The 89,190-nt window shown below is 38.2% G+C and carries 85 protein-coding genes; 24 read left to right on the forward strand and 61 right to left on the reverse strand.

Going from position 1 to position 89,190, the window contains the following annotated elements; translation table 11 throughout:
• Positions 1-92: 92 nt before the first annotated feature.
• The 23 genes from ACIP9G_RS13470 to lplA all read right to left on the reverse strand — a co-directional run bounded on the left by ACIP9G_RS13470 (position 93) and on the right by lplA (position 23,207).
• Positions 93-1,610: a tetratricopeptide repeat protein gene (locus ACIP9G_RS13470; protein ID WP_340822512.1), complete on the reverse strand. Its 1,518-nt coding sequence runs from the start codon at positions 1,608-1,610 to the stop codon at positions 93-95.
• Positions 1,611-1,700: 90 nt separating this feature from the next.
• On the reverse strand, positions 1,701-2,318 hold the full coding sequence (gene hisIE / locus ACIP9G_RS13475) for a bifunctional phosphoribosyl-AMP cyclohydrolase/phosphoribosyl-ATP diphosphatase HisIE (protein ID WP_401020014.1): 618 nt from the start codon (positions 2,316-2,318) through the stop codon (positions 1,701-1,703).
• On the reverse strand, positions 2,315-3,076 hold the full coding sequence (gene hisF / locus ACIP9G_RS13480) for an imidazole glycerol phosphate synthase subunit HisF (RefSeq protein WP_401020017.1): 762 nt from the start codon (positions 3,074-3,076) through the stop codon (positions 2,315-2,317). Before hisF ends, hisIE begins: the two co-directional genes overlap by 4 nt.
• Positions 3,070-3,702: an imidazole glycerol phosphate synthase subunit HisH gene (gene hisH / locus ACIP9G_RS13485; RefSeq protein ID WP_401020019.1), complete on the reverse strand. Its 633-nt coding sequence runs from the start codon at positions 3,700-3,702 to the stop codon at positions 3,070-3,072. Before hisH ends, hisF begins: the two co-directional genes overlap by 7 nt.
• A complete protein-coding gene (gene hisB, locus ACIP9G_RS13490; protein WP_401020021.1) occupies positions 3,699-4,298 on the reverse strand; it encodes an imidazoleglycerol-phosphate dehydratase HisB in 600 nt (199 codons plus the stop codon). The genes hisH and hisB overlap by 4 nt, the downstream gene beginning before the upstream one ends.
• A 4-nt stretch (positions 4,299-4,302) precedes the next feature.
• On the reverse strand, positions 4,303-5,577 hold the full coding sequence (gene hisD / locus ACIP9G_RS13495) for a histidinol dehydrogenase (protein WP_401020024.1): 1,275 nt from the start codon (positions 5,575-5,577) through the stop codon (positions 4,303-4,305).
• Between the two features lie 83 nt (positions 5,578-5,660).
• Positions 5,661-6,284 (reverse strand): ATP phosphoribosyltransferase, encoded by a 624-nt coding sequence (hisG, locus tag ACIP9G_RS13500; RefSeq protein ID WP_340822501.1) that lies wholly within the window; start codon positions 6,282-6,284, stop codon positions 5,661-5,663.
• Positions 6,277-7,449 carry an ATP phosphoribosyltransferase regulatory subunit gene (locus ACIP9G_RS13505; RefSeq protein WP_401020027.1) on the reverse strand — a complete coding sequence of 391 codons (1,173 nt, stop codon included), beginning with the start codon at positions 7,447-7,449 and terminating at the stop codon, positions 6,277-6,279. The genes hisG and ACIP9G_RS13505 overlap by 8 nt, the downstream gene beginning before the upstream one ends.
• Positions 7,450-8,079: 630 nt before the next feature.
• Positions 8,080-8,622 (reverse strand): acyltransferase, encoded by a 543-nt coding sequence (locus ACIP9G_RS13510; RefSeq protein ID WP_340822498.1) that lies wholly within the window; start codon positions 8,620-8,622, stop codon positions 8,080-8,082.
• 4 nt (positions 8,623-8,626) lie between these two features.
• On the reverse strand, positions 8,627-9,268 hold the full coding sequence (gene ppaX / locus ACIP9G_RS13515) for a pyrophosphatase PpaX (protein WP_340822497.1): 642 nt from the start codon (positions 9,266-9,268) through the stop codon (positions 8,627-8,629).
• Between the two features lie 12 nt (positions 9,269-9,280).
• Positions 9,281-10,102, reverse strand: a complete 822-nt coding sequence (gene lgt, locus ACIP9G_RS13520) for a prolipoprotein diacylglyceryl transferase (protein WP_340822495.1) — start codon at positions 10,100-10,102, stop codon at positions 9,281-9,283.
• A gap of 37 nt (positions 10,103-10,139) precedes the next feature.
• Positions 10,140-11,075 (reverse strand): HPr(Ser) kinase/phosphatase, encoded by a 936-nt coding sequence (hprK, locus tag ACIP9G_RS13525; RefSeq protein WP_340822494.1) that lies wholly within the window; start codon positions 11,073-11,075, stop codon positions 10,140-10,142.
• A gap of 225 nt (positions 11,076-11,300) precedes the next feature.
• Positions 11,301-11,630 carry a cytochrome c551 gene (cccB, locus tag ACIP9G_RS13530; protein ID WP_340822493.1) on the reverse strand — a complete coding sequence of 110 codons (330 nt, stop codon included), beginning with the start codon at positions 11,628-11,630 and terminating at the stop codon, positions 11,301-11,303.
• A gap of 51 nt (positions 11,631-11,681) precedes the next feature.
• Entirely contained in the window at positions 11,682-12,530 is an 849-nt protein-coding gene (locus ACIP9G_RS13535) for a YitT family protein (protein ID WP_401020032.1), read from the reverse strand.
• Positions 12,531-12,696: 166 nt separating this feature from the next.
• A complete protein-coding gene (locus ACIP9G_RS13540; protein ID WP_401020034.1) occupies positions 12,697-13,926 on the reverse strand; it encodes an EAL and HDOD domain-containing protein in 1,230 nt (409 codons plus the stop codon).
• Positions 13,927-14,392: 466 nt separating this feature from the next.
• Entirely contained in the window at positions 14,393-15,037 is a 645-nt protein-coding gene (locus ACIP9G_RS13545) for a VTT domain-containing protein (protein ID WP_401014574.1), read from the reverse strand.
• 423 nt (positions 15,038-15,460) lie between these two features.
• Positions 15,461-17,011: a fatty acid--CoA ligase family protein gene (locus ACIP9G_RS13550; protein WP_401020036.1), complete on the reverse strand. Its 1,551-nt coding sequence runs from the start codon at positions 17,009-17,011 to the stop codon at positions 15,461-15,463.
• 141 nt (positions 17,012-17,152) lie between these two features.
• Positions 17,153-19,093: an FtsX-like permease family protein gene (locus ACIP9G_RS13555; RefSeq protein WP_401020039.1), complete on the reverse strand. Its 1,941-nt coding sequence runs from the start codon at positions 19,091-19,093 to the stop codon at positions 17,153-17,155.
• The gene (locus tag ACIP9G_RS13560; RefSeq protein WP_340822484.1) at positions 19,065-19,841 is read right to left on the reverse strand and encodes an ABC transporter ATP-binding protein; all 777 of its coding nucleotides are present in this window, start codon (positions 19,839-19,841) and stop codon (positions 19,065-19,067) included. The genes ACIP9G_RS13555 and ACIP9G_RS13560 overlap by 29 nt, the downstream gene beginning before the upstream one ends.
• A gap of 12 nt (positions 19,842-19,853) precedes the next feature.
• The gene (locus ACIP9G_RS13565) at positions 19,854-20,285 is read right to left on the reverse strand and encodes a hypothetical protein (protein WP_401020043.1); all 432 of its coding nucleotides are present in this window, start codon (positions 20,283-20,285) and stop codon (positions 19,854-19,856) included.
• Between the two features lie 11 nt (positions 20,286-20,296).
• Entirely contained in the window at positions 20,297-21,280 is a 984-nt protein-coding gene (locus ACIP9G_RS13570; protein ID WP_340822482.1) for a sensor histidine kinase, read from the reverse strand.
• Positions 21,280-21,984 carry a response regulator transcription factor gene (locus ACIP9G_RS13575; protein ID WP_401020045.1) on the reverse strand — a complete coding sequence of 235 codons (705 nt, stop codon included), beginning with the start codon at positions 21,982-21,984 and terminating at the stop codon, positions 21,280-21,282. Before ACIP9G_RS13575 ends, ACIP9G_RS13570 begins: the two co-directional genes overlap by 1 nt.
• Before the next feature lie 230 nt (positions 21,985-22,214).
• On the reverse strand, positions 22,215-23,207 hold the full coding sequence (lplA, locus tag ACIP9G_RS13580; protein ID WP_401020050.1) for a lipoate--protein ligase: 993 nt from the start codon (positions 23,205-23,207) through the stop codon (positions 22,215-22,217).
• Positions 23,208-23,349: 142 nt separating this feature from the next.
• On the opposite strand from lplA, the gene yhfH reads away from it, so the two are divergent.
• Complete coding sequence (gene yhfH, locus ACIP9G_RS13585) at positions 23,350-23,475, forward strand: protein YhfH (RefSeq protein WP_069514604.1); 126 nt, start codon at positions 23,350-23,352, stop codon at positions 23,473-23,475.
• A 432-nt stretch (positions 23,476-23,907) separates the two neighbouring features.
• Here the strand turns inward: yhfH and ACIP9G_RS13590 are convergent, their stop codons facing one another.
• From ACIP9G_RS13590 to ACIP9G_RS13615, 6 genes are all read right to left on the reverse strand, one after another.
• Complete coding sequence (locus ACIP9G_RS13590; protein ID WP_401020053.1) at positions 23,908-26,097, reverse strand: YhgE/Pip family protein; 2,190 nt, start codon at positions 26,095-26,097, stop codon at positions 23,908-23,910.
• A gap of 103 nt (positions 26,098-26,200) precedes the next feature.
• On the reverse strand, positions 26,201-26,770 hold the full coding sequence (locus tag ACIP9G_RS13595; protein ID WP_340822474.1) for a TetR/AcrR family transcriptional regulator: 570 nt from the start codon (positions 26,768-26,770) through the stop codon (positions 26,201-26,203).
• Positions 26,771-26,915: 145 nt separating this feature from the next.
• Complete coding sequence (locus tag ACIP9G_RS13600; RefSeq protein WP_340822473.1) at positions 26,916-27,401, reverse strand: FixH family protein; 486 nt, start codon at positions 27,399-27,401, stop codon at positions 26,916-26,918.
• Between the two features lie 3 nt (positions 27,402-27,404).
• On the reverse strand, positions 27,405-28,793 hold the full coding sequence (locus tag ACIP9G_RS13605; protein WP_401020057.1) for a sensor histidine kinase: 1,389 nt from the start codon (positions 28,791-28,793) through the stop codon (positions 27,405-27,407).
• On the reverse strand, positions 28,790-29,473 hold the full coding sequence (locus ACIP9G_RS13610) for a response regulator transcription factor (RefSeq protein ID WP_340822471.1): 684 nt from the start codon (positions 29,471-29,473) through the stop codon (positions 28,790-28,792). The genes ACIP9G_RS13605 and ACIP9G_RS13610 overlap by 4 nt, the downstream gene beginning before the upstream one ends.
• Positions 29,470-30,432, reverse strand: a complete 963-nt coding sequence (locus tag ACIP9G_RS13615; RefSeq protein WP_340822470.1) for a YncE family protein — start codon at positions 30,430-30,432, stop codon at positions 29,470-29,472. The genes ACIP9G_RS13610 and ACIP9G_RS13615 overlap by 4 nt, the downstream gene beginning before the upstream one ends.
• A 185-nt stretch (positions 30,433-30,617) precedes the next feature.
• On the opposite strand from ACIP9G_RS13615, the gene ACIP9G_RS13620 reads away from it, so the two are divergent.
• The gene (locus ACIP9G_RS13620) at positions 30,618-31,703 is read left to right on the forward strand and encodes a glycosyltransferase (RefSeq protein ID WP_401020060.1); all 1,086 of its coding nucleotides are present in this window, start codon (positions 30,618-30,620) and stop codon (positions 31,701-31,703) included.
• A gap of 202 nt (positions 31,704-31,905) precedes the next feature.
• Positions 31,906-34,743: a collagen-like protein gene (locus tag ACIP9G_RS13625; RefSeq protein WP_401020062.1), complete on the forward strand. Its 2,838-nt coding sequence runs from the start codon at positions 31,906-31,908 to the stop codon at positions 34,741-34,743.
• A gap of 125 nt (positions 34,744-34,868) precedes the next feature.
• On the opposite strand, the gene hemY is transcribed toward ACIP9G_RS13625, so the two are convergent.
• From hemY to hemE, 3 genes are all read right to left on the reverse strand, one after another.
• A complete protein-coding gene (hemY, locus tag ACIP9G_RS13630) occupies positions 34,869-36,299 on the reverse strand; it encodes a protoporphyrinogen oxidase (protein WP_340822465.1) in 1,431 nt (476 codons plus the stop codon).
• Positions 36,300-36,313: 14 nt separating this feature from the next.
• On the reverse strand, positions 36,314-37,234 hold the full coding sequence (hemH, locus tag ACIP9G_RS13635; protein ID WP_401020065.1) for a ferrochelatase: 921 nt from the start codon (positions 37,232-37,234) through the stop codon (positions 36,314-36,316).
• A 115-nt stretch (positions 37,235-37,349) separates the two neighbouring features.
• Positions 37,350-38,402: a uroporphyrinogen decarboxylase gene (hemE, locus tag ACIP9G_RS13640; RefSeq protein ID WP_401020068.1), complete on the reverse strand. Its 1,053-nt coding sequence runs from the start codon at positions 38,400-38,402 to the stop codon at positions 37,350-37,352.
• 233 nt (positions 38,403-38,635) lie between these two features.
• Here hemE and ACIP9G_RS13645 point away from each other — a divergent pair, with 233 nt between their 5' ends.
• Together ACIP9G_RS13645 and ACIP9G_RS13650 are read left to right on the forward strand one after the other, a co-directional pair.
• Positions 38,636-39,154, forward strand: coding sequence for an antibiotic biosynthesis monooxygenase family protein (locus ACIP9G_RS13645; RefSeq protein WP_340822460.1), 519 nt, complete (start codon positions 38,636-38,638; stop codon positions 39,152-39,154).
• Between the two features lie 27 nt (positions 39,155-39,181).
• Positions 39,182-40,342, forward strand: a complete 1,161-nt coding sequence (locus tag ACIP9G_RS13650) for an amidohydrolase (RefSeq protein ID WP_401020070.1) — start codon at positions 39,182-39,184, stop codon at positions 40,340-40,342.
• A 76-nt stretch (positions 40,343-40,418) separates the two neighbouring features.
• On the opposite strand, the gene ACIP9G_RS13655 is transcribed toward ACIP9G_RS13650, so the two are convergent.
• Entirely contained in the window at positions 40,419-41,603 is a 1,185-nt protein-coding gene (locus ACIP9G_RS13655) for an ABC transporter permease (RefSeq protein ID WP_340822458.1), read from the reverse strand.
• A complete protein-coding gene (locus ACIP9G_RS13660) occupies positions 41,587-42,336 on the reverse strand; it encodes an ABC transporter ATP-binding protein (RefSeq protein ID WP_340822457.1) in 750 nt (249 codons plus the stop codon). The genes ACIP9G_RS13655 and ACIP9G_RS13660 overlap by 17 nt, the downstream gene beginning before the upstream one ends.
• 107 nt (positions 42,337-42,443) lie before the next feature.
• Here ACIP9G_RS13660 and ACIP9G_RS13665 point away from each other — a divergent pair, with 107 nt between their 5' ends.
• From ACIP9G_RS13665 to ACIP9G_RS22700, 6 genes are all read left to right on the forward strand, one after another.
• Entirely contained in the window at positions 42,444-42,857 is a 414-nt protein-coding gene (locus ACIP9G_RS13665) for an HIT family protein (protein WP_340822456.1), read from the forward strand.
• Positions 42,858-43,021: 164 nt separating this feature from the next.
• On the forward strand, positions 43,022-43,558 hold the full coding sequence (locus tag ACIP9G_RS13670; RefSeq protein ID WP_401020074.1) for a tryptophan transporter: 537 nt from the start codon (positions 43,022-43,024) through the stop codon (positions 43,556-43,558).
• Between the two features lie 195 nt (positions 43,559-43,753).
• Complete coding sequence (locus ACIP9G_RS13675) at positions 43,754-44,149, forward strand: YtxH domain-containing protein (RefSeq protein ID WP_340822454.1); 396 nt, start codon at positions 43,754-43,756, stop codon at positions 44,147-44,149.
• Between the two features lie 156 nt (positions 44,150-44,305).
• Positions 44,306-44,866 carry an HTH-type transcriptional regulator Hpr gene (locus ACIP9G_RS13680; protein WP_029747195.1) on the forward strand — a complete coding sequence of 187 codons (561 nt, stop codon included), beginning with the start codon at positions 44,306-44,308 and terminating at the stop codon, positions 44,864-44,866.
• A gap of 121 nt (positions 44,867-44,987) precedes the next feature.
• Positions 44,988-45,533 carry a DUF3267 domain-containing protein gene (locus ACIP9G_RS13685; RefSeq protein WP_340822453.1) on the forward strand — a complete coding sequence of 182 codons (546 nt, stop codon included), beginning with the start codon at positions 44,988-44,990 and terminating at the stop codon, positions 45,531-45,533.
• Between the two features lie 70 nt (positions 45,534-45,603).
• Positions 45,604-45,789, forward strand: coding sequence for a hypothetical protein (locus ACIP9G_RS22700; RefSeq protein ID WP_010857338.1), 186 nt, complete (start codon positions 45,604-45,606; stop codon positions 45,787-45,789).
• Positions 45,790-45,969: 180 nt separating this feature from the next.
• Here ACIP9G_RS22700 and ACIP9G_RS13690 read toward each other — a convergent pair whose 3' ends face one another.
• Positions 45,970-46,077: a YjcZ family sporulation protein gene (locus ACIP9G_RS13690; RefSeq protein ID WP_080647610.1), complete on the reverse strand. Its 108-nt coding sequence runs from the start codon at positions 46,075-46,077 to the stop codon at positions 45,970-45,972.
• Between the two features lie 142 nt (positions 46,078-46,219).
• Between ACIP9G_RS13690 and ACIP9G_RS13695 the strand changes: the two genes are divergently transcribed.
• Positions 46,220-47,167 (forward strand): peptidylprolyl isomerase, encoded by a 948-nt coding sequence (locus tag ACIP9G_RS13695; protein WP_340822450.1) that lies wholly within the window; start codon positions 46,220-46,222, stop codon positions 47,165-47,167.
• A 57-nt stretch (positions 47,168-47,224) separates the two neighbouring features.
• Here ACIP9G_RS13695 and yhaM read toward each other — a convergent pair whose 3' ends face one another.
• The 3 genes from yhaM to ACIP9G_RS13710 are packed head-to-tail and all read right to left on the reverse strand — an operon-like array spanning position 47,225 to position 52,271.
• Positions 47,225-48,163, reverse strand: a complete 939-nt coding sequence (gene yhaM / locus ACIP9G_RS13700) for a 3'-5' exoribonuclease YhaM (protein WP_401020078.1) — start codon at positions 48,161-48,163, stop codon at positions 47,225-47,227.
• On the reverse strand, positions 48,160-51,051 hold the full coding sequence (locus tag ACIP9G_RS13705; RefSeq protein ID WP_401020080.1) for an ATP-binding protein: 2,892 nt from the start codon (positions 51,049-51,051) through the stop codon (positions 48,160-48,162). Before ACIP9G_RS13705 ends, yhaM begins: the two co-directional genes overlap by 4 nt.
• A 5-nt stretch (positions 51,052-51,056) precedes the next feature.
• Positions 51,057-52,271: a metallophosphoesterase family protein gene (locus ACIP9G_RS13710; RefSeq protein WP_401020082.1), complete on the reverse strand. Its 1,215-nt coding sequence runs from the start codon at positions 52,269-52,271 to the stop codon at positions 51,057-51,059.
• 304 nt (positions 52,272-52,575) lie between these two features.
• Between ACIP9G_RS13710 and ACIP9G_RS13715 the strand changes: the two genes are divergently transcribed.
• Entirely contained in the window at positions 52,576-52,761 is a 186-nt protein-coding gene (locus ACIP9G_RS13715; RefSeq protein WP_173479813.1) for a YhzD family protein, read from the forward strand.
• Positions 52,762-53,011: 250 nt separating this feature from the next.
• On the opposite strand, the gene ACIP9G_RS13720 is transcribed toward ACIP9G_RS13715, so the two are convergent.
• Positions 53,012-53,794 carry an enoyl-CoA hydratase gene (locus ACIP9G_RS13720; protein ID WP_340822446.1) on the reverse strand — a complete coding sequence of 261 codons (783 nt, stop codon included), beginning with the start codon at positions 53,792-53,794 and terminating at the stop codon, positions 53,012-53,014.
• Between the two features lie 139 nt (positions 53,795-53,933).
• On the opposite strand from ACIP9G_RS13720, the gene trhO reads away from it, so the two are divergent.
• Positions 53,934-54,896: an oxygen-dependent tRNA uridine(34) hydroxylase TrhO gene (gene trhO, locus ACIP9G_RS13725; protein WP_401020083.1), complete on the forward strand. Its 963-nt coding sequence runs from the start codon at positions 53,934-53,936 to the stop codon at positions 54,894-54,896.
• A gap of 157 nt (positions 54,897-55,053) precedes the next feature.
• Here trhO and ACIP9G_RS13730 read toward each other — a convergent pair whose 3' ends face one another.
• Complete coding sequence (locus tag ACIP9G_RS13730) at positions 55,054-56,706, reverse strand: FAD-binding dehydrogenase (protein ID WP_401020085.1); 1,653 nt, start codon at positions 56,704-56,706, stop codon at positions 55,054-55,056.
• Positions 56,707-57,510: 804 nt separating this feature from the next.
• Between ACIP9G_RS13730 and serA the strand changes: the two genes are divergently transcribed.
• Positions 57,511-59,118, forward strand: a complete 1,608-nt coding sequence (gene serA, locus ACIP9G_RS13735) for a phosphoglycerate dehydrogenase (RefSeq protein WP_401020086.1) — start codon at positions 57,511-57,513, stop codon at positions 59,116-59,118.
• Positions 59,119-59,278: 160 nt separating this feature from the next.
• Here the strand turns inward: serA and ACIP9G_RS13740 are convergent, their stop codons facing one another.
• The 11 genes from ACIP9G_RS13740 to ACIP9G_RS13790 form a co-directional block, all read right to left on the reverse strand.
• Positions 59,279-60,754, reverse strand: a complete 1,476-nt coding sequence (locus ACIP9G_RS13740; protein WP_401020088.1) for an aldehyde dehydrogenase — start codon at positions 60,752-60,754, stop codon at positions 59,279-59,281.
• 13 nt (positions 60,755-60,767) lie between these two features.
• Entirely contained in the window at positions 60,768-60,965 is a 198-nt protein-coding gene (locus ACIP9G_RS13745; RefSeq protein WP_340822441.1) for a 2-hydroxymuconate tautomerase, read from the reverse strand.
• A 16-nt stretch (positions 60,966-60,981) separates the two neighbouring features.
• Complete coding sequence (locus ACIP9G_RS13750) at positions 60,982-61,773, reverse strand: 2-keto-4-pentenoate hydratase (protein ID WP_401020090.1); 792 nt, start codon at positions 61,771-61,773, stop codon at positions 60,982-60,984.
• Positions 61,774-61,793: 20 nt separating this feature from the next.
• Entirely contained in the window at positions 61,794-62,807 is a 1,014-nt protein-coding gene (dmpG, locus tag ACIP9G_RS13755) for a 4-hydroxy-2-oxovalerate aldolase (RefSeq protein WP_401020182.1), read from the reverse strand.
• 14 nt (positions 62,808-62,821) lie between these two features.
• Positions 62,822-63,706 carry an acetaldehyde dehydrogenase (acetylating) gene (locus ACIP9G_RS13760; protein WP_401020092.1) on the reverse strand — a complete coding sequence of 295 codons (885 nt, stop codon included), beginning with the start codon at positions 63,704-63,706 and terminating at the stop codon, positions 62,822-62,824.
• 2 nt (positions 63,707-63,708) lie between these two features.
• Complete coding sequence (locus ACIP9G_RS13765) at positions 63,709-64,497, reverse strand: 2-keto-4-pentenoate hydratase (RefSeq protein ID WP_401020094.1); 789 nt, start codon at positions 64,495-64,497, stop codon at positions 63,709-63,711.
• A 10-nt stretch (positions 64,498-64,507) separates the two neighbouring features.
• Positions 64,508-64,987, reverse strand: a complete 480-nt coding sequence (locus ACIP9G_RS13770) for a flavin reductase family protein (RefSeq protein ID WP_401020098.1) — start codon at positions 64,985-64,987, stop codon at positions 64,508-64,510.
• A 103-nt stretch (positions 64,988-65,090) separates the two neighbouring features.
• Positions 65,091-66,056 (reverse strand): catechol 2,3-dioxygenase, encoded by a 966-nt coding sequence (locus tag ACIP9G_RS13775; RefSeq protein WP_401020101.1) that lies wholly within the window; start codon positions 66,054-66,056, stop codon positions 65,091-65,093.
• A 22-nt stretch (positions 66,057-66,078) separates the two neighbouring features.
• A complete protein-coding gene (locus ACIP9G_RS13780; protein ID WP_401020102.1) occupies positions 66,079-67,617 on the reverse strand; it encodes a 4-hydroxyphenylacetate 3-hydroxylase N-terminal domain-containing protein in 1,539 nt (512 codons plus the stop codon).
• Between the two features lie 169 nt (positions 67,618-67,786).
• Positions 67,787-69,571: a XylR N-terminal domain-containing protein gene (locus ACIP9G_RS13785; RefSeq protein ID WP_340822428.1), complete on the reverse strand. Its 1,785-nt coding sequence runs from the start codon at positions 69,569-69,571 to the stop codon at positions 67,787-67,789.
• 336 nt (positions 69,572-69,907) lie between these two features.
• Positions 69,908-70,696: an HAD family hydrolase gene (locus ACIP9G_RS13790; RefSeq protein ID WP_340822427.1), complete on the reverse strand. Its 789-nt coding sequence runs from the start codon at positions 70,694-70,696 to the stop codon at positions 69,908-69,910.
• Between the two features lie 300 nt (positions 70,697-70,996).
• On the opposite strand from ACIP9G_RS13790, the gene ACIP9G_RS13795 reads away from it, so the two are divergent.
• Positions 70,997-71,488, forward strand: a complete 492-nt coding sequence (locus ACIP9G_RS13795) for a helix-turn-helix domain-containing protein (protein WP_401020106.1) — start codon at positions 70,997-70,999, stop codon at positions 71,486-71,488.
• Between the two features lie 7 nt (positions 71,489-71,495).
• Positions 71,496-71,891, forward strand: coding sequence for a PIN domain-containing protein (locus tag ACIP9G_RS13800; RefSeq protein WP_401020109.1), 396 nt, complete (start codon positions 71,496-71,498; stop codon positions 71,889-71,891).
• Positions 71,892-71,911: 20 nt separating this feature from the next.
• On the opposite strand, the gene ACIP9G_RS13805 is transcribed toward ACIP9G_RS13800, so the two are convergent.
• From ACIP9G_RS13805 to ACIP9G_RS13820, 4 genes are all read right to left on the reverse strand, one after another.
• Positions 71,912-72,157: a DUF3006 domain-containing protein gene (locus tag ACIP9G_RS13805; RefSeq protein ID WP_401020112.1), complete on the reverse strand. Its 246-nt coding sequence runs from the start codon at positions 72,155-72,157 to the stop codon at positions 71,912-71,914.
• Entirely contained in the window at positions 72,144-73,319 is a 1,176-nt protein-coding gene (locus ACIP9G_RS13810; RefSeq protein WP_401020115.1) for an MBL fold metallo-hydrolase, read from the reverse strand. Before ACIP9G_RS13810 ends, ACIP9G_RS13805 begins: the two co-directional genes overlap by 14 nt.
• A gap of 121 nt (positions 73,320-73,440) precedes the next feature.
• Complete coding sequence (locus ACIP9G_RS13815; protein ID WP_401020117.1) at positions 73,441-74,787, reverse strand: GntP family permease; 1,347 nt, start codon at positions 74,785-74,787, stop codon at positions 73,441-73,443.
• On the reverse strand, positions 74,788-75,927 hold the full coding sequence (locus ACIP9G_RS13820; protein ID WP_401020119.1) for a glycerate kinase: 1,140 nt from the start codon (positions 75,925-75,927) through the stop codon (positions 74,788-74,790).
• A gap of 206 nt (positions 75,928-76,133) precedes the next feature.
• Here ACIP9G_RS13820 and ACIP9G_RS13825 point away from each other — a divergent pair, with 206 nt between their 5' ends.
• Complete coding sequence (locus ACIP9G_RS13825; protein ID WP_401020121.1) at positions 76,134-77,207, forward strand: CdaR family transcriptional regulator; 1,074 nt, start codon at positions 76,134-76,136, stop codon at positions 77,205-77,207.
• A 245-nt stretch (positions 77,208-77,452) separates the two neighbouring features.
• Here ACIP9G_RS13825 and ACIP9G_RS13830 read toward each other — a convergent pair whose 3' ends face one another.
• Complete coding sequence (locus ACIP9G_RS13830) at positions 77,453-78,958, reverse strand: coproporphyrinogen III oxidase (RefSeq protein WP_401020124.1); 1,506 nt, start codon at positions 78,956-78,958, stop codon at positions 77,453-77,455.
• 189 nt (positions 78,959-79,147) lie between these two features.
• Here ACIP9G_RS13830 and ACIP9G_RS13835 point away from each other — a divergent pair, with 189 nt between their 5' ends.
• Positions 79,148-79,528: a hypothetical protein gene (locus tag ACIP9G_RS13835; RefSeq protein WP_401020127.1), complete on the forward strand. Its 381-nt coding sequence runs from the start codon at positions 79,148-79,150 to the stop codon at positions 79,526-79,528.
• Positions 79,529-79,596: 68 nt separating this feature from the next.
• Here the strand turns inward: ACIP9G_RS13835 and ACIP9G_RS13840 are convergent, their stop codons facing one another.
• From ACIP9G_RS13840 to ACIP9G_RS13850, 3 genes are all read right to left on the reverse strand, one after another.
• Positions 79,597-80,259, reverse strand: coding sequence for a ribonuclease H family protein (locus ACIP9G_RS13840; RefSeq protein WP_401020129.1), 663 nt, complete (start codon positions 80,257-80,259; stop codon positions 79,597-79,599).
• Positions 80,260-80,395: 136 nt separating this feature from the next.
• Positions 80,396-80,740 carry a YlbF family regulator gene (locus ACIP9G_RS13845; protein ID WP_340822416.1) on the reverse strand — a complete coding sequence of 115 codons (345 nt, stop codon included), beginning with the start codon at positions 80,738-80,740 and terminating at the stop codon, positions 80,396-80,398.
• An 18-nt stretch (positions 80,741-80,758) separates the two neighbouring features.
• The gene (locus tag ACIP9G_RS13850; protein ID WP_340822415.1) at positions 80,759-81,901 is read right to left on the reverse strand and encodes a DUF445 domain-containing protein; all 1,143 of its coding nucleotides are present in this window, start codon (positions 81,899-81,901) and stop codon (positions 80,759-80,761) included.
• A gap of 220 nt (positions 81,902-82,121) precedes the next feature.
• Between ACIP9G_RS13850 and ACIP9G_RS13855 the strand changes: the two genes are divergently transcribed.
• The 4 genes from ACIP9G_RS13855 to ACIP9G_RS13870 all read left to right on the forward strand — a co-directional run bounded on the left by ACIP9G_RS13855 (position 82,122) and on the right by ACIP9G_RS13870 (position 85,658).
• Positions 82,122-82,325, forward strand: a complete 204-nt coding sequence (locus tag ACIP9G_RS13855; RefSeq protein WP_340822414.1) for a YheE family protein — start codon at positions 82,122-82,124, stop codon at positions 82,323-82,325.
• A gap of 170 nt (positions 82,326-82,495) precedes the next feature.
• Entirely contained in the window at positions 82,496-82,906 is a 411-nt protein-coding gene (locus tag ACIP9G_RS13860) for a hypothetical protein (RefSeq protein WP_340822413.1), read from the forward strand.
• 424 nt (positions 82,907-83,330) lie between these two features.
• Positions 83,331-84,674 carry a hemolysin family protein gene (locus ACIP9G_RS13865; protein ID WP_255639588.1) on the forward strand — a complete coding sequence of 448 codons (1,344 nt, stop codon included), beginning with the start codon at positions 83,331-83,333 and terminating at the stop codon, positions 84,672-84,674.
• 75 nt (positions 84,675-84,749) lie between these two features.
• Positions 84,750-85,658, forward strand: a complete 909-nt coding sequence (locus tag ACIP9G_RS13870; protein WP_401020133.1) for a cation diffusion facilitator family transporter — start codon at positions 84,750-84,752, stop codon at positions 85,656-85,658.
• Positions 85,659-85,730: 72 nt separating this feature from the next.
• Here the strand turns inward: ACIP9G_RS13870 and ACIP9G_RS13875 are convergent, their stop codons facing one another.
• Both ACIP9G_RS13875 and ACIP9G_RS13880 read right to left on the reverse strand, forming a co-directional pair.
• Positions 85,731-86,471, reverse strand: a complete 741-nt coding sequence (locus ACIP9G_RS13875; RefSeq protein ID WP_401020135.1) for an effector binding domain-containing protein — start codon at positions 86,469-86,471, stop codon at positions 85,731-85,733.
• Positions 86,472-86,555: 84 nt separating this feature from the next.
• Complete coding sequence (locus ACIP9G_RS13880) at positions 86,556-87,482, reverse strand: helix-turn-helix transcriptional regulator (RefSeq protein ID WP_401020137.1); 927 nt, start codon at positions 87,480-87,482, stop codon at positions 86,556-86,558.
• A 410-nt stretch (positions 87,483-87,892) separates the two neighbouring features.
• Here ACIP9G_RS13880 and ACIP9G_RS13885 point away from each other — a divergent pair, with 410 nt between their 5' ends.
• The gene (locus tag ACIP9G_RS13885) at positions 87,893-89,014 is read left to right on the forward strand and encodes a response regulator (protein ID WP_340822408.1); all 1,122 of its coding nucleotides are present in this window, start codon (positions 87,893-87,895) and stop codon (positions 89,012-89,014) included.
• Positions 89,015-89,190 lie beyond the last annotated feature (176 nt).

An 89,190-nucleotide genomic window follows, 5' to 3' on the forward strand; every position in this document is an offset into this window, starting at 1 on the left:
CTAAACTTGTAAAACTTTTTTATAATAACGTTAGTATGTTCATCGTATGTGAAAGCATTAAGTTATTCAACTATGTTGCTCACAACCTAAATTTAACTCGTTGGTAAAAACGTTAACATTTCTTCAATATATTTAGATAATGTAGACACAGATATCCCATACTGCTCTGCAATTTCCTTTTTCGTCACCTTCAACATGCGAGATGAGCGGAATAAGAAATCATTTGCACCTGCAATTGCTGCTGGATTTGTAAAGCGATAATTTTCACTAAGTGCTTGTTCACAAAGTACAAACCACATTTGAAACATCGGTGCAACTAATGTTGTCATTTTCCCATATTGCTCTAATAATATTTCTGATACACGGACGGCTCTTAAAAAGCTTGCCTCGACTTTGTTTTTTTCATCAAACTGATGACCAAGTGCATAAGCTAAAAACAGCTTTTCAAAAGCATCAAATTGTTCAACATCTATCCATTTAGGATGAGCAATGATTTCCTGTTTATGCGCTGTACCTTTTAGTAAAAACAAACCGAATAGACGATCACTTATATATTCACTTTCAAGTTTAGATACAATGAAGTCACGATCATGTTCTAATGCGTCAAGCTCATATGTATTTTCATGCTGACGCCAAGGTTCAAAGCCCTCTTTCTCTGGATCAAGCTCAAGCAACTGCTCCCAAGCACCCTTTGAAATTTCATCATAGCCAGAGAAATATGCCGCATGAGATAACCAAAAGTAAAATCCTGGATCACCTAAATAGCCACGTTTTTGCATGCTTCGTAGCCATTTAAAGGCTATTTCATATTGACCAATAAGTGCAAGCGTTGCACCTAGTTTATAACGATGATCCCAAGCATAAGGCTGTATTTTCACCAATACTTCTAAAAGGGCATTTAATTCCTCATCATTTTTCTCATAATACGCAATAACCGTTAAATTGCATAACGCATGTAAATTCCCTTTATTTTCACGCAGTACAGTGTTTAGAATTGCTTTTGCCTGCTCTGCTTCACCGACATAAAAATAAGCTAAAGCTAAATTATTGTATGCAGACCAAAATTCTGGTCTATCTTCTACTAGTTGTTCTAAAATGTTTATTGCTTCTGGGAAATCTCCCTTTTCCATACAACGACGAGCTTGCTCCTGACGATATAAATCCTCGCCACTGCCTTCAAGCTCTTCATAATCATCTTGTTCAAAAGCTACAAACTCCAATATTTCTGCCGCTTCATCTGCATAAGCACCCTCTGGTTCCATTTCTAAGTACTGCTCCGCAAAGCGTTTGGCATCTTGAATAATGCCGACGCACCCAGACACTTCCGCCATATAAAATATAATTTCCGGCTCATTTGGATCTAATTGATAGGCACGACGAAGTAAATCATAGGCTTCTTCAAAACCTTGACCTTCTAATTCTACAATCGCTAATTGCAATAAGATCATTGGATCATCTGGACTTAAATCAACAGCACGCTGTAAATATTTATAGGCTTTATCCATCTGTCCGCTATTCATCGCTTGAATTGATTTTTTATAATAATAGTCGCCTGTTGGAATGAACGATACGACATTCGTTTGCTTCTCTTTTTGACGTTTCTTTTCCAAAATATTTCCTCCGAAACAAGAAATAAGGAACGCATCATACGTTCCTTTTTACAGTAACTTATATTATACCATACAATAAGCGATATGCTGTTATTTCTCCTCGTGACGTTTTTCCAACACATGCAATACATCAAAAACATTTACTTTTTGTTCTTGTAGTAAAACTAATAGATGATAAATTAAATCTGCTGCTTCCCATTTTACCTCTTCTGCATCACGATTTTTTGCACCGATGACAACCTCTGTTGCCTCTTCTCCAACTTTTTTACAAATTTTATCGATGCCTTTATCGAATAAATATGTAGTGTATGCTCCCTCTGGCATTTCTTGCTCACGCTTTTCAATTACTTTGACTAGTTCAGGGATAATACCAACCGAGCCAACTTTAGCATTTTCTTGAAGTACATTAGTAAAGCAAGAAGTCGTTCCATTGTGGCATGCTGGGCCATCAGGAAGTACTTCTACAACTAAGGCATCGCCATCACAATCCGCTTTAATGGATACTACCTTTTGTACGTTTCCACTTGTAGCTCCTTTATGCCATAGCTCTTCGCGAGAACGTGAGTAAAACCATGTTTCGCCTGTTTCCAATGTTTTTTCTAATGACTCTTTATTCATATAAGCTACTGTTAATACTTCTTTTGTATTGGCATCTTGCACAACAGCTGTCACAAGACCTTTATCGTCAAATTTAATGTTATCAATCATCTAACTGCCACTCCTTTTTCACGTAAGTATTGTTTTACTTGCGCTACGCTCGTTTCCTTGTAATGAAAAATGGATGCTGCAAGTGCTGCATCTGCATCTACATCATCTGCTAATACTTTGTAAAAATGTTCGGCATTCCCTGCGCCACCACTTGCAATGACGGGGACTGTCACGGAATCTCTTACCGCCTTTGTTAACGCTAAATCAAAGCCAGATTTTTCTCCGTCCTGGTTCATACTTGTTAATAAAATCTCACCAGCACCTAAGCGAACAGCCTCTTTTGCCCACTCTATCACTCGCCATGATGTTTTGTTGCGGCCTCCGTGTGTATACACCATCCACGTACCGTCTTCTTCACTGTAGCGCGCATCGATTGCAACAACAATACATTGAGCACCGAAGAAGTCAGAACCTTCCTTAATAAGCTCTGGACGTTCTAACGCAGATGTATTAACGGATACTTTATCAGCACCAGCTCGTAAAATACGTTTCATATCCTCTAACGATCGAATACCACCGCCAACGGTAAATGGAATAGCTAATGTCCCCGCTGTTTGGCGCACCACATCGACCATTGTTTCACGACCTTCATGCGATGCCGATATATCTAAAAATACAAGCTCATCTGCCCCTTGCTCATCATAAAACTTTGCAAGCTCTACCGGATCTCCTGCATCGCGCAATGAAACGAACTGTACACCTTTGACAACACGCCCATCCTTCACATCAAGACATGGAATAATACGTTTTGTTAGCACGCCGCCACCCCTTTTAACCATTGTTCTAATAAGTACACGCCTAACTCACCCGATTTTTCAGGATGGAACTGCATACCTGTAATAGAGCCGTTTGCAACGATGCCTGGTACTTCAATACCATGATAGTCTGCATAAGCCACAAGCTCTGTTGCATCAATATTTGTCGCATAAAATGAATGGACAAAATAAACATGTTCAGCAGTTGCTTCACCTTTTAACCATGCAGGACGATTTGTCACAATCAATTCATTCCACCCCATATGAGGTACTCGATATGATTGTTCCCCTTGAACACCACTAAAGCGCTGAATACTCCCTTTGAAGAACCCAAGGCCTTTCGTTAATGTCACTTCTGCACTTTCCTCAAATAGTAACTGCATCCCTAAACAAATACCGAGCAATGGTCGATTTTCTGCCTTTACTTTTTGTAGGTAGTTATCTAATTTTGTTTCCGCTAAGCGTTTCATAGCATCTGGAAAAGCGCCCACACCTGGCAGTAAAAGTGCATCGACTTCATCTAGCTCGTGTTCATCTGCTGTTACAACGACCTCACAGCCCAGACGTTTTAATGCTTCCTCGACACTAAATAAATTGCCCATCCCATAGTCGATTACACCGATTTTCACGTTAACAGCCCCTTTGTTGAAGGTACACCTTTAACACGAGGATCAATCTCAACTGCCGCATCAATCGCACGGGCTAACGCCTTAAAGATAGCTTCAATTATATGGTGCGTATTATGACCATATGGCACAATTACATGCACATTCATTCTTGCTTCAAGTGCGAATTTCCATAAAAACTCATGCACTAATTCTGTGTCAAAAGTGCCTACCTTTTCTTTTAGCTCGGGCACGCGATATTCTAAATGCGGACGATTTGAGCAATCGACCACGACTTGAGCAAGTGCGTCATCCATTGGGACAAAGGCGTTACCGTAACGTTTAATGCCTTTCTTATCACCAAGCGCTTCACGAATTGCTTGTCCTAACACAATGCCAAGGTCTTCTGTCGTGTGGTGATCATCAATGTGCGTATCACCGTTCGCTTGAATTGTGCCATTAAAAAGACCGTGTTTAATAAATAAATCCAACATGTGGTCCATAAAACCAACACCTGTTTGTATATCCGCCTTGCCCTCACCATCTAAATCAATGGCTACTGATATTTGTGTTTCATTAGTTGTCCGTTCTACCTTTGCGTAGCGTTTCTGTTCTGTCATCGTTCTACTCCTTTTCCCATCCACGTGATTCTACTGCACGAGCATGCCCCTCTAGGCCTTCCATGCGAGCTAAGCGTGCAATTTTCGGGGCATTATCGGCCCACGTTTTTTCAGTGTAATAAACGATGCTCGATTTTTTCACGAAGTCATCTACATTTAAACCACTTGCAAAACGAGCTGTGCTGTTTGTCGGTAATACATGGTTTGTGCCTGCAAAATAATCACCAACAGGCTCTGAGCTATATCGCCCGATAAAGATACTGCCAGCATGACGTACTTGCTCTGCCACAGCTTCCGCATTTTTTGTAACGATTTCTAAATGTTCTGGAGCTAATGAGTTAATTGCGTCTACTGCATCTGACATCGTTTCGGCAATATAAATCGCACCATAATTTTCTATTGACGCACGTGCTACTTCTTCACGTGGTAAAGTGGCTAATTGCTTTTCCACTTCAAGTGCTACGTTATTAGCAAGTTGCTCAGATGTTGTCACTAAAATGGCACAAGCCATCTTATCATGCTCTGCCTGTGATAAAAGATCTGCAGCAACCTCATCTGCAAAGGCTGTTTCATCTGCAATTACTGCAATTTCACTTGGTCCCGCAATCATATCAATTGCGACTTCACCAAATACTTCACGTTTAGCAAGTGCAACAAAAATATTGCCAGGGCCTGTAATTTTATCGACCGCTTGAATCGTTTCCGTTCCGTAGGCAAGTGCCGCAATTGCCTGTGCACCACCAATTTTATATACTTCTTCTACTCCTAAAATATGAGCAGCAGCAAGCACGCCAGCAGGTAATTTACCGTCACGACCAGCAGGTGATGTAATAACAATTCGCTTAACCCCAGCTACTTGTGCAGGAATTACGTTCATCAATACGGAGGAGGGATATGCAGCTGTCCCTCCTGGAACGTAAAGACCTACTGCATCGAGCGCAGTAATACGTTGTCCAAGCCAAGAGCCATCTGCTAATTCCATTCGATAGCCAGAACGCTTTTGTTGCTCATGATAGAGACGAATATTTTGTGCAGCTTCCATTAAATCTGCATATAGCTGTGCATCTATCGCGTTTACGCCCTCTGCAATTTCTTCCTTTGTGACACGTAAATTGTCAGGAGCAAAGCCATCCCATTTTTCTGTATATGTACGTACTGCGATGTCACCTTGCGCTCGGACATCCGCCAATACTTGTCTTACAACCTTTAATTGTTCTTCGTTGCCACCTTCAAGTGGTCGTTTCAAGGAAATACCTTTTGCTAACTTTGTTATTTTCATGAAAAAAGTCCCCTTTGGTTTCTAGCAATTCGTGCAGCGCTCTTTTTGCAACTAGTATATAAGTAGAAGCACGTAATATTTAATTAGTCGACGCAATTCTTTAAGCGTTTTACTAGGTCAATGATGCGATCACCTTTCATTCGATAGCTCACTGGATTGGCAATTAAGCGCGAGGATACATCCGTAATAAACTCATACTCGACTAAGCCATTTTCTTTAAGGGTACGTCCTGTCGATACAATATCTACTATACGGTCCGCTAAGCCTATCATCGGTGCAAGCTCGATCGACCCATTTAATTCAATAATTTCTACTTGCTCGCCAATACCTTTATAGTACTTCATCGCAATGTTTGGATATTTTGTCGCAATGCGTGGCGCAATTTCGTTCATCGTCGTATTAGGTAAGCCTGCTGATGCGATATAGCATGTACTTATTCTTAAATCAAGAAGCTCATGGACGACTCGCTGTTGTTCCAATAAGACATCTTTTCCGGCAATGCCTATATCTGCAACACCGTGCTCGACATACACAGGAACATCCATAGGTTTTGCTAGTATAAAACGAATTTTTTCTTCAGGAATTTCTATCATTAATTTACGCGTCATCTCAACCTCTTCTGGTAAATTAAAGCCTGCTTCGATAAGCATTTGGTATGCCTCTTCAAAAATGCGCCCTTTCGGCATAGCAATCGTTAATTCATTCACCGCGAACTTCCTCCTGTCCAACAACAACTACCTCAGTAAAATGCGTTAAAAAGGCTGCTTCATCGACTAAACTACTTCTTAACTGTAAGGTCGCTTGTTTTCCCGCTGCTCTTAAAGCTTGTATCTTTTCAAGAGCCACCTCAAAGTCTGCTTCCTCAAATAGCACAACGACAGCTTCTTCCTTTTGCAAAGCTTGCGCTGTTATCGTTTCTAATAGTCTGTCTACACGAATACTAAAGCCTGTAGCCCCAACTTTTGAGCCAAATACTTCAAGTAATCCATCATAACGTCCACCATTTCCTAATGGGAAACCACTGCCTGATGCAAACACTTCAAATAACATGCCTGTGTAATAGCTCATATGGCTTGATAGTGTAAAATCAAACGCAACATACTGAGCTAAGTCAGCAACTTCTAACAATTTTGCAAGCTGTTGCATATATTCTAATGCGTCATTTTTCCGCACATATTTTTCGATATCTCGAATTTCCTTTAAAGTCATAGCCTCTTCGATAAATTGTAACAATGCATCTGATTTTGTCTTTGGTAAATCAAATGACGCCACTGCCTCTTCAAAGCCTACGTAGTTACGCTGCACAAGCAAAGTGCGTAGTGCGTCTTCTTGTTCGATACTTTCTGTATAGTCCTGTAAAATACAATTTAAAACACCTGCATGTCCAATCGTTACTTTGAAATTTTCTATACCAAACTGCTTTAACAGTTCCATTGCTGTAGCGATTACCTCAGCATCAGCAAATACCGAATGATCACCGATTAGCTCAACACCCATTTGCTCAAATTCTGCTGGCCGTCCACCTTCTGTTTCCTGTGCACGGAATACACTAGCAAAGTAAGCTAAGCGGAGCGGTATCATTTCTTTTAATAATTTCGAAGTGGCTACTCGAGCAATCGGTGTTGTCATATCAGGACGTAGGACGAGCGTATTGCCCTGACTATCTACAAGCTTGAATAAATGCGCATCGGAAATTGCAGATGCTTTACCTACTGTATCGAAATACTCTACTGTAGGCGTTTTTATAAATTCATAGCCTCTTGAGCGTAAAAAGCTTCGACCTGTATGTCTTACAGCTTCTACTTTTTCATAAATTTGCGGAAATTTATCGCGCATACCAAGTGGCTTTTCAAACATTTTAATCGCTGACATGTTGACACTTCCTCACGTTTCACTTTAACTCACTAGAGTACTAGAGAATTAGAATATGAAAGTATTTTAACGCATTCCTTTTATTCAGTCAATATATTACGCACTGAATTCTCTAAAAATTTAATTACTTATTATTCAGTTAATTATACACCTATTTATATAAAGTGGAACTTTTATAGAGCCCTATAGCATAGCGCATGTAAACCTAAAATAAAATTTAGCAAATCGTGATAGTATGAGTTAATGTTAGCGAAGGCGGCGACTCCTACAGGTACAGCACAAAAAGTTAGACACTGGCATTCTGCGCATTGGCGAAGGTTGCGGCTTACGGTGTGCCCGCAAAAAGTTGCCCCCGGAGCAAATAATAACGGCATAATAAATTTTTAAAGATGTAGAATATTTCCTCAATGCAAAATGAAAACTGGCAATAGATAAAATTTAGCAGATAGCACTAGTTGATGGTAGCGAAGGCGGTGACTCCTGCGGGAACGCACGCAACGTAAGACGCAACAAACCGCGCGTTAGCGAGGGTTGCGGCTTACGGTGTGCCCGCGGAAAGCACCGCCGTAGCGGACATCAACGGCATAATAAAAAAGTGTTAGATTGACTGCAGTCAATCTAACACTTTTTTTACTTTTTCGGCGTACACCATTGCACAACTTCCTTCTGTTTGCGCTCGGCCATCTGTTCTGCTGTATAAATAATTTGCATCGGGTTACCGCCTGCTAGACAGCCTGCTGGTACATCCTTATGTACTAGTGTTGCGGCTGACACGATGGCTCCGTCACCTATCGTCACTCCAGGTAAAATAGTTGAATTAGCCCCTACCATCACTTCATTGCCAATATGGACATCCCCTAGACGATATTCTTCAATTAAGTATTCATGCGCTAAAATTGTCGTATTAAAGCCAATGACTGTATTATTTCCGACATGAATACGCTCGGGAAACATCGTATCTGGCATGACCATTAAAGCTATAGATGTTTGGTCACCGATTTTCATTTTTAAAAAAGTGCGATACAGCCAGTTCTTCACACGTAAAAAAGGTGTGAAGCGTCCAATTTGAATGACAATGAAGCACTTCATCACCTTCCAAAAGGACACCGTATCATATACATTCCATAGCGAGTTTGCTCCCTCGACACGATATCTTTCTGTTTTACGCGCCATGCATTTACCCCTCTTTCACAATATCAAGTAAATCCTTCATATGTTGCAATATATATTCTGGGTTAAACTGCTGTAAATATTGTTCCCCTTTAATTGACCATGCGACACCTGCAGCTCTTACACCTGCATTATGCCCAGCTTCAATATCATGAGAATTATCACCAATCATAATGGCGTCTTCTTTTGCTGCACCTAGACGTGATAAAGCAAGTAAAACTGGCTCTGGATCTGGCTTCACATTTTGCACATCATCTGTCCCTACTATCACATCGAATAGATGACTAGCACCTAGAATGTTCAAGCCGCGATCAATCATAGCATTGCGCTTTGTTGAGACAATGGCTAATTTAATACCCATCGACTTTAATTGCTCTAAAGTTGACACAACATCAGGGAACTCGGTCACAAGCTCATCATGATGCGGTTCATTCCAAGCGCGATATTTTGCCATCATTTCGTCTTCTTCACCTGGCGTTAAATCACTAAATGTCTGTTTTAATGACGGACCCATGAATTTTAGGCAATCTTTTGGCGAATATTGCCCGGGAAATCTCTCTTCTAAAACGTGCATAAATGATTGAATGATTAAGTCATTTGTATTTAATAATGTACCATCAAAATCAAAAAGCAATGCTTTTACAGCCATCCTTTACACTCCTTACTTATTGTCCAAATATTTCACTGCAGGCTTTACTTTCAATCTTCGATAAATAATTGCCCCAAGCCCTATGACAATACCAATAATTGAAACGACCTGCGCTGATCGGATATCGCCAATTAAATATAGACTATCTGTACGTAAACCTTCTATATAGAAACGACCAATTGAGTACCATATTAAATAGCTAAAGAATATTTCCCCACGATTTAAATTCACTTTACGTAATGCCAGTAAAATTAATAAGCCGACAAAATTCCATACAGATTCATATAAAAACGTAGGATGTACATATGTGCCTAGTTCTTCGATGTACATTTGATTAATAATCCAATCTGGTAGCATAAGGTTTTCTAAAAATGAACGTGACACTGGTCCACCAAATGCCTCTTGATTCATAAAATTGCCCCAACGGCCAATAATTTGTCCAATTAAAAGACTTGGCGCTAAAATATCTGCCACGCGTAAAAAGCTTACCCCTTTTTTTCGAGTAAATATGTAAGCCGTCACAAATGCACCTATTAGCGCACCATGAATAGCAATACCGCCATTCCAAATTTGAATAATGCTGCCTGGATTTTCACTATAATAATCCCAACGCATAGAAACATAATAAATGCGTGCGCAGATGATAGAAATCGGTACTGCCCATAATAACAAGTCAGCTAAAAAATCTTCGGGCAATCCGCGTTTTACAGCCTCTCTTTGTCCAACAAAATATGCTAAAATAATCCCCGATACAATTAACAATCCGTACCAACGTACAGGAATCGGCCCTAAATGGAAGGCTATCGGGTTAATGTCTAAAAGTAATAAATCCATCTTATGCTCCTCTCAATATTTAACGATCTGTTACCTATTAATCGTCTAATTCATCTGTTGAAGAAATAACTTCATCTAATCGTCTTGAAAACTCTTCAGCTGCATTGACACCCATTTTCTTTAAACGGTAATTCATTGCTGCTACTTCGATAATTACGGATACATTTCGTCCAGGTCGTACTGGAATTGTTAGTTTTGTCAGTTCTGTATCAATTATCTTCATTTTCTCTTCTTCTAAACCTAAACGATCATATACTTTGGTAGGATCCCATATTTCTAACTCAATAATTAAAGTAATACGCTTATATGGTCGTACGGCACTTGCACCAAAGAGTGTCATAATATCGATAATACCAATACCTCGTATTTCCAATAAATGCTCTAAAAGCGGTGGCGGACTGCCTATTAAAAAATCCTCAGATTCCTGACGAATTTCCACACAATCATCCGCAACAAGTCGGTGCCCTTTTTTTACAAGCTCTAGCGCTGTTTCACTTTTCCCAACACCGCTTTTTCCGATAATGAGCACACCAATACCATATACATCGACCAACACGCCGTGCGCAGCTGTCATAGGAGCTAAACGTCCCTCTAAATAATTGGTTAGTCTACTCGAAAATTTTGTTGTCGTCATATGTGTTTTAAATACGGGTACATGCTTTTCGTTTGAAGCTTGAATAAGCTCCTCAGGCACTTCTAGGTCACGAGATATAATGATAGCTGGCGTATCCTGTGAACATAGTAAACGCATGCGTTCTAGTTTAACATTCGTTGGTAACATTTCGAAAAAGGAAAGCTCTGTTTTGCCTAGTAATTGTACTCGATTTGCAGGATAATGCGTAAAATATCCAGCCATCTCTAAACCAGGTCTAGAAATATCACTTGTAGTAATAGTTCTTCCAATACCTTCCTCGCCACCTAATAGTTCTAACTTAAATTTTTCCATTACGTCCCTTGTCAATACTACGACCAATGTTTGCAGCCTCCATTCAAACGAATTGAATATTGTTTTATTTTAGCATGCCTATGTATAAAAGAAATGAAATTACACTTGTTTGCATGTTTATATAGTAACACCATTATACTTACTTCTAGACAGCGGTGTAACATACAAGTGCAAAATTACGAGAGATATACCATTTACAGTAACAAATAGAAAAACTAGCGGTCTCCAGAACCGCTAGTTTTTGTCATTTATTTATTTTTGAGTTGCTAACCATTTGGCAACAGCTTCAGCGTCTGCACCTTTAATAAGTCCAGCTGGCATTGCCCCACGACCATTGTTAATCACGTCTAAAATTTCTTCTTCAGATAAACGAGAGCCTACATTATTTAGTGCAGGTGTATTACCCATACCTTGTAGCTCACCACCGTGACAAGAAACGCATGATTTCATTGCGATAGCTTTACCGTCTGGTTCAGCAGCCGTATCGTTATTACCTGTAGCATTATTTTTTTCTCCGCCGCCACCACATGCAGCTAAGAAAATTGCTGAACCGAACACTAATGTTAACATTGCTTTTTTCATTAGTACCCCTCCTAAGTAAATGAATATCTTACCATTGCTATTATACCAAATTTATGCGCGCTTGAAACCTTCACCTAACACCTCGTAGGCATCAGAAACGATGACAAACGCAGATGGATCAACGCTTTTAATGAGTTGTTTCAGCTTTGTGAACTCTGTTTGATAGACAACAACCATTAAAACTGGTCGTGCTTCTCCAGTATAACCGCCAATTGCTGGCAATTTTGTCACACCACGATCAATTTCAGCATATATCGCATCACGCACTTCATCTTGTTTCAACGTAATAATATACACCATTTTAGATTGACTAAATCCAAGCTGAATAATATCAATCGTTTTTGTTGTGACATACAGGCCGATTAAGGCATAGAGTCCTTTTTCTAAGTCAAAAACAATTGCTGCACTAATTGCGATAATTCCATCAATTAATAGTACACTTGTACCAAGCGAAAATCCGGTATACTTTGTAATAATTTGAGCTAGTAAATCAGTGCCACCAGTAGAAGCATTCCCCTTAAAGACTAGACCTATTCCTAATCCGACAACAATTCCTCCAAAAAGTGCACCAAGTAAAGGGTTATCAGTCCAAGGTTCCCAATTATTCGTTAATAAGACGATAAACGGTAACGTTATTGTACCAACAAAAGACTTTACGCCAAACTTTTTACCAAGTATTAGAACTCCAGCTAAAAACAACGGGATATTAAATGCATATTGTACTAGTCCAGGATTCCAGCCAAATAAGCCATGTAAAATGGTACTTATGCCACTAACGCCTCCTGAAGCTACTTGATTTGGTAGTAAAAATACATTAAAACCAATTGCCACTACTGCGGCACCAACAATTACATACACATATTCCAGAATACTTGCCTTTACATCTTGTGATTGATTCATTTCCTCACGCCCACTTCAACTATCAGAATTTTTCTAAAGACGACATGATTATAGCAAATAGTTTTGACGTTGAGAACTTCATCTTGATGAAGAGAAACTCGACCTAACAAACAAAAAAAGCTACCTTGTGAACATTGGTAGCTTATTTTCTGTAGTTTTCCCCTAATTATAATGATGTTTCTGCCCATTCTAAAGCTTCATTATATAAAAGATCAATACTTGCCATTTCAATATTAATTTGAGGTGCTAATTGCTCTAGACGTTCCCAATCTAGTTTACCTAAGGCAATACTAAACTCTAAATATGGTGTCATCTCGGTTTGTCCACCTAAAATCGTTTCCGTAATCGCCTCTGAAAAAGGTAATTGCTGCAAAATAGCATTCATCGGTCTTTGTAAGATCGTATCAATTAATGAAAACATCCCGACTAAAAAATACTCAGAAAAGTTTTGCTTATAGGATAGCTTTGCTAATTTTTCACAAACTTTTGCTCTGAACAATGATGTACGCATTAATTCTTGGAAAAGATCTGAATCCGTTTTACCATCAAATTCACGCAAAGCTAATAAATAGATCCACTTACGTAGATTTGCTAAACCAAGTAATAAAATAGCTTGCTTAATTGAACGCACTTTTGATTTTGAGCGTCTACTAGAATTATTAATCATTTTTAATAATTTATACGTTAACGATATATCGCGTTCAATATTTTCCGCTAACAGATGAACATTTGGCTCTTCTTCTTTTAACAGAGAAATTATATGGAAATATTGAATAGCATTTGCAGGTATATCCATTGCTCTAATGATTTGAGGCTGCTCAAAAAAATAGCCTTGGAATAACTCATATCCTGAATGCTTAGCTACTTTAAATTGTTTTTGTGTTTCCACTTTTTCAGCAAGCAATTTAATATGAGGGAAATTTTCTTTTACCATATTTTCAATTTCCATTCGTTCAAGCAAAGAGGAAAATAAAAAATCCACTTTTATATAATCAATATGAGGGAAAAGTTTTTCATATATTTGTACATCTTCGTTTAAAATAAAATCATCTAAAGCTATTGTAAATCCATGCGCCTTCAGCTCAATGACACGCTCAACTAATTTCGGTGTTAGTGGTACATCCTCTAAAATCTCAATTACTATTTGAGAAGGATTTAAAAATTCTTCGATTGAACTCATAAGCAAGTTTTCCGTAAAATTAACAAAACAAGGCTTCCCTTTCGTCACCTCGTCGATACCTATTGATAAAAATGAGTTCACTAACACATCCACAGTTGCAGCATCTGAATCGACATTAGGAAATGAATTTTCATTTTTATTTCGATACAACAATTCATACGCAACGACCTGTTCGTGAAGATTAAAGATTGGCTGTCTTCCGATAAATACTTCCATTTCGTTGCCTCCAATTCACCATTTTCTAGTAATTATTATAGCATCTTTCAGTACCTTACGCTTATTTTTTCAGCACTATATTATTTGTTTCTTATCCTCCAACTAACATATACCTATACAATTGGCTATTTATTACTTATGTAACTGGAGTAGTCCTAAATAATACTTTTTTGATAAACATCCATTTTGCCACTCAACATAAAGTGTTTGTCATAAGCCTTTAATCGCATTATAAAATAAATTATAAGAAATCCATATACTGTTTAGAAAATAATTACATTAAGCAATAAAATGAAATGGGATTTTCTAAATTTGGAGTGGATGTTAGAAACTTCATTTGGAACGCAGAGCGTAATTTGCGAGTAGCAATTCTAAATATATTTCAATAAAAAAGACTATAAACAAACTCGAAATTTTCAAGTTGTCTATAGTCTGAATACCTCAGAATCATTTCTGAAGCATCTATTTATTTCCCAAATTTAGATTTGAAAGCGCCAATAACCGCTGGTACTACTGAGATAAATATAATTAAAATAAGAACTACCGAGAAATTATCTTTAATAATTGGGATATTACCAAAGAAATAACCAAGTAATGTACAACTGAATACCCATAAAACTGCACCTACTATGTTGTACAGTAAAAAGTAGCTATAATGCATCTTACTTGCCCCTGCAACAAATGGAATAAACGTACGAATGAATGGCATGAATCGAGCAATAACAATCGTTTTCCCACCATGCGTGTTGAAAAACTTCTCCGCAGCCTCCATACGTTCCTTTTTAACAATTCGGCCTAATAAGCTCTTAGGTGGAATCGAAGTACCAACTTTGTGACCAATATGATAATTCATTGTATCCCCTAAAATTGCTGCAGCCAAAAATACAGGAATTAGGATCCATAAATCAAAGGCTCCCATTGCTGCGGTTAATGTACCACTAGCGAACAGTAATGAATCACCCGGTAAAAATGGAAAAATGACAACACCTGTTTCGACAAACACAATTGCAAATAGAATGAGATAACTCCAATTACCAAAATCACGAATAATTTCTTCCAAATGCACATCAATATGCATTATAAAACTAATTAACTCTTGAATGAGTCCTATCATTGTTTTTGTATGCTCTCTTTCAATTTAATTTTTCCTAAAAGCTTGGACGTTGTTACGCACAAAAGGGTTCCAAATCAATACAACATAGTATACAAGTTACTACTCCCCTACTATATGACAAGCCCTTTTAAAGTATGTAGAAGTTTTGCACATGACTGATTTTATCACTACGGCTCTATGCACTCAACTTATTTAATCATATTCAGTATAAGTGCCAGGCACTCAAACAATTCTGAATTCTTCCCATAATATAGTTTTAATAACTACGTAAAAATCCACGGAGACACTAGCAGGAACGCGTAGAACGTAAGACGCATTAATCCGCACGATACGAGTGCCAGGCACCCATACAATTAACAATTTTGAAAATAAAAGCCCACCACTAACTTTCTGTGGTGGACATGAATTCTATTAAAAATCTTATACTGTTGTCGCTTTTAAAGAACGACGCAAAATTTTACCTGTTGTATTTTTCGGTAGCTCGTCCAAGATTTCGACAACTTTCGGAACTTTGTATTTCACCATATGTTTTGCACAGTACTCTAATATATCATCTGCTGTAGTAGCCGTTCCTTCTTTGAGCACAATATATGCATGAACTGCTTCACCGAAGTTAGGGTCTGGATAGCCCACTACTGCCGCCTCTACGATATTGTCATGAGCAAACAACACTTCCTCGACTTCTCTCGGGTATACGTTATAGCCTCCAACAATAATCATATCCTTTTTCCGATCAACGATATAAAAATATCCTTCGTCATCTACTTTTGCAAGATCCCCTGTGTATAACCAACCTTCACGGATGGCCATCGCAGTTTCTTCAGGCATTTTATAGTAGCCTTTCATTACGTTTGGACCACGAACGACTAACTCGCCAACCTCACCAACAGGAACTTCTCTTCCATTGATATCAACGACTCTATTTTCGACGTTGTTAATAGATGTACCGATAGAGCCTGCTTTCCGTTCTCTGTCTAATGGATTGAAGCATGTTACAGGTGAAGCTTCTGATAAGCCATACCCCTCTGATACACGTACATTAAATTTCTGCTCGAAATTATGTAATAGTGCAACAGGTAAAGATGCGCCTCCTGAAATGGCTAAACGAATTGTCGAAAAATCTTCCGGCTTGCCTTCAGGTAATAAATGTAAAAAGTTATACATCGTTGGGACACCAGCAAATACCGTTGCCTGTTGCTCCTTCGCCAATGTGAAAATTTCACTCGGACTAAAGCGCGGTGCAAGTAAAACGGTTGCGCCACTGATTAAAGGTGCGTTGACAACTACCGTTAATGCAAATACGTGGAAAACTGGTAATGTTGCAATAATGCGATCGTCAGCTCTATACCCTAAATATGTAGAGACGTCACGTGCATTTGAATAAACATTTCCGTGGGACAGCATGGCACCCTTTGGATTCCCTGTTGTTCCTGATGTATATAATATAATTGCCGTTTCATCATCTGCTACGTCCGCTGGTTCAAGCGATTCAGTTGCACGCGCAATGATCTTTGAAAATAAATGCGTTTTCGCTTTTGCCTCTTCCGATAAAGCAGCTACTTTTTCAGCTACATCTGCTGTTGTTTCACAAACTACAAATGTCTCAACTTCTGGAAACGCTTGTACACCTACTTCTACTAATGGAAGCAATGCATCGAGCGCAATAACCGCCTTGACATCTCCATTACGTAAAATATAAGAAATCTCATCTGGCGTATAAATTGGATTTACAGGAATTGCTGTAGCTCCTAAACGCATCGTTGCATATAAAGCAATTAAATAATGTGGCGTATTGCCGAGTAAAAACGCCACATGGTCCCCTTTTTGTACCCCTAAATCTTGTAACCCCTGTGCAAAGCGACCAATTGTTTGTTCAAATTCCCCATACGTCGTATCTTTCCCCATAAAATGATACGCAATTTTTTCCGGTTGCTCTGCTGCTTGTTGACGAACACATGAAACTAAATTCAATTACACCATCCCCTTATCGTATAAAATGAATCGTTATTCAGTAATATTATATAAGAAATATATCTAAAAGACAATGAGTCTTTTTACTTCATGTCATTATTACCGTTAAAAAATTCATTTTTTTCTCTTTTGTACAGATTTTCAAGAACGGATATGTGAGATATATCGCCAACGGATTAAGTAAAAATAAATTACTTGAATAACTACAAAAAAACCAAATGCAAAGAAAACTTCTTTAACAATTGAAATATTAGCAATATCCTTTAAAATACCTTGAACCATAAAAAAGGCAAAGGCACTGTGCATCATAGCAACACTCCACGGCAAGAAAAATTGCGGGAATAGATGGCGATTGACCAGCTTTTTCAATTCTATATCTGTTAACCCCATTCGCTTTAAGACATCAAATTTCCGCTTCTCTCGTTCAAGTGAAGTATGCAGTTTAAAGTAAATGAAGCTACCAGCCGCTAGTAAAAATACAGTCGCTACTAAAACACCAACTAATGTAAATAATGAGTACGTAGCTAGTATATAAGAATAATTTAATCCTGCATTTTCAAAGTAAAATGGGCTATGCTTGCCCTTCTTAATATTATTAAAATATTCAGTTGATGCCATTTCAACTATGTCCTTACCAATTTCTTTTGTCTCCATCCACTGCGGAATATCAAAAGTAAACAAATGATAGCTTGGTTGCACAACACCCTTACTTGTAATTGGCTTCACAAGTTTCACAAAGTCTTCATCACTTATAACAATCGAATTCACACTAACTATTGATCCTGGGAATACTATTTTAGGATATACACTATCTATCGTAATAGGTATAGAGTTTTCTTCTAAAACCGTTTGAACTTCTTTATTTTTAAGCTTTTTTAAAGATTCTTCCGAATATGGTATGAATACTGCCTCTCCAGATTCTAGATTAATCAATGGATAGTTAAAAGAGGATAACAAGACGTTCATATCTGATTCTCGGAATACCTCAACCTCATTATGTGTATATGAGGAAGTTTGCTTTACAACTACAAAGCGGGATAAATGATAGGATAATCCCTTCTCCTCTAATTGGATGCGTAGAGAATTAATGTGCGTAGCTTCATATGGGTTATCGCTATCTCCTTTATAAATAAGACCTAGTGGATTTAAACGATCGTATTGTGTCGTATAGGAGGACATCGTAGCCAATACTCCAACAGATAAAAATGCCATTGTCGATACCATCGTTACGACGAAAAACATTTTCACATTATCCCTCATAATGTGTGTTTGTTCAGCTAAAGATAAGAGGCGATAGCGCTGCCAATTAAATTTACGTTTTCCACGTGCAATTTGTAAAAAGAATGGTACTGAATCACTAAAAAAATAGTAAGTTCCAAAAGTTGCTGAGAACGGTATTAATAACGTAAGACCAATCATTGTCGTATGAGAAACGATAAATGCCAGCACATAGGTTGCTAAAATTAAAACAATGCCATATGTTGCACGAACCTTTGAATAGCTAGTCTCGCTATTTATATAATCATTTCCCTTGATCAGATCGCGAAGTTTTCTCTCACGAGTAAAATATACGCTTATGAAAGAAATAACGACAAAGGCACTAGTAAAAACACCGATTGTCAGTAAAAAAGGTTGCCAAGAAACATAGAGCGGTAAATCCTCTAAATGCAAAATTTCTCGAACAATCATGAAGAAAAACTTCGAAAATGAAAAGCCAAAAATAATGCCCACAATAATAGAGCCCGCACCGATAATCATTGTTTCTAAAAAGACAAGCTTGTTCATTTGACGTTTTTCCATTCCAAGATGCAATAAAATAGCAAACTCATGTGATCTCGCCTCTAAAAAAGCACTCATGGAATAATATAAAAAGAACAATGTAAAGAGGACAAGTACGATTTCTGCACCAATCATGCCGACTAACGATACTTCTCCTAAAATGCCACGTTCAATATCTGGATGAAACATCAGCATTGAATAGATAAAAAATACAGCTACGGAAAAAAAGCTCGCCATAAAAAAGGCCCCGTATATACGGCTGTTCCGTACGACATTACGGTAAGCGAATTGTCGAAAGGTCACCTACTTGCCCTCCTCCTAGTAAGCTCAATACATTTAAAATACGTTGGAAAAACATTTGACGTCGGTCATCTCGGTAAATTTCATTGAAAAATTCCCCGTCCTTAATAAATAGCACGCGATCACAATAACTAGCTGCGATCGGGTCATGGGTCACCATCACAATTGTCGTTTGTTTTTCCTTATTAATTTTTGTTAATAGCTCAAGAACATCACGCGAAGAATTAGAATCCAAATTTCCCGTCGGTTCATCTGCTAAAATAAGGCTTGGGTTATGAATCAATGCCCGTCCTATCGCTGTTCTCTGTGCTTGTCCACCAGAGATTTCATTTGGACGTTTTTGCAAAAAGGAAGCTAAATCAAGCTTTTCTATAATATCTGCAAGACGCTCTTCCATTACTTCTAATGGCTGCTGATCAAGCGTTAATGGCAACACGATATTTTCCTCGACAGTGAGCATATGCAATAAATTGAAATCCTGAAAAACAAAGCCCAGCTGTCTTCTTCTAAAATAAGCAAGTTCAGTAGCATTTAGCTTATGAGGGTTCATGCCATCTAAAATGATTTCTCCACTTGTTGGTTCGTCAATCGTAGAAATAATATTTAATAACGTAGTCTTACCACTTCCCGATGGACCCATTACTGCTAAAAACTCACCTTCTTCAACCTCAAAACTTAATTGATTGAGTGCACGATGTGTAACCTTTCCCTCGTATACTTTTGTAACATCTTTTATTTGTAAAATAGGCATGCCTTGTCCACCTTATTTCTCGATTAATTCCATAGATTCTGGTAATAGCCATTTTAATACCACCTCAAAGCCAATTTGAAACTGTGGCTCTAAAATGGCTGAAGGTAAGTTCTCTTCATCTTGAACTAGACTAAAGCAATGCTCCCCTACGACCATATCCCAACCATCTAATTCACCTTCTATTATTTCGCCACAAACTGAGTAGTGCCCACTATACATGACTTGCTCGCCTTCTACTGGAAAAGCATTGAGTAGGCATGGTTTATGTAAGTTTAGCCCAAGTGCATTGCAAAAATGCATTACCTCATCTTGAAGTAATAGGCTAGCCTGACGGAAATTTTCACAAAACAAACAGTCACAAGCTTCTAGCTGTGAGTCATACAGATTTTTCGTCTTTTCTAATTCAATATTTAATACCCAGTCATCAATACGCACTTCTCCCATTTTTGCTCCCCCTAATTTGTAAATGTCACGGTGACAATCGTACCTTTACCTACTTCAGATGTAATGTCCAATTGATGCCCTAGTTTTTCACAGATTTCCTTTGCTAAATATAAGCCCATACCTGTGGATTCCCCAGTTTTACGCCCATTCTCTCCCGTAAAAAAGGCTTTAGTCACACGTGAAAGGTCAGAAGCAGGAATACCAATTCCTTCATCACAAATTGCTAACTGAATATAATCATCTTTTTTAATGGCAGATATCACAATTTTTTTATTTTCTTCAAATGTATATTTCACTGCGTTTGTAACGAATTGCCCAATAATAAAGCGAAGCCATTTTGAATCACTCGCTACGATCATGTCATCCTCTATATGAATTTCTGGAAAAACTCTATTCGTTATAAATAAACGTTTATTTTCATTAACAGTTGCAGTGACAATCGCTTTTAACGGAATCTGCTCTACTTGCATATCCTCTTCAAAGTTTTCCAGTCGCGCATTGACAAGCACCATATCCAATCCTCTACGTAAGCGATCAATTTCCTCTTGAACATTCTTTTTATCGAGAGGACGCTCATCCTGTAATAGCATCTCGATGACTGAAATTGGGGTTTTCATTTGGTGTACCCATTGATTCATAAATTGATCGTGTCGCTTTTGACTAGCATATAACGAATGCAGCTCGTGCTGGTAAAGACGATATAGTTCATGCATATATTTTTCTACTTGCATCGCCTCTGGTGTCTTGGCATTTTTTTGTAGTACATCCTCCATTGATTTTGGAAGATGTAATAATTTGTTCAAATAACTTTGCCGCATTAAATAGCGAATAAGTAAAAATGAGCATAGCAATACCAAACTAATACTTACAGAGTAAATAGCAGTATCAACGTTACGAAAGCCGTCGAGCCAATACAACACCATAATAAAACCAACTAAAATTAGCTGGAAGATAAAAAATGTTGCATAATCTCGCAAAAATAATTTCCAACCCATTACAGTTCACCCGCACTTAATATAAAGCGATAACCTGCTCCGCGGACTGTCTCAATTGTTGACGAAATATTATAATCTGCTAGCTTTTTACGCACACGCGTCATATTAACATTCAACGTATTTTCATCGACAAATGCTTGGTCGTCCCATAGCTCTTCTAACAATTGCTCGCGCGTAACAACTTTTGGTGCCTGGCCCATTAACAGCTCTAAAATGATACATTCTTTTTTCTGCAATGGAATTTCTAAATCATTTTTGTGCAACTCCATACGCTCTAAATGCAATACAAGCTGCCCTTGCTTAATCGTTCGTTCTTCTTGCCTAGCCGCATACTCGCCATATGTACGACGCAAGTGACTACGGATTTTAGCCAAAACAATTTCATAATTGAATGGCTTTGTAATAAAATCGTCACCTCCATTTTCAAGCGCAAAAATTTGATCCATTTCCCCAGATCGTGCTGAAATGAAAATGATTGGACATGTTGTATATTGACGTAACTGACGACACCAATAATAGCCGTCATACGCTGGTAAATTTATATCAAGCAATACCATATGTGGATTAAACGTTGTAAACTCTTCAATTAGATGGTCAAATTCTTGGATTGTTTCCACTTCGTATTGATATTTTCTAAGTGTTTCTGCAAGCAATGATGCAATCTTTACATCATCCTCGACAATAAATATTCGATGCTTCTCCATACCGACACTCCTTTCTATCGTATATTGTACCAAAAAAAGGCCACGCGCCATAATTGCGCGTGCCCTTTTCTATCATGAGTACGGAAGTAGCTTCGAATTTCCATTACTAAGGAGTTTAGCATGTTTCGACTCATAATGTTCCCAGTAGCATAACCATTCTATGGTCTAAATATAGGCTAAAAATATCTTTCTTATCGAAAGGCATTTGCCAACTACTTTTTTGTCTACTGTTAATATATTAATTGTAAAAACTCTTCTGTTGAGACACCACCAAAGTAAGTTGGTACGTCGATATCTGCTAAAGCCTTTGCAATCGCTACACGGTCATAGTTTGTCCCAACTAGACGTTGTTCTACATCAGCCATATCGCCTACACCGAAGAAATCACCGAAAATATGTGCTTCTTCAATAACACCATGCTTCACCTCTAAACGGATATCAATTCCACCTGAAGGGAAGCGATGTGTTTTTTGAATATTAAAGCGTGGCGATTTACCGTAATTCCATTCCCATGTTTGATAGCGTTCAGCGGATAATTTTTGAATATTCGTCCAATCTTCGTCAGTTAGCTCATAATAGCGAATATTTTCTTCACCACCGAAAATGGACTTTAAAATTTCTAGGCGGAATTCTTCTATAGTCATTTTATCCTTTAAAAATTCCGAAATATTTGCTACGCGTGAACGTATCGATTTAATGCCCTTTGATTCGATTTTATCTTTCTTTACCTTTAATGCGGATACAACAGCATCAATTTCTGTATCAAACATTAATGTCCCGTGACTAAACATACGGCCTTTAGTAGAAAACTGCGCGTTCCCAGAAACTTTACGTCCTTCTGCTAAAATATCGTTACGACCTGACAGCTCAGCGTTTACGCCCATTTTTGCAAGCGCATCTACAACAGGCTGAGTGAATTTTTTATAATTCATAAAACTATCGCCATCGTCGTTTGTAATAAAACTAAAGTTTAGGTTTCCAAGATCGTGATACACCGCACCACCACCAGAGAGACGGCGCACAACGATAATACCGTTATCCTCCACATAGTCTGTATTAATTTCTTCTATCGTATTTTGATTCTTCCCAATAATGATGGATGGCTGATTTATGTAAAATAACAGCACTGGCTCCTTCTCAACGTCCATTGTCTTTAATAAATACTCCTCAATGGCAAGGTTAATGCGTGGATCATGTATCCCTTTATTATCAACGAAAATCATAGTCGTTTCCTCCTTCACAAAATATCCATATTTTATTTTAACGCAAATTAGGCATTTTGTGTTGACGAAACGCATCTGTTATAATACACTAGAAAATAATAAAACAGTAATAGTACAGATGAACTTAAAGGAGGAGTCCACAATGTTAGAAAACGTAGTTGAATTTTTCAAGAACTTACCTGCAAAACAATGCACGGAATGCGGTGAAAAGATCGAAGAACAAAGCGAATGCTACAGCAACACTTGTGAAAAATGTAACTGCCTATAAGCATTTGCCTATTCTGTAAGTCATTTCGTGCCCCACACGAACTAATAATGACACCCCTCATCATACATTTATGGTGAACCATTAATTAAATCTCTTACACTTACACAAAACAGCAGCTGATACGCTCATATCAGCTGCTGTTTTACTTTGTAAATTGTATTAGTGCCTGGCACTCTTGCCACTGAGAGCTGGTGCCAGGCACTCAAACAATTTCTATGCAATTTTATGAAGCACTAAGGGAAAATCCACGTAGACTCCTGCGAGAACGGCACGAGTTGTAAGACGCAACAAACCACGCGACAGCAGGGTTGCAGCTTACACTGTGCCCGCGGAAAGCATCAGCCGTAGTGAACATCCACGGCATAGAAAAAAGTGTTAGATTGACTGTAGTCAATCTAACACTTTTTTTGTCATAGCCTCGCAAATTATTAATTAATTTTCTTCTGCTACTTTTGAGTAACGTCTTGTGTGTAATAACATGAAATAACCAAAAGTAATGGCTAAGAACACAATTAAGTATCCAAATAATACACCGTAGTTTTGCCATAAATAAGACATGTCGCCTGTTGAAATGCTTGCTTTAAACGCTTGAACAGTATAAGTCATTGGCAGTAATTTATTGAACACTTGTAATGGTGATGGAATAAGCTCAAGTGGGAATGTACCCGCGCTTGTTGTAAGTTGTAAAATTAGTACAACAATCGCTACGAAGCGACCTGGATCACCGAAAATAGATACTAACATTTGAATTAATGCTAAGAACACATAACTTGTTATTAAAGCTGTTAGAACAAAGTAGCCTAAATTTTGCACTTCAAGACCTAAGCCCCATTTTACAATTGCTACTGTTAATAAAGCTTGAACAAGACCGACAAATGCAAGCACTGTCACTTTACTTGTAAACCATGTTGCACCATTTTTCGGACGAATAGCTGGTTCAACAAGTGGGAATACAATCGAGATTAATAGTGCCCCAACAAATAATCCAAGTGAAATAAAGTAAGGTGCGAAACCTGTACCATAGTTCGGAACATGGTTAACTGATTCTTTTTCTACTTCTACTGGATTACCTACCATATCATACGTGTCATCATTCGCATGTACTTCGTTCGCTTTTTCACTCGCTTCACCTAATTTGCTAGATAATGTAGCAGTACCATCTGCAAGTTCAGTCGAACCATCTGCAAGTGTTGCAGAGCCGTCTGCTAACTCACCAGATTTTGAAGCAAGTGTTGATGTGCCCTCGTTCAATGTTGTTGTACCACTTGCTAAGTCATTTAATCCTGAAGCTAATGTTTGTGAACCAGTAACAGCTGTGTTAACGCCCGCATGTAATTCACCAAGTTTATCAGCTAATGTGGCATTACCAGCTTGTAGGCTTTGTGCACCTTTAACTAATTCATTACTTTTTGCTGATAAGGCATTTGCACCAGCTAAAACATCTTTTTGACCAGCTGCTATTTGTGTTGCACCACCGCTTACTTGGTTGGCACCAGCTTGTAATTTTTCAGCACCCGCTGATAATGAATTTAAACCATTATGCACACTAGCACTTCCTGCTTGTAGCTCTGCTAACGTTTGTTTTAACGCTGCTGCTTGCTCTTCTGGCATTGATGCAATTGCATTTTGTAACTGTTCAGTTAATGCTTTAATACCCGCTTCCACTTGTGCAGAACCATTCGATAATTGATTTGCTGAACTGTTTAATGTACCAGCATTTTCAGCCACTGATGCAGCACCAGAAGCTATTTGCTGTTGTTTTTCATTTAATGTTGTAAGACCAGCTTCTACCTTAGCTACACCTTGTGTGTATTGAGATAGACCTTGTTCAAGATTTGTCGCCCCTGCAGCTGCCTGCTGTGCACCTTGTTGTAACTGAACTGTACCGTTTTCTAATTTCACTAGCCCTGTTGACAGTTCGTTAGCCCCAGATGCTGCTTGCCCTGCACCTTTTGTAATTTTATCTGTACCATCAGAAAGTTCAATCGTGCTAGAAGCTAACTGCTCCAAATACCCTTTTAAATCTTTTGCTCCATTTGCTACTTTTTGTGCTCCTTCATCTAGCTTAACTGAACCGTCAGCAGCTTCTGTAAAGCCATCTCCAAGCGTTGCAATTGAATCAAATAATTTTTCTGCATATGTAGCAGAAACTTGTGAATTTACTTCTGCGCGTATGCGATCCATTGCTGTTTCACCGATTTGCGCTCCTAGGAAGTTCAAGCCTTCATTTGGGATATAGTTCATCACTAACTTCGAAGGTTTGTCATCAAGTAAAGTCGTAGCATGTTCTGAGAAATTTGCTGGTATTTCTAAGATCATGTAATAGTCTCTACTATTTAAACCTTTTTCTGCTTCTTCTTTTGACACTTCAATAAAGTCAAATTGCTTACTATCGACGAGTTTATCGACCAAGGTATCGCCTAAGTCTAACTTCACTTCATCCATTTTTGCTCCATTATCTTCATTGACAACCGCTACAGGCAAATTAGACATACCTGCATATGGATCCCAAAACGCCCATAAAAACATGCCTGCATACATGACAGGGATAAATAGGACGGCAATTATGGAAACAAGCATTTTTCTTGTTTTTAGGATTTTCAGCCATTCAGCTTTAATCATATTTTTCTCTCACTCCTATACTAATTGACCGCAATCGTCAATTGGTCATTTTTCTGTAAAAAAATCACAAACTTCACAGTGCGTAAAATTTGTAGATTCTTCTCTAAAGAACTAGTCCTCGAAAGATTGTTTCCTTGAAAAGATTTAGTATCTTTTCTTCTGGAATCATGTCTCCATGAAGCTCATGCCAATCTACGACGAACGCTAAATACGCTTTTAACAACAGATAGCTTACTAACTCTGTATCACAATCTCGAATCTCACCTTTATCAATACGTCTTTGAATTAACGTTGCAACGTACGATAATATTTCAGATTCTATGCGGATTAATACTTGTTTTACTGCTGGCGTACGTAATTCTTTTTCTTCCTCTATTAACTTCGCAAATAAAAGATGCTTTTCACGGAACTGTAGCATTTTCATTAAAGCATTATGTGCATTATCCATGAAGCTAGCTGATGCATCCAACACTGCATCCGCTTCCGCTTTCATCTCTCGTACAAGTGACATCGCAATCTCTTGAAATAAAATTTCCTTATTTGCAAAGAATGTATAAATCGTTCCTTTACCGACATTAGCAATTTTCGCCACTTGTTCCATCGTCGTTGCTTTATAGCCAAACAATGTAAATGATTTTGCAGCTGCTTCAAGAATTTCCTGCCTACGATCCATATGTGACATCCTTTCCTGTTAAGTTATGTACATCCTTTGTACACAGAAATTAAAATGACCAGAAAACCATTTCGGTCATCTGGTCATTATAATATTCCTATTTTAAAAATAATGCAAGCATTTATTGAATATTTTTTTCATTTTATTAATGCTCTGTATCCTCTGATGAATCTTTACCATGGTCCGACATGTTCATATTAGCTTTTTCATCTTCTTCGATTACTTGTGTCATATCAGGTGTTCCAGCCGTAATTTGCTGCTTCGGCATATTATGAATACCATTTGCTGTAGTATGGGCAAACATAAAGTATACACCGTCATGATCAAATGTAGTTTGTGCTTTATAGACGCCATCTTTTTCTAATTTACCTTCAAGCATTTGTCCCTCATCGCGTTTACCTGATTCCCACACTTCAAATTCAACTATTGCATCATCGATATTTTTTTCACCTTGAATAACATGTGCACCAAGTTCGATAGGCGTATTTACCTCAACTTCTTTTGGCGTTAAAATTTCCACTTCTAACATTTGAGGCTCTTCCAATGTAGTAGATGTTGCAGGTTTTTCCTTTTCCCCACAACCTACTAATAATGCGGGTACAGCTATCAATGTAAATAACCACTTCTTCATGTTCTATTCCTCCATTAATGGCATCGAAATTTTTACCTTTGTGCCTTTGTCTATTTCACTTTCTATTTCAATCTTGCCTTGTAACTGTTTTAATAATTGTTCAACAATGGATAGACCTAGGCCACTCCCACCATCTACTCGACTGCGCGCTTTATTAACACGATAAAACCGCTCTGTGACATGTGATAAATCTTCCTGTGGTATACCGATGCCTTCATCCTCAATAGTAATGAGCGCGTTACCGTTATCTTCAATTGCTACAATGTCAACCTTCGACTGCTCATAGGAGTAATTGATAGCATTTTCAATAATATTGATAAAAATTTGCTTTAGTTTCACTTCATCCGCTTTAACAATTAATTCATCATCTACATTCAGATGCAATGTAATATTCTTTTTCTGTGCTTGATGCGTTAAAATCTTTTGTACTTCACGTAATGTCTCTGCAAGTGGTATCGGATAGAGAGCGATGTCCTTTTGTTCATTTTCCATGCGAGCGAGTTGAAGAAGCTCATTTGTTAAACGCTCCATACGATTTGCTTCACGCACGATTAATTGAATTGCTTCCTCTTGTTGCTCTTCTGCGATAATTCCGTTTTGCATTGCTTCACTATAGCCTTTCACATAGCTAATAGGTGTACGCAATTCATGAGATACAGTTGCTAAAAAGGTCTTTTGGGCCTCATCTTCTCGTTGAATTGCCTCTGCCATGTCGTTAAATGTGCTTGATAGTTTCCCTATCTCGTCACTCGATTTAACAGGTACACGTGTTTCATATTGTCCATAAGACATCTGCTCTACAGCAGTTTGTAAGTCACTTAATGGACGCATAATATGTTGAATACCTTTATATACAAAAAAACTAGTAACAATCAAAAAGACAAATGCACTCAAAAATAAAAAAATGACTTCTTGACTTGCCAACTCACTAATTTTTGCTAAGGGGAAGTAAATATAAATTATTCCCTCTAGCCTATTTTGATCTACTAAAGGTAGTACTACTGAAATAAGCTGCCGATCGAATCGAGGTTCATAGCCAATTTTTTGAACATACTTACCTTCCAGCAATTGTTGCCGTTCTTCAGCCCCTATTAATGTTTCATAATCAATATCAAAGGGGACACAGGCACTAAGTTCACGAGGGTTTCGAACAGCAAAAATATTTAAATTGGAATAATCATTATAATGTTCAATATTAGCAATAAATTCGTCTGTAACTTTACCACTCGTATACATTGTTTGTAGCTTTGTACCGATTTCAATCATATTGCTTTCCGTATCTTCCACGTAAAGCTGTTCATATAAAAAATCTGTCAGTACATACATAAAAACTACTGTTATAATCAAAAATGCGAAAATGAGTAGCCAAATACGTGTTGAAATCTTTTTCATTCTCCTGGATCAAAGCGGTAGCCTACTCCCCAGACGGTTTGTATATAGCCTGACGCTTCCTTTCCAAGCTTCAATCGCAAAGTTTTAATATGAGTATCAACCGTTCTTGTTCCACCTAAATAGTCAATATCCCAAATGCGCTCTAGTAACTGCTCACGTGAATATGCATTGCCTGGATTTTTCATAAATAAGTGCAATAATTCAAATTCCTTTAAAGTTAATGGAATAACCTTCCCTTCAACAGAAACTTTACGTGCAATTTCATCTAATTTAATTGGCCCAAAGACAACATTTTTTTGCTCAAAATCTGCTATACTAGCGCCACTTCTTCTCAATACAGCATGCATTCGTGCCACTAGTTCATCATTTGTAAACGGTTTGACGATATAATCATCGCCACCGAGTGTTAGACCTTTTACTTTATCCTCATTAGCATCTCGTGCCGTTAAGAATATTACAGGCACATTAGACATCGCTCGAATACTTTGACAAACCGCAAAACCATCTTCATGTGGCATCATTACATCTAATAAAACTAAGTCGATTTGTTCACGAACAATAATATCGTATGCCTCAGTTCCACATGCAGCCGTAAAGGTCTCGAAATTGGAGTTATTGAGCATCATCTCGATTAAATTACGCATATCTTGCTCATCATCTACAATTAATACCGTTGTCACTTTTCTTCCTCCCTTACTAACAGCTGAAATGCACCTTTGCCAACATCAACTGTTTTTTGTACTTGACCATCTTTTATAAAATATAAAGTATGGTCGTCATAACCAGCCACAACAATATAGTCTTTAAACTGATTCACAACAAATGGATTTGCTCCTACTTCTTTTTCCCATAAAACATTTCCTTTAAAGTCGACAACATATAATTCATTATGTCCATGGCTAACAACTAACACTTTATCCTTTGTCTTTGTTAAACCTACTGGCATTAAAGGCATTTCTATACTGCCACGCACAACACCCGTTCCAAGATCAAATCGCTTGACTGAACTATTCGGCTTGCTTCCTTCACCATGTCCGCCGACCCAAAGCTCATTTGTCTCCTCAATGATTACAATGCCATGCGATGATTTTCCTATTGGCCACTCTTGCTCTATTGTTAAATCCTTAATGGATAACACCGAAAGTTTCGTATCTTTATAATTGACTACATAGAGCTTATCCTTGTAAGTAGCCATCGACATCGGATAGTTACCAAGTCGCTGTGAGGCCAATTCATTTCCTTCCACATCAAAGCTTGTCACTGTGTTCATCTTACTATTCGTAATAAAAAATTGTTTAATTTTTGGATCATAATACACATTCGTCGTGCCTAGCTCTACTTTTTTTGAATAAAGCTTTTTACCAGTTGACAGTGTAAAGACAACTATTTCATCTAATTGATGTCCATATAATAATATTCGGTCATTATCTAATAATAACGCTCCTGTATATGCTTTATCGAATGACCATGTTGCAATCACGTTCCCCAGCTCATCAATAAAATCGAGCGAAGGCTCTTGTATATTGAGCGATGCAATAAAACTCTGATTACGGTCAATTGGTTCAAACGATTTCTCGGTACACCCCGCCACCAACATAACTTGTATAAAAGAAAAAATGAAGAATGCCCATTTTTTCATAATCATCACCTCTGCCCTTTAACTATACTTTACATTTGTGAAATCTGCGTGAAACTTGAAAGGTAAATTTATGACAAATTACCAAGTGATAACAGTGTGTTTGCACAATAAGAAAGGGCAATCTGCCTCGCAAAAAAACTGACTCTACATATACTACAAAGATTATTAAAAGGAGGAATCACAATATGGTAACGATAAGTTTATGTATGATTGTGAAAAATGAAGAAGATGTTATCGCCAGATGCCTTGACTCAGTAAGAGATTTAGTCGATGAGATAAATATAGTGGACACCGGTTCCACTGACAAGACAAAGGAAATTGTTAAACCTTTTACTGATCGTATTTATGATTTTGAGTGGATTCATCATTTTGCTGATGCGCGTAATTTTTCCTTCCAACAAGCAACATGTGACTACATCCTTTGGCTAGATGCAGATGATGTGTTAATGGCGGAAGATCAAGAAAAGTTTAAAGCTTTAAAGCAATCTTTAACTCCCGATATTGATGCTGTCTCGATGAATTATCATTTAAGCTTTGATAACGAAGGGAATGCCAATTCTCTTTTAAGAAGAAACCGACTAGTTAGAAGGGAGAAGCAATTTCGATGGATAGGAGCGGTACATGAATATTTAGAGGTTAGTGGTAATCTTTTTGAAAGTGATGTGGCCGTTAGCCATTTACCACTTCATCACGATCATCAGCGCAATATTACTATTTATAAGAAACTTCTTCAATCAGGAGAACCTCTCACACCACGCGACACGTTTTATTATGCCAATGAATTACTGGATCATAATGAAATCGAGGATGCGGTATTCTACTATGAGCTTTTTTTAACAACTAAACTAGGCTGGGTAGAAGATAATATTAACGCCTGTTTTAAGCTAGCTGATTGCTATTCGAAATTAAATGATAATGAAAATAACGTAAGTTCTATTTTAAGAAGCTTCGAATACGACACCCCACGCCCTGAAGCATGCTGCAGGCTTGGCCATCATTTTATGGAACAAGCAAAAAATCATGAGGCCATCTTTTGGTATGAACAAGCACTTGCAATGAAACCTAAACCAAACGCCCCTTTCCAAAATAAAACCTTTACTACTTGGTTGCCCCATTTACAACTTTGCGTCCTCTATGACCGTTTACAACAATATGAATTAGCCAATACCCATAATGAATTAGCCCGTGTCTACTTACCTAATGATCCAAAAATCTTACACAATCAAAACTACTTTGATCGTATGTTTAAAAAATCCAAGGATAAACCTTGAATTACCTAATTTAAAAATGATTTAGACTCTTGTAAAAGCATTTCCCTTCTTCTCTCAATCCTATCGCCCTCCCCCTACGGTAATTTAACTAATTATAATCACTATATGTTTTACAAATTATCATATAAACATTAAAAGTAGTTAACCGTCCACCTCCTCTATCATTTTTATGAATAGGATACTTGAGAGAGGAGGTGAATAAATGAACTTCGAAGATTATTTTTTAAATAATGTTTGCAGTAAATGTAGAACATTCCCTTGTGGTTGTAGAAGAATACCCGAACATCATAGCTGTGTTTGGCCAGTAAAACCTACAGGTTGTACAGGCGCAACAGGGCCGACGGGGGCTACTGGTAACACCGGGCCAACGGGTCCTACTGGCGTAACCGGTGATCCTGGTGCTACTGGACCGACGGGCAGCACTGGCGCGACGGGGGATCTTGGGCCAACTGGGCCGACTGGTAGCACTGGCGCGACGGGGTTACTCGGACCTACGGGACCTACTGGCACTACCGGTGAACTTGGACCTACTGGGCCTACTGGCGCGACTGGACTTCTCGGACCTACTGGTGCCACTGGTTTACTCGGACCTACAGGACCTACCGGCGCTACAGGTGAACTCGGACCTACGGGACCTACTGGTGCCACTGGCTTACTTGGGCCAACAGGACCTACCGGCGCGACTGGTTTACTTGGGCCAACAGGACCTACCGGCGCGACTGGTTTACTCGGACCTACGGGACCTACTGGTGCCACTGGCTTACTTGGGCCAACAGGACCTACTGGAGCAACAGGACTTCTCGGACCTACGGGACCTACTGGTGCCACTGGCACACTTGGGCCAACAGGACCTACTGGAGCAACAGGACTTCTCGGACCTACTGGTGCCACTGGCATACTTGGGCCAACAGGACCTACTGGCGCGACTGGTTTACTCGGACCTACGGGACCTACTGGCACTACCGGTGAACTTGGACCTACTGGGCCTACTGGCGCGACTGGACTTCTCGGACCGACAGGACCTACTGGTGCCACTGGTTTACTCGGACCTACTGGACCTACCGGCGCGACTGGTTTACTCGGACCTACGGGACCTACTGGCGCTACAGGACTTCTCGGACCTACTGGACCTACTGGTGCCACTGGCTTACTTGGACCGACAGGACCTACCGGCGCTACAGGTGAACTCGGACCTACGGGACCTACTGGTGCTACAGGACTTCTCGGACCGACAGGACCTACTGGTGCCACTGGCTTACTTGGGCCAACAGGACCTACCGGCGCGACTGGTTTACTCGGACCTACGGGACCTACTGGTGCCACTGGCTTACTTGGACCGACAGGACCTACCGGCGCTACCGGTGAACTCGGACCTACGGGGCCTACTGGCGCCACTGGTTTACTTGGGCCAACAGGACCTACTGGAGCAACAGGACTTCTCGGACCTACGGGACCTACTGGTGCCACTGGCTTACTTGGGCCAACAGGACCTACCGGCGCGACTGGTTTACTCGGACCTACGGGACCTACTGGCACTACCGGTGAACTTGGACCTACTGGGCCTACTGGCGCGACTGGTTTACTCGGACCTACAGGACCTACCGGCGCGACTGGTGAACTCGGACCTACGGGACCTACTGGCGCTACCGGACTTCTCGGACCTACGGGACCTACTGGTGCCACTGGCTTACTTGGACCTACAGGACCTACCGGCGCTACCGGTGAACTCGGACCTACGGGACCTACTGGTGCTACAGGACTTCTCGGACCGACAGGACCTACTGGTGCCACTGGCTTACTTGGGCCAACAGGACCTACCGGCGCGACTGGTTTACTCGGACCTACTGGACCTACTGGTGCCACTGGTTTACTTGGGCCAACAGGACCTACCGGCGCTACCGGTGAGCTCGGACCTACGGGGCCTACTGGCGCCACTGGTTTACTTGGGCCAACAGGACCTACTGGAGCAACAGGACTTCTCGGACCTACGGGACCTACTGGTGCCACTGGTTTACTTGGGCCAACAGGACCTACCGGCGCGACTGGTTTACTCGGACCTACGGGGCCTACTGGCGCCACTGGTTTACTCGGACCTACAGGACCTACTGGTGCCACTGGCTTACTTGGGCCAACAGGACCTACCGGCGCTACCGGTGAGCTCGGACCTACGGGGCCTACTGGCGCCACTGGTTTACTTGGGCCAACAGGACCTACTGGAGCAACAGGACTTCTCGGACCTACGGGACCTACTGGTGCCACTGGTTTACTCGGACCTACAGGACCTACCGGCGCGACTGGTTTACTCGGACCTACGGGACCTACCGGCACTACCGGTGAACTTGGACCTACTGGGCCTACTGGTGCCACTGGTTTACTCGGACCTACAGGACCTACCGGCGCCACTGGTTTACTCGGACCTACGGGACCTACTGGCGCGACTGGACTTCTCGGACCTACTGGACCTACTGGTGCCACTGGCTTACTTGGGCCAACAGGACCTACCGGCGCGACTGGTTTACTCGGGCCTACGGGACCTACTGGCGCTACGGGGCCAACAGGACCTGCGTTTACGGAAGGTTTCTCTGCCTTCTTAAGTACTTTATCCGTTAGTACATCTGCTACTTTAAGTAATTGGAGTGTAGCTTCACCATATTTCACAACACCAGCATTTAACCCAACAACAGGCATATTTACAGTTCCTACTACCGGAAGATATGCATTTGAGGCAACTATCAACTATTCAACAGTAGCTGCCATTAGTCTTGGTATTGGTGCAGGTGTTAACCCTTCATTTGCAATCCGTAGAAATACAACGACAAATTTAATTACCGGTTTATTCCCAATACTAAATTTATCAGTTACCCTATTAACTATTAGAGCAATTCTTGGAAGTGGTACCGTAACATTGGCTGGAGAAGTTAATTTAACTGCTGGTGATACAATCGATTTATTTTACGAAGCAAATGGCTTAACGCTCTCCTTAACACTAGGAGGCGCTAACTCAGGTGGTATTGTATGGTCATGTCATAGAATTTCTTAACGTTGGTTATCTTTACAATTCATGAGTCCATAATCTATGACTCAATATATTCTACGTTGAGAAAAGAGTAATAATAGTTAAATTAAATAAAAAAGTAGTACAAATATAAGTTTGTACTACTTTTTTTAGTCTTCCTGTATAAACATTTCGCTTAAAATTTCATTTGCAACTTTGCACCCTTGCTCTACGCATTCTGGGATTGAAATTCCTTCAAAGGAGCTACCTGCAAGTTTTACTGTCGGGAAGTGTTCATAAAGTTCTTTCTTCACCCGTTCAATTTTGGCTTCATGTCCTACAGTATATTGTGGCATAGCATTTTTCCAACGAGAAACAACCGTCGTCACGGGTTCCCCTTCGATTCCTATTGCATTCTTTAAATCTTGTAATACAGTCTTTTCAATCTCTGAATCAGATAAAGCAACAATCGTTTCATCGCCTACACGACCAATATAGCTTCGTAATAATACATAGTCTTGAGGGGTAGCATTAGGCCATTTCCGATTAATCCATGTACAAGATGTTATTGAAAAATCACTATTTCTAGAGACAAAAAACGACAATGCATCCAAGTCACCTAGTTGCTCTTTTTTAAATGCCATCGTCACTGTTGCAATTGTTGCTGCTTTCATCGTATTTAACTCTGTTAAAAGTTGGTGATTACTAAACATCATTTGCGCAACATTATATGGTGTTGCAATGATAACCGCATCAGTAGTTATATGCGAAAAATTATTTAATACGACCTGCACAGTACCATCTTTGCTGTGATCAATTTGCTCTACTTTAACACCCTTCATAACGGTCCCTGGAAGTAGAGATTCTTCTAGTTTTTCGATAAGTGTCTCAAGACCATTTTCAAAAGTTTGAAAAATGCCCTTATCCTTCGCTATCCGATTGTAACTTAAAAAATTTGTCCCTGACTGTTTCATACCGAAAAGCAAACTACGATACTTTTGCTCTAATTCGTAGAGCTGTGGAAATGTAGATCTCATGCTTAGTTGCTCAATATCTCCAGCAAATGTACCTGCTAGTAAAGGTTCAACGAGATTTTCTACAACCTCCGCACCAAATCTTCTTCGAAAAAATTCACCTAATGGCTGGTCGTCATCCCGTGCAGAACGCGGGAGGACAAAATCTCCCGCTGCACGAATTTTTCCGCTGAGTGAAAATAAACCTGATGTAATGAATGACGAGATATGTGGCGTTGCTCCAGACATCAGATTGCTCGGAATCGGGTATAATTTACTTCCAACAGCTATATAGGTTGGCCCCGAATCTCCAGTTATCATCCTATGTTCAATATTTAAATCCTTCGCAAGTGCCTGGACATGATTTTCTCGGTCGAAAAAGGATTCTGGCCCACGCTCGATAATAAAGCCGTCTTTTCTAAAAGTTTGGATTTTCCCGCCAAGACGTAATGACGACTCGACAAGTACGATATCTACCGGCAATCCTTTTGCGCGCGCTTGTTTTTGCATATAGAACGCAGCTGTGAGGCCTGTAATGCCGCCGCCAACAACAACTACCTTTCGTCTTTTTTGAGTCACCAACATCATCACTTTCTTTTCGCTTAGCTTAATTTTTTATGAATGGCATCTACCATAGCTTCGATAAATAACGGATCTGTATTAGGCATTGCTGGACGATAATAGTTAGCACCTATTTCATCGCAAACAACTTTACATTCATAATCGTTATCGTAAAGCACCTCTAAGTGTTCTGTTACAAAACCTACCGGTGTGTAAACAAATGAACGGTACCCATTCTGCTCATAAAGGTCACGTGTTAAATCTTGAACGTCAGGACCGAACCATGGCTCTGGTGTTTGTCCAGCCGATTGCCAGCCCACTTTTACATTTTTCACGCCCGTAGCTTCTTGAATTAATCGAGCTGTTTCAATTAGTTGGTCTTCGTACGGATCGCCCATTTCTTTAATTTTTACAGGAAGTGAGTGTGCTGAGACGATTAGGCAAGCCTTTTCTCGTTCTTCTTCAGTCATAGAATCGAACGTTTCATTCACTTTACCCTTCCAATAATCAATAAACTTTGGCTCATCATACCAAGATTCAACAGATGTAATTTTCAGGCGATTAGCTGCTGTTTCTTCTGCACGGCCATTATATGATTTAATAGAGAAAGTCGAAAAGTGTGGTGCTAGCACGATAGAAACTGCTTCTTTAATACCTGCTGCAACCATTTCCTCAACAGCATCCTCAATGAATGGTTGGATATGCTTTAAACCGATAAATAGTTTGTATTCTACTTCATCTTGCACTTCATTTAAACGTGCACATAAAGCTTCAGCCTGTGCTTCTGTTGCAGCTGCCAGTGGCGATAAACCACCGATTGCCTCGTAGCGACTACGTAAATCTTCTAAATGCTCGTCAGATGGTCTACGTCCGTGACGAATATGTGTATAGTAAGTTTCAATATCTTCCTCTTTATAGGGTGTACCATATGCCATTACTAATAAACCTTTAACTTTTTTCATAAACCTTTTCACCTCTAAATAATAGTTAAACTATATTTTTTGTATGATTTTGTACGTCAACAACAATTACACAAAAAAAGGAGTGTAATTGCGTCAATAGAATTTGCTCTTACTTTTAAGAACGGGCTTGAATTTGTTGTGCACTATATTCATGAATAAGTGTTGTTAAACGTTTCAATACTGCTGGATCAACCTCTGGGAATACACCATGGCCTAAGTTAAAGATATGACCTGGCACCTCTAAGCCTTGATCAATAATATCTTTTGTTCGTTTTTCTATTACTGACCAATCAGCAAGTAATAATGAAGGGTCTAGGTTTCCTTGCACAGGCTTTGTAATACCTTTTGCACGTGAATCTTTAATTGGTAATCGCCAATCTAAGCCAACAACGTCAATCGGCAAATCATGCCACTCTTTCACTAAATGGCTTGCACCCACTCCAAATTGAATAAGCGGTACATTTTCTTTTTTTAACTCGCCAAAAATACGAGTCATAATAGGTTTAATGAACACACGATAATCTTCAACACTTAAGGCACCTACCCATGAGTCAAATACTTGTATCGCTTTTGCACCCGCTTCTACTTGCGCTGAAACGTCCGCAATAATCATGTCTGCCAATTTGTCCATTAATGCAAACCATGCTTTTGGTTCCGAAACCATAAATGATTTGGTTTTATTATAGTTTTTAGAAGGTCCGCCTTCAATCATATAGCTCGCTAACGTGAACGGCGCTCCTGCAAAACCTATTAATGGTACATTAAGCTGTTCTTCTGTTAGTAATTTTATTGTTTCTAAAACGAAGGGTGTATGTTCCTTTGCATTGAACTCACCTAATTTCTCTACATCTGATACTGTGCGAATTGGGTTTGAAATAACTGGACCTACACCAGCTTTAATTTTTACATCGATGCCGATACCTGGTAGTGGCGTTACAATATCTTTATATAAAATCGCTGCATCCACATTGTAGTTTTCGACCGGTAAACGTGTTACATACGCACAAAGCTCAGGTTGATGTGTAATTTCCTCTAATGAATATTTTTCTTTAATTGTACGATATTCTGGCTGAGAACGACCTGCCTGTCGCATATACCAGACAGGTGTATGTTCAGTCCTTTCCCCGCGTGCAGCACGTAGAAGTGTATCATTAAAAAGTGTTGTCATTGATTATTTCCTTCCCCTCGATGAATTTCCTATCATAAAAAATCACTTGTTTATTCCATTATTATTGATATCCGTTTTCAATAGTAAACGCTTCCTCTGCTATTGTATAGTTTTCCTAGTGAAATGTCATAAAATTGTTCTTTCTACATGCTTTCTTTTTTGACAAAGCGGGTAACTTACACTTAAATGGAGTTAATCACTGATTATTAGACATTTATAAGGAGGGCAAAATAATGAATATTTATTTAACTTCTGGCACAGGTGAGTTTATGGAACAGGTGAAAAATAAGTATCCTAACGAACATATGATTTTAATGCATGGTGAAGGTAATTCTGTGCTCATTCATGAAACTGAAGGGAAATCTGTATTTGCTACACCTCGTAAATTTGAAGTGTTAGATTCGGTAAACGAATTAGAAGAACGCGGCTTCTTCGTTTTCAATAATATTCCTGTGACAGATGAAGGTAAACCTGTATTTGAACATCGCTTTTTAAATCGCGCACGTGCAATTGAGAACGAGCCTGGCTTTGTAGCGTTCCGACTATTGCGTCCATTAAATGGCGACACGTACATTGTTATGACACAATGGAATGGGCCACACTCATTTGAAGCATGGAAAAGCTCAAAAGCGTATAATACTGCACATGCACAACGTGAAGAACCAACTGGTGTGCGACAACAAAATATTTTCTCTGCCGCATCCTATGTTACGACCTATAGCGTTGTCCCTAAAGAAGACGACGAGGCATAATTTTTTTTAATAAAGGAGCACTTACTTATGAATCAACAAATACTCGATAAAATTGATGCTCATTTTGATGAAATGGTGGCCATTCGCCGCCATCTACATATGCATCCAGAACTAAGCTTCCAAGAGAAAGAAACAGCAAACTATATTAGTGAATACTATCAAAAACTCGGTGTCCCAGTTGAACCAAATGTAAGTGGCTATGGATTGATTGCACGTATTATAGGTAGCAAGCCTGGTAAAAGGATTGCCTTACGTGCCGATTTTGATGCACTCCCTATTCAAGACGAAAAAGATGTTCCTTACAAATCAAAGGTAGCTGGTGTTATGCATGCTTGTGGCCACGATGGTCATACTGCTACTTTATTAATAGTAGGGAAACTTTTATGGGAAATGAAAGATGAGTTAGCAGGTGAATATGTGCTGATTCATCAACATGCCGAGGAAGCAGACCCAGGCGGTGCTATCGGTATGATACAGGCAGGTGCACTTAACGGTGTTGACGCTATATTTGGTACACATTTATCATCCAATCATCCAACGGGTATGATTGGCTACCGTGTTGGACCACTCATGGCAGCAGTTGATAGTTTTGAACTGAAAATTCAAGGTAAAGGCGGACATGGCGCCCATCCACATCAAACGAAAGATGCTATTGTTATCGGCTCTCAGCTTGTCATGAACTTGCAACAACTTGTAGCGCGTCGAGTAGCTCCAACTGAATCAGCAGTTCTTACTGTTGGCTCTTTCGTTGCGTCAAATGCAGATAATATTATTGCAGATACAGCGTATTTAAATGGCACTATCCGTACGTTTGACAAAGATGTTCGTGCAACGATGGAACGTGAATTTAAACGCGTCGTACAAGGAACTGAAATTGCACAAGATTGCACAATTGAACTAGACTATCGCAAAGGTTACCCAGCAATCGTGAATCATGAAAAAGAAACATTATTTGTTCGTGATATCGCGCAAGACATTTGTGATGTTGTTGAAATACCCGCAACGATGGGTGGCGAAGACTTCGCCTATTATTTAGAGGAAAAACCAGGTACATTCTTCTTCACAGGGGCCGCGCCTGATGAATATGCACCACATCACCATCCGAAATTCGATATTGATGAAAAAGGTATGCTAGTAGCAGCAAAAGTTATGTTAAGCGCTGCGCTAGAATATCAAATCGTGGAATAAAACAAAGAAAGCTCATTTCGCCTAATGTTCGTAGGCAAAATGAGCTTTCTTTTTTAATTAAATTAGAGTTACCTTTTTAAGATTTTGACACCTTTGCCGTTATTTCACTAACTACAAGGATAATTATCGTCGTTACATAGAACATCGGCTGCGTCACGCCGCATAAAGTGACAATAATAGCTTGAGCAATCATTGTTAGACGCACTACTTGCTTAACAGCAGCTTTACGCGCACCCTCTGGCAACGGATAAAGCATGTCCATGCGGAACTCACCGCTAGATAATAATGCTTGCTTTAGCTGAATCGTCGTTGCAAAGCTTAAAGCACCCGCAACAATCCATGTAACAACTGGAATATCTACAAAGGCTGCAATAACAGCGGAAATAGCAGTTAATCGGAGCCACAAATAAAAATGATCATCTGTACGGATAAACGTACGGAACACTAAGTACTTTTGAGCATTCCCCTTTTGATAGGGGATAAAATTATAAAACCAGTCAAGCCACGCTCTACGTCGAATACTTCCATGTAAATGTGGTACATCGGTAAAATAATTCGCGAAACGATAGAAGCTCATCATTCGATTTTGTTCTAGTTTTACAAAGTGCTCATATGGTACAGGCTCGTTCGCACATTTTTTGCGAAATACTAATACATAGACACAACCAATTATCGCTGCAACTAATGCTAGAATAAGTTGCATTTGTAGTCCCATATATACGGTTACACCAAATACAATAGCTCGTATTAGTCTATCTACCCAAACATAATGACCACGTTCACTATAACGATAACTAAATTCCCCCTGTACACTAACAAACTTTAAGGCGATAACAAGGAAAAACAGTGACCAAATATTAGATGTTGTTAGTTCCGTTACTGCTTTTAATAAAGGAATACTTATGATATAAACGATTGCCACAATCCAAACTTGTGACCAAAACGTCCACGCTATTGCCTTTTTTAAATACAGCGACATTTTTGATTCTAATGGCAATAAATACACTTGGTCTGGCTCACGCAATAATGTCGTTGGACGGCTAAATGCTAGTAATACACCAATTATTAAGGCAATTAGCCCTTCAGCAGGAAAATCAGACTCAACGATTTTCAACCACTCACTATATTGATAGCCCCCAGCTCCAACAAGAAACACAAGTACAAGCGCTATATGTCCAGTGAAAACAAACTGCATATATTTTTGTACTTCACTTATATAGTGCATGAAGCGCGAGGACCATACATCACGCAAGTTCTTCATGGTCCCGCTCCTTCGTCATTGCAATATAAAGGTCATCCAATGTTGCATGTGGCATGCCAAACGTTTTACGTAAATCCACCATCGTGCCTTGCGCTCGAACGCGTCCCTCATGCAATAAAATAATTCGATCACAATGTTTTTCAGCTGTCGATAAAATATGCGTCGACATTAAAATGGATGCACCCTCTTTTTTCTTTGTATCCATCTGATCGAGCAATGATTGAATACCAAGTGGATCTAGTCCGACAAACGGTTCATCAATTATATACAGACTCGGGTTCACTAAAAAAGCACACATAATCATTACTTTCTGACGCATACCTTTTGAGAAATGCGATGGGAACCAATTTAAGCGTTTTTCCATACGAAATTCCTTCAATAATATTTCTGAACGAGCCGCTAGTGTAGCCTCATCTAAACCATAAGCCATTGCTGTTAATTCTAGATGTTCACGCAATGTTAACTCATCATATAAAACCGGTGTTTCAGGGATATATGAAAATGCTGTCCGATACTTGTCCATGTTTTCTTTTAACGTCACGCCATTTAGACGAATGTCGCCTTCTTTGGGAAGCATTGTTCCTATAATATGTTTAATGGTTGTACTTTTACCCGCACCATTTAAACCAATTAGCCCGACAAGTTCTCCTTTACCTATTGTAAATGACAATTCTTTAATAACAGGCTTCTTCGTATAACCGCCTGTCACATGCTGCACTTCTAATACCGACATACTCTCACTCCTCTTCTTGTTATTATTTTATCAAAAATTAGCAAATGATTCAGTTATGAGTATGATAGAATAAACTTACATATAAAAATTTAAGGGGGATTTTACGAATGAGCGATTGCCTATTTTGCAAAATCATTGATGGATCAATTCCAAGTACAAAAGTTTACGAAGACGAACATGTCTATGCATTCACGGACATTTCACCTGTTGCAAAAGGTCACACATTATTAATTCCAAAACACCATTGTCAGGATTTATTTGAAATGCCAGAAGATGTAGCGCGTAATTTATATGCAGTCGCGCCAAAGCTTGCCAATGCCATTAAAGCAGCATTTAACCCAATTGGTATGAATACAATTAATAACAACGGTGCTGCAGCTGGACAAACCGTTTTCCACTACCACTTACATTTTATTCCGCGTTACGATGAAAAAGAAGGCCTAGGCTTAATTTGGCAAACACAAACATACACACCAGAACAATTAACAGAAGTAGCCGACAGCATTAAAGCCAATTTATAGTGCCAGGCACTCAAACAATTTAGTACAAAACAGCTTATTAACTGGACATTGAACGCTATTGTCAAACGATCAATTTTAGCGTACAATCACAAATAAGTTTCGCTAACGGTCATGAGGACACGTTAGGAAACAAATAGATTAGCATAGTTGAGGAGAGATTAGAAATGAATACAAAAAATCTAGTGTTAATGGCACTTTTAGTCGGTGTCGGTGCTGCCCTTTATGTGGTCACACCAGGTATGGTAAATGGAATGAAGCCTGACTTCATGTTAACGATGATGTTTATCGGCATTTTATTGTTCCCTTCGATAAAAGAAACTTTTTTACTTTCTTTATCAACAGGGGTGCTTTCAGGTTTATTTACAACTTTCCCAGCAGGCTTTATCCCAAATATTATTGATAAAGCTGTTACAGGTTTTGTGTTTTTAGCAATCCTTATCGTGCTGAAAAAAGTTACGAATCATTTCGCTGTATCCGCTGTATTAGTTGGATTAGGTACGATTTTATCAGGTACTGTCTTTTTATCTGTTGCCCTATTTGTATTTAACGCTAACGTAGGCGCAACATTTGCAATGCTGTTTGTTGGGGTTGTAATACCAGCTGTTGCATTTAACGTCGTAGCATTTGTTATTATTTATCCTATCGTTGCGAAACTAGTGAAGCGTTCTAAATTCAACACAGCAATTTCGCAAGCATTATAAAACAGCACTAACCGCACTGTACTACTACTTTTAACAATTGTAGTTGCGGACGTAAGACGTTTTAAGCCTTAATATAAGGGAAGAAGCTAAACAGTGAGACAAAATCACTCGTTTAGCTTCTTTTTTCTTTTTTTATCGACTGATTTCATGGTTTAATAGAAGAAAGATAACAAATATAGAAATGAGGTATTTACTATGAAAGCACAACCATTTTTAATCGGATTAACAACAGGTATTATAGGAGGCGCAATTGCAGTCCTTTTCTCAACACCTCAATCGGGCCAACAATTACGTTCTACAATACTTTCCAATACTGATAGTGCCAAACTAAAACTTCAAGATGTAAAACATCAAGTCAGCAACGTTAAACAATCCGTGGGCACATTAACAAATGAAGCAAAAAATAATATACCACAAATAATAAATGATCTAAAACAATCGATTACTACCTTTACGCAAGAAATCGAACCGACAAAGAATAATTTACAACAAGAAATAGAAGCATTACAGAATTCAATTAACGAAATCGAGAAAAACGTTGCACAATTCACCGATAAAAAGAAAAAACCGCAAGAAAAAGTGCAGGCATAAAGTTTTACACAAGGATATCAAAGCCTATTTTTTTACCAAAAATAATCATCAAAATGTTATTTTTTAACCACTTTTCAATTTTTTAATTTTTCTAACTTTAAACTTTTTTTCTTTATTGCTATAATAATTTTAAAACGTTAAAGAAAGCAGTAGGTGATGGCTTTGTCAGAGGAATTATACACTCAAAAAGAAGCAATGCTATACAGTCAAAGAATTGCACAATTATCAAAAGCTTTATGGAAAGCAGTTGAAAAAGATTGGCAACAATGGATTAAACCATACGATTTAAACATTAACGAGCACCATATTTTGTGGATTTCATATCATTTAAAAGGGGCTTCCATTTCAGACGTAGCAAAATTTGGTGTAATGCACGTTTCAACAGCATTTAACTTCTCGAAAAAGTTAGAGGAACGAGGATTACTGAAGTTTTCGAAACGCGATGATGACAAGCGTAATACTTATGTAGAGCTAACTGAAACAGGGACAGACCTTATTATTGAAATGAATAGCAATTATCATAACACATATCATTCTGTGCTTGAGGGCTCGCTTGCTTTGAAAGATTTATATGGTCGTTTCCCAGAATTTTTAGATGTGATGGCTGTTATTCGTAATATTTACGGTGAAGACTTTATCGATATTTTTGAACGTTCATTTCAACACTTCCGTGATTCCTTTGACACGTTAGAAGAACGTTCAACTGTAAAAGGATAATTTATGCTAAAAAAGGAGGCATTTCAGAAACATTTCTGAAATACCTCCTTTCTCTTGCAATCTTATAGAAATCAATTTACATTGAATAGGAACCTTCCCTATTATGGAGTTGATATTTAACGTGCACTGTTGGAAAATTTTAAACCTTGAACATCATTATGGAACAACACGTATTGTAATGATGGCTGTAATTGTTTTTCTCACTGTCTTTTCCGTGTCCTATGTGACATTTAATTTATTTAACGATGAGTATTATACTGATCATTTGTTCTGGCTATTTGTAATTGCCGTCCTTGCGCTTTATCCTATTCATAAATGTTTACACTTTCTAGCATTATATGACTTACGTCAGCATCTCAAATTACGTATAAAGAAACAGTTTTACTTTATTCCTGTACTGCACATGCGTATCCGTGAGCCATTATCTAAAAACCGATATATTTTCGCATTACTTGCACCATTTATCGTGTTAAATACAAGTATCGTTATTGCTACATGGCTACTACCTGCCTATACACATTACGGTACATTACTTTTAGCGTATCATTGTAGTTTATGTTTAATTGATATTCTTTACGTGAAGTATTTGTTGAATTCACCTAAAGATGCCCAAATTGAAGAAACGCCGAAGGGCTATGAAATTTTAGTACCACCTACAATTAACTGATTCGCTTGTACTTGTGTTTTATTGACGTTTTTTGATATGCTAATAATACTGAAAGAGGGGAGGAATAGACTTGCTATTAATGATTGTAGTTCTATTCTCGGTATTCTATTTATTTCAAATCAATCGCATGACCTACGCACTGTGCATGCGACGTGAAATTCCCGAAGAAAACCAACCAAAGATATTCCGAACTATCAATATACTTATTACAATTTTACTTGTTTCATTTTATGTTGAAATTTTATTCGCGGTCTAATGAAGATGCATCCGCGCCAGTCCGCACGCGGGTCATGTATTTAAAACATCCATGCAGCAATGGGAAATTAATTGACGCCAAATTTTTTCGGCCTCGACCCAAGCGTGCGGAGCGAATGCCTAGATATTGATAAGAAAAGCTAAGGAATAGCATATCCTTAGCTTTTCGGCATTTTATTAATTAGTATAGGAACGCTGCACCAACAATAATTAATAAAATAAATAACACAACTAATAAAGCAAAGCCTGAGCCGTAGCCACCGCCACCACCGTATCCTCCGTTGCTCATAACTTCACCCCCTTTCTTTTCTATATCCTATGCGCTTTGAAATTTGAAATTTAGGCTATACTCAAGGGGGAACCATTTTGTTTTTAAAACGTTTATGTTATAGTAAAAAATGGACGAAATGAATTAAGGAGAGAATATCCATATGAAAAAGACTGTATTATCTTTAACATTAGCAGCCTCAATTTTAGCTCTTGGTGCTTGTAGTGGAGCTGATAGCAAAGCATTAGTTACATCTAAAGTAGGCGATATTTCAGTATCTGATTTTAACGAAAAAGCGAAAACTTTAACAGGCTCTTATGTATTACAACAGATGGTGACTGAAAAAGTATTAGCAGACAAATATGAAGTGACTGATAAAGAAATTAAAGAACAATATGATGCAACTGCATCACAGTTCGGCGATAGCTTTGCACAAGCACTAGCAGAAAACGGCTTAACTGAACAAGGCTTTAAAGATTCTTTACGTGTACAACTACTTCAAGAAAAAGCTTTAAAAGACAAAGCAATTAAAGAAGAAGACGTAAAAAAATATTATGAGCAAATGAAAACAGAATTAAATGGTCGCCACATTCTTGTAGCAGATGAAAAAACTGCGAAAGAAGCGATTGAAAAAATTAAAGGTGGCGCTTCTTTTGCTGATGTTGCAAAAGAATACTCAACTGATACTGGTTCTGCTGCAAAAGGCGGAGAGTTAGGTTGGTTTACAGTTGGTTCTATGGTAGATGAATTCAATGATGCGGCTTATGCCCTTCCATTAAACACATTAAGTGAGCCAATTAAATCAAGCTACGGCTACCACGTAATTGAAATTACGGAAAAGCGCGATGTAAAAGATGTAGGCGCATTTAAAGATGAAGAAGAAAAAATTCGTACAACAATGTTAAACAAGCTTACACAAACTGGTGAAGCACAAACATTGTTAAAAGACATCATCGCTCAATTAGCAAAAGATGCAAACTTTAAAACTTCTGATAAAGAATTAAAAGAAGCTTTAGAATCTTTTACAATAACAAGTGAAGAACAAGCAAAAGCAGATGAAGAAGCTGCTAAAAAAGCTGCAGATGAAAGCACAGACAAAGAATCTAAATAGTAATTATTTTACTATATGAAAAAGGGTTACGCCAATACAGGCGTAACCCTTTTCGTTTTACTGAATATTTGGCTTGTAAAATGATCGATTATCGAGTGGAAATAGTCTCTCTGTAAATTCTCCAGGACCTGTTTTACCTAATGCGCGTGTAAGCATATTCATTTTTGCATCAATGTTATCAATATAATGTAAAATTTCCGCTTCTTGAATCATTGGCTTTTTCGGGCTTCCCCATTCCTCTTTCCCATGATGCGACAACACTAGATGTTGTAAGAGCATCACTTCTTCGCCTTCGATTTCAAGTTCGCTTGCAATTTTAGCAATTTCATTGACCATAATCGTAATATGACCAAGTAAATTACCTTCTACAGTGTACATTGTCGCCACCGGACCTGATAGTTCAACAACCTTACCAATATCATGTAAAATAATTCCCGAATATAATAGATCCCGATTTAGTGTTGGATATAAATCAGCAATGGCTTTCCCTAGCTTTAACATCGATACCATATGGTCTAATAAGCCTGATGCATAATCATGATGGTTTTTTGTTGCTGCTGGAAATACTAAAATAGCATCCTGGTGCTTTTTAATAGCTGCACGCGTAATACGTGAAATATTTGGATTTTTAATATCAAAGAAGAATTGTGTCAATTCCTCATAAAGCTCTTCTTTTGGCGTAGCAGCAGAAGGAACTAAATCATTAACGGCAATTCCCTCCTCCGGCTTTGCCACACGAATTGTTTTGATACGTAATTGGTTTTTCCCACGATAGTCATGAATTTCTCCACCTACATGCACTATCGCCTCTGTATGGTACATTTTTTCATGATCTTCGTTTGTATCCCATAGTTTCGCCTCAATATCTCCACTTTTATCTTGTAGTAACAGTGACATAAATGGCTTCCCTACAGTGGTAACCCCTTTTGTCGATTGTTTAATTAATAAAAATTGATCAACTGATTCTCCAACTTGGAGCGTCGTAATACCTTTCATGTTGACGTCACTCCCCTTTCATTTGCTAGTGCTCCTAGATCGACAATTTGCTCTTTTTGCCAAAGTGCGAGCATCTCTTCATGGCAAGTAAAATATAAAATTTGACGTTCATATCCTACTTCTTTCATTAATTGTACCATTTTGTTTGTACGGTTTCGATCAAAATGGACAAAAGGATCATCCATTATAAATGGAAATGGCGCTGACGTTGCAAGGGTTTTCGCTAATGCCATTCGCAATGAAATATAGACCTGCTCCTTTGTAGCTTGTGATAATTCTGCTACATGATAGCGTAAGCCAGAAACTGCTTGCGCCTCAAAATAGCCTTCCTCATGAATGAAAAGTTTATCGTAACGACCACCTGTTAACGAATGGAATATAGCATTTACCTGTGTAAGTACATGTGGTAATTTTTCTTCACGCAAACGGAATAATGTTTCATGAATAGCTGTTGCTAACGCTTTTTTAGTAGCCCATTGCTCCATTAGCTGTTGCAACAATGCTTTTTCTTGCTCAAACTGCTGCAACAATAGACCATATTGTTCATCGTTAAGCAAATGTTCCTTTTCAATCTGCAAGGCAGCCCGCTCTTCTAAGCAATGTTCAATTTCTATTCGAACGGCATTGCGTACTTCTTCCAGTGCTTGTATTTTTTCATGAAGTTGTTCCGCACTTAAAAAGCTTTCTTGCTGTTGCATATCTAATGAGGCTAATTGATATTGAATCGCTTGTAGTTCGGACTGAAGCTTTTGCTGATGTTGAAATTGTTCATATGCCTCGTAAAATGCGTTTTCTGATTCTACATTTGCGTCATGAAATAATTTTGCTATTTCCGATTCATAGTTTTCCAAAAGCGGTTGTACTTCTTGTTTTTTTGAATGTATTTGAGCGAGTTGTTCCTTTGTTTGCAACATCTGTTGTTGCTCCTGCTGAATTGCTAAATATGTTGAGCGTAGATGTACAAAAATTTCCTGCTCACTATACTCATTCTTTAAAACTTGCTGTAGCGTTTCATAAAGCTCATTTTTTTCAGATTGTATAGCATGTAAAAGCTTATATATGCTTGTTTTTTTGACTACCAACTCTTGTACACCACGAATACGCATAAATAACTCTGGTAAAAGTGACCGCGGTACGCTTCCCTCTAAGCGAAAACGTTCCAAAAAGCTTTGCAGCATATGTGTTGCCTCGGCGCTTACTTGCTCAGCTTGTTGAATTTTATGTTCGAGCTGTGCATACTGTCGTTCTTTATCAAGCTGTTGCTCGTTAGCTAGCATCCAACGATCTTCAAGCCGTTGTTTTTTCACAAGTAACACTTGAACAATATTTTCTTCTTGCTCTAGTTCTCTCAGTAATTGGCTATTATGCTCAGGAGGCCCATCATCAGCTTGTTTCGCTTGTTTTAAATACAATAAGAATACTAGCGATAAGATGGCACCAATAACCATTACCGCCCAATTCTTTTCTAAAATACCGTAAATAAGCGCAACAATACTTATAGCTAACACAAGGATAACAAAAAGTGTTGGCTGCTTCTGTTTTGAGCGTTGCGATTTAACATGACGCAATTGTTCTAAGCGCCTTTTTCTCTGGGGCCACTGTGCTAAAATATGTTCTTCCTCAGCTGTTAATGACTCCTGCTGAAGGTGTTTTTTCTGTCGAGAAATGCTATCTAGTTCCTCATGTATTCGCTCTAACGATTGTAGATAAAACTTGAGCTCTTCCTCAGCTTCATTTAAGACAGTCAACTGTCGCTGAAATTGTTCCTCTTGTTGCAAAGATACAGTTCCCTCTAAAAGGGCTGCTTGAGCTTCCAATTCCTGCACGCCTAATAAACGAAACTGTGCTTCAATATCTTGCTCTAGTACAAACAGCTCGTCCTTCAGGTTCTGCTCTTTGACGAGGAGCTGATTCCAAGTTGCTTCTTTATTCATCAGCCTTGAAATCTCTTCAATTGCTTGTTCATCTGCTGTCAATTGAAGCTTCCTTTTTAAAGCTTGATATTGTTCATCTAGCTGAGTCATCTGTAATGTTTCGTGCGTCAGTCGATCTTTTAACTGTTCGTAACGTCTAATTCCTTCTGGTGGAAATTGAACATGTGCATAACTTTTATATGATTGCTGTAGCGTTTCTTGCTGTTCAATAAGTGGCATTGCCTGTTTGATGACCGTAAGTTGCTGCCAATCTTGTTGCAGTGTCTTTTGTTGTTTATTTAAATCTTTCAATCTTTGCTCAAGTTGCTGTAATTTGAGTGATTTATCTTCGAATGTATGGATTGTAGCCTGTTCTTTCTTAATAGCCTTTTCAAGTTGCTTTAAATACTCGATTTTTTGATTAATGAGCGGAACTTTACCAGATTTTTTAAAAAGCTCTCCAGCGTCTTTTTCTAATTTTTTTTCAAGCGCAGATAGCCGATGAATACCAGTTGTCCCTGATGCAAGCAATAGATGTGTCAATTCATCCTCTGACATTTTTTCGATACCTTGCAGTTCATGAATTGAAAATGAAAAAATCGCTTCAAATGATGCGCGTGAATAGCCATATAAAAGCTTGGCTAAAAGCTCGTCATGCCCCTTCATACCATCTTCTGTATATACAGTAACATCACCAGTAGCCTTTCCTTTAACACGTTCAATTGTACATTGACCATATATTGGGTGGAGAATAGTCAGCTGCCCCCCAAATTTCGGTGATGTTTTTGGCTCGTATTTTCGCTGGCTTTGTTGCTTTGTCGGAAATCCAAAAAGCATCTGTAAAATAAATTGCTGTATGGTCGTTTTACCAGCTTCATTCATGCCATAAAAAATAGTGACACCGTCTTGCAAAGAGATTGTGATATTTTCATGCTTACCAAAGCCGTAAATGTGGATTTTTTGTATCGTTAGCAAAGTTTTCACGCCCTTTGAATTTCATCGGTTAATAACTCCTGAGCATCCAGCTTCAAATGTTCAATTTCTCGTTCTGTTAAAGGTTCTACAAATCTTGCACCACTCGCATGCTGGTACAAATCCTTTAAAATATCTTTCCAATCAGAAATATCCCACTGCTCCATTACACTGATTACTGATTCAGTCATAGTAGTCGACTCATGTGATGATGAAACTTTATGCAAAATAAGTTTTTGCACCCATCCCATTGGTTCAATCCCATCTTCTGACTCCCGAATTGTTTCAAGCCATTCTTCTACCGAAGCATGCTCAAATAATGCTGCAGCTTCTTCATCTATATTTTTTAAATGAAGCTCAATTACAGATGCTCCATATGCCATTCGATTATGAGCGATTGCCTCTTCACATTTTTGTAGCAACTCATTTGCATGAAGCACATTTGTGCAATCCACCTCCACCATATTATAGACAACAGCAGAAGTCGGCATAAATGTTAAATTAGCAGATGTTTGCGATAAGGTTACATCATAAAATCCTTTCACTCCTTGTTCATTGCGGTGTCTACTTTGAATATTACCTGGATAAACAATCGGAGGTTCGTTGTGTAATAGCTGTCGTTTATGAATATGGCCAAGCGCCCAGTAATGGTATCTTTTTTCAAGAAGTTGCTCTTTTTTAAATGGTGCATATACCGCATGTGTAGAATCGCTTGCTTCACTGCCATGCAGCATACCTATATGAATTGCATGCTGATCCTGCGCAACAGGATAACGATCAATCATCGATTCCTTAACATGACGCTCACCATAGCTAAAACCATAAATATTTACTTGCTGACCACGTATTTTTAATTGTACAACACTCGTATCAGCTGGTAATTCGTAAACATTACTTGGCAAAGCAAAACGTGTCCAAGAACCATGTAAGTGGTCATGATTGCCATAGCTGACAATGACGGGGATATTATGTTCAAATAGCGTCTCCATCGCTGCCTGAAAACGTCTTTGTGCCTGTAAACTGCGATTTTCGCCATCATAAAGATCCCCTACAATGAGTAGGAAATCTGGTCTTTCTTCGATTGTCTTCTGAATAATTTTATCAAATGCTTCAAAAGTACTTGCTCGAATTTTTTTTAGATTCTTTTCAGGTAATCCAAATAAGCCTTTAAAAGGACTATCTAAATGTAAATCTGCCATATGGAAAAAACGAATTGCGGACATCCAATCACCTCTACTAATTAATTAAACCTTTGTTCATTATTTCGTCTAGATTTTCATTGTGCTTGTACAAAGCTTTGTAGCTTTATGCCCTGTACAAAAGGATCAATCGAAAGCGAATATTTGTTCTATTTTATCATACTTCATGTTAGTTGAGAAACGAAATCATAGAACTATTGATCTTCATGTTGTACTAAATTTTCCACATTTTTCGTAAATTATCGAAATATTCGCTAGATATACCGTGAAGTTTATATTTCTTCTATGTATAATAGATATATATTCAAGTAAAGGGTGGGGTTTGTTTATGAATAATTATCGTTTTACAGCTTTTGAAAAAACTGGGGAAACACTTTTTGATGAAACTTGGACTTTTGAAAGCGATGAAGCTGCAAAAGTAAATGGTCAACAGCAAATCGTAGAGAAGGGCGTTGCAGAAAAAACACATCGCCTTGTTAACTCTTCTGGGAAATTAATATTATTCCATGTTTAAACTACGAAATTAGAAAGACACGTAGAAAATACTCTAGGTGTCTCTCACAGTAACAAAGTTTGCAAATAGTTATATAATTGATAAATCGGCAAGCCCCACCACTTCACTTTTGTGGACGAGATCGAGCATCCGAAATGGAATCACTCTTTTCTCGTAACAGAAGTCTATGTGATGGGGCTTGCGTCGTATTAAAATCCATTGGGATTAATATTTAATGTTTGTATTCAGCTTGTGGACCATGCTAAATGCCTTAATGTCCTACAAAGACCGGTGTTCTTTTTTCAACAAATGCATGGATGCCTTCTAAATGATCAGCCGTTTTACGCATAGCAGATTGGCCTTGAGCTTCCATCGCTAAAACGCTCTCTAACTGCGGCAAATTTTGTGCATGTAAAACCTTTTTAGTCATAATCATTGAAGCAATTGGTGATGCTAGCATCTTTCCAACTAATTGATCAGCCACTGCAAAGACCGATCCTTCAGGCGCAACATAATCGATTAAGCCTATATTGTGTGCTTCCTCGGCTGTTAGTACTTTGCCTTCCCAAATCATTTGTTTCGCTTTCACAGTGCCAAGTCTTTCCTTCATAAAGAAATGGCCACCACCATCTGGAATTAACCCAATCCCTATAAAATTCATAGCAAGCTTACTATTTTCACAGGCAACTACGATATCAGCACCTAGTGTTAAACTAAAGCCTAACCCTGCTGATGCACCATGAACCGCAGCAATAACAATCATTGGTAGTTGGTAATAAGCTTTGACGATACGTGTTAAATATACCATTGCCTCATCGATATTTAGCGGCTTATTTGGATCAAGCATTGCTTTAATATCACCGCCCGCAGAAAAGACCTTTCCTTCCCCACGAATAACTAAAACCTGTATTTCTTGCTCCTGCTGTAATGCTTCAAAACACTCTGCTAATTCACGCATCATCACATCATCCATCGCATTCATAGCATGTGGTCGATTTAGCGTTAAAGTAGCACGACGCTCTAATTTTTCTAATGTAATTGTTGAAAATTCCATGCCCTACACCCCCAAATATGAATAGTCATTCACTATGTACTATTCGTGTTTTTTCTGAAAACTCCTTCTCTCCTACGCAAAATAGTCGTTGTTATGCTATATTTAATGTCGAATAATGAAATTGAAGGTGGGTATTTTTGTGACACAAAAGGACTTTCGTGTATTACTTTATTATAAATATGTTGCTATTGAGGACCCAGAAGCATTTGCCGAAGAGCATTTAGCATTATGTAAAGAAATTGGTCTACTTGGTCGTATTTTAGTAGGTTTAGAGGGCATAAATGGTACAGTTTCTGGTACGATTGTGCAAACTGAAAGCTACATGAATTATATGAAAGCGGACCCTCGTTTTAGCGATATTATGTGGAAAATCGATGAAGTAGAAGGGCATACTTTTAAAAAGATGCATGTCCGACCTCGTACGGAGATTGTACACCTCGGCTTAGAAAATGATATTAACCCTTTAGAAATAACTGGGGATTATTTAACACCAAAAGAATTTATGACTCGTATGCAAGAAGACAATACGGTTATTATAGATGCACGTAACGATTATGAATTTGATTTAGGACATTTCCGCAATGCGGTGCGCCCTGAAATTGAAAACTTCCGTGATCTTCCGGCTTGGATGGAGGAACATAAAGAAGACTTTACTGGTAAAAACATCTTAACTTACTGCACAGGCGGCATTCGCTGTGAAAAATTTTCTGGCTGGTTAAAACGTGAAGGCTACGGTGAAAGTGTCGGTCAACTACATGGTGGTATTGCAACGTATGCTAAAGACCCTGAAGTAAAGGGACAATTATGGGATGGCCAAATGTTTATTTTTGATCGCCGCCGCAGTGTGCCTATTAATCAGGTCGAGCATGTGGTGATTGGTAAGGACTATTTTACAGGCGAACCAACAGAACGCTATACAAACTGCGCTAATCCTGAGTGCCACAAATTAATGCTATGTGAGGAAAAGCACGAGGCATTTTATATGCGTAGCTGTTCAGACGATTGCCGTCGCGCAAAACGTAATTTTTTCGTTGAAGAAAATGAATGGACAAAAGAGCAAGTAGAAGAACAAATAGCAAAAATTGCACAAGTTCAAAAATAAAATTGTTTGGGTGCCTGGCACTTCACGCAGCACATCGTAAGCCGCAACCGTCGCAATCGCGCCGTCTGTTGTGGCTTACTTTGCGTGCGTTCCCATAGGATTTTTCTTAGATTATGGCTACGCCATAAGAATTCAAAATTGTTTGAGTGCCTGGCACTTATGATTGTTGTGCTAAAAAGCGGCCAACTTGTCGTCCGCTAAATAAACATCCTCCGACAAACGTTCCTTCCAATGCGCGGTAACCATGTACACCGCCCCCTCCGAAACCACTAACTTCTCCTGCTGCAAATAACCCTGGTACCGGTTGTCCATCCATGCCAAATACAGCTCCATCTAAATTCGTCTGTAAGCCCCCTAATGTTTTGCGGGTTAAAATATTTAATCGTACTGCAATAAGGGGCCAATTTTTTGTATCTAAAATTTTATGTGGTTTTGCAACCCGCACTACTTTATCACCAATATAATTTCTTGCTCCATGTATTGCATTTACCTGTATATCTTTCGTAAATTTATTGTCCATTTCACGATCCCGAGCTAATATTTGCTCTTTAATTTTAAGAAAATCAAGCAATTCATTTCCTGCAAGCTTGTTCATGCCATCTACTAGCTGCTTTAAATCGTTTGCAATAACAAAATCCTCACCATGATTTTTAAAAGCTTGGATCGGTGCAGGTGGACCCGGTAAAATGCGTTTCATTAACTCTGATATGCTTTTATTCGTTAAGTCGGGATTTTGTTCTGAACCTGATAAAGCAAACTCCTTTTCAATGATTTTTTCCGTTAAAATAAACCATGAATAATCATAACCTGTTTTTTGTATGGCCTCTAACGTACTTAATGTATCAAACCCTGGAAAGTTCGGTGCTCCAAAGCGATTTCCCTCAGCATCAAACCATAAAGATGATGGACCTGGCAGAATACGAATACCGTGGTTTGGCCAAATTGGGTCCCAGTTTTTTAAACCCTCTGTATAATGCCACATCCGATCACGATTGACGATACGACCACCCGCATGTTCAGTAATTTCTAACATGCGACCATCTACATAAGCTGGTACGCCACATACTATATTTTTTGGCGGAGTGCCAAGTCGAGCTGGCCAATTTTTGCGTACTAAATCTATATTTGCACCAATGCCCCCACTTGCGACAACGACTGCCTTTGCTTCATAGGAAAAAGCACCTACCCCAATGCGTGAACTTTGCTCTCCTCGTTGTGCAAAGCTTTCAGCTAAAATTGTGCCACTAATGCCAGTAATTCGACCATCCTTTTGTATAAATTCATCCACACGATGTCTCGGCTTAAAATCAATAATTCCTTCCTTTATCGCCTTTTTCACTTTATCTGCAAAAGGCTTTACAATCCCTGGCCCAGTTCCCCACACAATATGAAAGCGAGGAACCGAATTACCGTGACCTCCCGCTAATGAGCCACCTCGCTCAGCCCAACCAACAACAGGAAAAAACTTTATACCTAATGATTTAAGCCATGCGTATTTTTCACCTGCAGCAAAATCTACATAAGCCCTTGCCCATTTGTAAGCCCATGAATCCTCATCTTCTAAACGATCGAAGCCAGCAGTCCCTAGCCAATCCTGCCATGCAAGCTCTTTACTATCTTTAATACCAAGCCTTTTTTGCTCTGGTGAATTTACTAAAAATAGCCCACCAAAAGACCAAAATGCCTGTCCTCCCATTGAATTTTCAGGCTCTTGGTCCACCAGTAGTACACGTTTCTTTGCATCGATTAACTCACAGGCTGCAACTAGTCCCGCTAAACCAGCTCCGACAATTGCTACATCATATTTCATCCCAACACCCCCGAAAAATCTAAATCTATCTTTCTTTACATACATTCTTCTCTTATTGGCACTTTACCTCCTTATCGTTTTATAATTTCGACAAATATGTGGCATTAACGAAATGTTCGCATTCCGTCTTAAATCAGAGGAAGTTTTATGTAAATAATCTAATTTAATATAATTATCCTCCAAAAACTTTTTATCTTTTTACACTCGCTAAACCCCTATATTCTCTGTCTTGACACATTCGTTAGCGCTTACAATGTCCTCTGTGAAAAGACGAACAATAAAAACAACTAAAGTATAAATAGTTCGTGTATAAGCAGTTTTCAGACTTTTGAAGGGAGTAATTTTAATCTTTTTTTGAATAATTGTTGACAAAGGTGAACAATAGGGATTATGATGTTAACAAATTTAATCACACAAAAATATAACGACGGAGACACGCTAGTCGAAAGAAAATCCAAAGAGAGCTGATGGTTGGTGTAAATCAGTGATTTCTACGATATAGTTCCACTCCCGAATAGACGAGCCGAAAACCAAAAGTAAGCCTGTCCGTCACATGCACGTTACGCATATAGCTAAGACTGCAACGAAATTCTTTCGAGCAGTAATTAAGGGTGGTACCGCGAACCTATATTTTTCAGCCTTTCGCCCCTTACGACACAATATTTGTGTTCGTAAGGCGCGGAAGGCTTTTATATTTTTCGATAAAGAAGATTGTTTGCATGATGTAGAACCCGCAATTTAACAAAATGCGGACTGCACATATAGACATCACTAATAATTTTATTTAAAAGGAGCTAATTACAAATGACTACTGCAACAAAAACAATTAACGTATTTATCGCTGATCCACTAAGTGAAGATGGTATTTTCCCATTACGCCAAGAAAAAGATTTAGATTTAAACGTAATTATCGATACTGGACTAGCACCTGAGGAATTAATGGCAAAAATCGCTGATATTGATGTCTTACTCGTTCGTTCTCAAACAACAGTAACACGCGAAGTAATTGAAGCGGCAAAAAGCTTAAAATTAATCGGACGTGCTGGTGTAGGTGTAGACAATATTGACCTAGCTGCTGCAACAGAACACGGTATTATCGTTGTTAATGCACCAGATGGTAACACAAACTCTGCCGCTGAACATACAATCGCAATGATGACTTCTCTTGCTCGTCACATTCCACAAGCTTTCAATACATTGAAAAATGGGAAATGGGATCGTAAATCATATGTTGGGGTCGAGCTTAAAAATAAAACGCTTGGTGTTGTTGGCTTCGGTCGTATTGGCGTAGAAGTAGCTTACCGTGCAAAAGGTCAACGTATGAACATTATGGCGTACGATCCATTCTTAACTGATGAACGTGCTAATGAGCTAGGTGTTACAAAATCTACTGTCGAAGAAATTTGTGCTGCTGCAGATTTCATTACAGTACACACACCATTACTACCAGAAACACGTAACCTTATTAACAAAGAAAAGTTTGCAATGATGAAAGAGGGCGTACGTATAATTAACTGTGCTCGTGGTGGTATCATTAATGAGGATGACCTATATGATGCTATTGTTGAAGGAAAAGTAGCAGGCGCAGCTCTTGACGTTTTCGTTTCTGAGCCAGCGACTGACCACAAATTACTAACTTTACCACAAGTAATTGCAACACCGCACTTAGGTGCTTCTACAATTGAGGCACAAGAATCTGTAGCAGTTGACGTATCAAACGATATCATTAAATTCTACAAAACAGGTACGGTAACAAACCCAGTAAATATGCCATCAATTCCGAAAGAACTACTTGCACAAGTAGAACCTTTCTTTGAATTAGCTGAAAAACTTGGTTCATTCTTATCTCAAATAACAGCTGAGCCAGTTAAAGAAATTAACCTATCTTATGCTGGTGAAGTTGCAAACTATGACGTACGTCCTTTAACTTCTAATGCTTTAAAAGGTTTATTAGCTAAAAACCATGGTAATCACGTTAATGACGTCAATGCTCGTTATTTATCTGAACGTATTGGTATGAAAATTAACGAACATAAAACAACTACTGCAAAAGGCTTCACAAGCTTAATTACAGTTGAAGTAAAAACGGCTACTGAAACACATACTGTTGCTGGTACATTATTAAATGGCCTTGGTGCACGTATCGTAAAAGTCGAAAACTACGTAGTAGACGTTGTACCAGAAGGTCACCTTCTTTACATTAAAAACACAGATAAACCAGGTGCGATTGGACGCGTAGCAACAAAACTAGCTGAAAAAGATATCAACATCGCAACAATGCAAGTTGGGCGTGCTGAAGTTGGTGGAACAGCTGTAATGATGCTAACAGTCGATAATGTTGTTACGGAAGAAGATTTAACATACGTTTCACAACTTGAAAACATCGATGAAGTAAAAGCAATTGATCTTTAATCATTAAATTTACGTTAGCAGAGAGTTTCGTGCTCTCTGCTTTTTTGTGCATTTAAAAGCTGATGCTATTAGCTACTTTTTATTTTTTATTAAAAAAAGTACCTCAGAGAGACAATTCTGAGGTACACACTTTTAAATTGGACTAATGAATAGTTGTACATCATTTCAATGCAATACAAATATTTTTTGCTTCCGTGAAAAACTCTAAGCTATGGTGACCACCTTCACGCCCTACACCACTCTTTTTAAAACCCCCAAACGGTGCACGTAAATCACGTACAAACCAGCAGTTGACCCAAATTGTTCCTGCACGAACATCGTGCGAAATACGGTGTGCTCGTTGTAAATTTTCTGTCCAAATTACAGCATTCAATCCGTATTCTGTGCCGTTTGCAATGGCAAGTGCCTCTGCCTCTGTATCAAATGGAATAATCGTAACAATGGGACCGAAAATTTCCTCTTGGCAAATGCGTGCTTGCGGGTTTTCCTGTAAATAAATAGTCGGTTGTAAGTAATAGCCAGTACTCAAATGGGCTGGTAATTCAGGGCGCTCCCCTCCGTAAATAAGCGTAGAGTTTTCATATTCAGCGATGCTTAAATAGCTCGTTACCTTGTTATAATGTGCTTGACTTACGACTGGCCCCATATTCGTCTTGGCATCTTGAGGATCGCCAACAACTAATGCTGATGCCGCTGCTTTAAAACGTATAAGGAATTCATCTAAAATAGTACGCTGCACTAAAATGCGTGACCCAGCTAGACAAACTTGACCAGAATTCATAAATGCCGCCTGAATTGATACAGGAATGGCTTTGTCCAAATTCGCATCTTCAAAAATGATGTTCGCTGCCTTTCCGCCTAATTCAAACGATACCTTTTTCAATGAATCTGCGCCATTTTTCATTATGGCTTTACCTGTTGTTGTTTCCCCCGTGAAAGAAATTAAATCGACTTCAGGATGTGTAGTCATAAATTCTCCTGCTGACTGTACACCAAAGCCATGCACAACATTAACGACCCCATCCGGGATTCCAGCCTGTTGTGCAATCTCACCAAGCAACGATACAGTTAATGGTGTAATTTCTGCTGGTTTTATAACTGCTGTATTTCCTGAAGCTAAACATGGGCCAAGCTTCCATGTTGTGAGCATAAAAGGTAAATTCCACGGTGTAATTAATGCAGCAACCCCAACTGGCTCATAGCGCGTATAATTTAAATACGCATCGTCCATTGGGTATACTTCGCCACCTTGGTGCTCCATAAAATCCGCAAAAAATTTCAAGTTTTCCGCTGCCCGAGGTATTTCACGTTCTAATGCAACCTGGTAAGGCTTCCCTACATCTAAAGCCTCTAAGCGTGCTAACTCCTCTTTACGTTCAACAATGATTTCAGCCATCCGCCGTATTTTTGCACAGCGCTCCGATAATGGCATTGTTCGCCAAGGCCCTTCTTCAAAAGCTTGACGCGCAGCTTCACAAGCACGATCTACATCCTCAAAACTTGCTTCGTGTACCTGTGCAATAATTTCTTGAGTAGCAGGATTTTTCACCTCGAACAATGTTTGAGAAGAAGATTCTACATATTCCCCATTAATAAATAGTTTTACTTCTTTCAATTTCGTTTGTGTATTCGCCATGATAGACCACTCCTTACTCTTCATTTTGTCGACGTTGGATGGACTTTCCTGATATTCCCCAATGAGAACTTGGGATTTCATTTAAACATACACGAATCGTTTCAAGCGGTGCATCAAACACCGATGAAACCGTTTTACTGATTTCTTCAATTAATTGTTCCTTTTGTTCAGATGTACGGCCCTCAATGAATGTTACTTGAATAAATGGCATATCGTCTCCTCCTTATCTATAGCTCAACTTGAACAGATAATGGTTCCATACCGTCAAAACTTACGCTAAAGCTATCGCCTGAACGCATTGTCGCAGAGCCTGTTAGTGCACCACTAAGTACAACATCTCCCGCTCGAATGTGCTGGCCCCGAGCAATTAATTTATTTGCCATCCACGCTATTGCTCTTGCTGGATGCCCCATAACAGATCCTGCCGTACTCGTTGCAATAATTTCATCATTTTGTGAAAAAATACACCCCATATTGACTAGATCAACTTCACTTAACGTATATTTTTGCGAACCCACTATGTAGCGAGAGGAAGATGAGTTATCAGCAATTACATCCGGTAATGTAAAATTGAAGTTCAAATAGCGACTATCAATTATTTCCATGGCAGGAGCAATATACTCAGTCGCGGTCAGTACTTGTGCAACAGTAACTACCGGACCAATTAAATCCTGCTTAAACACAAAGGCAACTTCAGGTTCAATTTTCGGATGAATGAGTGATTTTAACGATATCGGTTGTTGTACATTTAACGCCATATTCGCTAATAGCACACCGTATGAAGGCTCATGAACACCCATCATTTGCTGTTTAGCTTTACTTGTTAAGCCAAGCTTGAATCCTGAAATGGTTGTCTGCTCATGTTTACACTTTAGTTCAATTAGTTTGGCTTGAATTTCATAGGCAGTTTCTACAGTCAATTCTGGATATTGCTCAACAAACTTCGTAACCTCATAGACATCCCGCTCTGCTAGATATAATTCATACGCAATTTGCTCTAGCGTATCGGTTTTCATCATTGCGAGTTCCTCCATTCTACTTATACTGTCTGCTTAGCATTTGCTATATTACGAGCTATTTCTGCTATTAAATCCTCTTGACCACCAACGGCTTTCATTTTGCCAAGTTCCACTAAAATTTCACGCTCATCTACGTTATATTTTTTCGCAGCCTCCTGAGTAAATAATAAAAAGCTTGAATACACACCAGCATAGCCCATCATTAAGCTAGACCCTGTTATTTCCTGTGACCGTGGCATAAATGGTGCTACTACTTCATTCGCAACATCTATTGTTCTATATAAATCAATGCCAGTTTCATAACCTAGACGATTAAAAACTGCAACCATTACTTCAGTTTGAGTATTGCCACTTCCTGCTCCCAAACAGCGTAAACTACCATCCACATACGTAGCACCTGCTTCAACTGCAGCCATCGTATTTGCCATAGCTAGTGATAAGTTATTATGCGCATGAAAGCCAATTTCACAAGAAACATGAGATTTTAGCGCAGCTACCCGCTCCTTCACTTCATTGGGTAGCATAGCACCTGCTGAGTCCGTTACATATATAATTTCAGCCCCATAGCTCTCAAATAATTTCGCCTGCTCTACTATTACTGATGTTGGAGCCATATGTGCCATCATTAAAAAGCCGACTGTTTTCAATCCTAACTCTCTACTTAAATAAATATGTTGACCAGCAACATTTGCCTCGGTTACATGAGTTGCAACGCGCGCCATTTTAGCGCCAGCCTTCACTGCATTTTTTAAATCTTCCTTTAGCCCAATGCCAGGTAATATTAATACTGAAATCGCAGCATCGCCACATTCTTCCTTTGCTGCTTCAATTAGCTTCAGTTCATCCACTTTTGAAAAGCCATATTGCAAAGAAGAGCCACCTAATCCATCGCCATGGGAAACCTCAAAGTACTTCACTTTTGCTTCTCCTAAACCTCTAGCTACGTCTCTTACTTGCTGTTCTGTAAATGCATGTCGCATAGAATGACTGCCATCCCGCAATGTAACATCTAACACTGTTAGTTGTTTTGTCATCATGCTCACCTCCATTAGTTCGACTTAACTGTTTCATGTTGCTGCTTAGCCATTTGATTACCAACTTGTACAGCTGCCGCCGTCATAATATCAAGATTTCCTGAATACGGTGGGAAGAAATCCCCCGCCCCCTCAACTTCTATAAAAATTGAAATTTGATTACCGTCAAAAATTGGCGCACTTGTCATGCGATATCCAGGTACATATTGCTGTACAGCGCACACAATATCTTCAATCGCTTTTGTAATCTCTTCTTCCTTGCCCACTTCATTTACTAATACATGTACAGTGTCGCGCATCATAATTGGTGGCTCCGCAGGATTTAAAATAATAATAGCTTTGCCTTTTTTTGCTCCGCCTACTTCTTCTATTGCCCTTGCTGTTGTCCGTGTAAATTCATCAATATTAGCCCGTGTGCCTGGTCCTGCACTTTTACTTGCAACTGTTGCAACAATTTCTGCATAAGCGACATCCGCCACTTTGTTAATGGCATAGACAATCGGAATCGTTGCTTGCCCCCCGCAAGTCACCATATTGACATTGTCAACGTCCATATATTTTTCTAAGTTTGCACAAGGCACAACAAATGGCCCGATAGCTGCTGGCGTCAAATCGACTATCTTTTTGCCAAGAGCAAGTACCTGCTCACTATGCAACGTATGCGCATTGGCAGTTGTCGCGTCAAACACAATATCAAAAAGCTCAGGACATGCAACTAAGCCCGAAATCCCATTTGTAATTGTATGATAACCACGATCCTTCGCCCGTCGAATGCCTTCCGATGTAGAATCTATTCCAACCATGACACTCATCGTTAAATACGCACTACGCTCAATTTTGTACATTAAATCTGTACCAATATTACCTGAGCCTAAAATTGCGACTTTCAATTTGACCATCTTTACTTTTCCTCCTTCCTTCTAAACGTAGCAGACACAGCCCCAAGGTGAGCGAACTCAGCTCTAAACGTATCTCCATCCTCTATCGTTACTGCCGATGTTAATGCGCCTGCCAAAACGATTTCACCAGCCTGCAGCCCAATATGATACTTGCTAAGCTTGTTGGCAAGCCAAGCTACTGCACGTAGTGGATTTCCCATTACAGCAGCCGCTGCCGCACTATCAAAAAGCTCACCATTACGGTAAACATTCATGCCTATATGAGGTAAATCCACCTGCGTCAATTCCGTTGGTGTTCCTCCAATAATGACCATAGCGGAGGAACCGTTATCTGCTACCGTATCTTCAAAGTTAATTTTCCAATCGATAATACGACTATCAATGACCTCTAGGGCTGGTACTATATAATCTGTCGCCTCGATGACATCATTCACAGTAATAGCTGGTCCATACAAATCTTTCTTCAGAACAAATGCAATTTCAAATTCCAATTTTGGCTGTATGAAATGATTGAGTAATATTGTTGCACCATCCACCTCTACCATATCCGATAAAATATGACCGTAGTCTGGCTCTGTTACTTGAAATTGTTGCTGCATCGCCTTACTTGTTAAACCAATTTTTTTACCAATTATTCGCTTTCCCTGTTGTTGCTTTGAAGCAATTTGAAGTAATTGGATTGTATAAGCGTCATCTACAGTTATGTCCGGCACAGTGGATGTTAATGGCGCAATAGGTTGCTTTGTTTCCTCAGCTACTATTAATTTCTTTGCATAAAGTTGTGTATCCATCCCCAACCTCCTATACCTGCATTGTTGTTTCCGCTGCGAGTGTGCCATATCTTCCATTAAAGAATAGTAATGGCTCTCCTTCTTCTAATTGAATGTTCTTTACACTGCCAATAAATAACGTATGGTCACCTTCAACGTATGTGCTTGCTACTTCACAGCTTATTTGTGCGATCGCATCATCAATTGTCGGTGCGCCTTGTAAATCGCTGAAATTCACATTGCGTTTTTCTTTGATTTGGCCCGCAAATAACATAGACAATTCTTGTTGTTGTGCCGATAAAATATTGACAGTAAAAGTCCCACTTTGCTTGATATGCTCAAGCATTGAAGCCTTTTCGCCTATAGAAATTACAACTAATTTTGGATCAAGTGAAACAGACATGAACGCATTCGCAGTCATGCCATGAATAGTACCATTTACATTTGTTGTAATTACCGTTACACCTGTTGCAAATTTCCCCATTGCATTTCTAAACAGACGATCCTCCATTACATAACCTCCTCATCATATAGTGCTGTCTCAAATTCTAGGAAAAAGCATTTAAGACAGCAGTTTAGACACGCTTACTTTATTAATAGACGTTACTAGTAATCTATTTCACAGGAACTTTTACTGCACGATCAGGAGTACCATATAAAAAATACTCATTAGGCAGAGGTGAGCCGTACCAAATAATCGCTTCGTCTAACTCATTCTCACGCCAAGTTATTGGCTTCCAGTCAGGATCAAAAATGAGATAACCTGAATCTCCGAATAATTCAACTCGGTTTCCGCCTGGCTCCATTACATACATGAAATAAGCTTGACTCACCCCATGTTTACCTGGTCCTGCTTCTATTTGAATCCCGTTTTCTACAAAAATATCTGCTGTATCCATTAGGTGCTGAGGATAACCATACCAAAATGCGATATGATGGAAGCGGCCACTATTGCCTGTTTGGTCGTTCATTAAGGCTACTTCATGTACTAACGGGCTAACGCTCATCCAGGCGCCAATTTCTTCATTATTATTCAATATAATTTGTTCTCGTAACTTAAAGCCTAAATGCTCAGACATAAACTCACGATTTTTTGCTACATCTCTACACATTAAGTTGATATGGTCTAAACGTCGTGCAGGAACACCCATTAACGGACGTTTTTGTGGACGGCTTTTTAATAATGTTTTTTGATCTTCTGCTGGCTTGAAATAATCCACTTCCCATAATATTTCTTGATTATGTCCATCTGGTGTAACAAATTGATAAGCACGACCATGACCTAAATCTCCATCAATCCAGCCTTTCCCGTAGCCACTTTTTTCTAAAGATGCGACGCGGCGTTCTAACGCCTCAGGTGAACTTGCCCGCCATGCGGAATGTCCAAGACCCGCTTCTTTGCCTTCTGTAAGCTTTAATGTGTGATGATAAAAATCCTCGTATCCTCTTAAATATACTGATTGCCCTTCACGCGCTGTAATTTGTAAACCCATATAATCCGTAAAAAATTTTAAAGATTCCTCTGGTTTCGGTGTAAAAAGTTCCACGTGCGCTAATTGTGCTACATCAAAATTTGACATTAATCATTCCCCCTTAATGTTTTTATTTATTTGCAAAATAATTTACATCATCTGGATTTACCCAAGTTGGATCTGTCCAGCCTGTTAAATCGTAATCTGCCATGCACTGCTCTGCAAAAGCTATAAACTCATCTGTTTTACCGCTTCCTTGTGCACCAAACAACGTTTGTAAGCGAATGTCTTCATGATTTCCAGCATAATTACGTTCATATAACTCGCTACGGCCACCAAATTCTGTTCCAATTGCATCCCACAATAACTTGATTGTTTTAATTTTTTCAAGTGCCTCAATACCGTTTGAACCACGATAAAGCTTATCTAATGTAGGGCGGAATTCTTCGTTTAAAAAATCTCTTGCACTAGAAGGCTGAACAATCAAATTCCCTGCTACAATTTGTTGAATAATTCCTTTAATCTTCGGCCAGCCTTCCTGTAAAAATACGCGATACGCTAATCCGCCATTTAAATTTGGAATGACGATGCCATTCTCTTTTTTCTCTGGGTTTAGCGCCATCGCATCACTTAATGACCAGAACATATGACGCCAAGCCATAATTTCACCTATATGCACCTGGACACCACGGAACTGATCAGTACCTGCTGTTTTTAATGCCTTTAGTAATACACCTATAATAAAATCTAATTTCACGGCTAAGCGTGTGACACCTTGGAACGTAAAACGATTAATGAAACCGCTTTCTACAAAAAACGAAGTCGTCTTTTGCATATCTTCATAAATTAAAATATTTTCCCATGGTATAAGAGCTTGTTCGAAAACAAGTACTGCATCATTTTCATCGAAGCGACTACTTAGTGGATAATCGAATGGACTTCCCATAATCGCCGATGTCATTTCATACGACGCACGGCTAATTAACTTCACTCCAGGAGCGTCCATAGGCGCAATAAAGACAACAGCAAACTTTTTATCTTTAATAGGTAAACCATACGTTCCTACAAAATTGTAGTTCGTAATAGCTGAACCTGTAGCTACCATTTTTGAGCCGCTAACGATTAGGCCCTTATCCGTTTCACGTTCTACTTGAATAAAAACATCCCCTACTTCGTGGACGTCTTTATGACGATCTACCGGAGGATTCACAATGGCATGATTGAAAAACCAATTGCGTTCTTGCGATTCTTTGTACCAACGCTTTGCATTTTCTTGAAAAGGTGAATAGTATTCGGGATTCCCACCAAGTGTGGCAAGGAATGAGGCTTTATAGTCTGGTGTACGTCCCATCTGTCCGTACGTAAGACGTGCCCAAGCAACGATAGCATCTCGCCCTTGAATTAAATCATCCGCGCTCCGTGCTGCACGGAAGTACTTATGTGTATATCCCCCGCTACCCGTATCCGTTTCACAAGTTAAAATATCTTTGTATTGCGGGTCATGCATAGCATCATATAAACGTGATATTGATCTTGCTGAATTTCGAAAAGCTGGATGTGTCGTGACATCCTTAACACGTTCACCATGTAACCAAATTTCTCGACTATCTTTTAAACTTTCTAAATATTCCTGCCCTGTCAATGGCTTCGTGCTTTGCTGAACAACCATTCCCTTCCCTCCTACAAATATTTTTTCTTGTTTGACATGTCTATTTCAATTTAATACTTTTTGAATTTTTAGATAATTAATAAAAAGTATAGTATTCTCTATTTTTTCTTTAAAATTTGAAAGGGATTTGCGCACAAAATAGAAAAAACCAGCGAAATCGCTGGCTTTTCTAGTTTTTATGTTCTAGCGTTTTAATTGCATAATAAATTTTTAAAGCTAAATGACATCGAAAACGTCCATCTCCTGTACGCATATCTTCTTGTAATAATGACTCAATCTTTTCCATACGATACCGAAAACCAGGAATCGATAAATTCAAAGCTTTTGCAGTTTGATTTACGTTGCCACTATGGTCTAAAAAAACTTCTAACGTATGGACAAGTGTTGCATTATTTTGTTCATCATATGTTAATAACTGACCAAGTACCTCTTTATAAAACTGTAATAGCTCCTTTGGATTTGTTGTTTTTAAAAATAACATGATGTGCTGAAAATTTTCATAAATTGCAGATTGTGTTTGTTGGGGTGCTGCACAATGTAGAAAATGGCATATTAATTTTGCATCGTTATAGCTACTTCCGATTTCTTCTAATTTCTCAGCATTTTTTCCTACTCCAATTTGGAATGTTGCTTGTTTGAATCGCTCCTTTAGCCTTTTCGATAAGACGGTAAGGAAGTTCGACATATACTTAACATCTTTCTCACAATCTTCGAGAATAAGCAGTACTTCTTGATTTTTAATAAAGCACTCTACATTTAAATATTCCGTCACTAAAAAGCTGTGCACTATTTCTAGGTCTTCTTTTTCTGTTGTTATGACAATGACACGATTATTCTTACTCGGATCAAAATAAAATATATTTCGCGCTTTTTTAATAAGCTCCTCCGTTGAAGATTGGTGGCTCATAACTTCATCTAAAAAGTCAGATTTTTTCTTCCACTGAGATTGGGCAATTTGTATTTGTGTATATAAATAAATAGAAAAAACCGTCACGGCACGTTCAATAATCATTTCCTGTTCACGCGTTAATTCATTGTGACTTAATATCACTAATATTCCCAATTGTTTTTTCATCGTCATAATATCATATTCATGTCGAAATTCTTTTTTCTTACGACTAGCCTCTATATAAAGCTGCTCATCGCTGTCATGTATAAAATAGTAACCAATTGGCTTCATTAAGTATCTACGTTCAACTGTTACACTGCATTGTAACGCATCACTTAAAAGATGTAGCAACTGATTTAATGTATATCCTTCCAGCATCGCATGAGTCATCTTCTTATGGATAGTGTCTGAATGTACAATAGAATTATTGAGCCTTTTTAACTCATTAAAGGTCGCATCCAATTCATCTGCTAAAGATGTATCTTGAAAATATCGTAGTATCTCCAACTGTTCTGCTGTAGCATGCTCCTTTGTGCGAACAACAAATTTACAATAATCATCGCATTTCCCACGACACTTTTCTTCAAAAACGACAATCTCTTTAGGATAGGTTTTTGCAAGAAAGCCTGCTACATAGCCGATTAATGTCCAACATACACTTTCATCGCTAAAACCAAAATGGCGGACATGTTCCTCTGCTTCATAAGAATGGAACCACTTGCCTTCCATTTCAAATTTATCATCACTTATTTCCAAAACATCAATCTGTACGCTTACAACACCCTCTAACGTATGAATTGCTGCACCGGCTCTAATTAACTCTTTTAATTCTTTCCAATTGTACATTTTTTCAATAGATCCACCAGCACTGTAGCCGCATGCCCAACCATACCGTAATAAAAAACCTTTCGCACGCTCCATATTCAATGTTTGAATAATATCGCGCCTAAAAAAACCAAGCGCTTCTGCGGATTTTAAAATCATTCGGTTGCCATTAAACTTAATAATGCCTGAACGTGGATTAATATCTATAGCATTTTCAAACACTAAACGATTTGCTTTCATTAATATGCACCCCCATAAACATGCTAATTTCCCCCAACATGTTACTAACTGTGTTCCTATCTTCCTTACTGCTACAAGCATTTTTTCTTAATGAAATAAAGTAAGCGCTTTCTCTAAATAAAGCAAATAAGAGTACATAGAAATTATAGTAATGGCAAATAATCATAAGAATTTTAAAGTGTTTAATTTACTATCAATCATAGTATATTTTTAGTTTTCAGACAATTTAAATTACTAGACGCGAAAATATATAAATGTTCATGAAAAAAAGTACTGATAAATTAAAAATCAGTACTTCATCTTTAAACCACTATTAATTTTATATAAAAATATATCTTAAAGCTCTTTCACAAGTTTTAAAAAAGCTGTTAATGAATCTACCTCATAAGTTGGTGTGACAACTCCTGTTGGTACATTGTTTTCACGGTTAATCCAAACATTACGCATACCAACTCTAGATGAACCTAAAATATCAGTGTTTAAGTTATCGCCAACCATAATTGCCTCGTCGGCAGTAATGCCCGCCTTTTCCATCACATGCTCAAAGATAGAAGCATCTGGCTTCCCTTTTCCAAAATCACCAGAAATGATAATATGGTCAAAATACGGAGCAATTTCCGGAGTAATTTCTAATTTTAAATTTTGTAAGCTTGGTGCACCATTCGTTAATAATATAAGTTGATATTTACCTTTCAGCTCATCTAAAACAGTAAACGTATCTTCATATAAAAGTGGTGACACTTTGCGTTCTGCTACAAAGCGTTCTCCTAGTTCGGCTCCAAACTTTGCATCGTCAATTCCAAGTGCCGCTAAGCCCTTTGTCCATGCTTCTGAGCGGTATCCAGGTACAATTTCTTTCATCTTTTGGAAAGAATCAGTTGGATCATCGAATGTTCCCCAAAGTCCTTCGAATGGGTTAATACCGATTAACACCGTATAGTCATATGTTTCGTAGCTCTCATAAAGTGCACGTGCTTCTTTGCGCACAGCTTCCTCTAATTCAGCTGAATCTACCGTATGTATTGTTGCAGCATATTCACATGTTTTTTCAAATGCTGTTTTAACAGATTTTTTATCCCATAACAACGTATCATCCAAATCAAAAATAATTGTACTTATTGACATCGTGTCAGCTCCTAGCTTCTTTTCTACTTGAACAAAAAGCATTCATATCGCTTATTTTAGCATATTTTCAAAATAGTTAGCATAGTTTTTGTGCATAGTTCCTGCTTCTAAAAGTATCGTTGATTACTAGGAAGTGATTTAAATGTCCTGATTTTTTAATGTTTGCAGTTAGTGAATTGGGTGAACATTGTTAAATATAGTGCCATTACACGCTAGCAAGAAGTGGTTTCCTTTGTTTCCTTTTCAAAATAAATTATGATATATTCAAGAAGAATACAAGTAAACGGAGGTGCGTATACTATGATTACCATACAAGATATGGAACAAACGATAACAGTCGATGTAGATGATTATCAAATTCACGAACAAGGCGAAACAAGCTACATCAAAGAAGTAACTGATATTATTGAAGAAAAAATAATAGAATATGTTCGTCGCGGGAAGAAAATTAAAATTGAAATCAAAGTTCAGCCAAAAGAGGACGTGGAGATAATGAAAGTAATTCCTATTCCTAAAAAAATTGGTGTTAGCGATGCTGCTAAGATTCTCGGTGTCAGTCCACAAATGATTAGACGCCACTGTGCCAACGGTAAACTTAGCGCACAACAAACTTTTGAAGGTAGCGGGAAATGGACAATTATTGTCGATGAAAAAATTACCACAGCTCCATATTGGAATGAATTTATCACTGCTCTAAGAGGCCGACAATCACAATCTTTAGAACTTATAAAATCAATAAAAGAAGCGACAGAAGAGAGAATATCGGAACTCGAAGGCGAATCGGAGGCGTAATTTTCAGATGTTAATTTATTTGTTAGACACTAATGTTATTCGTTATATTACGAAAACTTCTGATAGTGATAAACAAAAAAGCAAAGAGTGGTTTCGAAAAACAAAACGCTTTTTGGATAAAGTAGAAGAAGATATTATTGACGGAAACGCTGATTTTCGCATAACTGATGTTACAAAATCAGAACTTGCGATTCAGCGTTTTTCAATTGGTGAGAAAAAATCATTGGAAGTTCAGAGTGAAATAAATAAACACGGTTCTCCGCTAGATACTGAGTATTTAAATACGGCTATAATTAACGCAGCTAAAGAAATGATTGCCTATCTGGTAAGTACATACAATTCAAAGAAAGATGCATATAAGCCGCAGGAGTCTTCATGGTGCCAGTCACTGAAACAATTCTGAATTGTTTCAGTGACTGGCACTTAATTTTTTCGGCGTAATTTGTCCATCAAACTTTGTACTTCGGCTTTTTTTTGCGCTGTTTCTTCTTTTAAAATGTCGATATGGTAGGTGTTATCGATTTCTTTAATTAAGACGCGATCACCAGCTTGTAACGATTGATCAATGGTATTGATAGGTAGAATAAGTTGCTCAATTTCCTCTGGATATTTTAAAAAAATTGCATAGCCATCTTCAATGCGGTCTAATGTGTATTTAGTCGAGTTCACTTACAACTTCCCCTTTCGCATTAAGTAATTGTGCACTATCCCCGTCATTCAGCCAAATCTGTCTTGTTGTCCACTTTAAATAATTTTGCCCCTCACGCGCTGTCGTACCGCTTGTAACATAAATGGTTTTGCCAGGCTGTAACGATACATTTGGAAAATTAAAAACTTGATTACCTTCTATTGATACAAGTTGCCAATCTTTTAAAGAAACCGTATCCTGACCGTTATTTTTTATAGCAACAATTTCCCCTATTAAATCCTTGCTAATAATTTCTACATCTTGCTTCATTTTTGGCTTTTCGGCAATCGCTCCAGACCACTCTTTTGCACCTACATTATAGCTTACCCCATCTGTTGAAACGGTAACTGTACCAGTTTCTGCTGTTGCATAAATTTTACTGCCAATCGCCTGTAAACGCTCTACAACTTCAGCATGTGGGTGTCCGTATTTATTGTCCTTACCATAACTCAAAATGGTTACTTCTGGTTGCACTGCCTGTATAAAGCTTTGAGAGCTACTTGTATTGGAACCATGATGGCCTGCCTTTAAAACCGTCGCCTTAACATTTTGTTGTAGCATTTCTTTTTCTAAAGCTACACCTGCGTCACCCGTTAATAAAAAAGAAATATTTCCATAGGTAACTTTTAACACAATCGATGCATCATTATTGTCTGAAGCATTTTCATTTGCATTCAGCACCTTTACGTCAAGTTCACCATCTAAAGCAATACTATCACCTGTTTTTGGCACGTTATACGGAATATTATTCGAATCAATAAGCGAAAGCATTTCTTCAAATGTTTGTGATGTATGTACTTTCCCAGAATCATAAAACTGTTCAATAGGAATCGAATTTAATACAGGAATTAAACCACCAATATGATCGGCATCAGGATGTGTCGCGACAACTACATCAAGCTTTTCAATACCAAGTTCATTGATATATGAAACGACCTGTTGCCCAGCACCTTTAACACCTCCATCAACGAGCATCGTTTTGCCATTCGGTGACTCAATTAGTATTGAATCGCCTTGTCCTACATCAAAAAAATGCACACGCATTTCATGACCTGCTGCCACTGGTATTTTTTCTGTTTCTAATGCTGAAGTACAACCTGCTAATACAAAAATACAAAGGAGCACTGCGAGTAATTTTTTCATAGAATAACTTCCTTTCTATTTACTATTATACAAAAAAAGAGAGCGAACCCGAAGGCTGCTCTCTGTTTCTACTCTATCTAATTGCAGTTAATAAAAATTCGAAAACTTCTGCTCAAGCAAGTTAAACTAATATCCACCACAAAATCATCGTAATCACAATTGTAACAAGCCCCTGCAATAATGTCGCAACAGTTTGTGCTTTATAGGCTTGCGTAACTTCCATCCCACTGTATTGCGTAATAACCCAGAAAAAGCTATCATTCACGTGACTAACCGTCATTGCACCTGCACCAATTGCCATAACAACTAATGCTAGAGGAACAGCGCCTTCAATGCCAAGCGTAATAAGCATCGGAGCTACTAGTGAAGACGTAATAACTAATGCTGTAGTTGACGAACCTTGTGCTGTTTTTAAGGCAGCTGCTACGATAAATGGAACAACTAGGAAAAGACCTCCAGTTGCAAACATACCTAAATCCATCTCCTGCAACATCTCACCAACGCCAGCATTTTTAATAACCGTTCCAAAAGAGCCGCCCGCACCAGTAATTAATAAAATCGGAGCAGCCTCTTTTAAGCTGTCACCAATCCAACCAGTTAACGTTTTTTCACTGACTTCAGGTAATAATAACATCGCTGCTGCAACACCTAAAAATAAGGCAACTGTTGGTGACCCTAAAAAACGACAAATCATATTAAATGTAGCTTCACTATCCCCAACTAATGCTGCAATCGATCCTATACCGATTAACACAATTGGAAGCACAATCGGTAAAAATGACTTAAACGTCGAAGGCATTTTACCAAATGATTTAATAATTTCTTCATAATCCAATGCCTCTAAGTCATCTTCAGGCACACGAATTTTTGTCGCTACTTTAACTGACCATAAATAACCTACAAATGTCGCTGGAATCGCTACTAACAATCCAATAACAATCACAGTTCCTAAATAATCTGCCGCCCCTATATTCCCAGCCGCTGCTATTGGCCCTGGCGTTGGCGGTACTAAAACGTGTGTAGCAAAGAGCCCTGTTGCCAACGCAACAGCCATCGAGGCAATCGTAACATTTGCGCGCTTTGCTAATGATTTTTGTAAACTCGATAAAATAATAAATCCTGAATCACAGAAAACTGGAATAGATACGATATAGCCGATTAAAGACATAGCTAATTGTGGACGCTTTGGACCAACGATTCGCAATACAACTTCTGCCATTCGATAGGCAGCCCCTGATTTCTCTAAAATTAACCCGATGATTGTTCCAGCTATAATGACTAAACCAATGCTTGTCATCAAGCCTCCAAATCCAGTATTTATACTTTCAACAACAGTTAATAATGGCATACCAGAAGCAATGCCTACAAAAAATGCACTAATTAATAATGCTAGAAACGGATGAAGCTTTAGCTTTGCTGTTCCGACTACAACAAATAATACCCCTATTAAAATAATAACGAACAACATTTACTCATCCCCCATATTTACATAATTCTCAATTATTTTTTTCGTTTTTAGACGAATCAAACGATAAGGCTCTTGCATTGCTTGCTGGACAGTAGTCGATTCATCTACTAGTGATTCCACAACAGAAAAGTAATTGAGCAAAACAGACTTATCCTCTTCATCAATGGCTCCAGACAATAACATTGCCTGTATGTTTGTTGTTTTTGCAGCCATTGCTACCCCCAATGGCGCCTTTCCATGTAATGTTTGACGATCCGATTTACCTTCACCAGTAAGAACAATTTGTGCGTCTTTCAAATGTTTTTTTAACTGTACAGCATCTATAACAATATCTATGCCTGCATGAAAAGTGCCATTTAAAAAAGCAATTAATGCGCCACCTACACCTCCAGCAGCACCTGCCCCTTTATAATCATGTAATCGAATATGAAATTGCTTTTCCACAATATCTGCAAATTGCTTTAAGCAATTATCAAAAAAAGTAATTTCATGCTCTTTCACACCTTTTTGCGGGCCAAAAATGGCTGTAGCTCCGCGCTCTCCAATCAATGGATTATCGACGTCACATGCAATTGTAAATGTTGCTTCAGACAATCGTGCATCAAGTTGACTATTATCAATGGATGCTAAATCTAGCAATGCTGACACGCCATTCGCAATAGGAGTCCCATCATCTTTTCTAAATTGCAAGCCTAGTGCCCTTAATAGACCAATACCAGCATCGTTTGTTGCACTGCCACCTATTCCAATAATAAATTTACGAAACCCTTTATTAAGTGCAGCCTTTATTAACTGCCCAGTCCCATATGTCGATGCAAGCTCAGGGTTTTTTTCACTGTCCTGCAACAGCGTAATACCAGATGCCTGTGCCATCTCGATAACACATGTTTCATCATCCCCAAGCACACCAAACTTTGCTTCGATTGTTCTGCCTAGCGGATCAAGTACATTTTCTGAAATATACTTCCCCCCTGTTGAAGCAATGAGTGACTCTAACGTACCTTCTCCACCGTCTGCCACTGGTAAAATAACTGTTTCAATCGATTGATCAGCATCCAAGATTCCTTCCTGCATTGCATTCGCTACTTCAAATGCAGACAAAGTACCTTTATAAGAATCAGGACAAATTATGACTTTCATGTTTTTACCCCCACTTTACATCCATTCATATTTACGTTGGTGCTCAGCTGTCAGACGATATAGTTTTATCGCATACAAGAAATTTCTTCTACTCAAAGTTAAGCGCTTACAAATTATTATAATGACAATAAATTCAGAAAACATTATAATGAATGTACAAATTAACTGTCATATAACAGAGGTTTATTTATGCGAGGTGTATAAGCATGTTAACAAAAAAATTAGCAGAAGAAATAGTGCATCAAACAATGTTACGATTACGTCGCAACATTAATGTCATTAGTCCAACCGGAGTTATTTTAGCATCTGGCGATAAAATGAGAGTTGAAAATATTCACGAAGGCGCACTTTACGTGGCAAAAACGAAAGAGACACTCATCATTAATGGGGAAAATATTGATGCTTATCCAAATACAAAACCTGGCATCAATATGCCGATTATGTATCAGGATGAGGTCCTTGGAGTAATCGGCATTACAGGCGATTCTGAGGAAATTTTAGAAATTGCCAATCTCGTACAACTAACAACTGAAATCATGACACATCAAGCTATTGTGGAATCAAAAAGTGAGTGGCAACGTAAAAATAACGATTACATATTCGAAGCGTTGGTACATGGTAGTAAGATAGACGCTGCCTTACAAGAACGCATTCAAAAACTTCCGTTCACTTTAGAAGCACCCTTTCAAATTATATTACTGAGCATGGATGCACCGTCATCTGCGGAAAATAGCCTCCCTCTGTTTTTTGAGGATTTATTTTATAAGCAATCTGTTCTTTCAGGTCATAGCCAACTACATGAATATTATATTTTACTAACAAACTACGATGAACAGCAAAAGCTGCAAATGATGAAAGCATTACGTAAAAAAAAGCACAAGCTACCTTCATTACAAATTGGGGTGGGACCGACTGTACCCAATTTAGCGCAACTTCCACATTGTTATAACGGCGCTAAAACAGCACTTGAATTTGCCTTAATTAATAAAGAAATTACGTTTTTTGAAGATGTCGAGTTATTTTCTCTTTTTAAAAAGAGAGATTCCGAGGAAGTACAAGCATTCCAAAATCGCGTTCTAAAAAATATGAATGCTAAACAACTCGAAACATTACAAACCTTTTTTGATTGTAATTTACAACTAAAACTTTGTGCACAACAACTGAATATTCACCGTCACACACTTACCTACCGATTAAATAAAATTCGGGAGCTTACAGGCTACGATCCACAATATTTTGAGGATGCCGTCATCTTAAAAATGGCCTGCACTTTACGGTAAATCATTTAAGGTAATGTTGACGAAGGTTTAGGGTGACAGGCACTCAAACAATTATCCGAGTTGATGGTAGCGGAGGCGGTGACTCCTGCGGGAACGCACGCAGCGTAAGACGCAACAAACCGCGCGTTAGCGAGGGTTGCGGCTTACGGTGTGCCCGCGGAAAGCGCCCGCCGTAGCGGACATCAACGTCACAAAAAAAGTGTCAGATCGATTGCAGTCAATCTAACACTTTACTCTTTTGCCCTTTAAACATTATATAATTCATTTAATAGCTCAATTTTTTTGCCAATTGCGTCTTCAAACGTCATGATGTAAGCTGCAGGATCTTTTGGATTATGGAATTGTGTAATCTTCCCTGTCTCAGGATGAACAAATTTTGAAGATGCTCCACAACCAATACCTAAAATCGTCTGCACTTCCTCCATGATCACAATATTATAAATGCTTTCTTCGCCCGCTTTACTGTAGCCTACATTTTCTAAATTACCTAAAATATTTTTTTGACGGTATAGATAGTAAGGAACATAATCATTTTCCTTCGTCCATACTTGCGCCATCTGCATCATTTGTGCGACCGTATCACGATCTGCCACCTTGTATTTATCTTTATTGCGCGTCATTTCGGATGCACGTTTAAAGGATAGTGTGTGGACTGTTAATGACTCTGGTTGCATTTTTGCAGATTCCTCTAATGAATGTTGGAACTCTTCCGTCCCTTCATTTGGCAAACCAATAATTAAATCCATATTAATATTATTCATACCTGATTCGCGTGCTAGCCAAAACTTATCAATCGTTTCTTGCACCGTATGATGGCGTCCAATTGCCTTTAATGTTTCATCTGTATAAGATTGCGGATTGACACTAATACGATCAATGCCCCATTTTTTTAGTACAGCTAATTTCTCTGGTGTAATCGTATCTGGACGACCTGCTTCCACCGTTACCTCCCGAATCGTTTCTGGGTTCGGGAAGGAGTCATACATTGTTTGATACAATGCATCCATTTCATGTGCCTCGATCGAAGTAGGTGTACCACCGCCCCAATAAATTGAAGTGATTTTCATATTATTTTCAGTCAGCCACTTACCCATCTCACGTAATTCAATGTGCAGTCCATCTATAAATGTCTCTACACGACCTTGTTTACGGTTACTACCAATCGCATAAGCAGGGAAAGTACAATATGCACATTTAGTTGGACAGAATGGAATGCCAATATAAACACTAATCTCTTTTCCAATACTATCTAAGTCAGGTATAGTAACTAGCTGACGAGCTACAATCTCCTTCAACAGCGCTACCTTTTCCTCTGACAATCGGAAGTCACGTACGAGCACTTCAGCAATTTCTACATCATCCATACCTGCCTGGCGGAATTTATGATAGAGCTTTGTCGGGCGCACACCTGTTAAAATACCCCATTGCTGATGCATCCCCGTATGCTGCTCTAACACATCTAAAAACACGTGCGATAATGCACGTTTCATGCGAATATTTTGCTCACGACCAACCGCCTCTATCTCATATTCAATATGGTAATCATTCGTATAACGTTTACCTTCTACCTCTAGCACCGCTCTAGTATAGATAGAAAAATTTTCTTCAACTCGGTAGCTGAAAGCAACGGACATATCCGCTTCCTGCGCAGTCGTACTTAACTTCGAATCCTCAAAAAATAAATTCGCAATATGATTTAATACGCGAATCCAATCCTCAGGATATTTTTGATCTATTTGAATAATTTTCATTGTTTTCGCTCTCTTCTTTCAATATTCCAATGTACATTACTAAATTAATGATTGCCTCAATAGTTTAACAAATTTTTATAAGTTTAAGCAAAGCTACTAATTGCAAGATTCCATTAACAGAATATTTAGACTAATTATAGACAAATTATTTAATTATACTTATAATTTTTAGTAAAGGTGGTGTTGATAGTGGTTGTAATAAAAGAAAACTTTTCTGCTGTTTCTAGCTTTATTCAGAAATTAGAAGTTGCCTTCCATCATTTTGATTTACAACGTTGTGACGAAAAGACATTGTACGTCACTATATTTTTAAAATACCGCGGGCAAAAGGTGCTTTGCGATTTTATTTACATTATTAATCACCAAGAAATGTATGGTGCTATCTCTATTAACGAGCATTATAAACATGCAAGAAACTTTATTCAACAGCATTTCCACCATATCCTTTTATACTCTGATGAATTACGATTAGCACGAAACTTTATGAATACATTTCATTTCAAGCAAAGCTTACAACAGTTTGCCAAAATATATCCTAGATTTCTGGCTAATAAACAGCTTTTGGCATAGGACAAGTGTAAGTTATTTTCTAACAAGAAGGGAGGCGTCTGTAGTATTCGACACCTCCCCTTTCAAAGTTATTCCTTTATTATTTCACTCAGCCCTGTAATATCAATTCCGTTTAATGCTTGTGTTGCCAGTCTATCTGCTTCTGCATTCTCTTTCCTCGAAATAAATTTGTAGTCTGGTCGAAGGTTTAGCTCATTTAATTTCGCGTCAATTTTGTCCGCCCATCCTGCTAAATCCTTCTCCAATGCAGGCCATTCCCCATTTAGCTGATTAATCACCACTTGTGAATCCCCAATAATGCTTATCGGCAAATGATGAGCATTTAATAATTCAAGCTCCACTAAACCTAAATAAAGGGCTGCATATTCAGCTTCATTGTTCGATTTGAGCTCCGAGGAAAAGGCATTTTTTCTTAGCCTATATGGTTTACCATTTTGCTCATAATAAATGGCACACCCGAGTCCTGATTGAGTAGTTGCACGATCAAACCCTCCATCAAAATAAACAGTAATATTGTGGGGTTCTGTGTCAACTTCTTTTAGATATGCCTTTAACTCCTTTATAGACCAGTTCGTATCTTGTCGATCAATAAATTGTAGCGATTTGACACGTCCTGTACGTTCCATATCTTCCGCCAACAATAATGCTTGAGCTGCTGGCATTTCTTCTGATCGTAAAACCGTCCCTGCACCCTTTGGTGTTTTATATGTCCATTCAATTACAACATGCATGACATTCCCTCCATAAGTGAAAACGTGTCTCGAATAGCCGAGACACGTTTTCCTTCTTACTTTGTTATATGTGCAAATATTCGTTTATTTATTCCTCACAAAATATTATACGGTATATGCTGATAAAGATGCTTGCTTACATGCCCTCGTACAACGATTGAATAGGTTTTACTAAAATACGGTTTACTTCTTCGATAACGCCACTTAGCTTCATCTCTGCTTCAAGCATAGCTACAATTTTCTCATTTTGTTGCGCGAGCTGCGCTGTTTTTTGAGCATAGAGTAGCTCATCTTCCTGTAAATCTTCCCCAGCCATTTGTTTTTGCTGTAAATCTATTTGAATCTTACGGAAGTTTTGGAATAGCTTTATTGCATCCTCATCCGCTTTGACTACTGCTACTGCCTCTTCTAATGTTTTAAATTCCGCCGTTTTGCGGAAAGTTGCCTCCAAAGCATTAATTTCATTATAAATATTAACCATTATTTCTTTTTCCCCTTTCTAAATAAAGTAGACGATTAAACCTTGCACAATACCAATTAGTCCACCAAGAACTGCACCAAGAACAGTAATCATTTTAAATTCACGCTTCGAAATACCAAGGACAAGCTCTTCAAGTTTTGATACTGGGAACGAATCAACTTGTTCACGTACTATTTCTTGTAAATTTAAGCGTTTTAACACATCTTCTAATTTGTCTTCTGCTCTATCAAATGCTTTTTCAATCATTTGTGGCACTACTGTTTCCCTCATCCAAGTACTACCGTTAGGCCAGTAATATGAAATAGGATGCTGTAAACGTTCTGTAACTGCTAATTGATCTTTTACATAGCTTTGTAAATTTGCTAATATCGGTTCAAAGTCAATATCCCCTAAATAATCCATTGCTGGACGATCCTTTAATTTTTCCCACTCCTGTGTGAAAATGTTTGTTAGTAGTGCTGTTGTTCCAGGAGCCTGTATAAACTTCACAAGCTCGCGTTGTACTTTGCCCATAAGTGACGAGGAATCACCTAAAAACATATTAATCATACCGCCAAGTGATCCTTTTGACGATAAAAAGTCATCAATCATCGCCTTTATCGTCATTTCACCAGCTGGCGATAAAAAATAATCTTCACCTTTCTCTAAAATATGTCCGACTGCTACTGGAATTTTAGCATCAATCGTATTTTGAATGTCCTCCGATAACAGTGTACGAATTGATCTCGTGGATAATGTATTCTTAACTGATTCAAATTGTCCGGCTACAATTAGCTCTACCTTTTGTTCGATAGTAGCAGGCATATTGGAGAAACCAGCTAAAGATAACCAATCTTGAATCGTTTTAGCATCCGTAAAAAATGTTTCTTCTACCTTTGTTTGTACAAATTGCTCTACTTTATCTTGAATATCCTTTGAAAAAAACTTCTTCCTAAAGGTCTCAGGTGTCAGTAGATAATTTACAACTGTTAGGCCAAGCTGTTTCGCTAATTCATCACGTCTTTTTGGAATAAGACCCGGTGTAAATGGCACACGCCAATTTTTAATATAAATCGCTTCATGAGGTCGAAAAAGCATTTTAATTGCTAGATGATTTGTTATACCCCCGATTGCAGCACCGATGATTGCCATAAATAATAATGTCACTATAAAATTGTCCATTAGCATCCTCTCATTTCAATCGTATTCACATTTGGTGTATTTTGTCGCCTATTGGACTCATTATAGCAGAGCAATGAAATCCAACGAAAGAATACCCTCCATTTAATTACGACAAAGCATAATTGTACCTATCTTTAATCAATGACAATTTGTTTAGTTGCAAAATTACCCTTATGCTTGAATAATATTAAATACATATAATTAGAAATGGGGTTTGTATATGATTCAGCATTTTAGCTTTAAACCTTTATTTGAAAATACACAGCTTCCTGGATGGGCCATTTCATTTTTTTATCAACGTGAACGCTACGCTGCAGAATATTTAAAAGATGGCGTCATCCAATGGATTGGTCCTATTCCTCCAGATGAAGAAGATGTTAAAAAAATGATTCACGAACTTATGCTTTTCCATATTTATGACTAAAAATATCGATACTTTTTTGCTTTCACCCACTTAAAAATACCTAATATTTACTAGAAAAATCACTGCTATTATACGAAAATTGCTTGTTTATATTGATATTCCTGTATTTTTCTTATACATTTAATAAATGAATTTATTTCTAAATGTTTTTTATGCAGGAGGCTATTTCAATGAGTAAAGTCGCACTTTCTGATGACTTAAACAACTATAATTCAAAAGCATTAATTCGTGCAAAAGTAAAAGAACTTTTTTCTGAATTTTCGGCAAAAATTTTTGGGTTAGTCGATGAGGCAAGTACTATCGATAGTAAAAAATTTGAAGCACTATCTGGTTTTAGTAGTAATTTTTACAGTGAGTATTGCAACCAATTAAAAGCTATTTTTGAATCCCCAACTGGAATCGGGAAACGTGCAAGTAAACAAATGTACTTAATTTATAATGGCAATCATTATATCCTTACACAACAAGGGTTGACAGAAAAAGCACCTATCACCATCTCAACTTTTACAGACGCAATCCCTTCAAAGGAATCTGTGCATGATGTGGAAAAGGCTTGTCTTAAGTTACGCTTTCAACAATAATTTTTCCGATACATATTGACGCAAAAAAAGAGGTTGTCTCCTATAATTGAGACAACCTCTTTTTGTTGCATATTAAAAATAATTCATTTAAAAAAATCCACAAGTAAAGCACTCTTGAGATTTTTGACGTGTCGTTTTATATGAGATGCAAATGCTTCTTTCTCTAAATAAACTATCCTTGCTCCATATAAAGTTAGCATAATGCATATTGATTTTCAATCATTTGTCATCTAGATAATGTCCATTTTTTTAAAAGCAAAGCCTTCTAAAAATAGTATAAAAAAGTCGTTGTCAATATTTGTGTTTTAGTTATAAATAACTTATGATTAAAACATCCAACAATTTTTTAAATCATAGGAGGTGTACACTTTGTTTACTTCCCTCATTCGGGCGGGGACAAAGGAATTATTTGGACGGAGACATATTGGAAATAACCATAAGGTTGGCGGCATTCGCCCTACTAATCATAATGACAGGATTTTTCGTTGCAACTGAATTTGCAATCGTAAAAGTAAGAACTACCCGCATTGATCAATTAGTCGCAGAAGGCCATAAAAAAGCGAAAAATGCAAAACGTGTTGTATCGGATTTAGACGAGTACTTATCCGCTTGTCAGTTAGGTATTACAATTACAGCACTTGGACTAGGGTGGCTAGGTGAACCAACGTTTGAAATCATTTTACATCCAGTGTTCGAGTTTCTAAATCTGAACGGTAGCATAACATCTATCCTTTCATTTATACTTGCATTCTCAATTGTAACGTTTATGCATGTAGTTATCGGGGAATTGGCGCCAAAAACTTTAGCCATCCAAAAAGCAGAATTTGTTACATTAAACTTGTCTGGTCCGTTAATTTTATTCCATAACATTACGTATCCAATCATAAAATTATTAAATGGCTCTGCTCGTGGTTTAACAGGTCTATTTGGTCTTAAAATGATGTCAGAATCAGAAGTTGCGCATACTGAAGAAGAATTGCGTATGATTTTGTCGGATAGTTTAAAAGGTGGAGAAATTAATAACGCAGAATATGAATATGTTAACAGTATCTTCGAGTTCTCAGATCGCCTTGCAAAAGAAATCATGGTGCCACGTACTGAAATCGTCGGAATTGAGAAAGAGCTTACTATTAAAGAAGTTTTTGATTTAATGGGTGTTGAGCAATATACTCGTTATCCAATTATCGACGGTGATAAAGACCATATTATTGGTTTAGTCAATATGAAGCATTTATTAACTGCTTACATTAAAGACCCAGCAAATGGTGATAAATTAGTGATTGACTATATGCAACCGATTATTCGCGTTATGGAAACAACGCAAATTAATGAATTATTACTCAAGATTCAACGTGAACGTATTCATATGGCTATTTTAATGGATGAGTATGGTGGAACATCGGGTCTTGTAACCATTGAAGATATTATCGAGGAAATTGTCGGGGACATTCAAGATGAGTTCGATGAAGATGAAATCCCAGAAGTACAAGAAGTTGCAGAAAATCATTTTATTTTAGATGCAAAAATGCTACTAGAAAACGTCAATGATATGCTAGGTACTGACATAGAAGATGATGATATCGATACGATTGGTGGTTGGTTCATGACGAAGCGTTTCGATGCTGTCGAAGGTGATAGTATTGAAGAGCAAGGTTTTGAATTCACAGCTAAAGAACTAGACGGTCACCACATATTATACTTAGAAGTTCTGAAGTTACCTGAACTTGATTTAGTAAATGACATCGAAGAATCGAAAGACTATAAATAACACAGCTAAGACGGCTCCCTTTCATATAAGGGGGTCGTTTTATAATGCCCGAAAGTTTTGCGAGGAGGAAACAAAATGGAGCTCTATACAAATTTACGTCAAGGGGAAAAAGGCGCTTGGTTATCTATAGCTACCTACTTAATACTGAGCTCAGTAAAGTTAACAATTGGCTATATTGGAACATCTGAAGCTTTAAAAGCAGATGGATTAAATAATACAACTGATATCATTGCATCTATTGCCGTTTTAATCGGCTTACGTATTGCCCAAAGACCGCCAGATTCAAATCACCAATATGGTCATCTACGCGCTGAGACTGTTGCGTCACTTGTTGCATCTTTCATTATGCTTGTTGTTGGCTTACAAGTTTTGATTGCTTCTTTACAAGGACTGTGGGAGCCAACTGGCACAACCCCATCCATGTTAACAGCATTTGTTGCAATTGGGAGTGCCATAGTAATGTATATTGTTTATCGCTATAATTTAGCTCTATCAAAAAAAATACGAAGTGCTGCTGTAAAAGCTGCCGCTTATGACAATCGTTCAGATGCACTTGTCAGCATTGGTACAGCTATCGGGATATTCGGTGCAATTTTCGGCTTCCCGATTATTGATACATTGACAGCTCTTGTTGTAGCTTTTCTTATACTAAAAACTGCTGTAGAAATATTTTGGGAAGCTGTTCAAAGTCTTACAGATGCCTTTGATATTGATGAAGTCGAGACTTTGTCAGTACTAATTCGCAATGTAAATGGGGTTATTGAGCTTTTAGATTTCAAAGGACGCGCACATGGAAATATGTACTTTATAGATGTAACAGTGACTGTGAATCCTTATTTAAATGTCTTTGAAAGCCACCGTATTACAGAAGAAATTGAACGTACAATTATGCGGGAAAATCGCTTCTGTCATGTGCTCGTGCATATTGAACCACACATCGAAGATTTGCCTCCTACAAACAAAAGCCAGTCTCCTACCACTTGATGGTAAGAGACTGGCTTTTTTGCGTTATGCCGCTTCGCAAGCAAGGCAATTCGCATTTAACTATTATCATACTTATTTAATTGCAATATAAATATCGACCTGAGACTCATTAGGTTGGCATCGTTCATCATATATTTCAAAGTCACCAGTATATGTTCGTTCTACATCTGAGTTTGCAAACCAAGCCCATATATCTTGCCAAGCTTTAATGACAATCTCTGGCATTGACCCTTTTTCTGAAGTAAAGACTAAATAATTCGAGGCAGGAATTGTTTTGATGGACATCCCATTTGGCACTTCTTTGTCAGTTGATACTTCCACTCCAAGGGTAATCGAGTAATCTCCATTAACATCTGTTTCATAATCCGAATATAGTCCATACATAACGCCCTCGTTCACTTGATTTATCAATTGACCAGTTACATTTTCCTGAAAGTAACTGGTCCATAATTGGGGTATTTTCGCTGTTGGAGTAATTTCATTCGCATTATTTGTGCGCGCTTCTATTCCTACTATTTGAAAGCTTTGTTTTTCTTTCACAACAGGAGGATTGACTTCGCCTGTTCTCCATCTTTTTAAGCTAGGTAAAAACGAAGCTAACATTTGACGTGCCTCTTCTTCTGCCATGCCTTCTTCCTTTAAATGAGGTACACATATGTTAATCATTTCATTGACAGTTATATTTGGCTGTTTGAACTGTCCTAATTCGTAGCAATATGTGCAATAGTCCTGACACACCTGCCCATCTTTTTCAGTTCCTAATAGTTTTGCATCCTCTAATGGCATTCCACAGCTTTGGCAATAAGTTTGCATAATTTATATCCACCCTTCGTTCATTTGTTTTTACTATAACAAAGCAAACTTGACAACTGTATGTCATCAATTAAGCGTAATAAATCACCCTTTGTTTTCTGCATACAATGCTACAATTTCTTGTGCCCGTCTTTTTACAATATCAACTAAATAAGGAGGATTAATAAGCTTTATTCGATTCCCAAAGCTCAGCAAAAAACCATATAGCCATTCATCTTCGGGCAATGAAACTTGCACGATCGATTTCTCATTATCTATATGTTCTGCTCCAAATGTTTCTTCCACTAATGTTCGAATAGTTTCATCAAACGACAGTGTAATTTCCACTAAGTTTTTCGGTTGCTGCCAAGCTTTATCCCAAGGCAGTTCTGCTAAATGAACGCTCTTCCGTTCAAAACATATTAACTCTTCTTTAATTTCCTTCATTCTAGAGATTTTAAATAACCGAAAACCATCTCTTAATGTGCAATAACCATATATATACCATACTTTCCCCTTCTGTACTAAAGTATGCGGCTCTATCAAGCGCTTTGTAAGCGTCCCATGCGCGGTTGAATACAAGAAGCTTACACAATGCTCATCTTCGATAGCCCTTTTTAATAGGGTTATTTGTTCTTTTAATATAACATTCTGTCCCCAAGGGCTTAGGTCAACAAATAAATGATCAATCGATTTTTTCACTTTTTCATCTGCTATCCCTGTTAGTTTTTCTAAAACAGCAGTGGCGTGAGCATCCTCATATGATGTTAAGGCACTTTTAAGAGCAATTGACAGTGAGGTTAGTTCCTCCTTCGTTAAAATTTGCTTATCCATTCTATAACCATCAATTAAACTAATCCCTCCGTTTACCCCTTGCTGACTTACAACTGGTACCCCTGCACAGCTAAGGGTTTCAACATCGCGATAAATTGTGCGAACTGATACGTCAAATAACTCTGCCAATTCTTGAGCCTTTACTTTTTTACGATTAATTAAAATCATTGTCATCGTTAGTAAACGATCTAATTTCATTTGTCTAATCCCTCAACTTTGTACATATTTTTAAAACACACACTACTTTTCCACAACAAAGTAATTTTCAATTACTTATATCCTATTATTTTTAAGTATTTTTTAAGTACCTTTTGAGTTTTCTTTAAGTCAAATGTACTATAATAACGGCTATTACATAATACATTCATTAGAATGTTTTACAAAATAAGAAAATAAGAAACTTTAAATCCCTTCAGTCAATTTTCTAGCTTAACTATCGATACTTTCTTTTTTCAAAATAGTTTAATAATAAACGCTTATACAATTATTTCAATTCTCTTAACACTACATAAAAAACTTTTATCCTCTATATAATGGGGAGACCTTTTCAAAAACAATGTACTAGAGTTTAATGGTTTTCAATTTAATTGTATAAAGGAGATTTTGATGTGATTCGAGCCGTTTTAATAGACAATGAACCTCTAGCTTTACACTATTTTCAAAATAAGCTACAAAACTTTCAACAAATAGAGGTTACCCAAACCTTCACTAGTGTAAAACTATTCTTAAATAGCCTTCCATCACTGGAATTTGAAGTAATATTTTTAGAAATAAAGCTTGATGAACTGAATGGACTTGAAGTAGCTGATATTATAAAAAGCAATCGCCCACATGTAATTGTTATATTTATAACTTCGTATTCAGAATTTGCAATCCAAGCATATGAAATTGGAGGACTTGATTATTTACTTAAACCGATTAGCCAAGCACGCTTAGAAAAAACAGTATCACGTATTGAACATGAATTTTCTATGCAACAGTTGGTACAACAAACTTCTAATACGATTTTAAACGTCCAATGCTTTAATCAATTTGCTACCTATAGCAACAATAGTCTCGTTTCCTTCAAAACTGAGAAAACAAAAGAATTATTTGCTTATTTTATACTGCACCCTAACATGCCTATTCATCGGGATGTTTTAATCGAAATTCTTTGGCCTAATTTAGATTATGTTCGTGCTAAATCTAATCTTCATACAGCACTATCTTATTTAAGAAAAACATTAAACAATATGGGCTACGCCAACTGTATAATATTTTCTAACAAATATTATATTTTTGAAAAACCTAATATTTTGTGTGATTTGTACGAATTCCAAGATTGTTTTAGTGATTTTAAGAAGTCTGATTTTCCTCCGATTTCATTAATCAATCAATGTCTTGCTATTTATAAGGACGGCTTACTCATATTTGATGATTATGAATGGGCTACCTCAGATAGAGATAAGCTTACTAAATCATACATAGAGTTATTAGAGAAAGGGTTTCAAACAAGCATTGGAACCGAAACGGAAAAAGCTATTGACTATCTCAATCGTTTATTAGAGTTTGATCCTTATAATGAACATAAGCTTGAACAATATTTACAACTGTTAATCGAGGCAGGATTGCATACACAGGCATACATTATTTTTTTAACTTATGAGCAAAAACTAAAAGAAGACTTAGCACTCACTCCAAGTTCTACTTTACTAGAAATGTCTAATAAATTATTTAGTCATAATCAATAATTTATATGGAAAGAGGCGACAAAAGAGAAAAAGTGTTAGATTGACTGCAATCAATCTAACACTTTTTATGTTATGCCGTTGTTGTCCGCTACGGCGGTTGCTTTCCGCGGGCACACACGTAAGCCACAACCCTCGCTAACGCGCGGTTTGTTGCGTCTTACGTTGCGTGCGTTCCC

Origin of the sequence: Lysinibacillus sp. NPDC093197 (genome assembly GCF_044754025.1) — a bacterium.
In the GTDB taxonomy this organism is placed as follows: Bacteria; Bacillota; Bacilli; order Bacillales_A; family Planococcaceae; genus Lysinibacillus.

Excerpts from the sequence above, each read along its gene's own strand:
- ACIP9G_RS13820 (WP_401020119.1), bottom strand. The coding sequence starts at position 75,927 with ATGAAAGTCATAATTTGTCCTGATTCTTATAAAGGTACTTTGTCTGCA.
- hisB (WP_401020021.1), bottom strand. The coding sequence starts at position 4,298 with ATGACAGAACAGAAACGCTACGCAAAGGTAGAACGGACAACTAATGAA.
- ACIP9G_RS13775 (WP_401020101.1), bottom strand. The coding sequence starts at position 66,056 with ATGTCAAATTTTGATGTAGCACAATTAGCGCACGTGGAACTTTTTACA.
- ACIP9G_RS13840 (WP_401020129.1), bottom strand. The coding sequence starts at position 80,259 with ATGCATGTTGTAATTGAATGGACATATAAAACACCAAAGGGTGCAGGG.
- ACIP9G_RS13825 (WP_401020121.1), top strand. The coding sequence starts at position 76,134 with ATGTTAACAAAAAAATTAGCAGAAGAAATAGTGCATCAAACAATGTTA.
- ACIP9G_RS13770 (WP_401020098.1), bottom strand. The coding sequence starts at position 64,987 with ATGGAGGATCGTCTGTTTAGAAATGCAATGGGGAAATTTGCAACAGGT.
- ACIP9G_RS13745 (WP_340822441.1), bottom strand. The coding sequence starts at position 60,965 with ATGCCATTTATTCAAGTAACATTCATTGAGGGCCGTACATCTGAACAA.
- ACIP9G_RS13780 (WP_401020102.1), bottom strand. The coding sequence starts at position 67,617 with ATGGTTGTTCAGCAAAGCACGAAGCCATTGACAGGGCAGGAATATTTA.
- dmpG (WP_401020182.1), bottom strand. The coding sequence starts at position 62,807 with ATGACAAAACAACTAACAGTGTTAGATGTTACATTGCGGGATGGCAGT.
- hemH (WP_401020065.1), bottom strand. The coding sequence starts at position 37,234 with ATGAAAAAAGTTAAAGGTTTATTAGTAATGGCATATGGTACACCCTAT.
- ACIP9G_RS13710 (WP_401020082.1), bottom strand. The coding sequence starts at position 52,271 with ATGTCCGCAATTCGTTTTTTCCATATGGCAGATTTACATTTAGATAGT.
- ACIP9G_RS13680 (WP_029747195.1), top strand. The coding sequence starts at position 44,306 with ATGGCTTTGTCAGAGGAATTATACACTCAAAAAGAAGCAATGCTATAC.
- ACIP9G_RS13695 (WP_340822450.1), top strand. The coding sequence starts at position 46,220 with ATGAAAAAGACTGTATTATCTTTAACATTAGCAGCCTCAATTTTAGCT.
- ACIP9G_RS13540 (WP_401020034.1), bottom strand. The coding sequence starts at position 13,926 with ATGGAAGTATTTATCGGAAGACAGCCAATCTTTAATCTTCACGAACAG.
- ACIP9G_RS13510 (WP_340822498.1), bottom strand. The coding sequence starts at position 8,622 with ATGGCGCGTAAAACAGAAAGATATCGTGTCGAGGGAGCAAACTCGCTA.
- ACIP9G_RS13575 (WP_401020045.1), bottom strand. The coding sequence starts at position 21,984 with ATGGAGAAGCATCGAATATTTATTGTCGAGGATGATGTAAAGATTGCA.
- ACIP9G_RS13605 (WP_401020057.1), bottom strand. The coding sequence starts at position 28,793 with ATGAAAAAGATTTCAACACGTATTTGGCTACTCATTTTCGCATTTTTG.
- ACIP9G_RS13590 (WP_401020053.1), bottom strand. The coding sequence starts at position 26,097 with ATGATTAAAGCTGAATGGCTGAAAATCCTAAAAACAAGAAAAATGCTT.
- lplA (WP_401020050.1), bottom strand. The coding sequence starts at position 23,207 with ATGATTTTCGTTGATAATAAAGGGATACATGATCCACGCATTAACCTT.
- ACIP9G_RS13715 (WP_173479813.1), top strand. The coding sequence starts at position 52,576 with ATGAATAATTATCGTTTTACAGCTTTTGAAAAAACTGGGGAAACACTT.
- ACIP9G_RS13570 (WP_340822482.1), bottom strand. The coding sequence starts at position 21,280 with ATGGGTTGGAAATTATTTTTGCGAGATTATGCAACATTTTTTATCTTC.
- ACIP9G_RS13815 (WP_401020117.1), bottom strand. The coding sequence starts at position 74,787 with ATGTTGTTCGTTATTATTTTAATAGGGGTATTATTTGTTGTAGTCGGA.
- ACIP9G_RS13665 (WP_340822456.1), top strand. The coding sequence starts at position 42,444 with ATGAGCGATTGCCTATTTTGCAAAATCATTGATGGATCAATTCCAAGT.
- ACIP9G_RS13720 (WP_340822446.1), bottom strand. The coding sequence starts at position 53,794 with ATGGAATTTTCAACAATTACATTAGAAAAATTAGAGCGTCGTGCTACT.
- hisIE (WP_401020014.1), bottom strand. The coding sequence starts at position 2,318 with ATGATTGATAACATTAAATTTGACGATAAAGGTCTTGTGACAGCTGTT.
- ACIP9G_RS13645 (WP_340822460.1), top strand. The coding sequence starts at position 38,636 with ATGAATATTTATTTAACTTCTGGCACAGGTGAGTTTATGGAACAGGTG.
- ppaX (WP_340822497.1), bottom strand. The coding sequence starts at position 9,268 with ATGGCTGTAAAAGCATTGCTTTTTGATTTTGATGGTACATTATTAAAT.
- ACIP9G_RS13535 (WP_401020032.1), bottom strand. The coding sequence starts at position 12,530 with ATGAATCAATCACAAGATGTAAAGGCAAGTATTCTGGAATATGTGTAT.
- hisD (WP_401020024.1), bottom strand. The coding sequence starts at position 5,577 with ATGAAAATAACAAAGTTAGCAAAAGGTATTTCCTTGAAACGACCACTT.
- ACIP9G_RS13790 (WP_340822427.1), bottom strand. The coding sequence starts at position 70,696 with ATGTCAATAAGTACAATTATTTTTGATTTGGATGATACGTTGTTATGG.
- ACIP9G_RS13870 (WP_401020133.1), top strand. The coding sequence starts at position 84,750 with ATGGAGCTCTATACAAATTTACGTCAAGGGGAAAAAGGCGCTTGGTTA.
- ACIP9G_RS13560 (WP_340822484.1), bottom strand. The coding sequence starts at position 19,841 with ATGCCTATTTTACAAATAAAAGATGTTACAAAAGTATACGAGGGAAAG.
- ACIP9G_RS13845 (WP_340822416.1), bottom strand. The coding sequence starts at position 80,740 with ATGGTTAATATTTATAATGAAATTAATGCTTTGGAGGCAACTTTCCGC.
- yhaM (WP_401020078.1), bottom strand. The coding sequence starts at position 48,163 with ATGAAAGGTATTACGACGCTCCAAGTTGGAGAATCAGTTGATCAATTT.
- ACIP9G_RS13830 (WP_401020124.1), bottom strand. The coding sequence starts at position 78,958 with ATGAAAATTATTCAAATAGATCAAAAATATCCTGAGGATTGGATTCGC.
- ACIP9G_RS13620 (WP_401020060.1), top strand. The coding sequence starts at position 30,618 with ATGGTAACGATAAGTTTATGTATGATTGTGAAAAATGAAGAAGATGTT.
- ACIP9G_RS13800 (WP_401020109.1), top strand. The coding sequence starts at position 71,496 with ATGTTAATTTATTTGTTAGACACTAATGTTATTCGTTATATTACGAAA.
- ACIP9G_RS13690 (WP_080647610.1), bottom strand. The coding sequence starts at position 46,077 with ATGAGCAACGGAGGATACGGTGGTGGCGGTGGCTACGGCTCAGGCTTT.
- ACIP9G_RS13880 (WP_401020137.1), bottom strand. The coding sequence starts at position 87,482 with ATGAAATTAGATCGTTTACTAACGATGACAATGATTTTAATTAATCGT.
- yhfH (WP_069514604.1), top strand. The coding sequence starts at position 23,350 with ATGTTAGAAAACGTAGTTGAATTTTTCAAGAACTTACCTGCAAAACAA.
- ACIP9G_RS13595 (WP_340822474.1), bottom strand. The coding sequence starts at position 26,770 with ATGGATCGTAGGCAGGAAATTCTTGAAGCAGCTGCAAAATCATTTACA.
- ACIP9G_RS13625 (WP_401020062.1), top strand. The coding sequence starts at position 31,906 with ATGAACTTCGAAGATTATTTTTTAAATAATGTTTGCAGTAAATGTAGA.
- ACIP9G_RS13565 (WP_401020043.1), bottom strand. The coding sequence starts at position 20,285 with ATGGGAGAAGTGCGTATTGATGACTGGGTATTAAATATTGAATTAGAA.
- ACIP9G_RS13615 (WP_340822470.1), bottom strand. The coding sequence starts at position 30,432 with ATGAAAAAATGGGCATTCTTCATTTTTTCTTTTATACAAGTTATGTTG.
- serA (WP_401020086.1), top strand. The coding sequence starts at position 57,511 with ATGACTACTGCAACAAAAACAATTAACGTATTTATCGCTGATCCACTA.
- hemY (WP_340822465.1), bottom strand. The coding sequence starts at position 36,299 with ATGATGTTGGTGACTCAAAAAAGACGAAAGGTAGTTGTTGTTGGCGGC.
- ACIP9G_RS13655 (WP_340822458.1), bottom strand. The coding sequence starts at position 41,603 with ATGAAGAACTTGCGTGATGTATGGTCCTCGCGCTTCATGCACTATATA.
- ACIP9G_RS13675 (WP_340822454.1), top strand. The coding sequence starts at position 43,754 with ATGAAAGCACAACCATTTTTAATCGGATTAACAACAGGTATTATAGGA.
- ACIP9G_RS13750 (WP_401020090.1), bottom strand. The coding sequence starts at position 61,773 with ATGATGAAAACCGATACGCTAGAGCAAATTGCGTATGAATTATATCTA.
- ACIP9G_RS13785 (WP_340822428.1), bottom strand. The coding sequence starts at position 69,571 with ATGAAAGCAAATCGTTTAGTGTTTGAAAATGCTATAGATATTAATCCA.
- ACIP9G_RS13730 (WP_401020085.1), bottom strand. The coding sequence starts at position 56,706 with ATGAAATATGATGTAGCAATTGTCGGAGCTGGTTTAGCGGGACTAGTT.
- ACIP9G_RS13860 (WP_340822413.1), top strand. The coding sequence starts at position 82,496 with ATGAGTAAAGTCGCACTTTCTGATGACTTAAACAACTATAATTCAAAA.
- ACIP9G_RS13670 (WP_401020074.1), top strand. The coding sequence starts at position 43,022 with ATGAATACAAAAAATCTAGTGTTAATGGCACTTTTAGTCGGTGTCGGT.
- cccB (WP_340822493.1), bottom strand. The coding sequence starts at position 11,630 with ATGAAAAAAGCAATGTTAACATTAGTGTTCGGTTCAGCAATTTTCTTA.
- lgt (WP_340822495.1), bottom strand. The coding sequence starts at position 10,102 with ATGGATTTATTACTTTTAGACATTAACCCGATAGCCTTCCATTTAGGG.
- ACIP9G_RS13660 (WP_340822457.1), bottom strand. The coding sequence starts at position 42,336 with ATGTCGGTATTAGAAGTGCAGCATGTGACAGGCGGTTATACGAAGAAG.
- ACIP9G_RS13740 (WP_401020088.1), bottom strand. The coding sequence starts at position 60,754 with ATGGCGAATACACAAACGAAATTGAAAGAAGTAAAACTATTTATTAAT.
- ACIP9G_RS13810 (WP_401020115.1), bottom strand. The coding sequence starts at position 73,319 with ATGAAAAAATTACTCGCAGTGCTCCTTTGTATTTTTGTATTAGCAGGT.
- hemE (WP_401020068.1), bottom strand. The coding sequence starts at position 38,402 with ATGACAACACTTTTTAATGATACACTTCTACGTGCTGCACGCGGGGAA.
- ACIP9G_RS13505 (WP_401020027.1), bottom strand. The coding sequence starts at position 7,449 with ATGTCAGCGATTAAAATGTTTGAAAAGCCACTTGGTATGCGCGATAAA.
- ACIP9G_RS13875 (WP_401020135.1), bottom strand. The coding sequence starts at position 86,471 with ATGCAAACTTATTGCCAAAGCTGTGGAATGCCATTAGAGGATGCAAAA.
- ACIP9G_RS13795 (WP_401020106.1), top strand. The coding sequence starts at position 70,997 with ATGATTACCATACAAGATATGGAACAAACGATAACAGTCGATGTAGAT.
- ACIP9G_RS13600 (WP_340822473.1), bottom strand. The coding sequence starts at position 27,401 with ATGAAGAAGTGGTTATTTACATTGATAGCTGTACCCGCATTATTAGTA.
- ACIP9G_RS13855 (WP_340822414.1), top strand. The coding sequence starts at position 82,122 with ATGATTCAGCATTTTAGCTTTAAACCTTTATTTGAAAATACACAGCTT.
- ACIP9G_RS13850 (WP_340822415.1), bottom strand. The coding sequence starts at position 81,901 with ATGGACAATTTTATAGTGACATTATTATTTATGGCAATCATCGGTGCT.
- ACIP9G_RS13760 (WP_401020092.1), bottom strand. The coding sequence starts at position 63,706 with ATGGTCAAATTGAAAGTCGCAATTTTAGGCTCAGGTAATATTGGTACA.
- ACIP9G_RS13650 (WP_401020070.1), top strand. The coding sequence starts at position 39,182 with ATGAATCAACAAATACTCGATAAAATTGATGCTCATTTTGATGAAATG.
- ACIP9G_RS13765 (WP_401020094.1), bottom strand. The coding sequence starts at position 64,497 with ATGGATACACAACTTTATGCAAAGAAATTAATAGTAGCTGAGGAAACA.